Here is a 104,077-nt window from a genome sequence, read left to right as displayed (position 1 = left end):
GCACCCTCGCCGAGACCGAGGAGGCCCGCGACAGCGCCCGGGCCGAGGTGGCCGAACAGGCCGACCGGATCGCCGGCCTCGAGAGCGAACGTGACCGCCTCGACTCCGAACTGAGCGACGAGCGCGAGGCCCATGCGGCCACACAGGCCTCGCTCGAGGCAAGCGAGGCGGAGCGTCGGGAGCAGGAGGAGGTCCTGGCCAGCCGCGATGCGCGTATCCAGGAACTCACCCTGAAGCGCGACAACCTGAGCGAAGAGCGAGCCCGGCTGGAGGACGCACGTGACACGCTGCAACGGGAGCTGGCGCAGGTTCGCGACACCGCCGAGTCCAGGGCGGCGGAACTGGAGACCATGCAGAGCGGGAAGGAAGAACTCGCATTGGAACTGGCACAGGTGCGCGCGGTATTGCCTGCGGCGGAAGGCGGCACCCTGGACCTTGAGACCGCCGAGGCGGCGGCGGGAGAATCGGCCGCCGCACTCCTGGAGCGGATGAATTCGTTACGGCAGCGTGGCGGTGACCGCGCGACCCTCGAGGAGGAAGTCCAGCAGTTGCAGGAGGAGCTGCGCCACAACCAGCGGCTGGTGAGCCGTGTCGCCGGGGGCACGCTCTACGAGCTCCAGCCCGGGCAGAGCCTCGGGGATGTGGCCGCCCGTTTCTATCGCGATGCGAACCGCTGGCCCGCGATCTTCGAGGCCAATCGGCATGTCCTGGATAATCCGGACCAGGTCTATCCGGGCTTCACGCTCCTGCTCCCCTGAGGACACTGCGCCCCCGCGTCGAAACACCGACCGGGGGCGCAGCCGTTGGGCGGTGCGCCCATCACCACCCTCTCGTGCAGATACCACGATCGAGCGCCAGTGCTGCGATCGCTGCTCCCCGCCAGACATCCGTCGAGGAAGAACACATGCAGGAGTCCATCGTGGGCGTGGACCTGTCCGGCCCCGGGAGTGCCGGAAATACGTCCGTCGCCGTTTTCGCCCAACGGGGCGGGGCGCTCCGGCTGGAGGAGCTGCTTGCAAGCGCGGATGATCAGGCCATCCTGGATCGTGTGCCGGCCGCGGCCGTGGTGGGGCTGGACGCACCCCTGTCGTATTCCCCGACCGGGGGCAGCCGCGCGTCCGATCGCACTCTGCGGCGGCTGGCGGTGGAATGCGGCCTGCCGGCCGGGACCGTGATGGCGCCATCCGCGCCACGGATGGCCTATCTGACGCTGCGCGGTGTCGCGGTCAGCCGCATGCTTGGCTACGAGCGCCCGGATGCGCGCGTGGTAGAGGTGCACCCTGCCGTGGCGATGGCCATGGCAGGGGCCCCGGTCGACACATTGAAGGCGATGAAGCACACGTCGGCTGCGCGACGGGAGCTGCTGGCGTGGCTGGAACGGCAGGGGCTGAACGACGTGCGCAATCTTGCCGATGCCAGCGACCATTCAGTGGCGGCCTGCGCCGCGGCATTGGCCGCCTGGCAGTGGAGCCGCGACCGCTCCGCATGGCGCCATCCGGCGGAGCCAGCGCAACACCCGTTCGATTTCGCCTGCTGAGGGAAACACCGAGGGGCCGGCGATCAACACGTACAAGCGGGACCCGATCCACAACCAACGGAAACACCAATACACCGCGCGGAGGCCATGTCTCCGGGCGTTGATCGGTACGCGGAACCTGCTACAGAAAAATGGTGGCCGGGGACGGAATCGAACCGCCGACACGGGGATTTTCAATCCCCTGCTCTACCAACTGAGCTACCCGGCCATACTGCGGGGGGAACGTCCTGAGGACGAAGGGCGGTATTAAAGCGGGCCGGCGCCGCCACGTCAAGCATGCCGGGCCGGGCGCCGCTGAAAAAACCGGTTCAGGAGGCGTTCGGGTCGACGAAGCCTTCCGGTTTTTCCGAACCTTCGCCGAACAGGAACTTCTCCATTTCTTCCTCGAGGAACTTGCGGGCCTTGGGGTCCACCGGGGTCAGGCGGTATTCGTTGATCAGCATGGTCTGGTGGCTGAGCCAGGCCTGCCAGGCCTCCTTGGACACGTTCAGGTAGATCTTCTTGCCCATCTCGCCGGGGTAAGGCGGAAAATCGAGCCCATCGGCCTCTTTCCCGAGTTTCACGCAGTTAACGGTTCGAGCCATTGCCGGAATCCTTGTCGTGGTGCAGATAACGCTGGATGGGGGCCGGGATGCCGACCGCCCGTGATGTGCCGGGTTTATACCAAATCACCCTTTCGCCTTCCATGATCCCACACGCACCCGCAGGGAGGTCGAAGGGCCGGATACGCAGATCCAGACGGTAGTGGCTGAAGCCGTGCTGCAGGCCGTGCTCGCCGGCGGCAGGGGCCGCACTCGGCCACTGGCTCAGCACCCAGTCTTCCAGGGCACGGGGGCTTTCGGCCTCGGGCAGGCTGTAGAGACCACCCCAGATACCGTCCTGCTGGCGCTGGATCAGCGCAATCCCTTCGGGCGCGCGCAGGCAGGCGGCCCAGCGGGTGCGAGTGGGCAGCGCGCGGCGCGGGCGCGGCGACGGCAATGTGGCGGTCAGGCCCTCCCGGGCGGCGCGGCAGTCCGCGCGGACCGGGCAGGCCGTGCAGTCGGGGCGGCTGCGGGTGCACAGCAGGGCGCCCAGGTCCATGATCGCCTGGGTGTAGTCGGCGCAGCGGGTGGCAGGGGTGCGGGCCTCGGCCTCGACCCACAGTTCGCGCTGGACGGCCGGACTGCCAGGCCAGCCATGGATCGCGGCATGGCGTGCGAGCACGCGCTTGGCATTGCCGTCCAGGATCGCCTCGGGCACGTCTTGCGCCTGGGCGATAATGGCAGCGGCGGTGGAACGACCAACGCCGGGCAGTGCCTCGAGCTCCGCCCGCGTGGCGGGAAAGACCCCTCCGTGCTCCGCCACCACCTGTTGCGCGGCGCGGTGCAGGTTGCGCGCCCGGGCGTAGTAGCCAAGCCCCGACCATTGGTGCAACACGGCATCCTGCGGCGCAGCTGCAAGGCTTTGCACATCGGGGAACTGCTGCATGAAGCGGAGAAAATAGGGAACGACGGTCTCCACCCGCGTCTGCTGCAGCATGATTTCGGAGACCCAGACCCGGTAAGGCGTACGTGGGTGCTGCCATGGCAGGTCCTGGCGGCCATGGTGGTCGAACCAGGCGAGCAGCCGCGCGGCGAAGGTGTTCATGATGGGCGTGGCCCCGAGCGCGGCGGGCGCCCGGGGCGGCTGCGGATCAGCGAGAACGCAGCCGATCGAGAAGGCCTTCTGCCTCCTGGTCGATCCGCTCGCGCAGGCGGTCTTCTTCTTCGTCCGTGCGTTCACGGAGGCGCTCCTGCTCCTCGCGCACCCGCTCACGGGCCTCGTCCTCATGGCGCGCTCGCAGCGCGCCAGCGAGGTCGAGACGGAAGCTGGGGTCGTCGAAGGCCCCGCTGATCCGGATCGGCAGGTTCACCCCGCGCAGATCGTCGAGTTCGCGGCCACCCTGGCCCTCGAGGGTGCCGACCACGGTGGCGTTCACACGGTAGTCCAGGGCTTCGTCGTTCAGGTCGGCCTCGCCCTCGCCGCGCACCCGCAACAACGGGGAGCTGGCCGCCAGGTCATCGTTGTGAACGACACCGTCACGAATGGTGAAGCTGCCGGTCAGTTCGCTGAAATCAGTCTGGTTGGGCTCGTCTTCTTCCAGCCGCTCGCCGCGCAGCCGCGCCTCGGCACGGCGGATCACCCGGGCCACGTTGATACCACGCACCGCGCCGTCCTCGAAACGCATATTGCCGGACCCGTTCAACGCGGCCTTGAGCTGGCTCAACTGCACGCCGCGGGTGCGGATATCCAGCTCGAGGTTCCCGATCCCCATCAGACGGGCATCATCGCCCTGGAAGTCCTCCAGCAAGGCGCCGATGTCCAGGCCCTGGAGGTCGGCCGCCAGTTCGTAATGCGGCACGTCGTGGCGAGCATCCAGGCGCAGGCGGCTGGTCAATTCGCCGTCGTAGGCCTCGGCATTCAGGGGTTCGATGTTCCAGTCCCCCGCCTCGGCGCGGATCTGCAGCTCGATGTTGCGCAGGGCCATGCCCATCACGTCCAGGCGCATAAGCGCCGCACTGCCATCCACATCGACACCGCGCAGGGCCTCCAGTGGCAACTCGATGGCGATGTCCTCGTCGGCATCGTCGTTGGCACCCTCGGTGCGCGCATCTTCCACCGCCGGTGGCAGGTAGCGGTCGACGTTCAGCTGTTCGCCGGAGACATCGAAACGGATCAGCGGGCGCTCGCCGCGGCCATCCCAGTCGGCAGAACCACTGAGCATGGTGTCATCGACGGTGATCACGAACGGGTCCATGTTCAGCGCCTGCGGGCTGCCGTGGGCAGAGAAGTCCAGTGCCATCCGCGTCAACGCATCCGGATCGGTGGTCTCCGGTGCATCCATACCCAGATCCGCCAGCAGGCCTTTCAGGTTGAAGGTATTGGTGCGCATCTCGGTACGCACCCGCGGCGTCTCGCTGTCGAGCTCGGACAGCTCGGCGAAGCCGGTCAGGCGCACCTCGGCGAGCCCCAGGGTCAGGCGTTCCATGCGCAGGGCCATGGCATCGGCCATCTCCAGCGCCACGTCGGTTTCCAGGGTCATGCCCACCGCTCGCTGCAGGCCACCGCCATCCACACCCAGGTTCGCGCTCAGGCGGCGCACGGAATAGCGCTCGTTGAGGAGATCCGCGTTCATCAGCCCGCTCAGGTCCAGGGCCAGCTCCAGCGGTTCCGCAAGCTCGCCACCTTCGGCGCGCAGCACCGCCTCGAGATCAAGACGCGTCTCCATGCCGGGGCGGAAACGCCCGATCTGCAGGTTGAACGGCTCCAGAGTCGCCCGAAGACCAGTCTCGCGGTCCTCCCAGCGCACACGGCTGTTACTCAGCGTAATCCCGGCAACGTCGATGCGCTGCAGCGCCAGTCGGGTCTCGGTCTCGGTACGTTCGTCGTCATCCACGCCGACGGCCTCGTCCCGGGCCGAGCCGGCGCGCTCGAGCAGATCATCCCAGTTGCTGCGGCCCTGTTCGTCGCGCGCGAGGTTCAGGCGCACCCCGTCGGCCTCCACGCGCTGGACCTCCAGCTCGCGGCGCAGCAGCGGCATCACGGCCACGGCAACATCGACCACGTCCAGCTCGGCAAAGGGGTCGTCACCGAACCCCTCGGCATTGCCGAAACGGACATCCTCCAGGCGCAGGCCGAGGCTGGGGAACAGGGTCAGACCGATCGGGCCGGAAAGCGTCAGCTCGCGTCCGGTCGCCTCCTTCACCTCGGCCTCGATGCGGTCCTTGTAGTCGTTGGCATCGAAAGAAATCAGCAGGTACGCGGCCATGACCACGCCCAGCACCACTACCACAATGATCAGGCTGAAAAGGCGCTTGATCCATTTCATTCGGAATCTCCTGTCGCGTCGGCCCGCCAGGTGCCGCTACGGCCACCGCGTTTCTCCAGCAGGCGGACACCTTCAATGCGCATGCCGCGATCCACGGCCTTGCACATGTCGTATACCGTCAGCAGCGCGGTGGAGACCGCTGTCAGCGCCTCCATCTCCACGCCGGTCTGAGCGTGCACCTCGCAGGTGGCCTGCACGTGCACGGTGCTGCCCTCGGTGTTCAGCTCCAGCGCCACCCGCGTCAGACCGATCGGGTGACATAGCGGAATCAGGTCCCCGGTCTTCTTGGCGCCCATGATACCGGCCACGCGGGCGATGCCGAGCACATCCCCCTTGGCATGGCGGCCATCACGGATCCGCTGCAAGGTATCCGGCTGCATGTGAATGCGGCCTTCGGCAATCGCAACCCGATGCGTAACGGACTTGGCACCGACATCGACCATGTGCACATGGCCTTCGGTATCAAAGTGAGTGAATTCGTTCATGACCGCTATAATGCTTGACTCGCAGCCATGTTTACAGGGGCCGTAATGACTGTACGCGTTCATTATTTTGCGCGACTGCGCGAGGAACTGGGCCGCTCGAGCGAAGAGGCGGAACTGCCTGCTGGCGGCACCACCGTCGGCGGATTGTGGCAGCAGTTGCATCAGGGTACACCCCCCGAACGCCTGATGGCCGCGGTCAACCAGGAACAGGCCGGGCTGGACACCCCGGTGAGCGATGGCGACGAGGTTGCCTACTTCCCGCCGGTGACGGGGGGCTGAGGTGGCGGTCGAGATCTACCACGAGGACTTCGACCCCTGGGCGCTGGTGGCACGCGCCGAGCAGGCGATCCCGGCCCATGCGCGCGGGGCCGCCAGCGTGTTCGTCGGCCGCATGCGCGACTTCAACGAGAATGAAGACGTGACCGGGCTGTTTCTGGAGCACTATCCGGGGATGACCGAGCGGGAGCTGGAACGCATCGTGGCCGAGGCCGGGGCGCGCTGGCCGCTGCTCGGCTGTCACGTGGCGCACCGCGTCGGCGACGTGCGCCCCGGCGATGCCCTGGTGCTGGTGGCCACCTGGTCGGCCCATCGCGTGGCGGCCCGCGACGCCTGCAGCGACATCCTCGAGCGCCTGAAGCACGAGGCCCCGTTCTGGAAACGCGAGACCCTGACCGACGGCACCCGGCGCTGGGTCGAGAAGAACACCCCCGGCTTCTGACCCTGCCCCCTGTTCACACCCCTCCCGGCCGCAGCGGAGAGCCGGGATCTGCTGCATCTGTTACGTCTCCGGGGCAGAGACACCGGATCACCGGCGTGGCCACAGCGGGGAACGGGGAGCGGTCGGGCCTCAGCGCAGGGTGAGGTAGACGGACTGGTTGCCGCGGCGCAGCTGCAGGGCCAGGACCTGGTCGGCTGCCAGCTTCCTGGGCAGGTCGGACAGGTGCTGGATACGCTGGCGGTTGATGGCCAGCAGGACGTCGCCAGGGCGCAGGCCGGCACGCTCTCCGATGCTGCCGGTTTCCACGTCGATGACGACCACCCCACTGCGGCCCTCCGGCCCGCTGGTCTCCGCAAGCCGCACGCCCTCCAGCCGCGGGTGAACGGCTGCGCCCTCGACGCGATGCGCCTCCGGACGGTCAAGCCGCACAACGACCTCCTGCGTCGCACCGTCGCGCAGCACGGTCAGGCGCACGCGGGAACCGGCGCGCAGCAGGCCCAGCCGGTTATGCAGATCGACCGCGCTGCGCACCGACTGGTCGTTCAGTTCCAGCACGATATCTCCGGGTGCCAGCCCCGCGCGTTCGGCAGCCGAAGTGCGCGTCACCCGGGTGATGACCGCACCCCGGGAGGCATCCAGCCCGAAGGCCCGGGCCAGGGCCGGCGTCAGGTCCTGCATCTCCACGCCGAGCGCGCCGCGCTCGACGCGGCCCTCGACCAGCAGGTGCTCCTGGATCTGGCTGGCCATGTTCGCGGGGATCGCAAAACCGATGCCGACGTTCCCGCCGCCACGCGCGAGGATGGCGGTGTTGATGCCGACCAGTTCCCCGCGCAGGTTGACCAGCGCCCCACCGGAATTGCCCGGGTTGATGGAGGCGTCGGTCTGGATGAAGTCCTCGATCCCGTCGCCCCCCAGGCCGCTGCGCCCGAGGGCGCTGACGATGCCGCTGGTCACGGTCTGGCCGAGACCATAGGGGTTGCCGATCGCCACCACGAAATCGCCCACGCGCAGCTCATCGGAGTCCGCCAGCGGAATCGCCTCCAGGTCTTCGGCGTCAATACGAATCACGGCGACATCGGTGGCCGGGTCGGTGCCCACGACATCGGCCTCGTACTGGCGCCCGTCATGAAGCGTCACCAGGATGGTGTCGGCACGTGCGACCACGTGGCTGTTGGTGAGAATGGTGCCGGCGGAGGCGTCGACAATCACGCCGGAGCCCAGGCCCCGGCGTTCCCGCTCCCGCGAGCGTTCGGGGCGATCGAAGAAACGGCGGAAGAAGGGGTCGTCGAACAGCGGGCTGGGCAGGTTGGCCGACTCCACCACTCGCGCACGAGTGGCGATGTTGACCACGCCCGGGATCGTACGCTCGAGCATGGGGGCGAGCGAGGGCAAGGGCTCGCCATCCACTACCGCCGGCAACTGGGCGACGGACGGCGCGGCGCCGAACAGACCCGGCACCAGAAGCAAAAGGATCATCAGCCGACGCATCGGGGCTCCTCGGGTTGTTCGCCGGGTCAGGGCGTCAGGTTGGCGCGCGGGGCGAAGGACGACTTCTCGGCCATCTTGCGATACCAGTCCCCGGCCTCGTCCTCCGGTGGCACCTGCACCATCAGCTTCAGGTACAGATCCCCCGCCGTCTTGCCCGGCAATCCCTTGCCCTTCAGGCGCATCTGCTTGCCCGACTGGGAACCGGCAGGGATCTTCAGGTTGACCCAGCCATGCGGCGTGGGCACCTCGATGGTCGCGCCCAGCGCGGCCTCCCAGGGCGTGATCGGGATCTCGCGGTAGAGATCGCGCCCCTCCAGGGTGTAGCGGCTGTCCGGCTTGACCCGGATCTCCAGCAACAGATCGCCGGCGCCACCACCGCCGACCCCGGGGTCGCCCTGGCCGCGTACGCGCAGGCGCGAGCCATCTCTGGCCCCGGCCGGGATACGCACGCGCTGCACCCGGCCCTCGGCATCGCTCACCGGGACCTCGGTACCCTTGATTGCCTGGTCCAGGGTGATCTCTACACGACCTTCGCGGTCGGCACCGCGCATGTTGAAGCCGGCCCCGCCGCCACGGCGGCGGCCACCGCCCATCCCGCCACCGAAGATCGAATCGAAGAAATCCGAGAAGCCGCCGAAGTCGGCACCGGCACCGCCACGGGCCCCGCCCTGCTGATTCCAGCCAGGCGGCGGGCGGAAGTCCTGCCCCTGACGCCAGCTGGAACCCAGCTGGTCGTAGGCCTTGCGCTTTTCCGGGTCGCCCAGGGCCTCGTAGGCCTCGTTGACCTCCTTGATGCGGGTCTCGGCGTCAGGGTCCTTGCTGACGTCCGGGTGGTACTTGCGCGCCAGCTTGCGGTAGGCCTTCTTGATCGCGTCCTGGCTGGCATCGCGGCTCACACCGAGGATCTTGTAATAGTCCTTGTATTCCATGGCCTTCCTCAGGGGGAACTCGGATTACTGTACACGCTCGCGTCCGTACCCCGGGTTCCCCCAGCCAGAAAAAACGGGGCGCCACCGCGGGTGGGCCCCGGGGCAGCGCCCATGTTCATGCCCCGGCGGGCATCGCCCGCCGGTCGCGGGGGCCGGATCAGCTCTCGATCTGGATCCGACGCGGCTGCACGCGGGCCTGCTTCGGGATGCGCACCTCCAGCACGCCGTTCTCGCTGCGCGCGGAGATATTGTCGGCATCCGCGGTATCCGGCAACGAGAAGCGCCGGAAGAAGGTACCGCGTACGCGCTCGATGCGCTTGTAGCCGTCCTTCTCTTCCTCACTCTCGTGCCTGCGCTCGCCGCGCAGGGTCAACACGCCGTCCTCCATGTGCAGTTCGATGTCCTTCGGGTCCACCCCGGGGATATCGGCATGCAGCACGTAGGCATCGGTCTCTTCGCGGATATCCACCGCAGGCGCCCAGTCGGAGGTCGCGGCGGAATCCTCGGTGCCGGGCATGTCCGGCATGCGCCCGAGTTCGCGCGAGAGCTGACCGAGCAGGCTGAACGGTTCGTAACGGGTCATGTTCATGGCATTGCCTCCTTCTGCAAGTGTCATCTGACTCACCCTTCGATATAGAGGCAGGCGCCGCGTTTTCAAGGGCCTGACGGTGCCGACGGGAGCCGCCGGAAGGCACGCAGCCGGTAGTCGTCGTCAGTGATCAGCTCGAACACGCCATGCACACCGCGCTGGTCCAGATGCTCGCGCAGCAGGCGGGCCGGAAACTGCACGCTTTCACCCGTGTCGGCCTGTGCGAACACCACCGCCGCGCGGCCGGCGTAGTAGTCCTCCATCTCCTGGTGCGAGATGGCCAGGCGCAGACGAAACCGGCGCATCACGCTATTCCAGGTTCTGCACCTGTTCGCGCAGCTGCTCGATCAGGACCTTCATCTCCACGGTGGCGCGGGTGATCTCCAGGTCATGCGACTTCGACGCGATGGTGTTGGCCTCGCGGTTGAATTCCTGCATCAGGAAGTCGAGCCGGCGGCCAGCGGGGCCGTTGCCGTCCAGGGTGTCGCGCACTGCGGCCACGTGCCCCTCGATGCGGTCCAGCTCCTCGGCAATATCCATGCGCTGAGCCAGCAGGGCCACTTCCTGTTCCAGCCGCCGCGAATCGAGGTTCAGGTCCAGCTCGTGGATGCGGGCAAGGATACGCCTGCGCTGCTCGTCCAGCATCGGCTGGCGCCGTGCCTGGATCGCGCGGCAGTGCTCCAGCAAGGCATCCAGGCGCGTGCGCATGCCGTCGGCCAGGGCCGCACCCTCGGCGGCGCGCATCGCCACCAGGGCATCCAGCGCGGCATCAAACCCCGCCAGCAGCGGTTCGGCCAGGGCCTCGCTCACATCCTCGTGGCCCTGCAGGATGCCCGGCCAGCGCAGCACCTCCAGCGGCGAGACGGGGGCAGACTGCGGCAACATGCCCGCGATCTCGGCACAGGCATCCGCGAGCACCCGCACCCGGTCGTGATCGAAGGCCGCCGGCGACGCCTCGGCCTGACCGCGATCCCGTAGCGCCACATCCACCTTGCCGCGCGCCAGGCGCGCCTTGAGACGATTGCGCACCGCGCCCTCCAGCGACCGCAGGTGATCGGGCAGATGAACGCGCAACTCCAGATAACGATGGTTGACGCTTTTCAGCTCCCAGTCGAACACGCCCGCATCCAGTGTGACGGCGTGTCGGGAAAACCCGGTCATGCTGGCAATCATGTTCCCCTCCGTGGTGCCCCTGCTGCGGATGACGGTGGTGGCCCGTATACTGCGCCCCTCCCAAATCTAGCAAGGATCCCAGCATGCGACCCAGTGGCCGAACCGCCGACGCGATGCGCCCCGTGCGTTTTACCCGCCATTTCACCCGCCACGCGGAGGGGTCGGTACTGGTCGAGTTTGGCGATACTCGCGTGCTGTGCAACGCCACGGTGGAGTCGCGCGTGCCGCCGTGGCTGAAGAACAAGGGCCGCGGCTGGGTCACCGCCGAGTACAGCATGCTGCCGCGCTCCACCCATGACCGCATGGTACGCGAGGCCGCGCGCGGCAAACTGGGCGGGCGCACCATGGAGATTCAGCGGCTGATCGGGCGTTCGTTGCGCGCCGTGGTCGACCTGGAGGCGATGGGCGAGCGCCAGATCATCGTGGACTGCGACGTCATTCAGGCCGATGGCGGCACCCGCACCGCCTCCATCAGCGGCGCCTATGTCGCACTGCACGACGCCATCCGCAAGGCGCGCGAACAGGGCCTGATCCGCAAGAACCCGCTGCACGGCCAGGTGGCCGCGATCTCGGTGGGGATCTTCGGGGGCGAACCGGTGCTGGATCTCGACTACGACGAGGACTCGCAGGCCGAGACCGATCTGAACCTGGTGATGAACGAGGCCGGCGGCGTGATCGAGATCCAAGGCACGGCCGAGGGCCACGCCTTCCGCCGCGACGAGCTGGACCAGATGCTGGACCTGGGCGAGCAGGGCATCCAGCAGATCTGCGAGGCCCAGCGCGCCGTCCTGGCCGAGGGCTGAGCCATGGCTGATGCGCGCCGCGTCGTCCTGGCCACCGGCAACCCCGGCAAGCTGCGCGAGATCCGCGCCCTGCTGGAACCGCTGGGGCTGGCGGTGGAGCCGCAGTCGGAGCACGCGGTGCCCGAGGCCGCGGAGACCGGGCTGACCTTTGTCGAGAATGCCATCCTGAAGGCCCGCAACGCGGCACGCCATACCGGATTGCCCGCGATCGCGGACGATTCCGGGCTGGAGGTCGATGCCCTGCGCGGCCAGCCGGGAATCTACTCCTCGCGCTATGCCGGGGCGGATGCCAACGACGCGGCCAACAACGCCAAGCTGCTGGAGGCACTGGCCGGCGTTCCGCCGGAACAGCGCGGCGCACGGTTCCGTGCGGTCGTGGTGTACCTGGAGCACGCCGAGGACCCGGCACCGATCATCGCCCAGGGGGTATGGCCCGGGCGCATCGCGGAACAGGCCAGCGGCGCCGAGGGCTTTGGCTACGATCCGCTGTTCTTCGTGCCCCAGGAAGGCTGCACCTCGGCCGAGCTGCCCCCGGAAACCAAGAACCGCCTGAGCCATCGCGGTCAGGCCCTGCAGCAGCTCGTGGCTGCCCTGCGCGCCGGCACGAACGCGACACCGGCCTGACCCGCCGGCCCCGCCCGGCACCGAGGCCGAGATCGGGGCCAGCAGACGGAGCGCCCTGGGCCTGCTGCGATCCGCGTTTCCCTGGGTGCTTTCGACGCCACCCGACCCCTCGCCTATGCTTCGCACATGAACGCCGCCCTGACTCAGCCGCCGCCACTTGCGCTGTACGTGCACCTGCCCTGGTGCGTGCGCAAGTGCCCGTACTGCGACTTCAACTCGCACCAGCCGCGCGGCGAGGCCCCGTTCGCGGCGTACGTGGAGGCCCTGCTGCACGACCTGGAGGCGCAGCTCCCGGATATCTGGGGGCGCCGTCTGGAGAGTGTCTTCATCGGCGGCGGCACCCCCAGCCTGTTTCCGCCCGAGGCACTGGATACGCTGCTGTCCGGCCTGCGGGCCCGCCTGCCGCTGCGTCCCGACGGCGAGGTCACGCTGGAGGCGAACCCCGGCACCGCCGACCGCGCCTACTTCCGCGGCTATCGCGAGGCGGGGGTCAATCGGCTGTCTTTGGGCATTCAGAGCTTCGATGACACGATGCTCGCACGCCTCGGGCGCATCCATGGTGCGGCAGAGGCACGCAGCGCGGTGGAACACGCCCGTGCCGCCGGCTTCGAGGCGATCAATCTGGACCTGATGTTCGGGTTGCCGGGACAGACGCTGGCAGCCGGACTCGCGGACCTGGAGGCGGCGATCGCGCAGGACCCGGGGCATATCTCCTGGTATCAGCTCACCCTGGAACCGAACACCTACTTTGCGGCCCGCCCCCCGGAACTGCCGGAGGACACGCTCGTCGAGGAACTGTTTGCTCGCGGGCAATCGCAACTGGCAGCGGCTGGCTATACTCGATACGAGGTATCCGGCTACGCCCGCCCCGGACAGGCCTGCCGCCACAACCGCAACTACTGGATGTTCGGCGACTACCTGGGGATCGGTGCCGGGGCCCACGGCAAACTGACCCAGGTGCACGAGGGCCGCATCCTGCGGCGGACCAAGCCACGCCAGCCGGAGGCGTACATGGCCGCGCCACAGCAGCACCAGGACCACCCGGTCCCGCCGCAGGAGCGGCCGTTCGAGTTCCTACTGAATGCGCTGCGCCTGGTGGACGGGGTGCCGGCTGCGAGCTTCGAGGCCCGCTGCGGACTGCCGCTCGCCCGCCTGGAACCGGCGCTGTCCGCGTTGCGGGACGAAGGGCTGCTGGTTGCCGATGCGCAGCGCCTGCAGGCCACGGACAAGGGCCTTGCGTTTCTCAATGACGTGCTGGAGCGCTTTCTGCCGGAACGGACGCCACGAGACGCGATCGCCACGCCGATCGCCTGGCCCGCAAGTCGGGAGGAGGATTGACGATGCGCCCTGTCGAGTTTGTCGCTTTTGCCTGTCCCTGGTGTGGCGAGCCGGGCGAGACCACGGTAGACATGGTCAGCGGCGACCGCGAGTGGATCGAGGATTGCGGGGTATGCTGCGCCCCCATCGTGTTCCAGCGCGAGGATGCCGGGGACGAGGAGCTGCCGCGAATCGGCGCCCGTCGGGAAGGCGAATGAACCCGGCACCGCCGTATACGCCCATCGCCTGTGAACGCTACTCGGAGCTGGAGCTGGCAATCCTGCGCGGGCAGTTTCTGCGCACGCACTGGCGGCGCGGACAGATGGACCGAATCGCGGTAGTGCGGCCCCTGGATCTGCGCACCCGGCGCAGCGCCGAGTTTCTGATCCTGCGGGATGCCGAGGGCCGACGGCAGTGGCGGCGGCTGGACCGCCTGATCAGCTTCGAACCGGTACCGGGCTGAAGCCTGCAGCGGTCGACACGGCAGGAAACCGGCTCACAGGCAGGCAGGAAGAACGGAAGGTTCGGGACCCCAGACTGCTCTGGCACACGTCCAGTCTTCCCGTACACCGGGTTTCTCCGCGGCCCCGGCGGCGCCGGCCACCGGGTACGCGGCGTGAAGCGTCAGGCCGAAAGGCGCCGGGTCAGCTGCGCTTCATCTGGTCGAAGAACTCGGAGTTGGTCTTGGACGACTGCATGCGGCCGAGCAGGAATTCCATCGCCTCGATGTCGTCCATGCCGTGCAGGAACTTGCGCAGGATCCAGAGCTTCTGCAACTCGTCCGGCGCGGTCAGCAGTTCTTCACGGCGGGTGCCGGAACGGTTCACGTTGATCGCGGGGTAGATGCGCTTCTCGGCGATACGCCGCTCCAGGTGCACCTCCATGTTGCCGGTGCCCTTGAACTCCTCGTAGATCACCTCGTCCATCTTCGAGCCGGTCTCGACCAGCGCGGTGGCGAGGATGGTCAGGCTGCCGCCTTCCTCCACGTTGCGCGCGGCGCCGAAGAAGCGCTTCGGGCGGTGCAGGGCATTGGCGTCCACACCGCCGGTGAGCACCTTGCCGGAGCTGGGGGCGACGGTGTTGTAGGCGCGCGCCAGGCGGGTGATGGAGTCCAGCAGGATGACCACGTCGCGCTTGTGCTCGACCAGGCGCTTGGCCTTCTCGATCACCATCTCGGCCACCTGCACATGACGCTGGGCGGGCTCGTCGAAGGTGGAGGAGACCACCTCGCCCTGAACCATGCGGTCCATCTCGGTAACCTCTTCCGGGCGCTCGTCGATCAGCAGCACGATCAGGTAGCACTCGGGGTAGTTCGCGGCGATGCTCTGGGCGATGTTCTGCAGCATCAGCGTCTTGCCCGCCTTCGGCGGCGAGACAATCAGGCCGCGCTGCCCCTTGCCGAACGGGGAGACAATATCGATCACCCGGGCCGTGATGTCTTCAGTGGAACCGTTGCCGCGCTCCATGCGCATGCGCTCGTTGGCATGCAGGGGGGTCAGGTTCTCGAACAGCACCTTGTGCTTGGCATTCTCCGGCGGCTCGAAGTTGATCTCCGAGACCTTCAGCAGCGCGAAGTAACGTTCGTTGTCCTTCGGAGGGCGGATCTTGCCGGCAATGGTGTCGCCCGTGCGCAGGCCGAAGCGCCGGATCTGACTGGGGGAGACGTACACGTCGTCCGGCCCGGCCTGGTAGGAGCTGTCGGCACTGCGCAGGAAGCCAAAGCCATCGGAGAGGATCTCCAGGACGCCGTCCCCGTAGATGGCTTCGCCGCTTTTGGCGTGAGCCTTGAGCAGGCCAAAGATGATGTCCTGCTTGCGCGCGCGGGACATGTTCTCGATGCCCTTCTCTTCGGCAAAGGCCACGAGATCAGCAGCGGACATCCGCTTCAATTCGGTCAGATTCATGCGAGGGGTGCTGTATTCAACGTGAATGATCGACGACCGGGGGTGGCCGCACGGATTGACTGGAAGGAGGAGGGAACAGACTGGCGACTGTTCGAATGTGCCCGATGGTAAGCGAGCCGGCGTCTCGGGGCAAGCCCGGAGGGCACTCGCACCCGAGCGGCCCGGCGACGGCTGTCCGCACCGGGCCTTCTGGTCTTACAGGTGCTGGTCCAGGAACGCGGTGAGTTGCGACTTGGACAGGGCCCCGACCTTGGTGGCTTCGACATCACCACCCTTGAACAACATGAGCGTGGGGATACCACGGATGCCGTACTTCGGCGGGGTCGACGGATTCTCGTCGATATTCAACTTGGCGACCTTGACCTTGCCGGCGTATTCTTCGGCGATCTCGTCCAGAATGGGGGCGATCATCTTGCAGGGGCCGCACCACTCCGCCCAGTAGTCCACCAGGACCGGCTGGTCGGCCTTCAGGACGTCCTCGTCAAAACCGGCGTCCGATGTGTACACAATTTTGTCGCTCACTCCGAGCCCTCATGACTTGGGTTGGGAAAGCAGCCCGCGATGCCGACTGCACGCTTCTTACTATCGACGATGATCGCCAGACAGTTCAAGTAACAGAGGATTCACATGACCGAGCCCGCGCAGGAAACGCCCCGCTTCGACCAGCTTGATCTGCCCGAGGCCGTGCAGGCGGGCATCCGCGCCACCGGTTTCGAGACCTGCACCCCGATCCAGGCCCGAACCCTGCCCGTCGCGCTGGCCGGCCGCGACGTCGCAGGCCAGGCCCAGACGGGCACCGGAAAGACCGCGGCCTTCCTGATCGCAACCTTCAACCGCCTGCTGCGTCAGCAGCCCGCAGCGCGCCGCCGTTCCACCGACGTACGCGCGCTGATCCTGGCGCCGACCCGCGAGCTGGCGATCCAGATCCACAAGGACGCCGAGGCCCTGGGCCGCGATACCGAACTGAAACTCGCACTGGCCTACGGCGGTACCGGCTACGACAGCCAGCGCGAACAGCTGGAAGCGGGGGCCGACATCCTGATTGGCACGCCGGGGCGCATCATCGACTACTTCAAGCAGAAGGTCTTCGGGCTCAAATGCACCGAGGTGGTGGTGCTGGACGAGGCCGATCGCATGTTCGATCTCGGTTTCATCAAGGATGTGCGCTTTCTGATGCGGCGCTGCGCCCCGGCTGCCGAGCGCCTGTCGATGCTGTTCTCGGCGACGCTCTCCTTCCGCGTGATGGAGCTGGCCTACGAGCACATGAACAACCCGGAGAAGGTGCAGGTGGAGGCCGAGACCCTCACCGCGGATCGCGTGCGCCAGACCATCTACTACCCGGCCAATGAAGAGAAGATCCCGCTGCTGCTGGGGCTGGCCCGCGACCTCGCGCCGGAACGCGCGATCGTGTTCGTGAACACCAAACACGGGGCCGAGAAGGTCTGCGACTGGCTGAACGCCAACGGGCAGAAGGCCGCGCTGCTGTCCGGCGACGTACCCCAGAAGAAGCGCTCGAAGCTGCTGGAACACTTCGCCGCCGGGGAATACACCTTCCTGGTCGCCACTGACGTGGCCGCACGCGGCCTGCATATCCCCGCGGTCACCCACGTGTTCAATTTCGATCTGCCGCAATCGGGCGAGGATTACGTCCATCGCATCGGACGCACCGCCCGCGCCGGCGCGGAGGGTGACGCGATCAGCTTCGGCTGCGAGGACTCCGCCTTCTACCTGCCGGAGATCGAAAGCTATCTGGGCGAACGCATCCCCACCACGAGCGTGGACCCGGAGCGGCTGTTCCAGGATGCGGTCAAACCAAAGCCGCGACCACGCAAACCGCGCGACGACCGCCGCGGTGGCAATGGTCGGGGGCAGGGGAACGGCTCGGGAAGACCCGGGGGCGGGCGCCGGCGCCAGGAGCGGCGCGGCTGACGTCCATCCCGCTCCCGACCGGCGCCAGAGCGCGGGTCGGGAACAAAACGGGGAAGATGGTGCCGGCGAGAGGAGTCGAACCTCCGACCTATCGATTACGAATCGATTGCTCTACCAACTGAGCTACACCGGCGAAGCGCGCCATGATAGCGAGCGGCGCGTGCAACCACAATCCGGGCCCCGACGAGTTTTCCCGGACCATGTTGCCCGGGCGCGATTCAGGACCGCGGGCGCCCCACCCGAATGATCACGTCCACGCCCTGCAGGGCCTTGCCTTCCGGCAGCGGTGGCAGGCTGGAGAGGTCGACATGCGCCGGGTCCACGTCCTCCAGCTCGCCGGTATCGGTGTGGAACAGGTGGTGGTGGGGATTCAGGTTGGAATCGTAAAACAGCTTGGTGGGATCAATCAGGACCTCGCGCACCAGACCCTTCTCGGCGAACAGGTTCAGGGTGTTGTACACCGTGGCCTTGGATACGCGCGAGGCATTGCGCACCAGCTGCGCCAGGATCTGTTCGGCGCTGAGGTGCTGATGCCGGGCGAACATCACACGCGCGATCTCGACGCGTTGCTCGGTCGGGGAGATCGCATGTTCGCGCAGCAGGGCACGGGCATCGTCCACCGGCAGGAGGTCCGTGATGTGGGGCGCTGTAGTCATGAGCCGGACGATATAACAACGATCTGGATCAAGTCCATATCCCGTTTGCAGGACAGGCCCGGCCCCGTGGGAGCCGGAAACCACAGGAGGGGCCGGGGACCCGGGCCCGAACGGCCTCGAGCCTGGCTGAGGCGCGTTGCCAATCAGGCGGATGGATGCAGCAGCTTCAGGATACCCCCGGCCCTTCCGGGACGACGCGCGATGTGCAGCGAGTAACGGGGCCACCCGCCGGGACTGGAGTCATGCAACGGACAGCCTCTCGGGGGGCAACGCAGGACCGGGCGCACCAGGGCGGCGCTTGCCCACACACGACAACGCGGCTCGAGAGCGACGCGCGAGCATGTACATTCGTCCGGGTTTCCCTAAAATGGAGCGGGTGATGGGAATCGAACCCACATTAAGAGCTTGGGAAGCTCCCGTTCTACCATTGAACTACACCCGCTTGAGTCGGCGATTGTAGGCCTTGTCGGCCTCCGGCTCAACGACTTCGAACGCCGGATGACCAACCATGCAGATCCAGCTGAACGGTGAACCCTTCGAACTCCCCGAAGATCGCACGCCCACACTGGCCGCGCTGATCGAGGCGCGCGGCCTGGAGGGGCGCCGCCTGGCGGTGGAGGTCAACGCGGAACTGGTGCCGCGGAGCGAGCATGCCGCGCACCCGTTGCATCCCGGCGATCGTGTGGAAATCGTGCAGGCGATCGGGGGCGGGTAGGAGAATGCGTCGCGTCTGACCGCCCTGTCCGCAACCACCCTCAACCAAGGAATGACCATGACCGCATCGGCCGCCGCGTCCGCCGACGACCTCTTCCGTGTGGGCTCGCGCGAGTTCACCTCCCGCCTGCTGGTAGGCACCGGCAAGTATCGCGACCTGGACCAGACCCGCGATGCCATCGAGGCCAGCGGCGCGGAGATCGTGACCGTCGCGATCCGCCGCACCAACATCGGCCAGAACCCGGACGAGCCCAACCTGCTGGATGTGATCTCGCCGGAGCGCTACACGCTGCTGCCGAATACCGCCGGCTGCTTCAACGCCGAGGACGCGATCCGCACCTGCCGCCTGGCGCGCGAGCTGCTGGACGGGCACAACCTGGTGAAACTGGAGGTGCTGGGCGACGAGAAGACCCTGTACCCGGACGCATTCGAGACCGTAAAGTCCGCGGAGATTCTGGTGGCCGAGGGCTTCGACGTGATGGTCTATACGACCGACGACCCGCTGCTGGCCCGGCGCCTGGAGGACATCGGCTGCCAGGCGATCATGCCGCTGGCCGCGCCCATCGGCTCCGGACTGGGCATCCAGAACCGCTACAACATCCGTGAGATCGTCGAAAACGCGGCGGTGCCGGTGCTGGTCGATGCCGGCGTTGGCACGGCCTCGGACGCCGCGATCGCGATGGAGCTGGGCTGCGACGGGGTGCTGATGAACACCGCGATCGCCGCCGCCGAGGACCCGGTGATGATGGCCGCGGCCATGCGCCACGCGATCCTTGCCGGGCGTCAGGCCTTCCGCGCCGGGCGCATGGCGCCGCGCCGCTACGCCTCGGCTTCCTCGCCACAGACCGGCCTGTTCTTTAGCTGAGTATGAGTGAGTCTGCTGATTCTGCCTCCGACGACAAGCCGTTTTATCGCCGCATCCGCAGTTTCGTGCGCCGCGAGGGGCGGCTGACGCCGGGCCAGCAACGGGCGCTGGACGAGCTGCTGCCGCGCTTCGGGCTCGCCCTGCCGGCGCCCGCGGCACCGCTGGACCTGGCGGCCATCTTCGGTCGCACGGCGCCGGTTACGCTGGAAATCGGCTTTGGTGATGGCGAGAGCCTGGCCGAGCAGGCCGCGCAGAACCCGGAGCGCGATTACATCGGTACCGAGGTTCATCGTCCGGGGGTGGGGCACCTGCTGCACGAGGTGGAGCGGCGGGGCCTGACCAATGTGCGCGTCTGTGACCACGATGCCGTGGAACTGCTGGAGCACTACATCGCGCCGGCGGCCCTGGACGGGGTACAGGTCTATTTCCCCGACCCCTGGCACAAGAAGCGGCACCACAAACGCCGCCTGATCCAGCCGCCGTTCGTACGCCTTCTGGCCGCGCGCATGCGCCCCGGCGGGCGGCTGCATCTGGCAACCGACTGGGCCGAGTACGCCGAGCACATGATGGCGGTGCTGGAGGAATGCGCGCCGTGGTTCGAGCCGGAGGGGCCGGTACCGGCCCCGGGGCGGCCGCCGGAACGCCCGGTAACCAAGTTCGAGCGCCGCGGGGAACGCCGCGGTCACAGGGTGGCCGACCTGCTCTACCGGCGCACGGACGTTCCCGCCTGAGACGGGCGGTGGTCAGACGTTCTTGACCACCAGCACCGGGCCGTCGGAACCGCCAATCACGCGTTCGGAGACGCTGCCCATCAGCAGGCGCTTGAGACCGGTGCGGCCATGGCTGCCCAGTACGATCAGGTCGCGATGATCGCGCGCGGCCACATCCAGCAGGGTACCCTCGGGACGCCCCTCCTCGAAGGTCGCATCCGCTTCCAGGCCCTTCTCGCGGGCCTCGGCCTGCAGACGCTGGATGGCCTGCACACCCTCCTGGCGCCGGGCCTCGTTCTGCCCCGGCACCGCGACCGAGACGATCGTCAACGGCAACTGACAATGGCCGGACAGCTCGATTGCGGCCCGCGCGGCCTGATCCCCGAGTTCCGAACCATCGGTGCCCACCAGCAACCCGCGGTGGGGCGCCTGGGAGCCGCGCGGAATCACCATCACGTTGCACGGGGCGAGGCCGATTACCTTGCGCGTGGCATCCCCGACCATCAGGCGCGAGAGATCGCCGCGATCGCGGCGCCCGATGACGATCAGGCTGGCCTTGAAGTCCGTGGCAATGGCCACGATCTCCTGATGCCGGTCGACCCCGTGACGCAGGACCATGGAGGCATCAACCCCGACCTCCCGAGCGCGCTTGTCCAGCGCATCCAGATGCGCCTGGGCGACCTTGCTCGCCTCGCCGCCACGCGGCGGTGACAGGGCATCATGCTGGGTGTCCGTGGGAATGATCCGCGCGATCACCAGCCGCGCCCCGCAGCGTTGCGCGAGATCCAGCGCCACGCTCTCCGCGGATTCGCTGAACTCGGAGCCGTCGGTCGCCAGGAGAATGGTCTCGAAGCGGCACAGCGGGGCGTCGGAATCGGACATGCGAAGTCTCCACCTGATCGTTTTTTCTCAGCATAACCGACACACCGACAAACGCCACTACCGGTACTCGGGAAGGCCGGAACCGGCCCGGGCGCGCCGGCCCGCTGCGCGCGTTTTTTGCGTCAAGCCGCGCGGAATGAAATAATCCCGCGCTTTCAAGGGAAAGGCGCGCCCCGGCCGACAGGTCCGGCATGCACATGCGCCACCTTCGGCTTCCGGCCACGTGCCGTCCGGCACGGGCCTTCAGGACACGAATCGACACATGGAAAATCTTACGCTGACCACCGAGATGATTGTGGTGCTCGCGCTACTGGCGTTCACCATCTTCCTGTTCGTCACGGAAGTCATTCGCGTGGACCTGGCCGCCATCTCGGTAATGGTACTGCTCGGGCTGCTGACGCTGGTGCCCGGGCTCGGGCTGCTGGTCGCGCAGGACGAGTTGTTCAGTGGTTTCGCGTCCAATGCGGTGATCGCCATCATCGCGGTGATGATCATCGGCGCCGGACTGGACAAGACCGGCGTGATGCACAAGGTGGCCGCCTTCATCATGCGCGTGGGCGGCACCACCGAAAAGAGCATTATCCCGACCGTCTCCGGCACCGTCGGGGTGATCTCGAGCTTTATGCAGAACATCGGCGCGGCCGCACTGTTCATGCCGGTGATGAGCCGCATCTCCAGCCGCCTCGGCATCCCGCTGTCGCGCCTGCTGATGCCGATGGGCTTCGCCGCCATCGTCGGCGGCACCATCACCCTGGTCGGATCCAGCCCGCTGATCCTGCTGAACGACCTGCTGCCGGCGGACATGGAGCCCTTCCAGCTCTTCGACGTGACGCCGATCGGACTGGCCCTGCTGGCCACGACCATCGTCTACTTCGTGCTGCTGGGACGCTTCGTGCTGCCCTCGGTCACGTCCAAGTCCGCGCAGCGCGAGAGCGCGCAGGACTATTTCCAGCGCGTATACGGCCTGTCCTACGAGATCCACGAGGTATTCATACCGGAGAAGGACCCGCTGGTCGGCCGCACCGTGGCCGAGATCGAGCGCGAGACCGGGGTTGCGATCGTCGGCACCTACGTGCGCGACGAGTTGCGCATGGCGCCCTGGACCGGCTACGAGATCCAGGCCAACTCGCACCTGGCCATCCTGTCCAGCCCCGCGCGCATGGAAAAGCTGTGCGAGGGCTCGCGCAAGCGCCCGACCACCCGCCTGGACGTGTTCGCGAATGCCCTGGACAGCGGCCGTTCCGGGGTCGCCGAGGTCGCCATCGCCCCCGGCTCCAACCTCGCCGGCAAGACCGTGACCGAGCTGGCCATGCGGCAGACCTACGGCCTGTCGGTGATGCGCATCCAGCGCGGAAACGAGACCTTCGGTGAAGGCCTGCGCGACATCCCGCTGGAGAATGGCGACATCCTGGTGGTGCACTGCACCTGGGAATCGCTGGTGCGCCTGGAGAAGGATCGTGACTTCGTGGTGATCACCTCCGACTACCCGCGCGAGGAGCTGCGCCCCTCCAAGGTGCCACATGCACTGTTTTTCCTCGCGCTGACCGTGGGCCTGATCCTGTTCACCGACATCATGCTGTCCGTGGCACTGCTGACCGGGGCACTGGGCATGATCCTGACCGGGGTCATCAGCCTCGACGATGCCTATCGCTCGGTGAGCTGGAAGACGGTCTTCCTGCTGGCCTCGCTGATACCGCTGGGGATGGCGGTGGAGAACACCGGCACCGCCGCCTGGATCGCCCAGAACACCCTGGACATGCTGGGGACCGTCCCGCCCTGGGTCCTGCAGGCAACGATCTTCGCGCTGGCCACCTTCTTCACCCTGGTCATGTCCAACGTCGGCGCGACCGTGCTGCTGGTTCCGCTGGCGATCAACTTCGCCATCGCCGCCCAGGCCGCAGGCATGGACGCCGACCCGCGCGTGTTCGCGCTGACCGTGGCGATCGCGACCTCGAACTCCTTCCTGATCCCGACCCACCAGGTGAACGCCCTGATCATGGGCCCCGGTGGCTACCGGGTGAAGGACTACATGAAGGCCGGCGGCATCATGACCATCCTGTTCGCCGTGGTCGCCCTGATCATGCTGAACCTCATTTTCTAGCGGGGTGCCGGCGCGCCCCGCACGCCCGTTCCATCATCTTTAGGCAACGCAGTTTGCAAGGAGAAAACCCATGTCCCAGAAACATCCCGTGATCGCGGTGACCGGTTCCTCGGGTGCCGGCACTTCCACTGTCAAGCGCTCCTTCGAGTCCATCTTCCGACGCGAGCAGATCAATCCGGTGGTGATCGAGGGCGACAGCTTCCATCGCTATGACCGCAAGGCGATGAAGGAGGCGATGCAGAAGGCCGGCGACGAAGGCAATCATCACTTCTCGCATTTCGGCCCCGAGGCCAACCTGTTCGATCGCATCGAGGACCTGTTCAAGACCTACGGCGAGACCGGTCAGGGCGAGAAGCGCTACTACCTGCACTCCGACGAGGAAGCCGCCGCTCACAACGAGCGCCTGGGCACCAACCTCGGCCCGGGCGAGTTCACCCCGTGGGAAGAGATCCAGCCGGGTTCCGACCTGATGTTCTACGAAGGCCTGCACGGGCTGGTGGTCGACGGTGAAGTGAACGCCGCGCAGCACGTGGATCTGGGTATCGGCGTGGTGCCGATCGTGAACCTCGAGTGGATCCAGAAGATCTTCCGCGACAACGCCGAACGCGGCTATTCCGCCGAGGCCATCGTGGACACGATCCTGCGCCGCATGCCGGACTACGTGAACTACATCACCCCGCAGTTCTCGCGCACCGACATCAACTTCCAGCGCGTGCCCACCGTGGACACCTCCAACCCGTTCATCGCCCGCGACATTCCGACGCCTGACGAGAGCATGGTGGTGATCCGCTTCGAGGACCCGAACAAGCTCGGCGTGGACTTCCCCTACCTGCTGAACATGCTCCCGAACTCGTTCATGTCGCGCCCGAACACCATCGTGGTGCCCGGCGGCAAGATGAGCTTCGCGATGGAGGTCATCCTCGCGCCGATCATCCACGACATGCTGTCGCGTCGCGGCTGATCCGGTATCGCCGGAGAAGTTCCCAGGCCCCGCTGAAGCGGGGCCTTTTTCGTTTACGGTCGCCATTCCGCTACGATTCGGGCTTTGTACAATCAGGTGGATTTGGCGTGTTCGGACTCTTCGGGCCACGGCCGGCCCAGCAAATGGAACGCTTTCGCAACCGCTACACCGGGCGATCCCTGATCGTCCATCAAGGCTTTACCGGCGACTGGCTGGAGGAGCTTCTGAAACAACCCGGGGGCGGGGGGCATTTCCGGATCGACAGTCGCCCCCTGCCACGGCGGCGCCCGTCCCCGGTGGAGTGGCTGGTACAAACCCACATCCTGCCCCTGGAACTGCCGCAACCACTGTTCCTGGATATGCGCGAGGATACCCTCCTGGTGCGCCACCTCACCCGCGGCGAGCATGCGGTGCATCCCTCCGAGATCGCCTGGTTCCTGGAAGAGCTGGACACCCGCCATCATGCACGCCTGACCCTGTCCGGAGATGGCACTGCGCAGGTGCAATACGTCCTGCCGGTTACCGACAACGAGGCCCTCAGCATGCTGGAGCATCTCGGTTTATGACCCCGAATTTCCGCAGTACATCCGCTACCGGGAACACGCCCGAGGCGCTTGCCGCAGACCTGGTAAGCGGCCTGGGCACCCTGCCGCCGTGCCCGGACGGGCACACCCGGATCGCCTTCATCTATGTCTCCGACGCCCTGTCACGCCATGCGCGCAGCCTGCTGCAGCAGCTGCGCGAAGCCCTGGACATCGAGCATTTCGTCGGCGGCATGGGCATGGCCGTGATCGGCCCGCAGGCCGAGCTGTACGAAACCGCCGGGGTCAGCCTGATGGTCGGGGAGCTGCCCGCCGCCAGCGTGCGCGTGATCGCCCGCCCGGTACGCTCGCTGGAGGCCCTCCGGCGCGAGCTGGACGGCTTTCTCGACCCGCAGACCCCGGGCCGGCTGCTGCTGAACGCCGACCCGCGCATGGAAGGACTGGAGGCGGTCCTGACCGCCATCGACGAAGAGACCGCCTGGTTTGCCACCGGCGGGGTCAATTCCGGCGATGACGGGGTGGTGCAGATCGCCGATGGCGTGGCCGCCTCGGGCATCACCGGGCTGGCGCTGCGCGACGATGTGGCAATCGCCGCGCGTCACACCCAGGGATGCACCCCACTACCCGGCAAGCATGAACTGACCGAGACCTGGCGCAACATCATCGTGCGCCTGGACGGTCAGCAGGCCCTGCCGGCGTTCAAGGGCATCATTGGCGACGTACTCTCGCGTGACCTGGAGCGGGCGCTGGGGTACATCCTGGTCGGCTTCCCGACCCCCGGCTCCGACACCGGCGACTACCGGGTGCGCAACATCATCGGGGTGGATCTGGACCAGGAGATACTGGCGGTCGGCGAGATGCTGGAGCCGGGCACGGAGATCCTGTTCGTGCGCCGCGACGGTCAGGCCGCCATCGAGGATCTGGAACGCATGCTGGAGCAGATCCGCGCCCGGGCCCCGAACGGGATTCGCGGGGCCATCTATGTCTCCTGCGTCGGACGCGGGCGCCATCAGTTCGTCCAGGAGGGCGCGGAACTGGCGATCGTGCAGAAGGGCCTGGGGGATGTGCCCCTGGTCGGCTTCTTTGCCAATGGCGAGATCTTCGCCAACCGCCTGTACGGCTACACCGGGGTCCTCACCCTGTTCACCTGACACGCCAGACCGCAGCCGGGAGACACCATGCAATACCGCAAACTGGGACGCACCGACATCGAGGTCGGCCTGATCGGCCTGGGCACCATGACCTGGGGCGAGCAGAACACCGAGGCCGAGGCCCACGAACAATTGGACTACGCACTCGACCAGGGCGTGAACCTGATCGATGCCGCCGAGATGTACCCGGTCCCGCCGCGCGCGGAGACCCAGGGCCTGACCGAGACCTTTATTGGCAACTGGCTGGCAACGCGCGGCAACCGCGACCGCATAGTGCTGGCCAGCAAGGTCGCCGGCCCCGGCATGATCGACTACCTGCGCGGCGGCCCGCAGCTGAACCGCGAACACATCGAGCAGGCCCTGAACGCAAGCCTCAAGCGCCTGCAGACCGACTACCTGGACCTCTACCAGGTCCACTGGCCGGCGCGCGCCACCAACTTCTTCGGCCAGCTCGGCTACGTCCACAAGCCGGACGAGAGCGCGACCCCGATCGAGGAGACCGCGGCCGCGTTGAAGGCCGTGGTCGAGAGCGGCCGCGTGCGCACCATCGGCATCTCCAACGAGACCCCGTGGGGCTTCATGGAGTGGATCCGCGCCCATGACCGCGGCCTGTCCGAACGCATCGTCGCCATCCAGAACCCCTACAACCTGCTCAACCGCAGCTTCGAGGCGGGGCTGGCCGAGATGGCCATCCGCGAGGAGGCCGGCCTGCTGGCCTATTCGCCGCTGGCCTTCGGCATGCTCTCCGGCAAATATCTGGACGGGGCGAAGCCCGCGGGGGCGCGCCTGACGCGGTTCGAGCGCTTCCAGCGCTACAGCAACGAATCCGGCCTGGCCGCGACCGCGGAATACGCCCGCCTGGCGCGCGAACATGGCCTGACCCCGACGCAGCTGGCGCTGGCCTTCGTCAACCAGCAGCCCTTCGTGACCAGCAACCTGATCGGGGCCACCACCATGGAGCAGCTGCGCGAGAACATCGTGACCGCGGACATCACCCTGTCCGATGCCGTGCTGGAGGCCATCGAGGCCATCCACGCCCGCTATACCTACCCCTGTCCGTAGGACCACCGCCAGTGCACCTGATCGATACGCATGTCCACCTGGACCTGGATGCGTTCGATCCGGATCGCCCGGCGGTGCTGGACCGCGCCCGCGCCGCCGGGGTCAAGGAGCTGGTCCTGCCCGGCGTCACCCGCGCGCGCTGGCCGGACCTCGCGGCCCTGCACCGACAGCACACGGGCCTGCATGTCGCCTACGGCCTGCACCCGATCTTCCTGCAGGCGCATGCGGACGCGGACCTCGACGCCCTGGAGGCCTGGCTGGATACGCACCCGGAGGCCGTCGCCATCGGTGAGATCGGGCTCGATGGCTACCAGGACGGGCTGGACCGGGACCTCCAGTGGCGGTTTTACACGCGGCAACTGGCCATCGCCCGTGAGCGCGACCTGCCGGTGATCATCCACAGCCGGCACGCGCTGGACGCGGTGCTGAAGGGCTTGCGCGAGCACCCCGGCGTGACCGGCATCCTGCATGCCTTCATCGGCTCGCCGCAGCAAGCCCTGCAGGCCACCGACCTTGGCTGCTGCCTGGGCATCGGCGGGCCGGTGACCTACGAGCGGGCGAAGAGACTGCACCGCGTGGTGCGCGCGGCCCCGCTGGAGGCCCTGGTGGTGGAGACCGATGCCCCGGATCAGCCCCTCGCCGGACACCAGGGCCGGCGCAATGAACCGATGATGACCGCCGAGGTGAACCGCCACCTGGCGCGCCTGCGCGACATGGACGCGGCAGAGATGGCTATAATTACGACCCAGAACGCACGCCGGGTCCTCCGGCTCTCGAGCGACCCGGATTAATGACCACGCACCCTGACCCCTACCGCGAACGCACCGACCTCCTGCTCGGCACGGACGTCACCGCAAGCCTGCGCGATCGACATGTATTCATCGCCGGCCTGGGCGGGGTGGGGAGTTACGCGGCCGAGGCGATCGCCCGCGCCGGCGTGGGACGCGTCACCCTGGCAGACCATGACGTGGTCGCGGCCTCCAACCTGAACCGGCAACTGGTGGCGCTGCGCTCTACCGTCGACCGCCCCAAGACCGAGATCATGACCCGCCGCATCCGTGACATCGACCCCGATATCGAGGTCACGCTCCGCCACGAGTTTCTGCGGCCCGACACCCTCCACGATCTGGTGCCGGAGGATGCCGACTTCGTCATCGACGCGATCGACTCCATTGTCTGCAAGGCGGCCCTAGTGGCCACGGCCCAGCAGCGCGGCCAGGCAGTGATCTCGAGCATGGGGGCCGGCGGCCGCATCGACCCCACCGGTGTACGGGTAGGGCCGCTGGCGGGGACGCGCGTATGCCCGCTGGCGCGCCAGATGCGCAAGCGCCTGCGGCGCCTGGATGCCCAGCTCGACTACCCGGTGGTGTTCTCCATCGAACAGCCGCGCAAAGGCACCGAACACCGCCCGGTCGATGGCGGCGGGCGCCCGCGCTCGGTCAACGGCACCATCTCCTACCTGCCCGCGATCTTCGGCCTGACCGCCGCCGGGCACGTGATCCAGAACCTGATCGCCCGCGCCTGACCCACCCCCGTCATTGCGAGGCGCCAAGCGCCGCGGCAATCGTCGAGGAGTGCCCCCAGCGGCAACGCTACTCGTCGAACACGGCCTCGATACGGGCCTGGATGTGCTGGTCGGCGTCGGGGCCGAACTGCGTGGTGGCGGGATCGAAGCGGTCGCAGAAGGCGTAGGCGAACTTCAGGTCCTTCACGCCCAGGGCGCCGAACAGGCGCGCCTCGAAGGAGTGATCTTCCGGGTTCTGGGTCAGCGTGGGCCAGCCATCGGCACCCGGTGCCAGCGCCGGCCCGAAGAACACCACCCCTGGCAGATTCTTCAGACGCAGGGCACAGGTACCCTCGGTCACCCCAGCCATCGGCAGGAAGTCGATGGTGCGCGACAGGCGCTGCTTGCGATTGAACGCGATGTCGATCTCGCCGCCTGCGGCCCGGATCGCCGGCGCCTCCGCCTCGAACGCCAGGGTCTCGAGGCCAGCCGCCCGCCAGGCCTCCAGGTCCTGCGCGCCAAGGCGGCTGGGCAGGAACAGGTACGCGGGGCTGGTGATGGTCCGGATCGCTGTCAGCAGGGGTTCCGAATACGCCGGTGCGTTGACCAGGATCCCGCCCAGTTCCAGGTCGTCGATCAACCAGACCGCCGGCGAACCATCCCCGATGCGGTAAATGGTCCGGTCACGCAATTCGACCAGCGGCGCGCTGATCACGGGTTCATTCTCCATGCGCTTGCTCCAATGACGGACGGTCGGGACGCGACTCGATCCCGGCCATGGTGGTCTCGATCCAGTCCTCGGCCTCGCCCAGCACCTCCACCGGCTTGCGTCCGGCGGTCGCGAGCGGCGGGCCGATGACCACGTCGATGGTACCGGGGTAGCGCCGGAGGCCCTTCTTCGGCCAGAAGCTGCCACTGTTGAGCGCCACCGGCAGCACCGGGTAGCCGGTGCGGGCCGCCAGCATCGCGCCGCCCTGGCGATAGCGCCCGTGCTCGCCCGGGGCCACGCGCGTACCTTCGGGAAACACGATCACCCAGCGGCCCTGGTCCAGACGCTGCTGGCCCTTCGCGACCAGGTTCTCCAGCGCCTGCCGCCCGGCCTCGCGGTCGATCGGGACCGGGTCCAGCATGGACAGCGTCCAGCCAAACAGCGGGATGCGCATCAGTTCGCGCTTGAGCACCCAGGTCTGCATCGGGAAGATCGCGACGAAGGCGATGGTCTCCCAGGCCGACTGATGCTTGGACAGCACCACATGCGGCCGTGCAGGATCGATGTGTTCGGCGCCGCGTACCCGGTAGTCGATGCCGCAGGTCACGCGCAGCCACCAGATGTTGAAACGCCCCCACTGCGTGAGCACCCGGTAGCGGGCGGCAGGCGAGAGCGGCCAGATCAGCGGCGGGAGCAACAGGCCGAACACCAGCGTGGAGCTGATGAATCCCAGCTGGAACAACAGGCCACGGACCAGGGGGAGCATGCGGCGGCGTTATCCCGTGGCCAGGCGGCCGATGTCGGCCACGGTCTCGAAGGCGCGGCGCAGCTCGCGCAGCAGGGCCAGGCGATTGCGCCGCTCGGCGGCATCCTCGGCCATCACCATCACCTGGTCGAAGAAGGTATCGACCCGATCGCGCAGGCCCGCCAGCTCGCCCAGGGCATGCAGGTAGTCGCCGTCGGCCACCGCCTGCTCGACGCCGGGGCGCAACGCTTGCAGGCCCTGGTATAGGCTCCGCTCCTCCTCCAGCGCCAGGGCCTCCGGGTCGAGGTCGGCCTCGGCCTCCTCACCGGCCTTGCGCAGCAGGTTGTGGATGCGCTTGTTTGCGGCGGCCAGGGCCTCGGCCTCCGGGCGCTCGCGGAACAGGCTGACCGCGCGCACGCGGCGGACGAAGTCCAGCGGGGTATCCGGCGCGACCGCGGCCACCGCCTCGATGGTCTCGTGCGCCTGGCCCTGCTCCAGCAGGTAGCCGCGCAGGCGCTCCAGGATGTACTCGCGCACCGGCTCCACGGCCTGGTCGGCCTCCGGCACGCGCGCGCGGATCGGCTCGGCCGCCGCCTGCAGCAGCGGGGTCAGGGCCAGCGGCAGCTCGCGCTCGACCAGGATGCGCACCAGCCCCAGCGCAGCGCGGCGCAGAGCGAACGGGTCCTTGGTGCCGGTGGGCTGCTTGCCGATCGCGAAGATCCCGGCCAGCGTATCCAGCCGGTCCGCCAGCGCCAGCGCCTGGGCCAGCGGGACATCCGGCAGCTCGGAGCCGGACTGGCGCGGCCAGTAATGCTGCTCGATCGCGGCCGCGACCGCGTCGTCCTCGCGGTCGTGCAGGGCGTAGTAGCGGCCCATCGTGCCCTGCAGCTCGGTGAACTCGAACACCATCTGGGTCACGAGATCGCACTTGGCCAGGCGCGCGGCGCGCGCGGCGAGATCGGCATCCAGCCCCATCAGGCCGGCCAGGCGCTGCATCAGGGCCTCCAGCCGCACGGACTTGTCGCGCAGCGTGCCCAGGCGCTTTTCGAACACCACGGAGTCCAGCGCGTCCAGCCGTTCCTCCAGGCGCTTCTTGCGGTCCTGCTGCCAGAAGAATTCGGCATCGGCGAAGCGCGGGCGCAGCACGCGCTCGTTGCCGTCGCGCACCGCATGCGGGTCGCGCGACTCGATGTTGCTGATCACGATGAAGTGCGGCTGCATGCGCCCGGCCTCGTCGACCACCGGGAAGTATTTCTGGTTGTCCTGCATGGTGGAGATCAACGCTTCCTGCGGGACATCCAGGAAACGCGGGTCGAAGCCGCCGGTCAGGGCCACCGGCCACTCCACCAGCGCGGTCACCTCGTCCAGCAGGTCGGCATCCACCAGTGCACGCCCACCCAGGGCCCTGGCCTGTTCGTGCACCTGGGCCAGGATGTTCTCGCGCCGCGACTCGAACGACGGCTCGACAAAGCCCGGGCTGCGCAGCCGCTCGGCATAGTCGTTGCCGCGCTTGAGCTCCAGCGCGCCGGGCTGGTGGAAGCGGTGGCCGTGCGTGGCCCGGCCTGCAGTCTGTTCCAGCACTGTCATCTCCAGCACCTCGGTCCCGTGCAGGACCACCAGCCAGTGCGCGGGGCGCACGAACTCGGTGCGGCTGCTGCCCCAGCGCATGCGCTTGGGCGTGGGCAGGGCCTCCAGCGCGGCCTCCAGCATCTCCGGCAGCAGCTCGCCGAGGGCGCGCCCCGGCTGCATCTGGCGGAAGACCAGGTATTCGCCCTTGTCGGTGGTCTCGCGTTCCAGACGTTCGACCTCCACGCCGCAGGAGCGGGCAAAGCCCAGCACCGCTTTGGTCGGCTCGCCAGCGGCGTCGAAGGCGGCGGCCACGGCCGGGCCGCGACGCTCCTGCAACTGGTCCGGCTGACGCGCGGGCACGTCGGGGAACAGCACGGCCAGCCGCCGCGGGGTGGCGAAGACCTCGGGCGCGCCCGGTTCCAGCCCGGCCTCGCGCAGGCGGGTGACCAGGCCGTCGGCCAGGGCGTCACGCAGGCGCGGCAGGGCGGTGGGGGGCAGCTCCTCGGTGCCGAGTTCGATCAGGAGTTCGCGGGCTTCAGCCATGTCGGGTCCGTGTCGGGTCCATCACGACCGCGCGCAAGGGCGCGCGATCCGGAAAATAGGTTCAGGCGGCGTCGGGCTTGTTGGTGTCGTCGTCGGCGCACAGCGGGAAGCCCAGGGCCTCGCGCGACTCGTAGTACTTCTGCGCGACGTTTCGCGACAGTTCACGCACGCGCAGGATATAGCGCTGACGCTCAGTGACCGAGATCGCGCCCCGGGCATCCAGCAGGTTGAAGCTGTGCGAGGCGCGCAGCATCTGCTCGTAGGCCGGCAGCGGCAGGCCCAGCTCGATCATGCGGTCGCTCTCGCTCGCATGCTGGTCGAAGGCAGCGAACAGGGCATCACGGTCGGCATGCTCGAAGTTGTAGGTGGACTGCTCCACCTCGTTCTGGTGATAGACGTCGCCGTAGGTGATCGCACGCCCATCCGGTCCGATCGTCCAGACCAGGTCATAGACGCTTTCGACCCCCTGCAGATACATCGCCAGGCGCTCCAGCCCGTAGGTGATCTCGCCGGACACCGGGTGGCAGTCCAGCCCGCCCACCTGCTGGAAGTACGTGAACTGGGTGACCTCCATGCCGTTCAGCCAGACCTCCCACCCGAGGCCCCAGGCGCCAAGGGTCGGAGACTCCCAGTTGTCCTCGACGAAGCGGACATCATGGGTGAGCGTGTCGAAGCCCAGCGCCTCCAGGGAGCCGAGGTAGAGATCCTGGATGTCCGGTGGCGACGGCTTCAGCAGCACCTGGAACTGGTAGTAGTGCTGCAGGCGGTTGGGGTTGTCGCCGTAGCGCCCGTCGGTAGGACGGCGGCTGGGCTGCACATAGGCCGCACGCCACGGCTCCGGCCCGATCGAGCGCAGGAAGGTCGCCGGATGAAAGGTACCGGCCCCCATCTCCATGTCGTAGGGCTGCAGGGCCACGCAGCCGTGCTCGTTCCAGTAATCCTGCAGACGCCGGATCAGGTCCTGGAAGGTGGGGCTGCTGCTGGACGGTTTGCGTTCGTGCGCCATGGGCGATCCCGAGTAAGGGCAAAGCGGACAGTATATCGGCCGGGCTCCGGCCTCGGCCACCGCTCGTGGCCGCCGATGGCTTTGCTTGCGCCGGCCACGCGGCCATACTGAGAGCCCGCCTTGACCGGGAGAGCCACCCTGAGCGATCCCCTCGCCAACTCCGGAGCCCCGGCTCCGTCAGAGAACGGCCCGCGCTACCGCGCGACGCGCCGGGTGACGCTGGTCGGCGCGGTGGTCAATGCTGGCCTGGCGCTGGCGCAGCTGATCAGCGGCTGGCTGCTGAACTCGCAGGCGCTGGTGGCCGACGGTGTCCACACCCTGTCCGACCTGATCACCGACGGGGTGGTGCTGTTCGCCGCGCGCAAGGCCGCGGCCTCGCCAGACGCGGATCACCCCTACGGCCATGCCCGCATCGAGACCCTGGCCACCGTAATCGTGGGCCTGTTTCTGACGTTCGCGGGGCTGGCCATCGCCTGGACCGCCGGCAGCCGCCTGCTCGGCGCGGAGCCCCTGACCGCACCGGCCACGGCCGCGGTCGCCTTCGCCGCGCTCACCCTGGTGGCGAAGGAAGGCCTGTACCAGTACACCCAACGGGTGGCACGCCGCCACCAGTCGCGCATGCTGGAGGCCAATGCCTGGCATCACCGCACGGATGCGATCTCCTCGCTGTTCGTGCTGGTGGGTGTCGGGGCGGCGGTGGCGGGCTTTCCGTGGGCCGATGCCCTGGCCGCACTGATCGTTGCCCTGTTCATCCTGCATGTCGCCGGGCGGCTGATCGTGCGTGCCGCGGCGGAGTTGATCGACACCGCGCTGGAGCCGGACCAGGTGCAACGCATCCATCGCACCATCGTGGACGTGCCCGGGGTAAAAGACGCACACATGCTGCGCACACGACGCCATGGCAGCGATGTCGTCGTGGACGTGCACATCCAGGTCGCGCCGATGATCTCGGTCTCCGAGGGGCATCGGATCGCTGATGCGGTGTTCCATTCGGTGACCGACGAGCATGACCGGGTCAACGACATCACGGTGCACGTAGACCCGGAAAATGACGCGGAGCAGGCGCGCAGTTCGACGCTGCCGTTACGGCCGGTACTGGTGGAGGCCCTGCGCGAGGCCTGGGCCGACAGCCCGGAGCTGGACGCGGTGGAGCACCTGTCCCTGCACTACCTGGGTGGCCGGGTGCACATGACGCTGACCCTGCGCCTTGACGGGGCAACCGCGGCTCCGGACCTGGAGGCGCGGGCCCGGGCCCTGGCCGACCGGCTGCACGCCCACCCGCAGGTGGGCGACATGCTGGGCGAGGTCACGCTACTCTATCGCCCATGCACTCATTAGGTGCGGCACACCCCGCCAGGCACCATGATTGTGCGTATAAGGCACCAAAATGGTGCAGAAAGGATGCGGCGTGGCACCCGGGGTGCCCGTTTTTCGCGCGCCCGGGCCGAATCGGGCCGGATGGCATGATGCCTGCATAATGTCCTACGAAGCCGTGCAGGGGCCGACAGGCCGGCCGGTCAAAATCGAAGACTCAAGTGAAGACCAAGGAGATCCCCATGTCCGCAGCCGACGTGCTGAACCAGATCAAGGAAAAGGAAGTGCGCTTTGTCGACTTCCGCTTTACCGACTCCAAGGGCAAGGAACAGCATGTGACCATGCCGGCCCACGACATCGACGAAGAGACCTTCGAGGAAGGCAAGATGTTCGACGGCTCATCGATCTCCGGCTGGAAGGGGATCAACGAGTCCGACATGATCCTGATGCCGGACGCCGAGTCGGCCGTGATCGACCCCTTCTTCGAAGACATGACCATGAACATCCGCTGCGATGTGGTCGAGCCGGCCACCATGCAGGGCTATGACCGCTGCCCGCGCTCCCTGGCGCGCCGCGCCGAGGCCTACCTGCAGAGCACCGGCATCGCCGACACCGCTCTGTTCGGTCCGGAAAACGAATTCTTCGTGTTCGACGACGTGAAGTGGGGCTCCAGCCTGTCCGGTTCCTACTGCCGTGTCGATTCCGAGGAGGCCTCCTGGAACTCCGAGCGCGTGTACGACGACGGCAACATCGGTCACCGTCCGGGCGTGAAGGGTGGCTACTTCCCGGTCCCGCCGGTCGACAGCCTGCATGACCTGCGCTCCACCATGTGCGAAGTGATGACCGAAATGGGCCTCGTCACCGAGGTGCACCACCACGAGGTGGCGACCGCCGGCCAGTGCGAGATCGGCGTGGGCCCGGCGACCCTGACGCAGAAGGCCGACGAGGTACAGGTCCTGAAATACGTGGTGCAGAACGTGGCCCACATCCACGGCAAGACCGCGACCTTCATGCCCAAGCCGATCGTTGGCGACAACGGCTCGGGCATGCACGTGCACCAGTCGCTGTCCAAGGACGGCAAGAACCTGTTCTCCGGCGATCTCTACGGCGGCCTGTCCGAGACCGCGCTGTACTACATCGGCGGCATCATCAAGCACGCCCGCGCACTGAACGCCTTCACCAACCCGTCCACCAACAGCTACAAGCGTCTGGTGCCGGGCTTCGAGGCGCCGGTGATGCTGGCCTACTCCGCGCGTAATCGCTCGGCCTCGCTGCGCATCCCGTTCGTGATGAACCCGAAGGCGCGCCGCATCGAGCTGCGCTTCCCGGACTCCACCGCCAACCCGTACCTCGCGTTCGCCGCGATGCTGATGGCCGGCCTGGACGGCATCCAGAACAAGATCCACCCGGGCGACGCGATGGACAAGAACCTCTACGACCTGCCGCCGGAAGAGGAAAAGGGCATCCCGCAGGTCTGCCATTCGCTGGACCAGGCGCTGGAAGCCCTGAACCAGGATCGCGAGTTCCTGACCCAGGGTGGCGTGTTCACCGACGACATGATCGATGCCTACATCGACCTGAAGATGGAAGACGTCACGCAGATGCGCATGACCACCCATCCGATCGAGTTCGACATGTACTACAGCCTGTAAGGCACCCGCTTCCGGCCCCTCGGGGCCGCGAGGCCATCCGCCGCTGCGCCCTCTCCGGGGCCGGCGGCTTTTTTGTGCCCGTTGGACCGCCTACCGCGGACCCCATACGCGGCGGCCGCGCGAAATAGATGGGCCTCGCGCATCCGGAGGATGCGCGAGGCCCAAAGAAAAGGGCCAGCAGTGAAACTACTGGCCCAAGTACCCGTGCCGGGGTTGCGGCTTCCCTGCCAGGAGGTCAGTCTCGCGCGCTCGGTACCGCGACCTCGTAGCCACTGCTAAGCGCATTCAAAAACACTTCGATGTCGTTGTAGGCATCGGCACCAAGCTGCAACGGCTGGGTTCCGGAGTTTCGGTTGCATTCGGTAAACCGCACCTGCAGCGACTGCAGTTCGTCCTTTGTGCGATAGGTCGGCCAGTGGGCCGCGTCACCGTAATGAGTGGTCAGTGCCTGACCGCGCAGACGCTCGCCGGCCGTTGTCGTGTGGCAGCTGGCGCAGGCCAGGTTCATGCGGCCAGTCCGCAGATGGAACCGCTCCTGCCCCCGCTTGTAGGCCTTCTTGAGTTCGCCTTCGGTGACGTCGATTTCGATCGGCATGCCGTTGCTGTGGGTGGCGACATACACCGAGATCGCGGAGTTGTCGTAACTGCCGTGCTTGAGCGTCTTGCCCTTCTCGGCGGCGCAATGCTCGATCATCATCTCCAGGTTCATGATCCGGCCCAGCTCTTCGTTGAACTGCGGATATTGCGTGGCGCGCAGCCCGGTCAGGTCACCATCTTCCGCCCCCAGACAGGCCGCGAAGGCGCCATTGTCATTGAGCTCCGCGAACAGGAAAGCCCCACGATCCTCGGCCAGGTGCCCACCGTGCAGCGACTGGTCGAAAGGCGGGTCCATGAACTTCCAGTTGGTCTTCCACTGGTCGCTTTGCGAGGCGACCATGGCGGCATCGAGCGCTGCGCGATCCTTCCAGTACTTGTAGGTCCCGGTATGGTCGTCCGACACGTGCGGATCATCGCCATAGTCCAGCATGGGCTGGTATTCGCGGTAAACGGTTTCATCAGCGGTGGCCTGAACGATCCATGCCCCGGAGAGGGCGAGCGCGAGCGCTGCTGCGCCGGTAACCGCAATCTGCTTTTGTTTCATTCTGAACTCTCCTTTTGCGGGTTACTTGAGGGTCGCCATATACGCCATGACGTCGTGGATTTCCTGTTCAGTGAGATTGTTGAAGGCACCGAACGGCGGCATCAGCGTTCCCTCGTAGAAGACGCGCGCGTCATAGAGCATCTGATAGGTGTATTCGTCAGGCATGCCGCGAGCCGCGTAATCGGCCAGCGAGGGGCCGACGGTTCCGGTCTGCGCAACCCCCTCGACATAGTGGCAAGCCACACAGTTGCCTTCGGCCGTGGTCGTAAAGATCTCCTTGCCACGCTCCGGGTCGCCATTTACCGGGCCCTCGAAGGCAACCTCCGTGGGCTCCGGTATCCCGCGTCGATCCTCATAGCTAAGGCTCAGCCACTGGCGCAGATCTCGCCCGTGTGCCCGCAGTTCATAGGTCCCCGCGCCTTCGGTCGGGTAGGGCCAGGCGGTCTTGACGTCCAGGCTCTCGTCGATCAGCGCATTGCCCGGAAGCCCCGCAGTCGAGTTCGGCGAATCGGCGACGGCGAATGGCACGGCCAGCATTGTCAGACCACCGGCCAGAAACAGCGCACTCCTCATCATCGTGGGTGTCTCCTGTTGTTATTGGTTTCATCTGGGCCCGCATGACGCACGTACGCGGCGCCCGACCCAACGTCCCCGATGCAGGGTGCGTGCCAATCAATAAAGTCCAGTGAGGATGCGGGCGGAAGAGAAAGGCACGGAGGGCGCCTGGGGCATTTGGCCCTCACCCATGGCGAGCGATTGGGGCAAAATGCCCCACAAGCCGGAAGCGACTCGTACGGTGGTCCACCCGTTACATACGAAAGAGATTCCAGGCCCGAAAGCCTGCGGACGCACGACTTCAGAGAGGTGGTTCGGACGGATCCTCCGGGGAGGCGCCACGCGGGTCGTCCTTCCACGCGGCGAGCTTGCGCAGCAGGGTCTTGTAGTCGATGCCCAGCACCCGGGCGGCCTGGGCCTTGTTGTTGCCGGTCTCGCGGAGCACCGCCTCGATGTAGCGGCGCTCGACGGCGGCCAGCGTTGCACCCGTATCGCCGGGGTCGGGCAGACCGGGCTCCGCGCCGGCCCGCCAGCCCCCGCCGCCAATGGCATCGGGAAACACGTCCAGCGGCAGGCTGGTCAGCCCGTCGGGGCACAGGATCACGGCCTGCTCGATGAAGTTCTCCAGTTCCCGGACATTGCCCGGCCACTCATAGCCGAGCAGGGCGCTGATGGCCTCCGGGGCAAGGCGCCGCACTACCGGTCGTCCGTGGGTGCGGGCATAGCGCTGCACGAAGCTCTCGGCCAGCTCGGGGATGTCTTCCGTGCGATCCCGCAGTGGCGGCAGCTGCACGCCGAGGACATTGATCCGGTGGAACAGGTCGCGCCGGAAGGTGCCCTCCTCGACCGCCTGTTCCAGCGGCTGGTTGGTGGCGGTAACCAGCCGGAAATCCAGTGGGCGATCCTCGGTGCAGCCGAGCGCACGCACGCTGCGGTTCTGGAGGGTCCGCAACAGCTTGGCCTGAAGGCCCAGGGGCATGGCGTTGATTTCGTCGAGGAACAGTACGCCGCCGGAGGCCTCGACCAGCAACCCCGGATGATCGCGGTCGGCCCCGGTGAATGCGCCGCGTCGATAGCCAAACAACTCTGCCTCGGCCAGGTCCTGGGGAATCGCGGCCACATTAATCGCGACGAAGGGCCCGCGACCTGCATGTAACGCCTGCGCCACGAGTTCCTTGCCGGTCCCGCTCTCGCCTTCGATCACGACATTGGCCTGGGTGTCGCGGACCTTGAGGATCCATTCGCGCAGGCGCTGCATGATCGGGCTGGAACCGCGCAACGCGCTCAGGCAGGGGTCGCAGGACTGGGCCGAGCGGGTGGCTCGATCGGCGCGCAGTCGCAGGTCATGGGTGCGCTGCACCTTTGCCAGCATCAGCTCGATGTTCTCGGGCCGAAACGGTTTCGGGAGAAAGTCGAAGGCACCCATGCGCACGGCTTCGACCGCATTTTCCAGACTGGCATAGGCACTGATGACGACCACCGGGAGGTCGGGGTCGCGCTCCTTGACGGTCTGGATCACGTCGAAGCCATCGCGACCCGGCATCATGAGATCGGTCAGGACCAGATCCGGCTCCACCTCATCCAGCGAGTCCTCTAGAGCAGACGCGTCGCTGTTCAGTGTCACCTCGTAGCGCCCACTGTCCTTGATGGCCCAGCTCAGCATGCGGGCCACATCAGGCTCGTCCTCGAGTACGAGGACCCGGATCGGCCTGTCCGCATCCCCATGATGGATAGGCGCTGCGGACGTTGATTCCTTGAAAGAATTCGACGGGGATTCAGGCATCGGGGTTCCGGGTTGGGTTGGACGTGCGGCTGGGAAACGGTGTAGAACAAAAGTCCAAGCTTGAAAAGAGTCTATGCATGAATCGTCGCGTGTTCATCCGTAATGCGGCTGCCGTAGCCGTACTCGGGCCGCTGCTGGGACATGGCATCGCGCGCGCACTGAGCCCCGAAACCGCCGACTGGCAGGCCGGACTGGCTCAGGGCGGATGCAATTGCGCCGGCTCGCAGGGCGCGCCCCAGCCCGTCGACCATCGTACGAATGGCGAACTGGTCTACCAGGGTACCCACCTTCTGACCTACGGCGCGTTCCGCGAACTGGCCAAGCACTATCGCGACGACACCGGACGCCCGTTTGTGGTCTACGGTGGCGGGTGCGATGACGGGATCGGGGCGGTGCAGCAGCGGACCGCCCATCTGGGAGGGCTCTGCTGCCCGGTGGAGGACACCCGGGCGCGAGATTTCTTCCACTTGCTGGTCGCCCGGGACCTCAAAGTCGTGGTGACCCACCCCGAGGTCGGAGTCGACGGGCTGGCGCTGGACGACTTGAAGGCCGTGATGGCAGGCCGGGTTCGCCGCTGGTCGGACGTAGGCGGGCCAGACCGGCCGATCGCCGTGCTCTATCGCGACCACTGCCCGGACTACCGCGAACCGGTTCGCGACGTCCTGTTCGACAATGCCCAGCAGTGGTCCCCCCGCGGCATGAGTATCGATACCGACGAACACCTGACCGACACCCTGGCACGCTTCGAGTCCTCCATCGGCGTTGTAAGCTGGGTGTTCGCGGCCGAGCGCATCAAGCGGGGCGAACTGCGCGCCCTGAAGATCGACGGGATCGAGCCGTCCGCGGCAACGGTTCAGGCGGGCGAGTATCCCCTCCACGGCCCGCTGACGGTGGTATCCGACCGGTGGCAGGAGGCGGTAATGCGCCCGTTCTTCGATTACCTGTACAGCCCGGCCGGGCAGGCCGTTTTGGCGCACCGGCTGATTCCGGTCTCCGCCCAGGAGGCGGGGTATCGCCTGCCGCAAACCATCTGAGTCCTGCCACGATCCGGCGCCGCCCGAATGCATGCCAGGGACCCTGCACGGCCTGGCCCGAGTGTCCCGTCTGCGAGAGTTGAATGATGTCGGAAGCGGTAATTCCCGGACGATGGTCGCTCCACCGCGGCCAGACGCAAACGCCAAGACGCCGAAGATCCCTGCTGATCCGCGTGATCCTGGGCGTGATTACGGTCACCGCCATTATCCACAGCGCCCTGTTCCTGGGCATTGATCAGGTCGTCAGCCGCCAGTTCGACGACCTGCACCAGGAGCGACTCGACCGCCTGGCGGATCAGGTGGACGGACGCATCCAGGACGAACTGCGACGGTTGTCCAGCCTGACCGGCTTGCTGGCCCGCGACTCCGACCTGATCAACAGCACCTATTATCACCTCTATCTGGAAGGTGAACAGCACCACCCTGCGGCAGCCGTGAGCCGGCAGGCCGAGGCATTCGAACTGCAACGCGTATCGCTGTGGGCCGCCAGTGACCAGCGCGAGATCGCCTCCAGCCGTCCGTCGGACTCGGTCATATTCCCGCCGCAAGGGGAGCGGGAAGGCGCCGCCGTAGTGTTCGCCGACGGCAGCTTCTGGCTGGTCGGTCAGGCAGCGATCGAACACAACAATGTGAATATCGCCTGGTTGGTGACGGCCACGCCGCTCGAAGAACTCGTGACATCCCTGCGCGAGACCCACTCCGCGCGAATCGAGCCCGCCGCCGGGGTCTCGGTGGGGCCCGATACCCGCCGGATCGAACTGACCGACGACCGCGATCCGTCGCGCGCGGCCCTGGACGTCAGGGCACCGGACACGGTCGCGCGCGCGCTGGACGAGGTCAAGACCCTGCTCACCATCACCCTGGCGATTGCCGCGGTGCTGCTGGCCTTTGCGCTGGTGGTGGTGCTGCGCATCCAGCTGCGCCCGGTCGGGGCCCTTGTCGAGCATCTGGGGCGCATCGCCCGCGGGGAGTTTGGATATCAGGCACCGCTTCCCCCCGGCTCCGGCGAGTTCTCCCGCCTAGTGCTGGCGTTCAATGACATGTCGCGCGACCTGGCGCGCTTGCGCGATATCGAGCGCCGGCTGCAGCACCAAGAGCAGCTGTCCGCGATCGGGCGGGTGGCCGCCCGCGTCGCGCACGACATCAACAACCCCCTGACCGTGATCAGCAGTGTGACCGCGACCCTCCAGCGCGAAGGCACGCTGGGCGAACGGCAGCAGGAGATGGTGAACATGATCGACCACCACTGCGAACGCTGCTCCCGCACGGTCCAGGAATTGCTGGAATACGGCCGGCCCGTCACGCCCCGGATCCAGCCGATGGACCCGCATGCGCTGGTGGCCGGGGTGGCCGCGCGCCAGTCACGGCGCTGGCAGATCCCCGTAATCCTGGAACCGGAGACGAGTACCGGGCTGTCACCGGTGGAACTGGATCCGCTCCTGACCGAGCAGATGCTGGACAACCTGATCGACAATGCCGCCCAGGCGGCGCCGCACAGGCCCGTCCGCGTGCGAATCACTGAAGGCGCCGGGGATTGCCGCATCGAGGTCCTGGACGAGGGTCCCGGTTTTGCCGCCAGCGAACGCGAGCAGGTGTTCGAGCCGTTCTTCACCACCAAGCGGGGCGGAACCGGGCTGGGGCTGGCCAGCGTGCTACGGGTGGTCCGCGCCCACGACGGCGATATCGATCTCGGGCCGGGGCCCGGAGGTCAGGTACGGATTCGGCTGCCACTGCGCCAGGACCGCGAAGCGCTGCAGGATCGGACCAACGGCTACTGATCGCGCCACGGCCCAGAGCGAGCGTGCTCGGTCCGGCCGGGCACTTGCGGGCAGAGCCCCGTTACGGGAATCCCCCGTCCAGCCGTCCCGGTTCGGGTTGCACGGCCACCACCGCACCCAGCAACCACCAGCAAGCACTGACGAGATACCGCTTCTGGCGAAGCGCAGAGGGCGCCGGGCCCGGTCAGGGACGCCAGCCGAACTCGTCGGCCTTCTGCTGCGCCAGTGCCGGGATGTCGGTGGCGACGAACTTCTCGTGCAGCACCTGCACCCCGATCATGTGGTTGATCACCGCGTCCAGCTGGACCTGGGTGGCCGCCGGGGTGTTCTCGTCCTCGTGGATCTCGAATACGCGGCGCACACCCTCCGGGTCCAGCAGGCCGGCCTCGGCCACCTTCTCCGGCGCCAGGTAGCGATCGGCCAGGGCCTTCATTGCCGCCCACTTGACCGGATCGGTGTGCGCGGGCGGGGCCATGAACGCGAACTTCTCGCGCTCGTAGAGCACCTTGGGCAGCAGGCCCTTCATCGATTCGCGCAGCACGTACTTCTCGGTGCGGCCCTTGATGCGCAGGGTCGGCGGGAGGTGGGCGCAGAACTCGGCCAGGTGATGGTCGAGAAACGGCGGGCGGGCCTCCATGGAATTCGCCATGTCCATGCGGTCGCCACCCCAGGTCAGGATCTGGCCTTCCAGCATGGTCTTGATCCACACGTACTGAGCCTTGTCCAGCGGATGGCGGCCTTCCAGCATGTCGTCATCCAGGGCGCCGGCGATCGCACGGCCGGGCTGGTAGCCCTGCATGCGCTCGCGGCGCTCCGGCGCCAGCAGGCCGGGCACGTGCTCGGCCGCCGCCAGCCAGGGCTGCAGGCAGGACGGGGTGAAGCCCATCATCTTCGTGAACTCCGGGTCATCGACCTCGTCCTCGGCCAGCATCGCGCCGGAGAACAGCTCGTTGGACTCGTTCAGCATCTGCTGCCAGGCGGCGCGTTCGGCCTCCGGCAGGGTGTCCAGGCCGTGCAGGAACATGTCGCGGCGGAAGGCCGGGTAGCCACCGAACAGCTCGTCCGAGCCTTCGCCGGTGACCACCACCTTGTAGCCGGCCTCGTTCACGTGCCGGCTCATCAGCAGCTTGGCCACGCCGAGGGTGTTGTAGATGGTACGCTCGGCGTGCCACAGGGCCTCTTCGAAGTTGTCGTAGAGGTGGTCGGCATCCAGGCGCAGGATGTCCTGGTCGGCGCCGACGCTCTCGGCCATCTCGCGGGCGATCGCGGTCTCGTCGTAGGCGTCGTTGTCGAAGCCGATGGTAAAAGCCTTGACCGGCGCCTGCTGGCTGGCCGAGGCCAGGCCCAGGGTGATGCAGGAGTCGATCCCGCCGGAGAGGTAGCAGGCGACCGGCACGTCGGCCTCCAGGCGCAGCTGGACGGCCTCCATCAGCTGTTCGCGCACCCCTTCGATCCAGGCGTTCTCGTCGGCGTCCTCCTCCGGCGGGCGCTCGCTGGCCAGCGGGAAGTCCATGTCCCAGTACTTCTCCTGGCGCACCTTCAGCTTGCCGTGGGCGCGTTCAACAATCACCATGTGGCCGGGCTTGACCTGCTGGATGCCCTCGAAGGCGGTGGTGCCCGGGACCATGGTTTGCATCAGCTGGTGGTACAGGCCGGCGTCGGCGAACCGGCGCGGCACATCGGGGTTGGCGAACAGCACCTTCAGCTCGGAGCCGAATACGAAGCTGCCGTTGGCCTCGGTGAAGTACAGCGGCTTGACGCCGAAGCGGTCCCGGATCAGCACCAGGCGATCATGCTCGCGGTCATACAGGGAGATTGCGAATTCGCCACGGAAGTGCTTGATCGCGTCTTCCAGGCCCTCGCGCCGGTACAGGTGCATGACCATCTCGGAATCGCTCTTGGTGTGGAACTTCACCCCGCGCGAGGTCAGGTCGGTACGAATGCGCTTGTAGTCGTACAGCTCGCCGTTGACCGCGGTCATGATGGAGCCGTCGCTCATGCAGAACGGCTGGCGGCCGCGGTTCTCGTCCAGGTCGATGATCGACAACCGGGCGTGCGAGAACCCCACGCCACGATCGTCCTGCGTCTTGTAGCCGAAGCCGTCGGGACCGCGGTGGTACTGAATCGCGGCCATATTGACCAGGGTCTGCGGGTCGACCTTGCGGTTGGGGTCGGCGTGAAAGATTCCGGCGATGCCACACATGGCATGTCTCCTTGATTATTCGTTCAGTGCGAGCGGGGCGCGGCCCGGTCCGTTCCGGCGCGCCACGCCACTCGCGGTTCAGTTCAGTGCGAGGTTCAGTCTTCCGGGGTGTCCATGACCGCGCTGATGCGGCGGACCACACTGGTCAGCAGCGCCATGCGCACGAACACCGCCCCGCGCGCCTGGGCGAAGTACCAGTTGTGCGGGGTGTCATCGAGGTCGGTGGACAGCTCCGCACCGCGCGCCAGCGGGTGCATGATGATCGCGCCCTTCTTCAGCGGGGAGTTGCGGTCCAGCTTCAGCCCCTCGCCCATGGACTCGAAGGTATCGCCCACCCAGGCGATGGCGTTGATGTACACCACGTCCAGGTCCGGCAGTACCGGGTCCAGGTCGTGCACCACGCGCAGGTTCAGGCCGGCGTCCTCCAGTTCCTCGCGCTGGCCGGAATCGAAGTTCTCGTCCTCGCGCGAGACGAGCACGACCTCCTCGATCGCCTCGGGGAACAGGCTCAGCAGGCGCAGCAGCGAGCGCACCGTGCGCATGCGCGAGGGGACGCCAATGATCCCGACCCGGATGCGATCCTCCGGCGCTACCGGGCCGGTGAACAGCTCGGGCCGCCACTTGGCCAGGGTGTAGACGTCCGCCAGGGCCTGGGTCGGGTGCTCGTCGATGCCGTTGCCGGCGTTGACCAGCGGGATGCGCAGGTTCTCGAGCATGTTGTGCGCCGCCTCGGCATCCGAGGAGCGCAGCACCAGCACATCGCCATAGTTGTTGAACATCTCGGCGATATCCGCCAGCGACTCGCCCTTGGCGATGCCGGTGCTCCTGGGGTCGGTGATCGACATCACCGCCCCGCCCAGACGATGCCAGGCGCTCTCGAACGACAGCCGCGTGCGAGTGGACGGCTCGTAAAACGCGCTGATCAGGATCTTGCCCGCCAGCGGCAGGTGCATCAGCGCCGGGGTGGTCTCGTACTGTGCTGCGAGCCGGAACAGCTGCAGCAGTTCGGGACGCGTGAACTGCTGGCTGGAGACCACGTGTGCGGCCGCCAGCTTCAGTAGCGGATCCGGGTCTTCCTCCACCGCGGTGAGCAACGCCCGCGGGCGGTTCGTACCGGCGGCACCGTCCTTGGGATGGAGAGCGTGCAAGGGATCTTCGGTGTAATTCACCAGAGGCATCCTTTTTTCCAGTCGCGAATAAACAGGGCCAGCAGCAGGATCGGGGTCAGTGTGGCCACTCCGGTGGCCACCACCACGATGAACATCAGGGCCGTACTCGAGATCGTCATGCCGGGCTCCCCTTCGGTTGGACATCATCCCGCGCCAGACGGTCCCAGTCGAACGGGCGCGGGGCCAGCCAGGTGCTGAGCACCATCACCGCCAGCGACACCGCCGCGCCGACGAGCGCCGCGACGTAGAAACCGATCAGGAAGTAGCTGGCCAGCCCGATGCCCGACCCCAGGATCATCGACCAGGCCGCCCCCCGGGGGTTGGCCCGCCGCCAGTACAGACCGGCCACGATCGGCCAGATCGCGGAGGCAACAAAGGCGCCGGTGAAATACAGCAGCTCGGCCAGAGATCCGATGATCGGCAGCTCGCCACGATAGCTGGCGGCCAGCCAGGTCAGCAGGCCCAGCAGGACCACGATGACCTTGGTCGCCCGGAACTGATTCTGTTCGCTGGCCTGCGGGCGGATGTGGCCGCGGTAGATATCCCGGGTGACCAGGTCCGAGGTCGCCGCCAGCAGGGAGTCGAGACTGGAGGCCAGCGCGGCGAACACCACGATGAAGACCACGATCGCCCCGGTCAGGCCGAGCACCTCGGCGGCCACCAGCGGCCCGACCATGTCGGCGGCAGGCACATTGATGCCCAGCGCCGGCGTGGCCAGGGCGATAAAGCCCGCCACAATCGGGATCGGCAGCCACAACAGGCCACCCAGCAGGTAGGCACGAAAGCCGACGTTGCGGCCAAAGGCGAACGCGCGCGACCACCAGACGTTGGAGTGGAAGATCTCGCCCACTCCGAACAACAGGTTGTTGAACAGGAACATGATTGCGGCCGGGAACAACAGGTTCAGCAGCTCCGGACGCTCTTCCATCAGGTTGAAGTGGATCGCCTCGAAGCCGACCCGGTCGATGGTTAGCCAGGCGATGAACGCCGCGCCGGCGATAATGATGACGGTCTGGATGAAATCGGTCCCGATGACCGCGCGCAGCCCGCCAAGCAGGGTGTACACCACACAGACGGTCAGGATCACGGTCATGCCCACTCGGTAGTCGATGCCGGCCAGGGCATTGATCAGCACCCCGCCGGCCATGGCCATCGAGACCAGCCAGCCGAAGGCGTAGATCAGCGACACCACCAGGAACACGCGCCAGGTAAAGGTACCGTAGCGCAGACGGATGAAGTCTCCGGAGGTAAAACCGCGCGGCATCAGCTCGCGGATGCGGCGCGCCAGTGGCGCGAACAGGATCAGGCCCAGCGCCCCCAGCGAATACCCGAGCATGCCCCAGACCCCCAGCTGCAGCGCCAGCTGCGGGGCCGTCATCGTGGTATTGGCGGTGACCCAGGTCGCCATCGCAGTCGCAGTGGCCAGCGCCATCCCGACGTTGCGCCCCGCCAGCATGTGGTCTTCGGCGCTGCGATTGTGCCGCCCCAGCCACCAGCCCAGCGCCACCCAGAGGATGCTGAATGCGATCAGCAGCCCCCAGGCGACCGGAGTCGGCAGGATCGGGGCGTCCAGGCCGTTCACGAGGCCTCCTTCACCTTCGTGATCTCGCGGATGGCCTCATCGGTGGTCATCACCCGCGCGTAGCGGTCCTTGATGGTGGTGATCGTTGCCTTTTGCATCTCCGGGGTCACGGTCGCAGTGGCATCGTCCATCAGCGTGACATAAAAACCGAGGTCGCAGGCATCGCGTACGGCAGTGGATACGCATTCGTTCGAGTACACACCCACGATGAACAGCGCCGAGATGTTCAGGTTGCGCAGGATGTAGTGCAGGTTAGTGGAATTGAAGACCCCGCTGGCGGTCTTGTCCAGCACGATCTCGTCGCCCACCGGCGCCACCTGCTCGACGAATTCGGCGTCCTTCGAACCCGGCGCGGCATGCAGGTTAAGGCGTTTGTGGCCCGGGCTGCGGTCACGGCCGTCGCGGGTCAGCGAACGGATGCGCGTGTGGATCACCTCCAGCCCCTGCTCGCGGAATGCATCCTGCAGCCGGCGCACGTTCGGCAGCACGGTCTGCTCCAGGCGGTTGAAATAGTATTCCTGGGCCTCGGGTGGCACACCGGACTGCACCGAGTCGGCGAACACGCCGTGACCACGCGCGGCATCGAGGTACTGCAAGTCGATGCACAGCAGGGCGACATGGTGCTCTCGCAGCTCCTGGCGCAGCACCGGGTTCGTGATCAGGCTGTCCTGATACTGCTCGCGCAGCGGGTCCAGCGAGTCGTAATCGGTGAGCGGGGAAACGTTGTCGTTGTTGGCCATGCCGGGCGTCCTCGAGTCGCGGTGATAGGAGGGGGTCCTCACGAACGGGCAGCCAGGGCCAGGGCGCTTTGCAGCGTCAGATTGGCCCCGGTCTCGATGTCCTCCCAGTTTGTCCATTCCGCCGCGGAATGGCTACGCCCCTGCAGGCTTGGCACGAAGATCATGCCGGTGCGCGTGATGGCGCTCATGCTCTGGGTGTCGTGTGCCGCCCCGCTGGGCATGGTCAGGTATTCCAGGCCCATGCGTTCGGCGGTCGCCTCGATGGTCTGCACGATGCCCGTGTCACAGCGCACCGGGTCGATCTCGGAGAGCACGTCGAACTCGAACATCAGGTCGCGCCGACGCGCGAGGCTGGACAGCGTGCGCCGGGCGGCGTGAGCCAGCGCGGTCAGGACCTTCTCGTCGGTATCGCGCACCTCGAAGGAGAAGGTCGCCATGCCCGGCACGGTGTTCGCCGCACCCGGGGCGAGCTCCACGCGACCGATGGTCGCGCGCGAGTTCGGGCTGCCGTGTTCCTCCAGCAGGCGATTGATCTCGCCACCGAACTCGGCCAGCCCCTGGAAGGCGTCGATGCGCATGTCCATCGGCGTGGTGCCGGCATGGTTCGGCTGCCCCTTCAGGCGCACCTCCCACTTGAACAGGCCAGTGATGGCCTCGACCACGCCCACGCTTAAGCCCCGGCGATCCAGCACCGGGCCCTGCTCGATATGGGTCTCGATGAAGGCATGCAGGGTGTGCGGGTCACGGCGCGCACTGAGGGCGTCGTCGGCATTCAGGCCCCAGCGGGCCATGGCCTCGACCAGCGTGATGCCTTCGAGATCACGGGCATGGCTGATGCTCTCCGGGGTGAGCTTGCCGGCCATTGCCTGGGAACCGAACATGCCGCCAAAGCGGCCTTCCTCGTCGGTGAAGTCGATCACCTCGAGGGGGTATTCCAGATCGACCGCGTGGTCCTTGGCCGTGCGCAGTACCTCCAGCCCGATCAGCACCCCCAGGGCACCATCCAGCGGGCCGCCCCCGGGGACGGTATCGAGATGCGAACCCATCGCGACCACCGGGCGCTTGCCGTCGTAGTCGAGTCGGCCATGCAGGTTGGCAGCGCCGTCCTGCCAGACATCCAGGCCGGCAGCCTCCAGTCGACTGCGAAACCACTCGCGGCCGGCGCGATCACCCTCGCTGAAGGCGCGGCGGTGCAGACCGCGCTCGGCGTCGCGCCCGATCTGTCCCAGATCGTTGATGTCCTGCTGCAGGCGCTGCATGTTGATCTTGATTTCGTGCATCGTGTTCTCCGATGGGGCCACCGACCCCGGTCGCGGTACACGCGGATCGACGGGGCGAGGCAGGTGAATTCAGCCGCGTGGGCGACCGCGCAGGATGGCCACGATCAGGACCAGAAAGACGCCCCCCCCCAGCACAAAGAAGCCGAAGGCGCGGGCCAGGCTGTGATGCTCGACGCGGACCGTGGCCGTGTCCGACCAGTCGTCGGCGTCGCTGGCACGCAGGCGGAAGCGGTATTCGCCATCGGGCAGACCGCTGATCACGGTGCTGGCGTCGTGGCCTGTGTAGATGATGCGCGCGTCGGCGTGATCCGGGCCGGAGGCCTGCTCCAGCGCCACGGCGCCATCCGCCTCCCAGCTCAGGGCAAAGCCTCCGTCGGTGGAACGTTCGGGGGTTGCGTCAAAGGCCGGTCCTGCATGTGCCGCCAGCGGCAGCCCGAGCACCAGCAGCAACAGCACGCAACGCAACGGATACATCGCAGACCTCAGGACTTGCCGTCGAACGGCTGCAGACCGGCGCGCGGCTCGGTGGTGTTCATGGCTTCGACCAGCAGGTCCAGACTCTGGTTCAGCTCGTCCAGACGTCCGATCGGCAACGACTGGAGGGCACGGTTGAGCTCGCCCTGGGGGGCTGCCGGGGCACGATCGAGCAACTCCATGCCCGGGTCGGTCACGTACAGCCGGACGATGCGCTGATCCTTTTCCGGACGGCGCCGCTCGATCAGGCCGCGCTGTTCCAGCTTGTCGAGGAGGTTCGAGGTGGTCGAGGCATGCACCGACAACCGCCGCGAGAGATCACTGACGTTGAGCCCGGGCGTGCGTTGCAGCTCCCACAAGGCCCACAGCTGCGATGCACTGATACCACAGGCACGTTCTACCATGCGCGAGTGCCCCTGCAATGCCCGGATGATCACGCGCAGCTGGCGGATCACCGAACGCACGACATCCGGCTCGGTGCTGCGGTTCGGTTCGGACTCCGGATCGGATTGGGCGGCCTGGCTCGGCAACATGGGTTTTCTCGTTATTCGCGTCTGGCTGGTTATTTTTGTACAAAAATAGTTCGGTTGCAAGCGCGCATCCGGGTGGCGGAATCGTCCGATGCCCGCTAAATATCGTCCGATGTGCGCCAAACGGGTGCCCAAAAATGGCCTTCCCGGGCAGCACCGAAGCCCGGCAGGCCGAGGTATGCCAAGAAAGCGTTGCAAAAGAGCAACGATATGCTAAATTCGCGTGGCTTGTTTACAACGAATTAGATTTTGCTTATAAATAGCACTGCGCAACGTCCCGGACGCCTGCCGGATGCGCCCGGGAGCGTCGCGGACAGCCGCCAAAACGCCTTACCATCAAGAGGATTCGCAATGAAAAACACGACCCGCTGGACCCTGGCGCCCCTGTCCGGTGCCGTTACCCTGGCCCTGCTCCTGGGCCCGAATGCCGCCTTTGCACAGCAGGAAGGTGCCGGCGGCGTAGAGTTCGATTTCTACGGTTCTCTGCGCCTGCAGTATGAAGCGGCCGACCCGGAAGGCGTCGACAGCTATGACGGTTTCCGTGACGCCTATTCGCGCATGGGCTTTAACGCCAACTACGAGGTCAACCCGGACCTCAACGCCTTCGCACAATTGGAAGTGCCGATCGATCTCGCCAACGGCAAGATCCAGGATCCCTTCAACGGTGAAGATGAAGATATCCGGATCGGCAAGGTCGGGCTCAGCGGGGCCTTCGGTACCGTTGCATACGGCCGCGACTGGCTGCCGTACTACAACGCCATCGCGTTCCCGGTGGACATGTTCTACTCCTACCAGAGTGGCTTCGCGACCTACACCACGTTCCGCGAAAGCAACAGCGTGATGTACTACTCGCCGGACCTCAACGGCTTCTCCTTCGCCGCGTCCTACAGCGCGAATGCCGGGAACAATGACGCCTCCGGATCTCCGGACGACCGCTACCAGCTGACCGGTTCGTACAGCTTCGGTGACACGACGCTTTCGATCGGGGTCGACGATGCCAACGGCGTAGCAAACACCCGAATCTGGGGTGTCTCGGCGATGCACAGCATGGGTCCGTGGGCCATGGGCGCGAAGGTGGAGTACATCGACAGCGACCAGGACGCCGGCACCTTCGGCGACGACGGGGATATTGCCGCCAATATCTATGCGTCCTACACCATGGGTCAGCATGTCTTCCACGGCACCTACGCCAATGTGGATAACTATGGTGAAGACGTCTTCCACCTGGGCTATGCCTTTAACTGGATGGACGGCCTGACCCTGTTCGCCGAGTACTACTACGAAGAAGAATCCACCGGCGCCGTGCCGGAACTCAAGGCCCGCGACACCGGGAGCGACCCGGCCGGCTTTGGCCCGGGTGACGGCAGCAACAACGTGTTCATGGTGGGTATGCACTACAGCTTCTAATCCCGCCAACCCGGAAGCACCATCAGCCCGCACCTTTCGGTGCGGGCTTTTTTGTGCCCATGTGAACGCGTGGTACATACCGTCGGGCCAGGAACCTGGCGAGTTCCAAGCGGGTCCGTATGCGGATACCTAAGAGCGATCCCCTGTTCCGCTCTTCTCGTTACCTTCCACTTGCCGCACACCTCAACAGCCCGACTCTCGTTCTACGTTCGCACTGCTCGTCCATAACCGGCAGGCTTGCTAGTCGCGAGCGGGGGATTCCGTAGCGGCCGGGCGGCCGGGCTGGGGCATGTGGTCGGGGTTGGCACAGCGCATCAGGGCCAAGGCGAGCAGGATGGTGGGGATGCCGATGAGGGCGGAGCTGGCGAAGAACCAGAACCAGCCGATGTGTTCGGCGAGTACGCCGGTGAAGCCGGCGAGGAACTGCCCCGGCAGCGTCATGATGGAGCTGAACAGGGCGTACTGGGTAGCGGTGTAGGCGCTGTTGGTGAGGCTGGAGAGGTAGGCGATGAACACCGATATGGCCATGCCCCCGGACAGGTTGTCGGCCATGATGGCGAACACCAGCCCGTAGGTCTCCGGTCCCAGGGTCGCCAGCCAGGAGAAGGTCAGGTTGGTCAGCGGGGCCAGGATTGCGGTGGCAATGAGCATGCGCATGATGCCGAAGCGCACCACCAGCAGGCCACCGAGGGCCGCGCCGGTCAGGGTCATGGCCAGGCCGAAGGCCGCGGCGATGTTGGCGATCTCGTCCTTGGTGAAGCCGATGTCCAGATAGAACGGATTGGCCATCACGCCCATGAAGATATCGCTGATGCGGAACACGGCGATGAAGGCGATCACCACCAGGGCGGTCTTTCCGAAGCGCTGCCAGAACTCGACGAACGGGCAGATCACCGCCCCGATGAACCAGGCCTTCAGGCCGCGCCACCAGCCCGTATCGGAGGTGTTGTTGAGGTAGTGGACCACGCGGTCCTCAAGTCGGGCCGTGGCGGAGTCGCGCCGGGCCACCTCGGGCTCGCGGACGATCAGGGTACAGATCACGCCCACCAGCATCAGCGCCGCCATGGTGGCGTAGGACAGACTCCAGCTACCGGCCGCGGCAATATGCAGCGCCCCGGCCCCGGCGGTCAGCAACGCCACGCGGTAGCCGAACACGTAGGCGGCGGCCATTGCGCCCTGGCGCTCCTGGCTGACGGCCTCGATGCGGTAGGCATCGATGGCGATGTCCTGGGTCGCGGCCCCGAAGGCGGTCAGCACGGCCCAGACAGCGACCAGCCACAGCTGCTCGGTGGGGTCGGTGAAGGCAATGCCGAACAGCCCCAGCATGATGGTGGCCTGAGCTGCCAGCATCCAGGCCCGCCGGCGCCCGAAGATTCGGGTCAGGAACGGCAGCGGCATCCGGTCCACGATCGGGGCCCAGAATACCTTGATGCTGTAGGCCATGCCGACCCAGGACAGGAAGCCGATGGAGGCCAGCTCGACGCCCAGGTCGCGCAGCCAGGCAGTGAAGGTGCCGCCGGTCAGCAGCAGCGGCAACCCGGCGGCAAAGCCCAGAAACAGCATCCCGATGACCCGCGGGTGGCGGTAAACCGCCAGCGCCGCACGCCAGTCGCGGCGCGGAGGCCGCTGCGCTTCGGCGGCTGTGGTCATGCGCGGCACAGACCCCGGTCAGGGCTGGTAGTCATAGTCGATCCAGAACGGCGCGTGATCGGAGAAGCGATCGGCGGTGTGGATGTACGGATCGCGCGCGGTGGCGGCGATGCCGGGGGTCGCGATCTGGTAGTCGATGCGCCAGCCGACATTCTTGGCCCAGGCCTGGCCCCGGTTGGACCACCAGGTGTACTGCTTGGGACGCTCGTCCAGGCGGCGGAACACGTCGACCATGCCGATCTCGTCGAACAGGTGATCCAGCCAGGCTCGCTCCTCGGGCAGGAAGCCGGAGTTCTTGCGGTTGGACCGGTAGTTGGTGAGGTCGATCTCCTTGTGGGCGATGTTCCAGTCGCCGCAGATGACCCATTCCCGCCCGTCCTGCATGCGTTCGGCCAGCCAGGGGCGGAAGAACTCGAGGAAGCGCCACTTGGAGTCCTGGCGATGATCGCCGGAGGAACCCGAGGGCAGATACAGCGACACCACCGACAGGTTGCCAAACCGCATCTCGGCATAGCGGCCCTCGTTGTCGGCCTCCTCGAAGCCGATGCGGGTGATCACCTCATCCGGCTGGCGGCGGCTGTACAGGGCTACGCCGCTGTAGCCGGGCTTGACCGCGTCGACGTAGGCGCAGTGGTGACCGGGCGGGTGGAACGGCTCGCCCTGGATCTGATGGATCTGGGCCTTGGTCTCCTGGATGCAGACCACATCGGCCGCGGTGGACGGGAGCCAGTCGAAGAAGCCCTTGCGGGCGGCGGCACGGATGCCGTTGGCGTTCATTGAGAGTATGCGCATGGCGGGGAACAATACCCGTGCGCGCGGGCGCGGAAAAGGCCCCGGGACCGCACGGCTGCCGAAGCCGCGGGCGGGTGTGTCAGAATACGACGTTTCATGACCGGAGCCGCCCCGATGACCGCCCACGCCTTTCTGGAATACGCCCTGCAACGCGATGTCCTGCGCTTTGGCGAGTTCACACTGAAGTCCGGGCGCATCAGCCCCTACTTCTTCAACGCCGGGCTGTTCAACCGGGGTTCCGATCTGGCGCGCCTGGGCGAATTCTATGCCCGCGCCATCGTCGATTCCGGCGTCGAGTTCGATCTGGTCTTTGGTCCTGCGTACAAGGGCATCCCACTGGCGGCGGCAGTGACCGAGGCGCTTTATCGCGATCACGGCATGGACCGCCCCTGGGCCTTTAACCGCAAGGAGGCGAAGGACCATGGCGAAGGCGGCAATATCGTCGGCGCGCCGCTGGCCGGGCGCGTGCTGATCGTGGACGACGTGATCACCGCCGGCACCGCCATCCGCGAGTCGGTGGACCTGATCCGTGCAGCAGGTGCCACGCCGGTGGGCGTGGCGATTGCCCTGGACCGCGAGGAACGCGGGCGCGACGAGCGCTCGGCCATCCAGGAGGTCGAGGCCGAACTGGACCTGCAGGTGATCCGCGTCGCGCGGCTGGGCGATCTGGTCGCGATGCTCGAGGCAACCGGGCGCGCGCCGGAGCACCTGGACGCCCTGCGCGCCTATCGCGCCGAGTACGGCGTTTAGGCGGCCTCGCAATGGCGCGGATAACGCCGCGGTAGCCGGGGACTAGAGAAGCTCGGTGTCGTCGTGCGAGTACGCCGGCGAACAACTGCACAGGATGTGCAGCGGCTCCGTGCCGTTATTGCGGATGTTGTGCGGGGTGCCGGGCGCAATGCAGACCGTATCGCCCGCCGTCACCGTGAAGGTCGTGTCACCCAGTCGCATCTCCCCCTGACCGCGTGTCACGTGGTAGAGCTCCTCGGTGCGCGCATGACGGTGCAGCAGCGTGGCAGTACCCGGCTCCACCACGGCCTCGGCCAGGCTCTGGGCCGCGTTGCCATGTGTAGCCGGGTGCATCAGCTCACGAATCTCGGAGCCATCCTTGGTCTCGAAGGCCAGGATCTCGCGGTAACGTGTGTGCATCATCGCGCTCACGCCGATTCCGGGACTTCCTCGAGCAACAGGCTGCGGCCGCCCATGGCCGCAGGCTTGGGCACGCCCATCAGCTGCAGCACGGTCGGGGCGACATCGGCCAGCCCGCCGCCGGTGCGCAGGCGCCAGCGCTGCGTATCGGTGATCATGCACATCACCGGATAGATGGTGTGCTGGGTGTGCGGGGCGCCGGTCACCGGGTCGATGTATTCGTCGCAGTTGCCATGATCGGCGGTCACGATCGCGGAATAGTCGAGCTGCTTCGCCGCATCCAGTACCCGCCCGACCTCACGGTCCAGGGTCTGAACGGCCTCGATCAGGGCCTCGCGCTTGGCGGTGTGGCCCACCATGTCGCCATTAGCAAAGTTGACGAGGATGAAACCGTAGCGCCCGCTCTGCATCGCCTCGATGGTCTCGTCGGCTACCTGCCTGGCGCTCATCTCGGGCTGCTCGTCATAGGTATCCACCGAGGGCGAGGGCACCATCACACGCTGTTCTCCGGCGTAGGGCGCTTCCTTGCCACCGTTGAAGAAGAAGGTCACGTGGGCATACTTCTCGGTCTCGGCGCAGTGGAACTGGGGGATGCCGGCGGAGGCGATGGTACTACCCAGCGTGGTCGACGGGCGCTCCGGCGGGAAGGCAATCGGCGACAGGAAACGGGGGTCGTACTCGGTCAGGCAGGTCTCCGACACCGGGTGGTAATCACCGCGATCGAAGCCGTCGAAATCGTCCATGCCCAGGGCAGCCGTCAGCTGCCGCGGCCGGTCGTTACGGAAGTTGAACAGGACGCAGACGGCGTCCTGGCCCAGCGGCGCACCGCCGTTCACGATTCGGGGGTTGATGAACTCGTCGTCTTCGCCGGCGGCGTAGGCGGCCTCGATGGCCTCGCGCGCCGATGCGACGGGTGCGCCCTCGGCATAGGCAATCGCGCGGAATGCCTTTTCGGTTCGCTGCCAGCGCTTGTCGCGGTCCATTGCGTAGTAGCGCCCGCACACGGTGGCGATCCCGCCGCCGGCATTCGCCAGCTCTTCCTCCAGCGGGTCGAGATAGTTGAGGGCCGAACGCGGCGCAGTGTCCCGACCGTCAGTGATCATGTGCACCATGGGTCGAGCGCCTTCACGCTGGCAGATCTCCACCAGCGCGCGCAGGTGACGGATATGCGAGTGCACGCCTCCATCGGAGACCAGACCGATCAAATGCAGCGGCTGGTCCTTCGCGACCGCGGCGCGCGCGGCGCTGACGAGCGCGTCGTTTTCATAAAAGCTGCCATCGGCAATGGAGTCGTCAATCCGCACCAGGTCCTGATTGATGACGGTACCTGCACCCAGCGTCAGATGACCGACCTCGGAGTTGCCCATCTGGCCATCGGGCAATCCCACCGCGCGTCCACAGGCATCCAGTGTGGTGTGGGCGTGGGAGGACAGGTATTCATCCAGCCGCGGCGTATCGGCCTCGGCAAAGGCATTGTTCAGCTTCGCGGGGTTTACACCCACCCCGTCCATGATGATCAGCAGGACGGGGCGGCGGGGGGTCGGGCGCGGGTCTGCCATCGCGGGTTCTATCCCTGGGTCAATGAATTACCCGCGCATTTTAGCAAGTTCCGATGAGCGAAGGGCGACCCTGTACACCCGGGTGCGCGTTACGGAAACACGGCTCCGTGTTTCTCCGGGAGCCTGTCGGGTTGGGGCGATCGTCGCGGGCGTGGGGCGGGAGAGCGGAAAAGGGGCCCCTCTCCCGCACGCGCAGCAGATCCGCCCAGGGAGACGCTGATTGAATCGCACGTCCGCGCTCGAGTCGCTTTTGCGTGCGTTTAATGCGCGGTGACGGCCGTGCAGTCATTCTGCTACAGGTGAACCGCAACGCCGTGCGCGCGCCCGTGCTTGATCAACAACGGGCGGGTAGAACCACTACCCGCTGCACGACACGTCTTGTCTCGGATCGCTTGTCTCCAAAAACTGGCGGGCACCCACGCGGACCTGCGATTCAATCAGCGTCTCCCTAGCGATCGCGGCCCGGGTCGGTTTCCGGTGACGCGGCGTCGCCCCCATGGTCGGCGCCCTCATGGCGACCAGGGTCCCGACGCATCTGGCGCTGACGCCGGAGCTCTGCCTGCTCTTCCTCGATGCGGTCGAGCTCGGCATCCATCTCGTCATCGGTCAACGGGGTGTAGCCGGTGCGCGCCGCGGCCGTCGTGGTCGCTTCACGGGAAGGCGAGGCCGAGGCCCCGGCGCCCGAGGCCGCAGCAGCCCTGGCGTCGGAGCCACCACCGCCACTGCCGCCACTGCCGCCACTGCCGCCAGCAGGAGGCTGGCTGCCACCCCCCGGGCCATCGTCATCCGGTCCATCAGGATCGGCGCCGCTGGCGTCCTCCGCGTCGGTCCGCCGCCGGGCCTTCTTGCGTTCCATCATCCGCGACAGGATCAGACCCACCTCGAACAACAGCCACATCGGCAGCGCCAGCAGGGTCTGCGAAATGATATCCGGCGGCGTCAGGACCATGCCCACCAGGAACACGCCGACGATCACGTAGGGCCGTTTCTGGGCCAGCTTTTCCGGGGTCGTCGCGCCCATCGAGACCAGCAGGATGGTGGCCACCGGCACCTCGAAGGCGATGCCGAACGCGATGAACAACATGATCACGAACGACAGGTATCGCGAGATGTCGGTCATCACCGACACCCCTTCGGGCGCCGTCGCGGTGAAGAAGGCAAAGATCAGCGGGAAGACCACGAAATAGGCGAAGGCCATGCCGAGATAAAACAATGCGGTCGAGGACGCGACCAGCGGCAGGGCCATGCTTTTCTCGTGGGCGTACAGGCCCGGCGCCACGAAGGACCAGAGCTGATAGAGCAGATACGGGATACTGATGACCACCGCCAGCAGCAGGGTCAGCTTGAACGGGATCAGGAACGGCGCGGCCACGTCGATCGCGATCATGCTGGTGCCTTCCGGCAGATGCTGCATCAGCGGACCGGCCAGCCAGGTATAGATCGGGTTGGCGAACGGGAACAGGACCAGGAACACCACCAGGATGGCAATGAACATCCTGAGGATGCGATCTCGCAGCTCGATCAGATGCGAGAGCAGGGTCTCGGTCGCCTCCGGACTCGGCTCGTCCCCCGGTTTCGTCTGGCTCATGAGTGCTTGTCGGGGGTGTGGTCGTCGGTTGCAGGATCAGCCTTGCCGTCAGCCTCCGCCCCCGGCGCAGTAACAGCCGGGTCCGGGGTCCGGCGCGCGCGCACGGCGGGCTTCTTCGGTTTCGGGCGCTGGCCGTCTGCGGCACGTGCCTTCTGGTCGGCGGCGAGCGCCGGGTCGTCGGTCATCAGGTTACCGTCCAGGCTGCCCCGGGTCGGCACGCGACAGGGTTCATCGGAATCGGCAGCATCGGCATCCGTATCGGCATCGCCCGCGCGCCCGGCGCCCTGGCCCTCCGCCGGGGCCTTCGGGTCCGTGTCGGAGCGCGCCTTGCGCGGCGTGGACGTGCCCTCGAGATCTTCGCGCAGGCCGCGCTCGGTATGTTCGATATCCTCGCGCAGGCTGGTCTCGGTCTCGTCCATCATGCTTTTGAGCTGACGGATCTCGCGGTCCTGACTCTTGAGCATGTTGCGCAGCTCGTCGGTCTGCAGTTCCTGTTCAAAATCGGAACGCACGCTGTGCACGAAACGTCGGGTCTTGCCGACCCAGCGCCCGATTTCGCGCGCAAGACCGGGCAGGCGCTCCGGCCCGACGACCAGCAGCGCCACCAGTACGATGATGATGATTTCCCAGAAGCCGATATCGAACATGGGCTACCGCCGCTCACCCGACCGCCACGCAGGCATCCGGCCTCAGGACTTCTTGTCCGACTGCGAGGCTTCGGAGTCCTGCTGGCCGCTCTTCTTCACCTCGGCATCGACCACCCGGCCGTTGTCTTCGGTCTGATCTTCGACCTCGCGCGGCTCGCCGTTTTCACCGTCCTTCTTCTCGTCAGCGTCCGGGTCTTTGACGGCCTGGCGGAAATTTTTCATCGCCGAGCCGATATCGCCGCCCATGTTGCGCAGCTTCTTGGTGCCGAACAGCAGTACGACGATCAGAAGAATAATAAGAAGCTGCCAAATGCTGATGCCACCAATACCCATGAACTCTGTCTCCGGTTACTCAACTTTGCGTGAGAGCTTTGCGTTAGCCTGAATGGGGGCAGACCCGTAATCAACAACGCGGCTCTAATTCAGGAAACGCTGATTGATCAGCGCTTCTCTAATGGTCGGATCGGCGCCCGCTGGTTTCCCGTGCCGCCTTTTCGGCAACTCCGGACAGGCCGAAGCGGCGTGCCAGTTCATCGAGGACGTCGTCGGGGTGCCGCCCGCGCGCCACAAGAACCACCAGGGCATGAAACCACAGGTCGGCCATTTCCGATACCAGGGCATCGGTGTCGTCATTCTTGGCGGCGATCAGCGCCTCGGCGGATTCTTCGCCCAGTTTCTTCAGCATCTCGTCCAGACCGCGGGCATGGAGCCTGGCCACATAAGACTGTTCCGGGTCGGCCTGGCGGCGTTGCTCGATGACCTCGGCGAGCGCGGACAGGACCTCGACACCAGCGCCGCCCGGGGCTTTCGAGACGCTCATGCCGCGACCAGCCCGGCGTCGTTGGGCCGCACCGGCACGCCGGCTGTCACCATGGCGTCCTTGGCCTCGCCCACCGTGTGCTGACCAAAATGGAAGATGCTGGCCGCCAGCACTGCATCGGCGTGGCCCTCGGTGACGCCCTCGACCAGGTGCTGCAGCTCGCCGACACCACCGGAGGCGATGACCGGGATCCCGACCGCATCACTCACGGCACGGGTCAGGGGCAGATCGAATCCGATGCGGGTACCGTCGCGATCCATGCTGGTCAGCAGGATCTCGCCGGCCCCCAGGGCCTCCATGCGCTGCGCCCACTCGACCGCATCCAGACCGGTTTCACGGCGCCCTCCATGCGTGAAGACTTCCCAGCGCGGCGGTTCATTCCCCTCACTCACCTGCTTGGCGTCAATCGCGACCACGATGCACTGGCTGCCGACCCAGTCGGCGGCCTCGCGGACCAGCTCGGGGCGATGCACCGCCGCGGTGTTGATCGACACCTTGTCGGCGCCGGCATTCAGCAGACGCCGGATGTCCTCCACCGCGCGCACGCCCCCGCCAACGGTCAACGGGATGAAGACCTCGCTCGCGACCGCCTCGACCACATGCAGGATGGTGTCGCGGTCGTCGCTGGAGGCGGTGATGTCGAGAAAGGTGATTTCGTCCGCGCCCTGTGCGTTGTAGCGGCGCGCAATCTCCACCGGGTCGCCGGCATCACGGATGCCGACGAAGTTGACGCCCTTGACCACACGGCCGGCGTCCACGTCGAGACAGGGGATCACGCGCTTGGCAAGCATTTCAGGCTCCGGAGGCCGCCTTGCGGGCCATTTCCAGGGTAAACGCGCCTTCGTACAGGGCTCGCCCGACGATTGCGCCGGTGATGCCCTCGTCCTCGCAGGCAGCCAGGTTACGGAGGTCATCCAGCGAGCTGATGCCGCCGGAGGCGATGACCGGCACCCTTACGTTCGCGGCCAGGCGCGCCGTCGCCTCGACGTTCGGGCCTTTCATCATGCCATCACGACTGATGTCGGTGTAGACGAATGCGACCACGCCGTCGGCCTCGAAGTGCTGGGCCAGGTCGATCACGTCGTGGTGGGACAGCTTCGACCAGCCATCCACGGCCAGCTTGCCGTCTTTTGCGTCCAGCCCCACGATGATGCGCCCGGGAAACTCCAGGCACAGATCGTTCACGAAGTGCGGCGCGCTGACCGCGCGAGTGCCGATGATCACGAACTCGACACCGGCATCGAGATAGGCCTGGACCGTGTCTTCGTCACGCACGCCACCGCCGATCTGGATCGGCAGATCGGGGAAGGCCTCGGCAATGGCATGCACCGCGGCGGCATTGCGCGGCTGGCCGGCGAAGGCGCCGTCCAGATCCACGATATGCAGGCGTTCGGCACCAGCATCCACCCAGCGGCGGGCCATCTCGACGGGATCTTCGCCGAACACGGTGGAATCCTCCATCTTGCCCTGGCGCAGACGGACGCACTTCCCTTCCTTCAGATCGATGGCGGGGATGACCAGCATTCTCGACTCCTCACGTGGTGCCGGGACCGTCTCCGTCCCAGCGCAGAAAGTTGTGCAGCAGACGCAGCCCACAGGCCGCACTCTTTTCCGGGTGGCACTGCATGGTGAACAGCGAGCCCCGCGCCAGTGCCGAGGCAAAGGTCTCGCCATAATCGGTACGCCCGGCGACATCCTGCGCGTCCGCCGGCTGGACGCGATAACTGTGCACGAAATAGAACCAGGGCGTCGCGGGCAGGCCATGCCACAGCGGGTGCTCGCCCGCGGGCATCACCCGGTTCCAGCCCATGTGCGGAATCTTCAGGCGCCGCCCGTCAGCCCCCTGCATATCGGGAAAGCGGACAACCTCGCCCGGCAGGAGCCCAAGCAGATCAACCCCACCGCTCTCCTGGCTGTGCTGCATCAGGATCTGCTGGCCCAGGCACAGGCCGAGGAAAGGGCGATCCGCCGTCAGCTCCGGGAGGAGCCGGTCCAGCCCGCGACGCGCAAGCGCCTGCATCGCGTCGCCGGCCGCGCCCTGGCCGGGGAAGACCAGGCGGTCGGCCGCACACAGCACGTCCGGGTCATCCGTCAGCAGGATGCGCTGGGTACCGGTGGCCTCGTGCTCCAGCGCACGGACCACCGAGTGCAGGTTGCCCATGCCGTAGTCGATGACGGCAACAGTTTCCATGGCCGGGCCCTTTACAGAGTGCCCTTGGTGGAAGGCATCAGGCCCACCGAACGCGGATCCATTTCCGCCGCCACACGCAGGGCCCGTCCGAAGGCCTTGAAGATGGTCTCGGCAACATGATGCGCATTGTTGCCGCGCAGGCAATCGATATGCAGTGTCATCCAGCCGTGGTTGACCAGCCCCTGGAAGAATTCGTGAAACAGGTCAACATCAAACTCGCCGATATGCGAGCGGCGAAAATCAGCGTGCATCTCCAGCCCGGGCCGACCGGAAAAGTCGATCACCACGCGGGACAGCGCCTCGTCCAGAGGCACATAGGCATGGCCGTAACGGCGAATGCCCTTCTTGTCGCCCAGGGCCCGGGCCAGCGCCTGTCCCAGGGTAATGCCGATGTCCTCCACGGTGTGGTGGGCATCGATGTGCAGGTCGCCTTCGGCACGCACATCCAGATCCACCAGGCCGTGGCGCGCCACCTGGTCCAGCATGTGATCGAGGAATGGAATGCCGGTCTCGAGGTGGCTTTTGCCGGTACCGTCGAGGTTCAGCTCGACGGCAATCCGGGTCTCCAGGGTGTCGCGGCGGACAGATGCGGTACGTTCAGTCATGTTCCGGTTCGGGCACGGTAAAACGCCAGTGTAGCAAGGCTGGCGCCCGCCCGGTATGCGACCCGCGCGGATACCGGGGTCAGCGCACCCCGAGGGAGAGCCGCCGCAGGCCGGGCAAACCCGGAAAGCGCTGTTTAGCGCTGCAGCCGCGGACCCACCAGCAGGGCCTCCGGCACCGCATCGCGAATGGCCGCCGGCAGCTCGCTGCAAAGCCCCGGGCGCGCGCAGAGGGAAACCCACAAGGTGTTCAGCTTCAGGTTGAGCTCGACGAACACCACGTCACCACCGTACCCGCTCAGTACACGCTCGATGGCAAGGGCACGGGCATGGATCTGGTCCCGCGGGCGCTGACGCAGGCCGGGAATGAGCATCATGAAGTCCGCCAGGCGCCGCCCCTGGGCGTCCCTTTTCGGCAGCCGTTGCCACAACGGCTGGTGGGGCTCCAGCAACAGGGCCGGGCGCGGGGATGTCTCGGGGGCGGGGGAAGCGGGGGCATCGGGGACCATGGCATGCCTCACGAAAAGACCTCTCTCGAGTGTAGGCCACAACTACGCCGCACGGGTGCAAGGACACGGTCGGATGAGGGATTGATCTGCGGCGCACGCCGGGAGGGCGGCCCCTTGTCCGCTATCTCCCGGTACCTCGTACCTGCCGTGCGCCTCGAGAGACCGAAAAAGGCCTCGCTCTCCTGCCCTGCGCTCGCGCCGACCGCCCCAATCCGACAGATCCCGGGCACAAAAAAGCCGGGGACCAGCCCCGGCTCTTCCACAAGGGGCGTAACCCCCGTGTTTTAGCGAACTTCGACTTCGCTCGAGTCGGATTCGCCCTTGTTGTCCTTCCAGGTGATGGTGACGGTGTCGCCGGAGGCGCCGTCGATCTCAGCCTGCAGGAACGGGTTGCGCGAAACGGTGAACTGCCAGTTGGCGGTAAGGGCCGTCGTGCCGTTACGCTTGATTTCCACGGTCTCGATGAAGTGCGGGCCACCGTCATCTTCCGGGACCAGCATGTCGTGGCTCATCAGCGCACGAATATTGATAACGCCGTTGCTTTCCTGGGCGCGAACTCGAATAGACATATCTTAAATCTCCAGTAGTGTTCGGATCAGCGATTCGGGTCCGGCGTTAGCCGCCGCAACCACCGACCGTGACCTTCACTTCTTGAACCGTCTTGTACCAGGAGTCCCCGGACTTCGCGACGGCGATCACGTTGGAGGACTCACCCATGCGGATACGACCGGAGATGTTGGCGTGCGCGCCATCACCCAGGACGTAGTGGGCGGTCAGCGGCTGGTTGTTGAGCTCAACGAACACGGCCATTTCGGTCACGTTGTCCATGCCCGTGGAGATCGAAACCGGAACCACGGCGCCGTTTTCGGCGATTTCCGGGGCGCTCAGTTCGACATCGCCATCCGGCACGTCGCTGGAACCGGTGACGGCTTCCATCGCAGCGGCAATACCTTCGGCGGCGAAGGCTTCGGACGGCCAGGCGGCCAACAGCTTGCTCGGAGCCAGCAGGCCGGCGCCGACGGCAACACCGACGGTACCGGCAGCGAGGGTGCCTTTCAGGAAGACACGGCGCTTGGTGCTAATCATGGAGATCTCCTCTCATCTTGTTGGATCAGTTCCGGAACATTCCGGCGGCGTTCCTCGCGGCAGAACCGACGTGACGCCTAGTACTCTTGACGGCATCCAGCAGGGTTGTATTCCCTGCGGACCGAGCTCCGCAGCAGACCCGTTACACGGGACCTTTGCGAAATCTTGCACCGTGATCGTCGCAGGCCTGCCTGAATCATGGATGAACAAATCCACCCGGGACCTGAAGACAACGGGGTATCAATGGCACACTACCCCCTTTGATGCAATGCAACCCCGGACGTGCACCATGTTTTCCTGCAAGGCCCAATGGCTCCTGATCGCCGTCGTTATCGTGCTCGGCACCATGCAGATGCTCGCCTCCTGCGGGCAGAAGGGCGATCTCTTCCTGCCCGATGACGAGGCAACCGAGGAGCGCTAGATGGACTACTTCGACTTTCACGGCGACACCCTCTACTGCGAAGGCGTGGCGCTGGACCACCTGGCTCAGCTGGTGGGCACACCGGCCTACGTGTATTCGCGCGCCACGCTGGAGCGTCACTATCGCGCCTTCAGCGAGGCGCTGATCGGCACGCCGCACCAGGTCTGCTTCGCGGTGAAGGCCAACTCCGCGCTGGGGGTGCTGAACGTGCTGGCGCGCCTGGGCGCCGGCTTCGACATCGTCTCCGGTGGCGAACTGGAACGCGTGCTGCGCGCCGGCGGCGACCCGGCGAAGGTGGTGTTCTCCGGCGTCGGCAAGACCGCGGCCGAGATGCGCCGGGCACTCGAGGTCGGCATCCACTGCTTCAACGTCGAGTCCGGCCCGGAGCTGGAACGCATCGAGGCCGTTGCAGCCGAGATGGGCGTGACCGCGCCGGTCTCGATCCGCGTGAATCCGGACGTCGACGCCGAGACCCATCCCTATATCGCCACCGGCCTGCGCGAGAACAAGTTCGGCGTCGCTATCGAAGAGGCGCCGGCGCTGTATGCCCGGGTACGTGACAGCCAGCACCTGGAGGCCACCGGCGTCGATTTCCACATCGGCTCGCAGCTGACCCGGATCGATCCGTTCACCGATGCCCTGAAACGCGTGCTGGCGCTGGTCGACCGACTGGCTGCGGACGGCATCGAGCTCGAACATATCGATGTCGGCGGCGGACTGGGCGTGCGCTACCGCGACGAGACCCCGCCGGAACCGGACGCCTGGGCCAGCGCGCTGCGCGAGGTGATGGGCGAGCGCCCACTGAAGGTGCTGCTGGAGCCGGGGCGCGCGATCGCGGCCAACGCCGGCGTGTTCCTGACCCGGGTGGAGTACCTGAAGCACACCGAGGCCCACGACTTCGCGATCGTCGACGGGGCAATGAACGACCTGCTGCGCCCGGCCCTGTACGGCGCCTGGCAGGAGATCATCCCGGTCGTGCAGCGCAAGGACACCGAGCCCCGCACCTACGACATCGTCGGCCCGGTCTGCGAGACCGGCGACTTCCTCGGCCGCGAGCGCGAGCTGGCCCTGGCCGCGGGCGACGTGCTCGCCGTGCGCTCGGCCGGGGCCTACGGCTTTGTGATGGCCGGCAACTACAACTCGCGCCCGCGCCCGCCGGAGATCATGGTCGACGGCGACCACTTTCAGATCATCAACCGCCGCGAGCAGATCGATCACCTGATGATGCGCGAGAGCATGCTGCCCCGGGATGCCGAAGACGACGCTGCACCCGGGAGCGTGCACCCGTGATCCCGCGCCGCCCGGAACCGGAGCTGATGCTGGAGCCGGACCAGGCCCGTGCCTATGCCGAGGCCGACTTCGCCGCCCCGCACGAAGGTTTCGTGGACGCCTTTGCCGAGGCCTTCCCCGGCCCGGTCAGCGGCCCCGTGCTCGACCTCGGCTGCGGGCCGGGCGATGTCTCCCTGCGCTTCGCCGCGCGCTATCCGGCCTGCGAGGTGGACGGCCTTGATGGTGCGCCCGCGATGCTGGCCGCCGGCAAAGCCCTGATGGCCGGCCACCCGGCCGCACGGCGCGTCAATCTGGGCGAAGGCTGCCTGCCCGAGGCGCGCGGTCCGCGAGCCCCGTATGCCACGATCATCAGCAATTCCCTGCTGCATCATCTGCATACACCCGCGGCCCTGTGGCAGGCCATCCGCCGCGATGGCACGCCCGGCGCGGCCGTGTTCGTGATGGACCTGCGGCGGCCGGACTCGGAGGCCGCGGTCAAGGCCCTGGTTGCACAGTACGCAGCCGACGACCCGGAAGTACTCCGCCGCGACTTCGAACATTCCCTGCACGCGGCCTTCACACCCGACGAGGTGCGCGAACAACTGGCCGCTGCCGGGCTCGACGGCTTTACCGTACATGTCGCCTCGGATCGGCACATGATCATCTTCGGACACCTGCCGGAAACGCCCTGATGCGCCTGGAGTTCACCAAGATGCACGGGCTGGGCAATGACTTCGTGGTCATCGACGGCACGCGCCAGGCCGTCCGCCTGGACGAGGCGACGCTGCGTCATCTGGCGGATCGCCACTTCGGCGTCGGCTGCGACCAGGTCCTGCTGGTGGAAGCCCCGGACGATCCGGAGCAGGCCCTGTTTCGCTACCGCATCTTCAATGCCGACGGCTCCGAGGTGGAGCAGTGCGGCAACGGCGCGCGCTGCTTCGCCCGCTTCGTGCGCGAGCAGGGCCTGACCGCGGCCCGCGAGATCCCGGTGGAGACCCTGGGCGGGCGCATCGTGCTGCATGTCGAGGACGACGAGCGCGTGCGCGTCAACATGGGCGCCCCGATATTCGCGCCCGAGCGCATCCCGCTGCGGGCCGAGCGCGAAGCCCCGGCCTATACCCTGCAGGTTGAGGGCCACCCGATCACGCTGGGCGCGGTATCCATGGGCAACCCGCATGCCCTGATCCTGGTGGACGACGTCGCGCGCGCCCCGGTGGCGGAAATCGGCCCGGTGATCGAACGCCACGAGAGCTTCCCGCGCCGGGTCAATGTCGGCTTCGCGCATGTGCGCGACCGCGCCCACGTCGACCTGCGGGTGTTCGAGCGCGGGGTCGGCGAGACCCTGGCCTGCGGCTCCGGTGCCGCGGCCGCGATGGCCATCCTGCGCCGACGCGAGCTGGTCGACGCAGACGTCGAGGTCTCGCTGCCGGGCGGGGTCCTTGTGCTAAGCTGGAGCGGACAGGCCGAGGCGCCGGTTTGGCTGACCGGGCCGGCCACCACGGTATTCAACGGCTGGATCGATCTATGACTGGGCAACCCTCCAACGCCTCCACTGGCACCAAGGCCGCCAGGCCACGGGCGACGGACAACAACACCAGGGCCATCACCGAGGCCGACGTCGAGACGTACCTGCGCGACCACCCCGATTTCTTCCAGGACCACCTGCCATTGCTGGATATCCTGCGCCTGCCGCACCCCAGCGGCGCGGCGGTCTCGCTCGTGGAACGCCAGGTGAGCCTGCTGCGCGAAAAACACCGCGCGATGGAACAGCACATGGCCGAGCTGGTCGAGCGTGCCCGCGATAACGAACGCATGGGCCAGCACCTGCATGAACTGGCCAAGACCCTGATGCGTGCCGAGAACCTCGATGCGGTACTCGCGCTGACCCAGGACGCCCTGCGCAACGAGCTGGGCGCCGAGCGCGTCAGCATCCGCCTGGCCGATCGCGAGGTCGACCCGCTGCACGCACTGGACAGCAGCGACCTCGCCACCTTTGACCCGCTGTTCGCCCGCGGCAAGGCCCAGTGCGGACGCGTGCCGGCGGAGATGCTGGATGTCCTGTTCGACGCCGCCGAGGGCATCGGTTCGGCGATCCTGATGCCGCTTGGCACCGAGAGCGACCGCATTGGCGTGCTCGGCCTGGCCAGCGAATCGGCCGACCGCTTTCAGCCCGACATGGGGACCTATTTCGTCACCCATATCGGCGACCTGCTGGCCGAATCGATCCGCTGCCATGTTGAGCGGACCCACGCCGCGGCCTGACACGGCGGCCGGGGGCGCGCAGGATGCAGATATCACGGAATTTCTGCGCCACCTGAGCGACGTTCGCGGCCTTTCGCCGCATACCCTCCAGGCCTACCGGTGTGATCTGACGCAGCTGCGGCGCCTGCACACGGGTCCATGGTCCGAGCTGAAGGCCGCAGACATGCGGCGCATCGCCGGACAACGAGCGCGTGAAGGCCGTCATCCGCGCTCCATCCAGCGCTTCCTGTCCGCCGCGCGCGGATTCTTTGCCTATCAGGTCGAACACCGGCGCATGGCGGCGAATCCGGCCGCCGGGCTGCGCGGACCACGCGCGGGGCGCGCCCTCCCGCGCGACCTCGACGTGGATCAGACCCAGCAGGCCCTGACCACCAGCGAGGGGCCGGACCCGGTCCTGGCGCTGCGCGACCAGGCCATGCTGGAACTGCTGTACTCTTCCGGCCTGCGCCTGTCGGAACTCACCGGACTGGATCTGACCGATCTCGACCTGGACGCGGGACTAGTGCGGGTGCTCGGCAAGGGCCGGCGCGAGCGCAGCGTGCCGGTGGGGCGCAAAGCGCGCGAGGCCCTGCGCACCTGGTTGCGGCACCGGGGGGACTGGGCAGCGCCGGACGAGCGGGCGGTCTTCGTCAGCCGTCGCGGCCCGCGCATCGGCAACCGCGCGGTGCAGCGCCGCGTCGCCGAGGCGGGACGCCGCGCCGGGCTGGACGTGCGCCTGCACCCGCACCGGCTGCGCCATGCGTTTGCCAGCCATCTGCTGGAATCCAGCGGCGACCTGCGGGCCATCCAGGAACTTCTGGGTCACGCAAACCTTGAAACCACCCAGATCTATACCCATCTCGACTATCAGCACCTGTCAGAGGTGTATGATGCCGCGCATCCGCGGGCCCGCCGGAGCCGCTGATTCGCTCGCGGCCAAACCCGGGCAGCTACACCACGCCCCCGACACACAGCCGAACAGGAGAATCCCGTGGAACAGTTTCGCGGCACCACCATTGTCTGCGTCCGCCGCAATGGCGCCGTTACCCTTGGCGGCGACGGCCAGGTATCACTGGGTAACACCGTGATGAAGGGCAACGCGCGCAAGGTGCGCCGGGTCTATCACGATCGCATCCTGGCCGGCTTTGCCGGAGGCACGGCCGACGCCTTCACCCTGTTCGAGCGCTTCGAGGGCATGCTGGAGAAGCACTCCGGCAACATCACCCGCGCCGCAGTGGAACTGGCCAAGGACTGGCGCACCGACCGCGCCCTGCGCAAGCTGGAGGCCCTGCTGGCCGTTTCCGACCGCGACAACTCCTTCGTGATCTCCGGTAACGGCGACGTGATCGAGCCGGAGAACGCGCTGATCGCGATTGGCTCCGGCGGCCCCTACGCCCAGGCCTCCGCACAGGCGCTGTTACAGAACACCGATCTGCCGGCCCGCGACATCGTGGAAAAGTCCCTGAATATCGCGGCCGATATCTGTGTCTACACCAACCACAACCTGACCCTGGAGAGCCTGGACGCCGAGTGACCGTCGGCCAACCCGGCCGCGCGACCGCGCCTCCTCAATCCCTTCGAATCAAGGCCCGTTTGCCATGACCGACATGACCCCCCGCGAGATCGTCCAGGAACTGGACCGCTACATCATCGGCCAGGACGAGGCCAAGCGCTCCGTCGCCATCGCCCTGCGCAACCGCTGGCGCCGCCGCCAGCTGCCGGCCGAGCTGCAACCGGAGGTCACCCCCAAGAACATCCTGATGATCGGCCCGACCGGAGTCGGCAAGACCGAGATCGCCCGGCGTCTGGCCAGGCTCGCGCGCGCGCCGTTCATCAAGATCGAGGCGACCAAGTTCACCGAGGTTGGCTATGTCGGCCGCGATGTTGAATCCATCATCCGCGATCTGGCCGAGGCCGCCGTCAAGCAGCTGCGCGAAGAGGCGATCAAGGAAAACCGCGTGAAGGCCGAAGACGCAGCGGAAGAACGCATCCTCGATGCCCTGCTGCCGCGCCCGCGCAACGCCGGCTTCACCGAATCGCCCTCGGACGACGCCAACAGCGAGACCCGGCAGAAGCTGCGCAAGCGCCTGCGCGAGGGCGATCTGGACGAGCGCGAGATCGACATCGAGGTCCAGCAGAATCCGCACGGCGTGGAGATCATGACCCCACCGGGCATGGAGGAGATGGCCAACCAGCTGCAGTCGATGTTCCAGAACCTCGGTGGCCAGAAGACCCGGTCGCGGCGGCTGAAGATCGCGGAGGCCAACAAGCTGCTGATCGAGGAAGAGGCCGCGCGCCTGATCAACGAAGAAGAGCTGAAACTGAAGGCCATCGACCGCGTCGAGCAGAGCGGCATCGTGTTTCTCGACGAGATCGACAAGGTCGCCAAGGGCAACGAGAAATCCGGCGGCGAGGTCTCCCGCGAAGGTGTGCAGCGCGACCTGCTGCCGCTGATCGAGGGCACCACGGTCTCCACCAAACTGGGCATGGTACGCACCGACCACATCCTGTTCATCGCCTCCGGCGCCTTCCACCTGTCCAGGCCCTCCGACCTGGTGCCGGAGCTGCAGGGTCGGCTGCCGATCCGCGTGGAGCTGGATGCGCTGTCGGCAGATGCCTTCGTGCGCATCCTGACCGAGCCCACCGCCTCGCTGACCGAGCAGTACGTGGAGCTGATGAAGACCGAGGGCGTGGAACTGCGCTTCGAAGACGACGGCGTGCGCCGCCTCGCCGAGATCGCCCATGACGTGAACGCACGCACCGAGAATATCGGCGCCCGGCGTCTGCATACCGTGCTGGAGCGCCTGCTGCGGGATGTCGCCTATCGCGCCCCGGACGTGAATGGCGCGGTGGTTGTGGACCGTGCGTTCGTCGATGAACGCCTGGGCGATCTGGTGGAGGACGAGGACCTGTCGCGCTACATCCTCTGATCGCCGTGGCAGGGTGCGGCCGCAGACTCCGCGCTACGCGCCACGTCGGTAGGGGTCGGACCAGCCTTCCGGTGGCGGGTTGAAGCGCTTGTAGGCCCAGTTGTACTGCTCCGGGCGGCGCCGCACCAGGGCCTCGACATGGGCATTGATCGCCGCCGCCGCACGGGCAAAGTCCCGGTCGGCAACCTCCGGCCCGGCCTCGATCTCGTGATAGCGAAAGCCCCGGCCCTTCGGCAGGCGTTCGGCGAACAGGAACACCACGTGATCGGTACGGCCGCGCAGCAGGCGCGGGAGCAGGGTCATGGTCAGGGCGGGGCGCCCGAAGAACGAGGCGTGCTGACCGGACGCACCCTTCGGGCTCTGGTCGGGCAGGATACCGATGATCTCGCCACGATCGCGGGCCTGCTGGAGGATGCGCAGGCCGCTGCGATCGGCCGGGGCCAGCTCGGCACCCGTGGAGGCGCGGGCCTCACGCACCCAGCGATCGATCTCCGGCGTCTTGAACGGGCTGTACAAGGTCGCCATCGCACCGTGGCGCGCGGCATCCAGGCCGGCAAATTCCCAGGAGCCGAGATGCGGGGCGCACAGAAACAGGGCGCGACCATCCTCGCGCCGGGCCAGCGCGGCATAGTCGGGCGGACGCGCTGCCAGTCGGCCCAGGGTCTCGGGGCTGGATTGCCACAGCCAGGGCGACTCGGTCAGGGCCTGGCCCATGGCGATCAGGGAGCGCCGCCCCACTCGACGGCGCCAGGTCCGGTCCTTTTCCGGGAAGCAAAGCGCCAGGTTGGTCCGGGTGATGGCCGCCGCCCGTGTCGGCAGATACCAGACCAGCCCGCCCAGCAGCGCCCCCAGGGCGTGGTTCACGCGCAATGGCAGGCGCGCGAGCAGGCGCAGCCCCAGTCCAATCACGCGGTCACGCAGATGCCGACGTCGGGCCATGGGCAGATCGCTCGTGGTGAGGGGTCTTGGCCGGGTCCCGGGGCGGAATACCACCCTCGGTCATCAACGGCTTCAGGGTGGTACGCAGGTTGCGAAACAGGCGCGGGTGCCGGGCCTCCTCCCGGGCAAGCAGCTGCTTCATGTGCTCGCGCTGGGTAGGCATCGCGAAGCAGGCCGGGCAGTTATCCAGGATTACCGGCAGCCCGGCGGCCGCGGCGAAGTCGCGGGTCTGGCGTTCGCGTACATAGACCAGCGGGCGGATGACCCGCAGGTCGCCGGCGTCGATCGCATAATGCGCCTTCATGGTGCGCAACTGGCCACCATGGAAAGCACTCATCATGAAGCTCTCGGCGAGGTCGTCCAGGTGCTGGCCCAGCGCCAGCACGTTGTAACCGTGCTCACGCGCGGTGCGATACATCAGGCCACGCTTCATGCGCGAGCAGAAGGAACAGAACGAGTCGTTGTCCATATGCTCGCCGGCGAGTTCGGCGATGGGCTCGGAGACGAAGTGATAGGGGATACCGTAGGCACCGAGATAGTCCATCAGACGTTGCGGCTCGAAGCCCTCGATCTCCGGGTTGATGGTCACAGCCCCGACCTCGAAGCGCACCGGCGCCCGCCGCGCGAGGTTATGCAGCAGCCACAGCAGGGTCAGCGAGTCCTTGCCGCCGGACAACCCCACGAGGACACGATCACCCTCGCGGATCATGTCGAAATCAGCGATCGCGCGCCCGGCGAGGCGGCGGATCGAGGCGGGTACGGCGGGTGTCTCCATGGCCTCGCAACATAGGGCGCCGAGCCGCGCCATGCAAGCGGCGGTACCACCGGCCCGGTTGCGCAGGGGCAGTGGCGGCGCGATCGCGAGGCTTTCCCCCGGGACGCGTTTTGGCGACACTCGGGGTTTTTCCCGGAGAGGCCCATGAATACGCTGTACCCCGAGATCGAACCCCACGGGATGGGGCAGCTGCAGGTCGGCGACGGACACGAGCTGTACTTCGAGGAATGCGGCAACCCGGCCGGCGTGCCGGTGGTGTTTCTGCATGGCGGCCCGGGTTCGGGCTGCGAGGCCTGGCATCGGCGCTTCTTTGATCCGGATCGCTACCGCATCGTGTTGTTCGATCAGCGCGGTTGCGGCCGCTCGACGCCGCACGCGAGCCTGGAGGCCAATACCACGTGGCATGTCGTGGCCGATATGGAGCGACTGCGTGAACACCTGGGGATTGAACGCTGGGTGGTATTCGGCGGTTCCTGGGGTTCCACCCTCGGGCTGGCCTACGCCGAACGGCACCCGGAGCGCGTGCTGGGGCTGGTGTTGCGCGGGGTGTTCCTGTGCCGGCCTCAGGATATCCAGTGGTTCTACCAGTCCGGGGCCGATCGGCTGTTCCCGGAAGCCTGGGCGGACTACGTGGCGCAGATCCCCGCGGGTGAACGCGACGATCTGGTCGCGGCCTATTATCGGCGCCTCACGGATCCCGATGTGACCGTGCGCCAGGCGGCGGCGCGGGCCTGGTCCGGCTGGGAAGGGCGCACCTCCTGCCTGGTGCCGAATGCCGACGTGATCGCCCACTTCGAGGACCCGGATGTCGCGGCAAGCCTGGCGCGTCTGGAGTGCCACTATTTCATGCACGACACCTTCCTGGAGGCGGACCAGCTCTTGCGCGATGCCGAACGCCTGCAGAGAATTCCCGGGACCATCGTGCACGGTCGCTATGACGTGGTGTGCCCGGTCAACCAGGCGGTAGCACTGCACCAGGCCTGGCCACGGGCACGCCTGGAGATCGTGCCCGACGCCGGACACTCGGCGGCGGAACCCGGGATTGTACGGCGGCTGGTCGCGGCCACCGATGAGCTCGCGCAGACCCTGAGCGGGGCGACCGAGCCGGGTAGCGGGCGGGGGCCGGGGTGATCGCCCTCATTCAACGTGTCACCGCGGCGCGGGTCACGGTGGGTGGCCAGGAGATCGGAGGGATCGGCCCGGGCTTGCTTGCCCTGGTGGCGGTGGAGACCACCGATACCGCGGCCAGTGGCGAGCGCATGCTCGATCGCCTGCTTGGCTACCGGGTATTCGCGGATGCGCAGGGGCGCATGAACCTTGGCCTGGCCGAGACCGGGGGCGGACTGCTGCTGGTGCCCCAGTTCACCCTGGCTGCAGATACACGCAAGGGGATGCGGCCCAGCTTCTCCGGGTCGGCCCGTCCGGAACACGGGGCCGAGGTCTTCGCCGCGCTGGTGCAGCGGGCCGGAGAACGCCATTCCCCAGTCGCCAGCGGACAATTCGGGGCGGACATGCAGGTGAGCCTGGTCAACGATGGGCCGGTCACGTTCTGGCTGGAGGCGCGCACCCAGGCAACGGGAACGGCGGGCAAGGCCGAGTAGGGTAAAGGACGGGGGTGCTTCTGCCGCGAGCGACCTGGACGCTGCGGCCAGTCGCCCGGTTTGCGGTGGCTGCAAATGCAAAGACCCGGCGCGGGGCCGGGTCCTCGTTCATACGGCTGCTGGCGCGCCGATCAGGCCGCGCGGCGCAGAAGCGGACGCTGCCCGGACTGTACCGCGCGACGAATGAAGTCGGCTCGGCCGGCCTCGCGCTGATTCAGGGTGTCGGCGCACTGCGAAGCCTCGTAGGCAGCGGCAGACAGCATCACCTCCAGTTCGCAGAGGTCCACTTTCGGCTGGGTCAGCTCGTCAGGGGCCGTGTTCAGCTTGCGACCAACCTCCCAGAACATGCGCGGGTGCCAGAGCTTGGTCTGGATTCGCGGGGACTGGAACAGGGTGACACAGCGGGTGTTGAGCTCTTGCTGATCCATAAGGGACTCCTGTGACAGGTTATTCTAGCGCGCCCGAATCTATCCGACCCGGCGCACGAATACAAGGGTTTCCTCATGGAACGCCCGGCCGACACACCCGCTATTCGACCGTCACGGACTTCGCGAGGTTACGCGGCTGGTCCACATCCGTGCCCTTGAGGACGGCTGTATGATAGGCCAGCAGCTGCAGCGGGATGGTAAACAGGATCGGCGTCAGCCAGGGGCTGAGCGCCTCGGACTGTGGCAGTCCGATCCAGATGTCGTCGGCAGCCAGCGCGCGGGCGGCGCTGGATTCACCCACCACGATCAGCTGGCCACCGCGGGCGCGAACCTCCTGCAGGTTGCTGGAGAGCTTTTCCAGCTGCGCATCGTCGGGGGCCACCGCAACCACCGGCATCTCGGTGTCGACCAGTGCCAGCGGCCCGTGCTTCAGCTCGCCCGACGGGTACGCCTCGGCATGGATGTAGGAGATCTCCTTGAGCTTCAGGGCGCCCTCCAGCGCGATCGGGAAAAACGCCCCGCGCCCCAGAAACAGCGCATGTTGACGCTCCAGAAGGGTCTCGGCGACACCCGCGATCGGCGCATCGAGAGCCAGGAGGCGGGTCACATGATCCGGCAGGCTGCGCAGGGCCGCGACAGCCTCTGCGCGCGTATCCGCGTCCATACCGGCGGCCCTGGCCACCTGACCAAGAAGCAGGACCAGCACGGCCAGGGCCGTCAGCTGGGTGGTGAAGGCCTTGGTGGAGGCCACACCGATCTCGGGCCCTGCCTGGGTCATCAGGACCAGATCGGCCGCACGCGCCATGGTGCTTTCCGGGACGTTGCAAATCGCCAGGCGCGCCAGAAATGGTTCGTCCTGAGACTGGCGGAGGACAGCCAGGGTGTCCGCCGTCTCGCCGGACTGCGAGATCACCACCAGCAGCGTACCCGGGCGTAACGCATGACGGCGATAGCGATACTCGCTCGCCACCTCGACCCGTGCCGGCAATCCGAGGTGTTCCTCGATCCAGTGGGCCGCCACCATACCCGCGTGGTAGCTGGTTCCGCAGGCCACAATTTGCACCGCCTGAACGTCCGCCAGGAGCACGTCGCTGCCCGGGCCCAGGAGATTTTCAAGGACGCTGCTGTCACCCAGACGCGCGGCCAGGGTGTCGGCAACGGCCGCGGGCTGCTCATGGATCTCCTTCAGCATGAAATGGCGATAGGCGCCACGATCCGCCACGGAGACCTGACTGCGGCTCTCCCGCACCGAGCGTTCGACCGGATTCCCATGGCGGTCGACAATCTCTGCCCCGGCACGGGTCAGACAGGCAATATCGCCGTCATCAAGGTCGATGAAACGCTGGGTCACCGGCAACAGGGCCTGGATATCCGAGGCGGCAAAGGTCTCGCCGATGCCAAGGCCCAGCAACAGGGGGCTGCCGGAACGCGCCACGATCAGCTGGTCGGGATACTCGGAAAAAAGGGCCGCAATGGCATAGGCCCCGCTGAGTTCCCGGCAGGTCTCGCGCATGGCCGCCAGCGGCGTGGCCCCGGCGTCCAGCGCCTGTTCCAGACGGTGGGCGATCACCTCGCTGTCCGTGGCCGACCGGCAGGGCCAACCCGCCTCCGCAAGGCCACTGCGGATATCGGCATGGTTTTCGATGATGCCGTTGTGCACGATGGCGACGCGGCCATCGCGCGAGCGATGCGGATGCGCATTGAGCTCACTGGGGACGCCATGCGTCGCCCATCGAGTGTGGGCAATACCCACTGCGCCCTGCAAATCCTCGGCGCGGATGCGCTGTTCCAGCGCGACCACTTTCCCGGTCGCGCGGAGGTCACGAATCCCGCCCGCATGGCAGACCGCCACCCCGGCCGAGTCGTAGCCGCGATATTCCAGCCGGTGGAGACCCTCCACCAGCACCGGAACAAGGTTGCGTTCACCTACACCCGCTACCAGACCGCACATAGAGCTTCCTTAACCTGGATCTTGTTGCTTCTTCGGGCGCGGCCAGTCGCGGATGGTTCGTGCCCGTGCCCTCGTGAGCGCCAGGGCGCCCGAGGCGACGTCATCCGACAGGGTCGAGCCGGCACCAACAGTGGCATGATCGCCGATGCGTATCGGCGCCACCAGCGCCGTATTGGAGCCGATAAACGCGTATTCGCCGATCTCCGTACGGTGCTTGTTCGCGCCATCGTAATTGCAGGTGATGGTGCCCGCCCCCAGGTTCGCACCGGCGCCCACGTGCGCATCACCCACATAGCTCAGGTGATTCGCCTTTGCGCCGGCGCCCAGCGAGGCATTCTTGACCTCAACGAAATTGCCGACCCGCGCGCCAATCTCCAGCCGGGCGCCGGGGCGCAGGCGCGCGAACGGACCGATGCGGCCCTCGGGCCCCACCCAGGCGCCTTCCAGCACGCTGTGCGCGGCAATCCGGGTACCCCGCGCCACATGACAGTCTCGCAGTACGCATCCCGGCCCGATACGAACGTCGTCCTCAAGGACCACATCGCCCTCCAGCACGACGTTCACGTCCAGCTCGCAATCCTCACCGAAGGTGAGCGTACCCCGCAGATCGAAACGCGCGGGATCCGCCAGCGCCAGTCCCGCACGCATGAAGGCCGCAGCCTGCTCCTGTTGATGCAGGCGCTCCTGGACCGCGAGCTGCTGACGATCGTTGACCCCGAGGACCGCGGCTGGCTCCTCGCTTGTGACCACCTCAACCCGAGCACCATCGCCCCGCGCCTCGGAGACGACATCGGTCAGGTACCACTCACGCAGCCCGCCGGCCGCCGGTTCGCAACGCGCCAACCATGCCTTCAGTGCACCCGCCGGCGCCGCCAGCACGCCGGTATTGATCAGGTCCACCGCGCGCTCGCTGGCAGCGGCCTCCTTCTCCTCAACAATCCGTTCGAGCTGACCCTCCGCGTCCCGGATCAGGCGCCCGTAGCCCGTCGGGTCTGCCACCCGCGCTGCAAGCACCGTAACGCCGGTGCCCGCGGCGCAGGCCTCCAGATCCGCCACCGGAATACGCGGGACGTCGCCGTAGGTCACCAGTACTCGCGCGTGGTCCGGGATGGACGCCAGCGCCCGATGCACCGCGTGGCCGGTACCGCGCGGCTCGCCCTGGTCGATCCAGTTCAGCGCCTGCGGCGCGTCCGCAAACGCCGACCGTACGCGCTCCTGTTCATGTCCGACGACGACATGGATGCCCGCCGTCGCGAGTTGTCCAACCCGCTCCAGCACATGGCCAAGCAGCGGGCGCCCGGCAAGTGGCTGCAACACCTTGGGCAAACGCGAGCGCATACGCGTGCCCTTGCCTGCGGCCAGAACTGCGATATGAAGTGGGGTGTTTTCAGTCATGGCTTCCCAAAGACAAAGGGCCAGCCGCGGTGGCTGGCCCTCTGGGGTCTTTCATCCGATCGGCACGGCCCGTCAGTTGCGGCGAAGCTTCTGAATCATCTGCAGCCTGGCCGCGGCTTCGACCAGTTCGGCCTGGGCCTTGGCGTAGTCGAAGTCGGCCTTGGAGTTGGCCAGGGCCTCTTCCGCACGCTTTTTCGCCTCCACGGCCTCGGCCTCATCCAGGTCCCTGGCCCGCACTGCGGTATCGGCCAGCACGGTCACATGATAAGGCTGCACCTCGAGGATGCCGCCCGACACGAACACGGGCTGGGGTTCCGCCCCTTCCTTTTCGAGGATGCGCAGCTCGCCCGGATTCAGCCGGGCAAGCATCTGCGTATGCCCGGCATACACACCGACCTCGCCACCTTCGGCGGGTGCGGCGATCATCAGGGCGGTCCCGGAGTAGATGGACTCCTCGGCGCTGACCACATCCACATGCATATTCATCGGCATTATGCCCACTCCTTAGCCAAGCTTCTCGGCCTTCTCGACGGCTTCCTCAATGGTGCCGACCATGTAGAAGGCCTGCTCCGGCAGGTGGTCATACTCACCCGCAACGATGGCCTTGAACGCTCGGATGGTGTCCTTCAGGGACACGTACTTGCCGGGCGCCCCGGTAAACACCTCGGCCACAAAGAAGGGCTGCGACAGATAGCGCTGGATCTTTCGCGCACGGGCCACAACCAGCTTGTCGTCCTCGGACAGCTCGTCCATCCCCAGGATCGCGATGATGTCCTTCAGTTCCTTGTAGCGCTGCAGCGTACCCTGCACCGCACGGGCGGTGTCGTAGTGCTCCTGCCCGATGATCTGCGGGTCCAGCTGACGCGAAGTGGAATCCAGCGGATCCACCGCCGGGTAGATCCCCAGCTCGGCAATCTGACGCGACAGCACGACGGTCGCATCGAGGTGAGCGAAGGTCGTCGCCGGGGAGGGGTCGGTCAAGTCATCCGCCGGCACGTAGACGGCCTGGATGGAGGTGATCGAGCCCTTCTTGGTCGAGGTGATGCGTTCCTGCAGCACACCCATCTCTTCCGCCAGGGTCGGCTGGTAGCCCACCGCGGAGGGCATACGACCCAGCAGCGCGGAGACCTCGGTCCCGGCAAGGGTGTAGCGGTAGATGTTATCGATGAACATCAGCACGTCGCGGCCTTCATCACGGAAGAACTCCGCCATGGTGAGACCAGTCAGCGCGACACGCAGACGGTTACCCGGCGGCTCGTTCATCTGGCCGTAGACCAGGGCGACCTTGTCGAGGACGTTGGAGTCCTTCATCTCGTGGTAGAAGTCGTTCCCTTCGCGGGTACGCTCGCCCACGCCGGCGAACACCGAGTAACCGGAGTGCTCGATCGCGATGTTGCGGATCAGCTCCATCATGTTCACGGTCTTGCCCACGCCGGCGCCGCCGAACAGGCCGACCTTGCCGCCCTTCGCGAACGGGCACAGCAGATCGATGACCTTGATGCCGGTTTCCAGCAGCTCGGTGGAGCCCGCCTGCTCGTCGAAGGTCGGGGCGGCGCGGTGGATCGACCAGGTCTCCTGGGCCTCCACGTCGCCGGCGTTGTCCACCGGACGACCGAGCACGTCCATCACGCGGCCCAGGGTCCCCTTGCCGACCGGCACGGAGATCGGCTTGCCGGTCGCGGTAACCGGGGTCTGACGCTTCACACCCTCGGTGGTGCCCATGGCGATCGTGCGCACGACACCATCACCCAGCTGCTGCTGGACTTCCAGAGTCAGGCCGTTTTCCAGGGTCAGGGCGTCGTAGACCTTGGGCACTTCGCCGTGGGGGAACTCCACATCCACGACGGCGCCGATGATTTCGACAATTTTTCCGGAACTCATTTGTTCATCCTCGTAAGTCGTAATTCGTGCCGAGTCGACTGATCCGTGACGGCGGGCTCTACACCGCGGCCGCGCCGCTGACGATCTCGGAGATCTCCTGGGTGATCGCGGCCTGGCGCGCCTTGTTGTAGACGAGCTGCAGGTCCTTGATCATCGTGCCGGCGTTGTCGGAGGCGGACTTCATCGCCACCATGCGCGCGGCCATCTCGCAGGCCACGTTCTCGACCACCGCCTGGTAGATCAGGGACTCGACATAGCGCTCGAGCAGCGTATCCATCACCGGTACCGTGTCCGGCTCGTAGATGTAGTCCCAGTGATGCTTCAGGGATTCGTCCTTGCTCGGCGCGGTTGGCAGTAACTGGGTTGCCTCCGGCTGCTGGGTCATCGTGTTGACAAACTTGTTTTCCAGCAGTACGACGCGATCGACCTTGCCATCGCGGAAGTTGTCCAGCACCACCTTGACAGAGCCAATCAGGTCCGTGATGCGCGGACGGTCACCGAGATCCTTGGCTTCGGCCACGATGTTGCCGCCAAGGCGCTTGAAGAACTGCAGCGCCTTGTTACCCATCACGCAGAGATCGACCTCGACACCCTCGTCGCGGTACCGGCGCATCTCTCCGACGGCCTTCTTGAACAGGTTGGTGTTCAAACCGCCGCAAAGGCCGCGATCGGTCGACACGATGATCAGCGCCACGCGCTTGACGTCGCGCTCCACCATAAACGGATGCTTGTACTCGGCATTCGCCATGGCGACGTGACCGATCACGTCGTGAATCTTCTGCGCGTAGGGCCGGGACTCTTCCATGCGGTCCTGGGCCTTGCGCATCTTGGACGCGGCGACCATCTCCATCGCCTTGGTGATCTTCTGAGTATTCTGGATACTCTTGATCTGCGTCCGAATCTCCTTAGTGCCCGCCATTGCGTGCTCCCGTTACCAGCTGTGCTTGGCCTTGAACTCTTCCAGGGCCTTCTTCAGCTTGTCCTGGATGGAGTCGTTGTAGTCGCCACTGCTGTTGATTTCGTCCAGGAGCTCCTTCTGCGAGGAACGCGCGTAGGCGATCAGTTCCTTTTCGAAGCTCACGACCTTTTCCGCCTCGACGTCGTCGAGGTAGCCCTCGTTCGCGGCATACAGGGAGAAGGCCATCTCGCCAATGGACATCGGCTGGTACTGACCCTGCTTCATCAGCTCGGTTACGCGCTTGCCGCGATCCAGCTGCTTGCGGGTCAGTTCGTCCAGGTCCGAGGCGAACTGCGAGAACGCCGCCAGCTCGCGATACTGCGCCAGCGCCAGACGCACGCCGCCACCCAGCTTCTTGATGATCTTGGTCTGCGCCGCGCCGCCCACACGGGAGACGGACAGACCGGCGTTGATCGCCGGACGGATACCCGAGTTGAACAGGTCGGTCTCGAGGAAGATCTGACCATCGGTGATCGAGATCACGTTCGTCGGCACGAACGCGGACACGTCGCCGGCCTGGGTCTCGATGATCGGCAGCGCGGTCAGCGAACCGGTCTGCCCCTTCACTTCGCCGTTGGTGTTCGCTTCCACGTATTCGGCGTTCACGCGGGAGGCGCGCTCCAGCAGACGCGAATGCAGGTAGAAGACGTCACCCGGGTAGGCTTCGCGGCCCGGCGGACGGCGCAGCAGCAGGGACACCTGACGGTAGGCCCAGGCCTGCTTGGTCAGATCGTCGTACACGATCAGGGCATCTTCGCCGCGATCGCGGAAGTATTCGCCCATCGCGCAGCCAGCGTAAGGGGCGATGAACTGCATCGCGGCCGACTCGGAGGCGTTGGCGGCGACGATGATGGTGTTGTCCATCGCGCCGGCTTCTTCCAGCTTGGCAACCACGGAGGCCACCGAGGAGGCCTTCTGACCTACGGCGACGTAGACGCACTTAACGCCGGAGTCCTTCTGGTTGATGATCGCGTCGATCGCAACCGCGGTCTTGCCGGTCTGGCGGTCGCCGATGATCAGCTCGCGCTGACCACGGCCGACGGGCACCATGGCGTCGATCGCCTTGATACCGGACTGCAGCGGCTGATCAACGGACTGACGTTCGATAACGCCGGGCGCGATCTTTTCGATCGGGCTGCTAATGTCGGTGTCGACCGGACCCTTGCCGTCGATCGGGCGACCCAGAGAATCGACAACGCGGCCGAGCATCTGTTCGCCGACCGGAACCTCGAGGATGCGGCCGGTGCACTTGACCGTGTCGCCTTCCTTGATGTGCTTGTAGTCACCCAGGATCACGACACCGACGGAGTCGCGCTCGAGGTTCAGCGCCATGCCGAAGGTCTCGCCCGGGAATTCGAGCATCTCACCCTGCATGACGTCGCCCAGGCCGTGTACACGAGCGATACCGTCGGTCAGGCTGACGACGGTACCTTCGTTGGAGGCCTCGGAGGAGGCATCGAATTTTTCGATGCGCTGTTTGATCAGATCACTGATCTCGGAGGGATTCAGTTGCATGTTAAATATCCTCTTAGCGACTCAAATTGGCAGCCAGGCGGTTCAGCTGGCCTCGCACGGAGCCGTCGATAACCAGGTCGCCGGCGCGGATGATGGCGCCCCCGATCAGGGAGCTGTCGACCGAGCATTCGAGATCGACTTCGCAGCCCAGGCCCTTGGCCAGAGCATCGTGGATCTCTTTCTCCTGCGCCTGCGTAAGCTTGCGATAGGCCACCACGTTCGCGTGGATCCGCTGTTCGGCGGCAGCCTTCAATTCAGCAAAGGCATCGCGTACGGCGGGAAGGGCCAGCAAACGGCCATTCTCCGCCAGCAGCCGGACCAGGTTCCCCGCCTCGGCGCCCACCTTGTCGGCCGCCACGTCCAGAACCAGCTGAGCGCGGTCGGCCCGCGGGAGCCGCGGGTTGGAGAGGAGACTGTGCATCTGCGAATCACTGGCAATCGCCGCCAGCAAGTCGAGCTGCTCGGCCCAGCCAGCGAGATCCTTGGCCTCGCGGGCCCGCTCGTAGGCCGCGCGGGCGTAGGGTCGGGCGACCGAAATCAGGTCTGACATAACGTCTCCTTAGAGCTTGGCCGCGAGCTTCTTGAGCAGATCCCCGTGCGCCTTGGCATCGATCTCCTTGGCGAGGATCTTTTCGGCACCGGCAACCGCGAGGACGGAGACCTGCTTGCGCAGCTCCTCCTTCGCGCGATTGATTTCCTGCTCGATCTCGGACTCCGCCGCTTCCTTGATACGTGCACCTTCCTCGCGAGCACTGGCCTTGCTTTCTTCGACCAGCTCGTTGGCACGTTTCTGGGCAGAGGCGACGATTTCGTTGGCCTGCTGCTTGGCTTCCTTGATGACCTCGGTCGCGCGCTCCTGGGCGAGCTCCTGCTCTTTCGCGCCACGTTCCGCAGCGGCAAGGCCGTCGGCAATCTTCTTGCGACGCTCTTCCAGGGCGTTGGACATGGGCGGCCAGACGTAGCGCATCGTGAACCACACGAAGACGCTGAACGCGAGCAGCTGGCCGATGATGGTCAGATTGATATTCATCCTGCTACCTCGGGTTGACGAGTGTGAGGGATCCTCGGGACTCGGTCAGCCTCTTAGCCCAGGGCGAACAGGACGTACAGGCCGATACCCACACCGATCATCGGCACGGCGTCAGTCAGACCCATCACGATGAAGAACTGGGTACGCAGCATCGGGATCAGTTCCGGCTGACGCGCAGCGCCTTCCAGGAAGCGACCACCCAGGGTGCCCACGCCGATCGCGGCGCCGACAGCGGCCAGACCCAGGAGCAGAGAGCCAGCCAGAACGATCAGAGCGTTTGCCATTTCCATTTTTGTATCTCCAGTCGAGTGTTGAAACGGTCAGTTTGAAGTGAAGTCGGGATCAGTGATCTTCGCTGTACGCCATGTCCAGATAGACGACGGTCAGCACCATGAAGATGAAGGCCTGCAGCGGGACCACAAGGATGTGGAAGATTGCCCAGCCCACGTGCAGCACACCACCGGCGAGACCCAGGATCAGGCCCGCGGAGTACATCACGCCGATCAGGATGAAGATCATCTCGGCGGCGTACAGGTTGCCGAACAGTCGCAGGGCGAGCGAGGCCGGCTTGGCCAGAAGGTTGATGAACTCCAGCACGAAGTTGATCACCCAGAAGATCGGTTTCAGGAACACGATATTGGTCTGGAACGGGATACCCGTGAGTTCCTTGATGAAACCGACCGGACCCTTGATCTTCAGCGAGTAGTAGATGATCAGGACGAACACGCCCAGCGCCAGACCGGCGGTCACGTTGATGTCCGTGGTCGGTACGATCTTGAAGTACGGAATGCCCAGCAGGTAGGCGATGTGCGGCAGCAGGTCCACCGGCACAAGATCCATCAGGTTGAGCAGGAAGATCCAGACGAAGATGGTCAGCGCGAGTGGGGCGACCATGTCATTCTTGTGCTTGAACGAGCCACGGACGTTGTCGTTCACGAAGTCCATGACCATTTCAACGAAGTTTTGCCAGCCACCCGGGACACCGGCCGTCACCTTCTTGGCCGCGGCGCGGAAGGTGAGGATAAACAGCAGACCCAGCCCGATCGACCACAACATGGAGTCAACGTGGATCGCCCAGAAGCCCATCTCGGACGCCTGGGTGCTGGTGGTGGCAAAGCTCAACCCGTTTTCGGGGTGGAGCCCGAAGGTCAGGTTGGTGAGATGGTGAGCGATATGCTCTTCCATCGTGGGCAGTTCGCTTTCTGAAGCCATGCAGTTATCTCGTCATTGCTTGATCAGAAACCCGGTGCAGCCACCATAGCGGGGCCAGATGCACCAGGAGGAAGATGCCGAACAAGGCCAGCAGGTCCGGCTCGTCCAGGTAAGCGAACGCCACCCCGAAAGCCACCGCGATGATTACCAGTCGTCCCATTTGGGCACCCATCATCCGCGCCGTGAGCGAGCCCGCCTGGTCGGAACGGTAGGCTCGAAACACAACGGCTGCCGCCACGGCGTTGCCGAGCGTCGCAGTGATGCCGCCCACCGCGGCAGAAAGCGCCACGATCGGGGAAAACAGGGCCAGAAGCAGGCCCGACAGAATCAGCGTCAGGGCGAGCTGCAGACCGAGCGATTGAAAGACGTGTCTGGAGCGTCGCGGTGTCATTCGGCGGATGGGCACACCCACCCCTCTCCCAAAAAGTGCGCGTAGTATAAGGGGGGTCCCGGAGTGCGTCAAACCGCCATTCGAGACCCGATGAAGCGGGTCGGCGGGTGCTTACTGGATGTGCGCGAGGATGCCGTCAAGCTCGTCAAGACTGTTGTACTCGATCACCAGGCGGCCCTTGCCCTGGCGGTTGTAACGCACCTGAACCGGGGCACCCAGCTGATCGGACAGGCGCGTCTCCAGGTGGCGCACCTCCGGCGGCGGCGCAGTCGGCTGGCGCGGTTCGGGGGTGGCCGCAAGCACCTTCTTCACCAGCTGTTCGGTGGCACGGACCGAGAGGCCGCGCTTGACGACCGTGGTCGCAACGCCGGGCTGGTCGTCCACCGGCAGGGCCAGCAGGCAACGGGCGTGGCCCATTTCCAGACGACCTTCGTTTACATGTTCCTTGACCGCGTCGTGCAGCTCCAGAAGACGCAGCAGATTGGTCACCGCCGTGCGCGAACGGCCCACGGCGTCCGCCGCGGCCTGGTGGGTCATCTCGAATTCGGCGATCAGGCGACGGATCGCCTGCGCCTCCTCCAGCGGGTTCAGATCCTCGCGCTGGATATTCTCGATCAGGGCCATGGCCGCAGCGGCCTGATCGGGGATGTCGCGCACCACCGCCGGGACCGTCTCCAGCCCGGCCAGCTGGGCCGCGCGCCAGCGACGTTCGCCGGCAATCAGTTCGTAGCCGTCGTCGATCCGTCGCACGACGATCGGCTGCACGATGCCCTGGGCACGAATGGAATCAGCGAGTTCGGCCAGGGCCGTCTCGGCGATATGGACGCGAGGCTGGTATTTGCCGCGCCGGATCTGTTCGATGGGGAGCTGATCCAGGCTTTCGCTGTCTTGACTGTCCGTCTGGCCACCGGAGAGCAGGGCATCCAGGCCGCGGCCCAATCCTCGTTTCGCCATGGTGAGTCGTTCCTGCAGGGGTTGCGTAAAGGGGCGGCGTTCAGCGCCGCAGCATCTCGCCGGCCAGCGCCAGGTAGGCCACTGCACCGCGTGAGGAGGCATCATACAGCAAGGCGGGCTGGCCAAAACTGGGGGCCTCGGCCAGGCGAACATTACGCGGGATCACCGTGCGATACACGCGCTCGCCGAAATGATCGGTCAGCTGAGCCGAGACGTCTCGGGACAGGCGATTGCGCGGATCGAACATGGTCCGCAGGAGCCCATAGATTTTCAGTTTCGGATTCGGCCCGCGCTGGATGCTCTCGATGGTGCGCATCAGCGCGGTCAGCCCCTCCAGGGCGTAGTACTCGCACTGCATCGGGATGACCACGCCGTCGGCGGCCACCAGACCGTTCACCGTGAGCAGATTCAGCGAGGGCGGGCAGTCGATCAGGATGTGGTCGTAGTCATCAAGGATGGGGGCCAGGGCCTCCTGCAGACGGTATTCGCGGCGTTCCGACTCCATCAGGCGCACCTCCGCCACAGTCAGATCACCATTGGCGGGGACCAACTGGTAGCCTGCGTCAACGTGGTGGGCCGCCGCAGGCACCGCCGCCTCGCCGAGGAGGACCTCGCATGCGGTCGGGTCGTCGGCGTGCTTGTCCACCCCGGAGCCGGTGGTCGCGTTGCCCTGGGGATCCATGTCGACCACCAGTACCCGCTTGCCCAGACGCGCCAGGGATGCGGCCAGGTTGACGCAGGTGGTGGTCTTGCCGACCCCTCCTTTCTGATTGGTGATCGCGAGTACGTCAGTCAAGGGTCAGGCTCTCTCGATGATGGCGACATGGCGCTCGGCTGTCTCGCCGGGAATGGTAACCGGGTCCACGCGTTGATACGACCACGGGGCCGGCAAGGGCGCATCCACCACCCGGCGCTGCCCCAGCATCGCCAGCACCCGTCCACCGGGGGCCACCGTATGCTCCACCCGTTCGAGCATTTCGGCCGGGGCCTTGAAGGCCCGCGACAGAACGGTGGTGTAGGGCCTGGCGGGCCGAAAATCCTCGATACGGGCGTGAATCGCCTCGGCGTGCGGCAGACCGGTGCGCCCGATGACGTTACGCAGGAAACGGATCCGCTTGGCCGCGCTGTCCAGCAGGCAAAAGCCGCGTTCCCGCTCGACGGCGGCCAGTACGAAACCGGGCAGGCCGGCGCCCGTTCCAACGTCCAGTACCCGATCGCCATAGAGATAGGGGCGCAGGGTCAGGCTGTCGAGGACGTGGCGCGGGATCAGCTGGGCCGGGTCGCGCACCGCGGTCAGATTGTGCACCCGGTTCCAGCGCAGCAGCTCGCCGAGGTAAAGCGCCAGGACCTCGCAGGCACGGGAATCCAGCCCCCAGGCCGCGGCATGGGGTTCCAGGCGGGTGGCCCAGACGTCATTCGCCACTGGCGCGCTGCTTCAAATGGATGGCCAGAGCCGACAGGGCAGCAGGGGTTACGCCCGGGATCCGCTGGGCCTGGCCCAGGGTATGGGGACGAAACTCCGCAAGCTTCTGACAGATTTCGGTCGACAGACCGTGTACCCGGGCATAGTCGAGGTCCTCCGGCAGGGCGGTCTGCTCGGCACGCGCCTGACGCTCGACCTCCGCCTGCTGTCGCTCGATATAGCCGGCATACCGGGCCTGGATCTCGACCTGTTCGCGTACATCGGGGGCGCACTCGACCGCACAGTCGGGCAACGCGGCCATCAGGCTCGCGTAATCGACCTGCGGGCGGCGCAGCAGGTCCAGCAGCGTAGCCTCCGGGTCCGGGGCGGAGCCGAGCAGGTCGAGCAAGGCGGGGCAGCTGCGCTGCTCGCGATCGGGACGCAGGCGGGCAAGGCGCTCGCGCTCGGCCTCGATGGCGGCAGCACGCTGTTCAAAGCGGGCAAAACGCGCCGCGTCGACCAGCCCCAGCTCGTGACCTGTCGGAGTCAGGCGGAGGTCGGCGTTATCTTCGCGCAGCAACAAGCGGTATTCCGCCCGCGAGGTGAACATGCGGTAAGGCTCCTGAGTGCCACGAGTAACGAGATCGTCAATCAGCACACCGATATAGGCCTCGGAGCGCTGCGGGGTCCACGGGGCCTGCGCCTGCACCTCGCGGGCGGCGTTCAGACCCGCGACCAGGCCCTGGGCTGCCGCCTCCTCGTAACCGGTGGTGCCATTGATCTGACCGGCAAAGAACAGGTTGGCCACCGCGCGCGTGGCCAGGCTCGGGCGCAAGCCGCGTGGATCGAAGTAGTCATATTCGATCGCATAGCCAGGCCGGGTGATACGGGCTTGCTCGAAGCCGGCGATACTCCGCACCAGCGCAACCTGGATCGCATACGGCAGGCTGGTGGAAATGCCGTTGGGGTAGAGCTCGTGGGTCTCCAGGCCTTCCGGTTCGACAAAGACCTGGTGGCTGGTCTTGTCGGCAAAACGGACCACCTTGTCTTCGATCGAGGGGCAGTAGCGCGGGCCGGTACTGTCGATCTGGCCGGAGTACATCGGGGCCTGATCGAGGTTCTGCCGGATCAGATCGTGGGTGGCCTCGGTGGTTCGGGCGATATGACAGGGGCGCTGTGCCGGATGATCGCCTTCCGACCCTATAAACGAGAACACCGGCCGCGGCTCGTCACCCGGCTGGATCTCCAGGCGCGAGAAATCCACGCTGCGTCCGTCGATGCGTGGCGGGGTCCCGGTCTTCAGTCGGCCCACGGCGAACGCCATCTCGCGCAGGCGCGCGGCCAGCCGTACGCTGGGCGGGTCTCCAGCGCGACCACCCGGTTGCTGTTGCAGGCCGGTATGCATCTGTCCATTGAGAAAGGTGCCCACGGTCAGGACCACGGCGCCGGCCGTGAAGCCAATGCCGCTCTCGGTCACCACGCCGGTCACTCGATCGCCCTGCATCCGGACATCGGCGACGGGCTGCTGGAAGACCTGGAGGTTGGGCTCCGCCTCGATAAAACGGCGGATGGCGGCCCGGTACAACTGACGGTCCGATTGCGCCCGGGTGGCGCGGACAGCCGGACCCTTGCGGCTGTTCAGGGTGCGAAAGTGGATACCGGCCGCATCGGCGGCACGCGCCATGACGCCCCCCAGCGCATCAATCTCCTTGACCAGGTGGCCCTTCCCGATGCCGCCGATGGCGGGATTGCAGCTCATCTGACCGATGGTCTCGATGTTGTGCGTCAACAGCAGCGTGCGGGCGCCCGCACGTGCCGCGGCCAGGGCGGCCTCGGTGCCGGCGTGCCCGCCGCCAATCACGATGACATCGAATGTTTCTGCCATGACATCTCAAGCCCTGACCGCTGCTCGGCCCGAAAAAGGGAAATCAGAATTTTAGCAGGAGCAATGCCCGCACCGAAGCGGCCGCAGCGGGATCGAGGTATCCCGGGATTCGTGTTTCCCTGCGCCATTACTTGCCGATGCAGAAACCGGCGAAGATCTCGCCCAGCAAGGCCTCGTGGTCCTGGCGCCCAAGGAGTGCGTCCAGGGCGCGTTCGGCCAGACGCAGTTCCTCGGCAATCAGGTCCGGCGGGGCACTGGCCTCGACCCGACCCAGGTGCTGGGCCGCGACACGCAGCCCGTCAAGATGACGTGCGCGCACACTGAAACGCTGCTGGCCGGCGGCGCTGGCGCCCAGCCGTTCGACGATCGCCTGCTTGAGTGGATCAATGCCGGCACCCGTTCGCGCCGAGATCGCGAGGCCCTGTGGTGACCGCGGGTCCGCGACGCGGTCCTGCTTGTTCCAGACCGTGAGCCACGGGATATCGCGGGCGGCCTCCAGGTCCGGCTTCGCCTCGGGACGGGTGAGATCGCGCAGCTCCAGGATCAGATCCGCCCCGGTTGCAGCTTCGCGGGCGCGTTGCATCCCGATGCGCTCCACCGGGTCATCGCTGGTGTGCAGCCCGGCGGTATCGATCAGCTCTACCGGGATGCCGTGGATGGCAATGGGCGAGCGCAATACGTCACGGGTCGTCCCGGGGCGGTCGGTGACGATCGCGACCTCGCTCTCGGCAAGTCGATTCATCAGACTGGACTTGCCAACGTTCGGGGCCCCTATCAGGGCCAGACGCAGGCCCTGGGCGAAGTAACGCGCCGGGCGCAGGCGTTCCAGCAGCGCCAGGATGGTGGTGTGCAACTGCTGCGACCGCCGGGCAATGTCCGGCGCGGCCTCGGATTCAAGGTCGGTCTCGCCGAAGTCGAGCTCGGCCTCGATGATCACGCGCAGGTCGCGGATGGCACGGGACACAGGCGCCAGTTCGGCCGCCAGCGCGCCGTCGAGGCTGGAGCGAGCAAGGCGCGCGGCCGCGGCCGTCTGGGCATGGATCAGATCAGCAACCGCCTCGGCCTGCGCTAGATCCATACGGCCATTCATAAAGGCCTGTTCGGTGAATTCGCCCGGGCGCGCACGGCGGGCCCCGAGGTCAACGGCCGCCGTGACCAGCCCCTCCAGCAGCACCGGACTGCCGTGGCCCTGCAGCTCGACCACATCCTCGCCGGTGTAGGAATGGGGGGTCGGGAAGTAGAGGATCAGCCCGTCGTCCATGACCTCCCCACTGGCCGGATCGGTGAACCGGCCGTAATGGGCATAACGCGGCCGCAGCCGGGGGCGCCCCGTGAGGCGACGGGCGATGGCCAGCGCCTCGGGGCCGGACAGGCGCACTACACCAATACCGCCGACCCCCGGCGGGGTGGCGACCGCGACGATGGTATCCGCCACGGTCATGCAGGCCCTATTCCTTTTTCTTTTCCGGGTCCTGTCCAGCCTCGATCTTGCGCGTGATGTACCACTGCTGGGCGATGGAGAACAGGTTGTTGGTGAACCAGTACAGCACCAGGCCTGCCGGGAAGAAGGCGAAGAACACCGTGAACACGAACGGCAGTGCCATGAAGATCTTCTGCTGCACCGGATCCATCGGCGGCGGGTTCAACTTGTACTGCACGAACATGGACACGCCCATCAGGATCGGCAGGATGAAGTACGGATCACGCGAGGACAGGTCCTGGATCCACAACCACCAGGGCGCCTGACGCAGTTCCACACTCTCCAGCAGCACCCAGTACAGGGCAATGAACACCGGGATCTGCACCAGGATCGGGAGACAACCACCCAGCGGGTTGATCTTTTCCTTCTTGTACAGGTCCATCAGCGCCTGGTTCATGCGCTGCTTGTCGTCCTTGTAGCGCTCCTTCAGCGCCTGCAGCTTGGGCGCGACCTTGCGCATGCGCGCCATGGAGCGGTAGCTGGTGGCGGACAGCTTGAAGAACACCAGCTTGATCAGGATGGTGAGTATGACGATCGCCCAGCCCCAGTTCCCGACCACGGTGTAGATCTTGTCCAGCAGCCAGAACAGCGGCTTGGACAGGAACGTAAAGATGCCGTAATCAACGGTCAGTTCCAGACCGCGGGCAATCTGCGACAATTCATCCTGCAGCTTGGGCCCGACCCATAGCTGAGTGGAGAACGCACCGGTCTCGCCAGCGGGGATCTGCAGGGACTCGGAGTGCAGGCCAATCAGATATTCGTCCCCGACTTCGCCCGGCACGGCGCGCGCGTACAACGCATTGACCTCGTCGTCGCCCGGCACCCAGGCGGACACGAAATAGTGCTGAATCATCGCAATCCAGCCACCCTGCAGGCGCTGCTGGATCGGATCGTCGCGCAGAGATTCGAAACGCTCGCGCTCGTAGCTGCCATCAAAGTAGGCTGCACCGGTAAAGGTATACAGCCACCAGGATTCACGATCCGGGGTCGGGCCATGGCGGAGCTGGCGATACTGGCGGCCGCTCCAGGTCGAATCCGAGCGGTTGTGAATCTGGTAGTCGACGTCGATCAGGTGTGTACCGCGAGTGAAGGTGTAGGTCTTGACGACCTCGATGTCGCCATCATCGGAGGTCCAGCGCAGCGGGACCTCCAGGGTGTCCTCGCCTTCCGCGAGCTCGAAACGATCCTGATCGACCTGGAAGTTGTCATGATGCGAAGGGGCGCGCCCTTCCATGGCACGATCGCTCACACGGTCATGGGTGAGGCCGCTCTGGGCAACATAGCCGCGCAGACGGTGGTCGAACAGGCGCACCGGCACCAGCGGATCATCCTGGAGATCCCGCGGATACTGCAGCAGGTCGGCGCGCAAGAGGGTGCCGCCACGGCTGTCGATCAGGATCTCGTGAGTATCGGTGCGAACGGTGATCTGGCGACGATCCGGCTCCTGCAGGGTGGTCACCTGAGGCCCGTCGGCCGCCGTGGGATCGGTTTCGGCGTCGGTTTCGAACTGCGGCGCGTCCGGTACATCTTCCGGGCGCGCATCGGGATCATCTGCAGCCTGCTCGGCGGCTCGGTCGGCCTGTGGCGGCGGGGTGCCATAGTCCTGGTTCCAGGCCTGCCACATCAGGAACAGGACAAAGGCCAGGGTCAGCCACAGCAGGGGACGAAGATTATCCATGGGTGCGACTACTCGGAAGGTCGGGAACGGGTGGAGTCGGACTTCGGAGCCGGGACCGGATCATAGCCGCCCGGCGACCAGGGGTGACAGCGCAGGATACGCCGCAGACCCAGCCAGAACCCGCGCAGAACGCCATGGGTTTCGACAGCTTCGACGGTATACGCCGAACAGGTCGGATAATGGCGGCAATGGGGGGCCATGAACGGCGAGATGCCGTACTGGTAGGCACGCACCGGCAACAACGCAATCTTGCGGATCAGGCTCATTGCAAACGGTCCAGCAGACGGTCGATTTCAGCGCGCAGTGCGCGACGTTCAGCGGTGACGGCACTGCCGCGCGCCAGCACGATCATGTCCACGGCCGGCAGATCCATACGCTGCTGCCGGAAGGCCTCACGCACGATCCGCTTGATACGGTTTCGGTCGCAGGCGCGCCGAACATGGCGCTTGCCGATCGCCAGGCCCAGGCGGGCCTGTTCACCCACCGCAGGACGATAAAGCAGCGTCAGGTGACGGCCGCGCTGGCGCCCGGCGTTGTCGAACACGCGCTGATAATCCGCGCCGGTCAGCAGGCGAACCTGGCGCGGAAAGGTCTGTATGTCGGGCGCCGCGGTCACGGGAGCCGGCGCACTGCCGAAATTACGGGCAGAGGCGCTTGCGGCCTTTGGCGCGGCGAGCGTTCAGGACCTTGCGGCCGCCGCGAGTGGCCATGCGGGCCCGAAAGCCGTGCGTGCGGGCGCGAACGAGCCGGCTGGGTTGGAAGGTACGCTTCATTGTGAGTTCCCGTGACGCGTTGAATTAAGGGCGGTGAAAGCTAACGCCATCCAGGCACAAAGTCAATGCCAGGAAAGCTTGGACGCTGGCACCTGAGGGCCCCATGGGCGTAGACTCGATGCCCCTATTTTTCCTATCTCCGGAGACCGTCGCGTGGCAGCCAATACCCTGTGGACAGCCTGTCTGGATCGCCTGCAGGGGAAGGTCAGCGAACAACAGTTGAATACCTGGCTGCGCCCGCTGCACGCGGAAGAAGCCGACGGGACCCTGCGCCTGCTTGCGCCCAATCAATTTGTTTTCGAGCACGTCCGCGATCACCTGCTGGATGGCATCGAAGCTGCCGTGGCGGAACTGCAGCCTGCAGGCGGGTGCCAGGTACGGCTTGGCATCGGCGGCGCGGAATGGTCGCAGGAGGCAATCGCGACGGGTCAGGACCGGGCTGCCCCTGCAGAACCGCGGCGCGCGACACCACGCCCCCAGGGGCCGGTGAGCAATCTGAATCCGGCCTTCACCTTCGACACTTTTGTCGAGGGCAAATCGAACCAGCTGGCACGGGCGGCCAGCCTGCAGGTGGCAGAGAACCCCGGCATCGCCTACAACCCGCTGTTCATCTACGGCGGTGTGGGGCTGGGGAAGACCCACCTGATGCATGCGATCGGCCACAGCATCCTCGCGCGACAGCCGGAGGGACGGATTATCTATCTGCACTCGGAGCGCTTCGTGGCAGACATGATCAAGGCGCTTCAGCACAACGCGATCGACGAGTTCAAGCAGCACTACCGGACGGCCGATGCCCTGCTGATCGATGATATCCAGTTCTTCGCCGGCAAGGAGCGCTCGCAGGAAGAGTTCTTCCACACCTTCAACGCCCTGCTCGAGGGCCAGCAACAGATCATCCTCACCTCGGATCGCTACCCGAAAGAAGTGGAAGGCCTGGAGGAGCGGCTGAAGTCACGCTTTGGCTGGGGGCTGACCATCGCAATCGATCCACCGGAGCTGGAGACGCGCGTCGCCATCCTGCAACGGAAGGCGGAACAGGCGGGTATCGAACTCCCGTCGGAGGTGGCCTTCTTCATGGGCAAGCGCATTCGGTCGAATATCCGCGAGCTGGAAGGCTCGCTGCGACGGGTGATCGCGAATGCGCATTTTACAGGGAAACCCATCACGCTGGATTTTGCGAAGGATGCGCTGCGCGACTTGCTGGCAGTCCAGAACAAGCTGATTACACTCGAAAACATTCAGAAGACCGTGGCCGACTATTATCGCGTAAAGGTGACGGACCTGCTCTCAACGCGACGCAGCCGATCGATTGCGCGGCCTCGGCAAATTGCGATGGCACTGGCCAAGGAGCTGACGCAGCACAGTCTGCCGGAGATCGGTCAGGCCTTTGGGGGTCGCGACCACACCACGGTGCTGCATGCCTGCCGCAAGGTCGCCGAACTGCGTGAAGCAGATGCCAGCCTGGATGAAGACTACGCCAACCTGCTGCGAACCTTGAGCAGTTGAGGCAAACCATAGAAGGCGTGCATAAGGCTGTGGATAACCTGGGTGCAAGACCGGTATCAAACGGGGACAAATTCGGGGTCTGAATTTATCCACAGGTTGGCAACAGGCTTCACAGAGGTTCGAAGGCCAGATTGTTTTAGTGTAACCGATTGAAATATAACGGTTTATTGGTAGTTTTGCACAGGCAGAACGACCAGTTATTACTACGAATTTAATATCTAAATACTCTAGTTACAGGACATCGCCATGGAACTGTCTTTCAACCGCGAGACAATGACTGAATCACTGCAAAGGATTGTGGGCGCGGCCGAGAAACGATTGACGATGCCCATTCTCGGCAACGTACGGCTCCGGCCTGACGAGCATGGTGCAATTCGCATGGATACGACGGATCTGGAGCTTGCATGGCAGGCCGGAGCAGAAGGGAGCATTCCGGGCGACTGCGACGTTACGGTGTCGGTACGCAAGCTCCTCGATGTCGTGAAGGCAGCTCCTGCAGACAGCGACATCCGAGCACGGGTCGAGGGTGAACGGATGACCGTGGGTTTTGGCGGGTCACGTTTCAGTCTGGCCACCCTGCCCGGTGCGGATTTTCCCGACTGGGAAGCCCGCGGTTCGCAGGTCGTGCTGGATGTGCCACAAAACCGCCTGCGCCATCTTCTGGAAGCCACGATGTTCTCGATGGCGCAGCAGGATGTGCGCTACTACCTCCAGGGGCTGCTTCTGGTGGCCAGCGGTACCAGCCTGCGAGCAGTGGCCACGGACGGTCACCGTCTGGCGCTGTCCGAGGTCGAACTGGAGACACCCGTTGAGGGTCGGGTCGAGAAGATCGTGCCGCGCAAGGCCGTGGCCGAACTTCGCCGCAACCTGGCAGATGACGATAGCTCCCTCCGAGTGGGTTTCGGCGAGGATCAGGTGGTGTTCGATCTGGGTAGTGCCGTGTTGCGCAGCAAGGTCATTGAGGGCCGCTTCCCGGATTACGAACGCGTGATACCCACTGATTTGCCGGCCACACTGCGGGTGGATCGAGAACTGCTGAAGCGGGCGCTCGCACGCGTGGCGATTGTTGCCAGCGACAAGTATCGCGGTGTCCGGATCGTGTTGGGCGAACATGGCTGCCAGGTGATGACGCACAACGCAGACCGGGAAGAGGCGCAGGAGACGATTGAGGCGACCTACGATGGGGGAGCGCTGGAAATCGGTTTCAATCTCGGATATCTGGCGGACGTGCTCAACGTCATCGAGACCGAGCAGGTGCGCATCGGGCTTCGAGACGGGAATTCGTCGATCCTGATCAAGGCCGAACCGGCGGGTGGTGGTCGGTACGTCGTTATGCCGATGCGCCTGTAGGCGGGACTGATGTGCTGACCTCGCTCTGGTTTCAGGGCGTACGCAATCTCCAGGAGCAGACCCTCCAGCTGGCGCCCGGCATCAATCGTCTGGTCGGACCCAATGGCGCCGGGAAGACCTCGGTGCTGGAGGCGGTGCATATCCTCGCAGCAGGGCGCTCCTTCCGTACGCAACAATTACGCCGGGTTCTGACAACTGGCACCGCCGAATTATGGGTGGGCGGTGAGGTGGACCATCGAGGCTCCGGCGCCCATCGGATCGGTGTCGTCTGGGATGGGACGCGACGCTCGCGGCTGGACGGGCGCTGGATGGAGGGGCACGCGACAGTGGCGGAGTGGTTGCCGGTGCGGGTGCTGCATGCCGGTTCTTTTGAGCTGTTGACTGCCGGCCCCGATGAGCGCCGACGCCTGCTGGACTGGGGTGGTTTCCATGCGATTCCGGGGTATCGGGTCGCATGGCAGCGATGGCGGCGGGCGCATGAGCAACGCAACGCCGCACTCCGGCACGGCGACCGGTGCGGGGCACGGGAATTCGAACGGCCATTGGTGGAGTTCGGAGGGCAGGTAAACGAGGCCCGTGCGCGATACGTGATTCAGTGGAGTGCGGCGACCCGTGAGGCAGCCGGTGTCTTCGGATTCGGAGAACGCCTGGAAGGGCTGGAGGTCTCGCTTCGAGCGGGCTGGGATCGTGAACGGACCCTGGCGGAAGCCCTGGATCGGAGTCGTTCGATGGATGAAGAGCGGGGGTTTGCGCAGGTCGGGCCGCAGCGGGCGGATCTGGACCTGCGGCTGGACGGGCGTCCAGCGGCGGAGGCGTCGCGCGGGGAACAGAAGCGACTGGTGACGGCCCTGGTGGGTGGGCAGGCGCGGATGCTCGAGAACGAAAGCGGTCGGGCGCCGGTACTGTTACTGGATGATGTGGTCTCGGAGCTCGATCGGCCCGCGGTAGAAGGGCTGATGCGGGGGCTGGAAGGGAGTGGCTGGCAGATTCTGGTGACGGCCGTCGAGGATGCGATCCCGGGACTGGAGCAGGGGAGATCGGATCGATTGTTCCACGTGAAACATGGTCGTTTGTCAGTCGAACGTCGGAACTCGCCCCCCGTCTGATTTCCTTCCTAAGCAGCCTCAGTGTGTGCCACTCGCGGGCCCGCAGCATGGGATGAGCTCTGCGTCACAGCAAGGGATCTACGACAATGGAGTGCGGTCCGTTTTACCAGGCGTAACTGCGCCGCCTCGGTGGCTCTTGAATCCCCCCGCGACCCGTTGAACGCTGTTGCCAATGAGGCTGGCTGCAGCTTCCCCTGGCCACTTCATCGGCCGTGTTTCTTCCCATCCGGACCCTCCCCCCTTTGCGTTATACTGCAGGGCTTGTACCCGTCCGGAATACCCCTCGCAATGTCCGATCTCGAACCAAACGATCCTGCCGCCTACGACTCCAGTCAGATCCGTGTCCTGAAAGGGCTGGATGCCGTCCGTAAACGCCCCGGGATGTATATCGGGGATACCGACGACGGAACTGGCCTGCACCATATGGTGTTCGAGGTCGTTGATAACTCGATTGACGAAGCACTTGCTGGTTATTGCGACGCGATCGAGGTCACGATCCACGAAGACAACGCCGTTTCGGTAAGCGATAACGGACGCGGAATCCCGGTCGACATCCATGAGGAAGAGGGCAAGTCTGCAGCAGAGGTGATCCTGACCGTACTCCACGCCGGCGGGAAGTTCGACAACAATTCCTACAAGGTATCCGGGGGGCTGCATGGTGTCGGTGTTTCCGTCGTCAATGCCTTGTCCGAAGAGCTACGTCTGGAGATCCACCGTGATGGCCAGCGCCATGAGCAGGTCTATCATCTGGGTGTTCCCGAAACGCCCCTGGCGGCCACGGGTCCTACCGAACGCCACGGTACCCGGGTCTGGTTCCGCCCCAGCGCCGAGATCTTCACCGATATCCAATTCCACTATGAGGTGCTCGCAAAGCGCCTGCGCGAGTTGTCGTTCCTCAACTCCGGCGTCCGCATCACCCTGCGTGACCACCGTGACAATCGAGAGGAGACGTTCATTTTCGAAGGGGGCATCCGCGCCTTCGTCGAGCACCTCAATCAGAAAAAAACCGCCCTGCACCCGACCGTGGTCTACGCCGACCAGGCGCGGGAGGATTATTCCGTCGAGGTGGCGCTGCAGTGGAATGACTCCTATCAGGAGAATATCTTCTGCTACACGAACAACATCCCGCAGCGCGACGGCGGTTCCCATATGGCGGGCTTCCGTGCGGCCCTGACGCGCACCATCAATCAGTACCTGGAAACAGAAGGCCTGACGAAGAAGGCCAAGGTCGCCACTGCCGGCGATGACATGCGCGAGGGTCTGACCGCGGTACTCTCGGTCAAGGTGCCCGACCCGAAGTTCTCGTCGCAGACCAAGGACAAGCTGGTCTCGTCCGAGGTGAAACCCATCGTCGACAGCGTCCTGTCCGACGCCTTGAACAACTTCCTGCTGGAACATCCGCAGGAGGCCAGGGCCATCACTGAGAAGGTCCTGGATGCGGCGAGAGCCCGTGAGGCAGCACGCAAGGCCCGCGAGGTCACGCGCCGCAAGGGCGCGCTGGATGTTGCCGGCCTGCCCGGCAAGCTGGCCGACTGCCAGGAGAAGGACCCGGCTCATTCCGAGCTGTATCTGGTGGAGGGGGATTCCGCGGGCGGCTCCGCCAAACAGGGACGAGACCGGCACTTCCAGGCCATCCTCCCGCTAAAGGGCAAGATCCTCAACGTCGAACGCGCCCGTTTCGACCGTATGCTGGGGTCCGCCGAGGTCGGCACCCTGATCACCGCACTGGGCTGCGGGATCGGCAAGGAGGAATACGACCCCGACAAGCTGCGTTACCACCGCATCATCATCATGACCGACGCGGACGTGGACGGCTCCCATATCCGCACCCTGTTACTGACCTTCTTCTTCCGTCAAATGCCGGAATTGATCGAACGCGGCCACGTCTACATCGCGCAACCGCCGCTGTACAAGATCAAGCGTGGCAAACGCGAGCAGTACGTGCGCGACGAGATCGAGATGGCAGAGATCGTGATCTCCCTGGCCCTGGATGGCGCCGCGCTCTATCCCAGCCCGGACGCCCCGCCGATCACCGGCGAGGCCTTCGAGGACCTGGTCAAGGGATACCAGAAGGCCGCCCGTGCGGTGGAGCGTCTGGGTCGTATGTATGACGCGCGCATCCTCTGGGCCATGCTGGAAGCCGAGGCGATGCCGGACCCGCGCAGTGTCACGAATCCCGAGGTTCAGGCATGGTTTAGCCGTATTCTTGCGGGGCTCTCCAGCGACAAGGCTGGCGCAACCCGCTACAGCCTCGGCCCCCTGACGGAACAGGATGGCAGCGTTCAGCTCAGCCTGGACCGACTCGAACATGGAGCGCCGCTGTCCCAGTACATCAGCGACGACACCCTGGCTTCTCGGGATTTTCAGGCCGTTCTTGATCTATCGGCCCGCCTGAATGCCTTGCTGGATGCGGGTGCGTACATCAAGCGCGGCGAACGCATCCATACCATCGCCGGCTTTTCCGAAGCGATGGAGTGGCTGCTGCAGGAAGGCCGCCGTGGCCTGGCGACTCAGCGCTACAAGGGCCTGGGCGAGATGAACCCCGACCAGCTCTGGGACACCACCATGAACCCAGAGACCCGGCGTCTGCTTCAGGTGCGGGTCGAGGATGCGATCCGCGCTGACGAGATCTTTACCACCCTGATGGGCGATCAGGTTGAACCGCGCCGCGATTTTATCGAGAGCCGCGCCCTGAGCGCCGAAAACGTCGACGTCTGAAGCCCACCTCGGATCCGAGCTCATGGCGACCCTGATCACGCTCTTTGTCTTCACCGCGCTCACCCTCGTTGCGCTGCGCATGTATACCCACCTGGCCGTTCACGAGCGCCGGGTGATCGCGTCCTGGGATCGCCTGGATACCCTTCTCACGCAGCGCAATGGCGAACTCACTCAGCTCCGGCGTCTCGTGACCCCTCGGGTCCCGGTCCTGGAGCGTCTGCACCAGGCGATTCAGCGTCAGGAGACGGCCCGCCGCAGGGGCGACCTCTCCACGCTGGCTGAGAGCGAGCGTCAGATCCGCGACCTCTGGGATGATGTCCTGTCGCAACAGGCTGACTTGATTGAAAACCGCGCCGAAAAACCCGTGGCCGCGCGCGTCCATGCCCTTGATCTGGCCATCGCCGATCGTCTGACTGCCTATAACGCGGCCGTTTCTGCGACTACCAGCCTCCGCAGCCGTCCCTTCTTTGCGGTGCTGGCCGGCATAGGCGGCCATACTCGATTTCAGCCCATTCAGCCTCCCGCCTGGCCCGGCGATCCGCGTTAAGAAAGCTCGGACCGTATCCCCTTCAGGGAACGCCCTCCCGGCGCTCGGGTCCGAATGGCATAATGCCCCGCTGACCCGAGCCCCGGAGAAACCGTGTCCAACCCCCTTTTGCAGACGGATCGCCTGCCCGCCTTTCGTTCCATTGAACCCGAACATGTGTTGCCGGCCCTGGAGACCATTCTGGTCGAGAACCGGGCGGCCATCGATGCGCTGGTCGCTGCAGCGGGAGAGCGCCCCTCCTGGTCCACGCTGGTCCTTCCGCTGCAACGTCTGGATGCCCGTCTGGACGCGATGTGGTCGCCGGTGGGACACCTGAATGCAGTGATGAACGGCCCTGCCATTCGCGAGGCCTACAATGCCTGTCTGCCGTTGCTCTCTGATTACGCCAGCTGGGTCTCGCAGCACCAGGGGCTTTATCAGGCGGTGCGCCGCCTTGCCGACAGCGACGAATACGGACGCCTGCCGTCACCCCGGCGCAAGGTCATAGACGACATGCTGCGCGACTTCCATCTGAGCGGAGTGGACCTTGCCGAACCCGAACGCGACCGTCTGCGCGCGATCAACGCGCGTCTGTCAGAGTTGACGGCTCGTTTCGAGGAACATGTCCTCGACGCCACCCAGGCCTGGACCTGGCAAACCGACGCCGCGTCCGACCTCGCGGGGATCCCTGATTCGGACCTCGCCATGCTGGCCCAGAATGCTCGCGATCATGACCAGACCGGCTATGTCGTCACGCTGGACATCCCCAGCTACCTTGCCGTGATGACCCATGCCCGAGATCGTGATCTGCGTCATCGCGTGTATGAGGCCTTCACCACCCGAGCATCCGATCGCGGACCCGGTGCCGGCAATCATGACAACAGCGAGATCATGGTCGAGATCCTGCAACTGCGCGAGGAGAAGGCCAAGCTGACCGGGTTTGCGCATTACGCGGACCGTTCGCTGGCCACCAAGATGGCTGCCAGCGCCGAACAGGTCGAGGTATTCCTGCAGGATCTTGCCCGGCGTGCGCGGCCGCGTGCCGAACGCGACCTTGACGAGCTGCGCGCGTTCGCTCGCGAGCATCTGGACCTGCCTGAGCTGGAGGCCTGGGACATGGCCTATGCTGCGGAGAAGATGCGTGAGCGTCAGCTCGGGCTCAGCCAGGAGATGCTGAAACCATACTTTCCCGCCGATCAGGTCATTGATGGTCTGTTCAACCTTGTCCAGCGTCTGTTCCAGGTTCGCTTCGAGCCAGACCCGACCGTGGAGACCTGGCACGATGATGTCCGCTTCTACCGTATCTTCGATTCCACGGGTGCCGAACGGGCCGGCTTTTACTTCGATCTCTACGCGCGCAAGAACAAGCGCGGCGGCGCCTGGATGGACGTCTGCCGTAACCGCTTCGTAAGCAAGAATCGTACCCAGCTTCCCGTGGCCTACATGACCTGCAATTCCACCCCGCCGGTGGATGGCAAGGCCGCATTGTTTACCCACGACGAGGTCATCACCCTGTTCCATGAGTTTGGACACGGGCTGCATCACATGCTGACGCGCGTGGACGAACCCGACATCGCCGGTATCAACGGGGTGGAATGGGATGCCGTGGAGCTGCCCAGCCAGTTCATGGAGAACTGGTGCTGGGAGCGCGAGGCACTGGACTTGTTTGCCCGCCACCACGAGACTGGCGAGCCCATGCCCGAGGACCTGTTCCAGCGTCTGCAGGGCACACGCCATTTCCACGCTGCTTTGCAGCTGCTGCGCCAGGTCGAGTTCTCGCTGTTCGACATGCGTCTCCACGCCGCCCCCGCACCTCGCGATGCCGCTGCGATTCAGCAACAGCTGGAGGCGGTGCGCCAGGAGGTCGCCGTGGTCCACCCGCCCGAGTTCAACCGCTTTGCCCATGGCTTCAGCCATATCTTCGCGGGTGGCTATGCCGCCGGCTATTACAGCTACAAGTGGGCCGAGGTCCTCTCTGCCGATGCCTTCGGTCGCTTCGAGGAGGAGGGCCTGTTCTCGCCCGAAGTGGGCGCGGCCTACCTGAGGGAGATCCTCGAGGCGGGTGCATCGCGCCCGGCCGCCGAGTCGTTCCGTGCCTTCCGTGGCCGCGCGCCGCGCATCGATGCGCTGTTACGTCACAGTGGTCTGGAGGAGGAAGCTGCGTGAAGATTGCCAGCTGGAATGTCAATTCCCTGAAGGTCCGTCTGCCGCAGGTACTGGAATGGATGCCGCAGTCGCGTACCGACATCCTGGCCCTGCAGGAGACCAAGCTTACCGACGAGAACTTCCCCGTGGCGGCGATCGAAGAAGCCGGTTATCACGTGGTGTACTCCGGGCAGAAGACCTACAACGGCGTGGCCATTGTGGCGCGGAGCGCGCCCACCGAGGTGATCACTGACCCCCCGGGTCTGGATGACGCCCAGCGTCGTATCCTCGCGGCAACCTATGGTGACCTGCGCGTGGTCAATCTCTACGTGGTGAACGGCGAGAATGTCGGTACTGAAAAGTACGCCTACAAGCTCGACTGGCTGCAACGCATCCATGACTGGCTCGCCGATGAGGCCGTGCGTTACCCCAACCTGGTCGTGCTGGGGGATTTCAACATCGCCCCCGACGACCGGGACGTGCATGACCCGGAGGCCTGGCACGAGCGCATCCTGTGCTCCATGCCCGAACGTGACGCACTGACGAGGCTGACCGATCTGGGCCTCGCCGATACCTTCCGGGCCTTCGAGCAACCGGAGGCCGAGTATTCGTGGTTCGATTACCGAGCGGCCTCGTTCCGGCGCAACCGCGGACTGCGAATTGATCTGATCCTCGCCAGCCGCCCCTTGCAGGCCCGGCTCACGGCCGCCGGGATCGACCGCGAGCCCCGGGCCTGGGAACGCCCCTCCGACCACGCCCCGGTGTGGGCCGAATTCGCAGACTAGGTAGCGCTTGTGAAATACAAGGATCTCCGTGACTTCATCGCCGGTCTGGAACAGCGTGGCGAACTCCACCGCATCAGCCGCGAGGTCGACCCGAACCTGGAGATGACCGAGATCGCCGATCGCGTGTTGCGCGCCGGCGGCCCGGCGCTGCTGTTCGAGAATCCCACTGGTTCCGATATCCCGGTTCTCGCCAACCTGTTCGGTACCCCGGAACGCGTGGCCATGGGCATGGGCGAGGACAGCGTGGAGGCCCTGCGCGAGGTCGGTCGGCTCCTGGCCTTCCTTAAACAGCCCGACCCGCCCAAGGGCCTGAAGGCAGCATGGGAGCAGTTGCCGGTTTTTCGCAAGGTCCTCGATATGGCGCCGAAGAAGATCCGGGGGGCGCCTTGCCAGAAGCACGTACTGGAGGGCGAGGCGGTGGATCTCGCCCGCCTGCCGGTGCAGACCTGCTGGCCGGGTGATGCCGGCCCATTGATCACCTGGGGCCTGGTGGTCACGCGCGGCCCCGAAAAATCGCGCCAGAACCTGGGGATC

General features: G+C 66.1%; 109 protein-coding genes, 3 tRNA genes and 1 pseudogene (1 of these 113 only partly in view). 44 read left to right on the top strand and 69 right to left on the bottom strand.

Annotated elements, in window-relative coordinates:
• Positions 1-758 (top strand): annotated as a pseudogene (locus G332_RS13640) (hypothetical protein); the annotation flags it as partial.
• Between the two features lie 146 nt (positions 759-904).
• A complete protein-coding gene (locus G332_RS0102260; protein WP_019625375.1) occupies positions 905-1,537 on the top strand; it encodes a DUF429 domain-containing protein in 633 nt (210 codons plus the stop codon).
• A 132-nt stretch (positions 1,538-1,669) separates the two neighbouring features.
• On the opposite strand, the gene G332_RS0102255 is transcribed toward G332_RS0102260, so the two are convergent.
• The 5 genes from G332_RS0102255 to moaC all read right to left on the bottom strand — a co-directional run bounded on the left by G332_RS0102255 (position 1,670) and on the right by moaC (position 5,869).
• Positions 1,670-1,745 (bottom strand) — tRNA-Phe (locus G332_RS0102255).
• A 100-nt stretch (positions 1,746-1,845) separates the two neighbouring features.
• Entirely contained in the window at positions 1,846-2,121 is a 276-nt protein-coding gene (locus G332_RS0102250) for an oxidative damage protection protein (RefSeq protein WP_038059477.1), read from the bottom strand.
• Positions 2,105-3,163 carry an A/G-specific adenine glycosylase gene (gene mutY / locus G332_RS0102245; protein ID WP_019625373.1) on the bottom strand — a complete coding sequence of 353 codons (1,059 nt, stop codon included), beginning with the start codon at positions 3,161-3,163 and terminating at the stop codon, positions 2,105-2,107. The genes G332_RS0102250 and mutY overlap by 17 nt, the downstream gene beginning before the upstream one ends.
• 46 nt (positions 3,164-3,209) lie before the next feature.
• Positions 3,210-5,384, bottom strand: a complete 2,175-nt coding sequence (locus G332_RS0102240; protein ID WP_019625372.1) for an AsmA family protein — start codon at positions 5,382-5,384, stop codon at positions 3,210-3,212.
• On the bottom strand, positions 5,381-5,869 hold the full coding sequence (gene moaC, locus G332_RS0102235; protein ID WP_019625371.1) for a cyclic pyranopterin monophosphate synthase MoaC: 489 nt from the start codon (positions 5,867-5,869) through the stop codon (positions 5,381-5,383). Before moaC ends, G332_RS0102240 begins: the two co-directional genes overlap by 4 nt.
• Before the next feature lie 45 nt (positions 5,870-5,914).
• Between moaC and moaD the strand changes: the two genes are divergently transcribed.
• Positions 5,915-6,148, top strand: coding sequence for a molybdopterin converting factor subunit 1 (moaD, locus tag G332_RS0102230; RefSeq protein WP_019625370.1), 234 nt, complete (start codon positions 5,915-5,917; stop codon positions 6,146-6,148).
• A gap of 1 nt (position 6,149) precedes the next feature.
• Entirely contained in the window at positions 6,150-6,587 is a 438-nt protein-coding gene (locus G332_RS0102225; RefSeq protein ID WP_019625369.1) for a molybdenum cofactor biosynthesis protein MoaE, read from the top strand.
• A 129-nt stretch (positions 6,588-6,716) separates the two neighbouring features.
• On the opposite strand, the gene G332_RS0102220 is transcribed toward G332_RS0102225, so the two are convergent.
• From G332_RS0102220 to G332_RS0102200, 5 genes are all read right to left on the bottom strand, one after another.
• Positions 6,717-8,075, bottom strand: coding sequence for a Do family serine endopeptidase (locus G332_RS0102220; protein WP_019625368.1), 1,359 nt, complete (start codon positions 8,073-8,075; stop codon positions 6,717-6,719).
• A 26-nt stretch (positions 8,076-8,101) separates the two neighbouring features.
• Positions 8,102-9,004 (bottom strand): DnaJ C-terminal domain-containing protein, encoded by a 903-nt coding sequence (locus G332_RS0102215; RefSeq protein WP_019625367.1) that lies wholly within the window; start codon positions 9,002-9,004, stop codon positions 8,102-8,104.
• Positions 9,005-9,161: 157 nt separating this feature from the next.
• Positions 9,162-9,593: an Hsp20/alpha crystallin family protein gene (locus G332_RS0102210; protein WP_019625366.1), complete on the bottom strand. Its 432-nt coding sequence runs from the start codon at positions 9,591-9,593 to the stop codon at positions 9,162-9,164.
• Positions 9,594-9,658: 65 nt separating this feature from the next.
• A complete protein-coding gene (locus tag G332_RS0102205; protein ID WP_019625365.1) occupies positions 9,659-9,898 on the bottom strand; it encodes a DUF2835 family protein in 240 nt (79 codons plus the stop codon).
• 4 nt (positions 9,899-9,902) lie between these two features.
• Positions 9,903-10,766, bottom strand: a complete 864-nt coding sequence (locus G332_RS0102200) for a YicC/YloC family endoribonuclease (RefSeq protein ID WP_019625364.1) — start codon at positions 10,764-10,766, stop codon at positions 9,903-9,905.
• 83 nt (positions 10,767-10,849) lie between these two features.
• Here G332_RS0102200 and rph point away from each other — a divergent pair, with 83 nt between their 5' ends.
• The 5 genes from rph to G332_RS0102175 all read left to right on the top strand — a co-directional run bounded on the left by rph (position 10,850) and on the right by G332_RS0102175 (position 13,973).
• Complete coding sequence (rph, locus tag G332_RS0102195; RefSeq protein ID WP_019625363.1) at positions 10,850-11,569, top strand: ribonuclease PH; 720 nt, start codon at positions 10,850-10,852, stop codon at positions 11,567-11,569.
• Between the two features lie 3 nt (positions 11,570-11,572).
• Positions 11,573-12,193, top strand: coding sequence for an RdgB/HAM1 family non-canonical purine NTP pyrophosphatase (gene rdgB / locus G332_RS0102190; protein ID WP_019625362.1), 621 nt, complete (start codon positions 11,573-11,575; stop codon positions 12,191-12,193).
• 126 nt (positions 12,194-12,319) lie between these two features.
• A complete protein-coding gene (gene hemW / locus G332_RS0102185) occupies positions 12,320-13,531 on the top strand; it encodes a radical SAM family heme chaperone HemW (protein WP_019625361.1) in 1,212 nt (403 codons plus the stop codon).
• A 2-nt stretch (positions 13,532-13,533) separates the two neighbouring features.
• Complete coding sequence (locus G332_RS0102180; RefSeq protein ID WP_019625360.1) at positions 13,534-13,728, top strand: CPXCG motif-containing cysteine-rich protein; 195 nt, start codon at positions 13,534-13,536, stop codon at positions 13,726-13,728.
• A complete protein-coding gene (locus tag G332_RS0102175; protein WP_019625359.1) occupies positions 13,725-13,973 on the top strand; it encodes a transcriptional antiterminator, Rof in 249 nt (82 codons plus the stop codon). The genes G332_RS0102180 and G332_RS0102175 overlap by 4 nt, the downstream gene beginning before the upstream one ends.
• A 181-nt stretch (positions 13,974-14,154) precedes the next feature.
• Here the strand turns inward: G332_RS0102175 and rho are convergent, their stop codons facing one another.
• Complete coding sequence (gene rho, locus G332_RS0102170) at positions 14,155-15,414, bottom strand: transcription termination factor Rho (protein WP_019625358.1); 1,260 nt, start codon at positions 15,412-15,414, stop codon at positions 14,155-14,157.
• Positions 15,415-15,609: 195 nt separating this feature from the next.
• Positions 15,610-15,936, bottom strand: a complete 327-nt coding sequence (trxA, locus tag G332_RS0102165) for a thioredoxin TrxA (protein ID WP_017941468.1) — start codon at positions 15,934-15,936, stop codon at positions 15,610-15,612.
• Positions 15,937-16,041: 105 nt separating this feature from the next.
• On the opposite strand from trxA, the gene rhlB reads away from it, so the two are divergent.
• Positions 16,042-17,343 (top strand): ATP-dependent RNA helicase RhlB, encoded by a 1,302-nt coding sequence (rhlB, locus tag G332_RS0102160; RefSeq protein ID WP_019625357.1) that lies wholly within the window; start codon positions 16,042-16,044, stop codon positions 17,341-17,343.
• Between the two features lie 57 nt (positions 17,344-17,400).
• Here rhlB and G332_RS0102155 read toward each other — a convergent pair.
• The 3 genes from G332_RS0102155 to G332_RS0102145 form a co-directional block, all read right to left on the bottom strand.
• Positions 17,401-17,476, bottom strand: a tRNA-Thr gene (locus tag G332_RS0102155).
• 85 nt (positions 17,477-17,561) lie between these two features.
• Positions 17,562-17,999: a Fur family transcriptional regulator gene (locus G332_RS0102150; protein WP_019625356.1), complete on the bottom strand. Its 438-nt coding sequence runs from the start codon at positions 17,997-17,999 to the stop codon at positions 17,562-17,564.
• Between the two features lie 368 nt (positions 18,000-18,367).
• Positions 18,368-18,441: transfer RNA gene (locus G332_RS0102145), tRNA-Gly, on the bottom strand.
• 66 nt (positions 18,442-18,507) lie between these two features.
• On the opposite strand from G332_RS0102145, the gene thiS reads away from it, so the two are divergent.
• Genes thiS through trmB form a run of 3 tightly spaced genes read left to right on the top strand, consistent with a single transcriptional unit; the run spans position 18,508 to position 20,309 of the window.
• Positions 18,508-18,714, top strand: coding sequence for a sulfur carrier protein ThiS (gene thiS / locus G332_RS0102140; protein ID WP_019625355.1), 207 nt, complete (start codon positions 18,508-18,510; stop codon positions 18,712-18,714).
• A 57-nt stretch (positions 18,715-18,771) separates the two neighbouring features.
• A complete protein-coding gene (locus G332_RS0102135) occupies positions 18,772-19,578 on the top strand; it encodes a thiazole synthase (protein ID WP_019625354.1) in 807 nt (268 codons plus the stop codon).
• A gap of 2 nt (positions 19,579-19,580) precedes the next feature.
• Entirely contained in the window at positions 19,581-20,309 is a 729-nt protein-coding gene (gene trmB, locus G332_RS0102130) for a tRNA (guanosine(46)-N7)-methyltransferase TrmB (protein WP_019625353.1), read from the top strand.
• A 12-nt stretch (positions 20,310-20,321) separates the two neighbouring features.
• Here trmB and G332_RS0102125 read toward each other — a convergent pair whose 3' ends face one another.
• Entirely contained in the window at positions 20,322-21,170 is an 849-nt protein-coding gene (locus G332_RS0102125) for a universal stress protein (protein ID WP_019625352.1), read from the bottom strand.
• 262 nt (positions 21,171-21,432) lie between these two features.
• Here G332_RS0102125 and G332_RS0102120 point away from each other — a divergent pair, with 262 nt between their 5' ends.
• From G332_RS0102120 to G332_RS0102090, 7 genes are all read left to right on the top strand, one after another.
• The gene (locus G332_RS0102120) at positions 21,433-23,271 is read left to right on the top strand and encodes an SLC13 family permease (protein WP_019625351.1); all 1,839 of its coding nucleotides are present in this window, start codon (positions 21,433-21,435) and stop codon (positions 23,269-23,271) included.
• Positions 23,272-23,341: 70 nt separating this feature from the next.
• Complete coding sequence (locus G332_RS0102115; RefSeq protein WP_019625350.1) at positions 23,342-24,232, top strand: phosphoribulokinase; 891 nt, start codon at positions 23,342-23,344, stop codon at positions 24,230-24,232.
• A 107-nt stretch (positions 24,233-24,339) separates the two neighbouring features.
• On the top strand, positions 24,340-24,798 hold the full coding sequence (locus tag G332_RS0102110) for a hypothetical protein (protein WP_026340521.1): 459 nt from the start codon (positions 24,340-24,342) through the stop codon (positions 24,796-24,798).
• Entirely contained in the window at positions 24,795-25,925 is a 1,131-nt protein-coding gene (locus G332_RS0102105; protein WP_019625348.1) for an FIST C-terminal domain-containing protein, read from the top strand. The genes G332_RS0102110 and G332_RS0102105 overlap by 4 nt, the downstream gene beginning before the upstream one ends.
• A gap of 27 nt (positions 25,926-25,952) precedes the next feature.
• Complete coding sequence (locus G332_RS0102100) at positions 25,953-26,987, top strand: NADP(H)-dependent aldo-keto reductase (RefSeq protein ID WP_019625347.1); 1,035 nt, start codon at positions 25,953-25,955, stop codon at positions 26,985-26,987.
• Positions 26,988-26,998: 11 nt separating this feature from the next.
• Positions 26,999-27,778: a TatD family hydrolase gene (locus G332_RS0102095; RefSeq protein ID WP_019625346.1), complete on the top strand. Its 780-nt coding sequence runs from the start codon at positions 26,999-27,001 to the stop codon at positions 27,776-27,778.
• On the top strand, positions 27,778-28,512 hold the full coding sequence (locus tag G332_RS0102090) for a ThiF family adenylyltransferase (protein ID WP_019625345.1): 735 nt from the start codon (positions 27,778-27,780) through the stop codon (positions 28,510-28,512). The genes G332_RS0102095 and G332_RS0102090 overlap by 1 nt, the downstream gene beginning before the upstream one ends.
• A 67-nt stretch (positions 28,513-28,579) precedes the next feature.
• Here G332_RS0102090 and G332_RS0102085 read toward each other — a convergent pair whose 3' ends face one another.
• From G332_RS0102085 to glyQ, 4 genes are all read right to left on the bottom strand, one after another.
• Complete coding sequence (locus G332_RS0102085; protein WP_019625344.1) at positions 28,580-29,221, bottom strand: hypothetical protein; 642 nt, start codon at positions 29,219-29,221, stop codon at positions 28,580-28,582.
• A complete protein-coding gene (locus tag G332_RS0102080) occupies positions 29,211-29,966 on the bottom strand; it encodes a 1-acyl-sn-glycerol-3-phosphate acyltransferase (protein WP_019625343.1) in 756 nt (251 codons plus the stop codon). The genes G332_RS0102085 and G332_RS0102080 overlap by 11 nt, the downstream gene beginning before the upstream one ends.
• 9 nt (positions 29,967-29,975) lie before the next feature.
• Positions 29,976-32,057: a glycine--tRNA ligase subunit beta gene (gene glyS, locus G332_RS0102075; RefSeq protein ID WP_019625342.1), complete on the bottom strand. Its 2,082-nt coding sequence runs from the start codon at positions 32,055-32,057 to the stop codon at positions 29,976-29,978.
• A 61-nt stretch (positions 32,058-32,118) separates the two neighbouring features.
• Complete coding sequence (glyQ, locus tag G332_RS0102070; RefSeq protein ID WP_019625341.1) at positions 32,119-33,063, bottom strand: glycine--tRNA ligase subunit alpha; 945 nt, start codon at positions 33,061-33,063, stop codon at positions 32,119-32,121.
• Positions 33,064-33,183: 120 nt separating this feature from the next.
• Between glyQ and G332_RS0102065 the strand changes: the two genes are divergently transcribed.
• Both G332_RS0102065 and glnA read left to right on the top strand, forming a co-directional pair.
• On the top strand, positions 33,184-34,401 hold the full coding sequence (locus G332_RS0102065) for a cation diffusion facilitator family transporter (RefSeq protein ID WP_026340520.1): 1,218 nt from the start codon (positions 33,184-33,186) through the stop codon (positions 34,399-34,401).
• Between the two features lie 218 nt (positions 34,402-34,619).
• Entirely contained in the window at positions 34,620-36,029 is a 1,410-nt protein-coding gene (glnA, locus tag G332_RS0102060) for a glutamate--ammonia ligase (protein ID WP_019625339.1), read from the top strand.
• Between the two features lie 235 nt (positions 36,030-36,264).
• Here the strand turns inward: glnA and soxA are convergent, their stop codons facing one another.
• From soxA to G332_RS0102045, 3 genes are all read right to left on the bottom strand, one after another.
• Complete coding sequence (soxA, locus tag G332_RS0102055) at positions 36,265-37,170, bottom strand: sulfur oxidation c-type cytochrome SoxA (protein ID WP_019625338.1); 906 nt, start codon at positions 37,168-37,170, stop codon at positions 36,265-36,267.
• Between the two features lie 21 nt (positions 37,171-37,191).
• Positions 37,192-37,746, bottom strand: a complete 555-nt coding sequence (soxX, locus tag G332_RS0102050; RefSeq protein ID WP_018871560.1) for a sulfur oxidation c-type cytochrome SoxX — start codon at positions 37,744-37,746, stop codon at positions 37,192-37,194.
• Between the two features lie 280 nt (positions 37,747-38,026).
• The gene (locus G332_RS0102045; protein WP_081619738.1) at positions 38,027-39,508 is read right to left on the bottom strand and encodes a sigma-54 dependent transcriptional regulator; all 1,482 of its coding nucleotides are present in this window, start codon (positions 39,506-39,508) and stop codon (positions 38,027-38,029) included.
• 77 nt (positions 39,509-39,585) lie between these two features.
• On the opposite strand from G332_RS0102045, the gene G332_RS0102040 reads away from it, so the two are divergent.
• Positions 39,586-40,542: a substrate-binding domain-containing protein gene (locus tag G332_RS0102040; RefSeq protein WP_019625336.1), complete on the top strand. Its 957-nt coding sequence runs from the start codon at positions 39,586-39,588 to the stop codon at positions 40,540-40,542.
• An 86-nt stretch (positions 40,543-40,628) separates the two neighbouring features.
• A complete protein-coding gene (locus G332_RS0102035; RefSeq protein WP_026340518.1) occupies positions 40,629-42,320 on the top strand; it encodes a HAMP domain-containing histidine kinase in 1,692 nt (563 codons plus the stop codon).
• A gap of 184 nt (positions 42,321-42,504) precedes the next feature.
• Here the strand turns inward: G332_RS0102035 and asnB are convergent, their stop codons facing one another.
• The 8 genes from asnB to G332_RS0101995 all read right to left on the bottom strand — a co-directional run bounded on the left by asnB (position 42,505) and on the right by G332_RS0101995 (position 50,301).
• Positions 42,505-44,523: an asparagine synthase (glutamine-hydrolyzing) gene (gene asnB, locus G332_RS0102030; RefSeq protein ID WP_019625334.1), complete on the bottom strand. Its 2,019-nt coding sequence runs from the start codon at positions 44,521-44,523 to the stop codon at positions 42,505-42,507.
• Between the two features lie 95 nt (positions 44,524-44,618).
• A complete protein-coding gene (locus G332_RS0102025) occupies positions 44,619-45,701 on the bottom strand; it encodes an aspartate carbamoyltransferase (RefSeq protein ID WP_019625333.1) in 1,083 nt (360 codons plus the stop codon).
• Positions 45,689-45,811 carry a hypothetical protein gene (locus G332_RS13820; protein WP_019625332.1) on the bottom strand — a complete coding sequence of 41 codons (123 nt, stop codon included), beginning with the start codon at positions 45,809-45,811 and terminating at the stop codon, positions 45,689-45,691. The genes G332_RS0102025 and G332_RS13820 overlap by 13 nt, the downstream gene beginning before the upstream one ends.
• A complete protein-coding gene (locus G332_RS0102015) occupies positions 45,808-47,274 on the bottom strand; it encodes a sodium:solute symporter family protein (RefSeq protein WP_019625331.1) in 1,467 nt (488 codons plus the stop codon). Before G332_RS0102015 ends, G332_RS13820 begins: the two co-directional genes overlap by 4 nt.
• Positions 47,271-48,014 (bottom strand): cysteine hydrolase family protein, encoded by a 744-nt coding sequence (locus G332_RS0102010; protein ID WP_019625330.1) that lies wholly within the window; start codon positions 48,012-48,014, stop codon positions 47,271-47,273. Before G332_RS0102010 ends, G332_RS0102015 begins: the two co-directional genes overlap by 4 nt.
• Positions 48,015-48,052: 38 nt before the next feature.
• On the bottom strand, positions 48,053-49,294 hold the full coding sequence (locus tag G332_RS0102005) for a Zn-dependent hydrolase (RefSeq protein WP_019625329.1): 1,242 nt from the start codon (positions 49,292-49,294) through the stop codon (positions 48,053-48,055).
• 69 nt (positions 49,295-49,363) lie between these two features.
• Positions 49,364-49,768 (bottom strand): hypothetical protein, encoded by a 405-nt coding sequence (locus G332_RS0102000; RefSeq protein ID WP_019625328.1) that lies wholly within the window; start codon positions 49,766-49,768, stop codon positions 49,364-49,366.
• Between the two features lie 8 nt (positions 49,769-49,776).
• The gene (locus G332_RS0101995; RefSeq protein ID WP_019625327.1) at positions 49,777-50,301 is read right to left on the bottom strand and encodes a MarR family winged helix-turn-helix transcriptional regulator; all 525 of its coding nucleotides are present in this window, start codon (positions 50,299-50,301) and stop codon (positions 49,777-49,779) included.
• A gap of 348 nt (positions 50,302-50,649) precedes the next feature.
• Here G332_RS0101995 and G332_RS0101990 point away from each other — a divergent pair, with 348 nt between their 5' ends.
• Complete coding sequence (locus tag G332_RS0101990; protein ID WP_019625326.1) at positions 50,650-51,705, top strand: porin; 1,056 nt, start codon at positions 50,650-50,652, stop codon at positions 51,703-51,705.
• 240 nt (positions 51,706-51,945) lie between these two features.
• Here the strand turns inward: G332_RS0101990 and G332_RS0101985 are convergent, their stop codons facing one another.
• Both G332_RS0101985 and G332_RS0101980 read right to left on the bottom strand, forming a co-directional pair.
• Positions 51,946-53,355 (bottom strand): AmpG family muropeptide MFS transporter, encoded by a 1,410-nt coding sequence (locus G332_RS0101985; protein ID WP_019625325.1) that lies wholly within the window; start codon positions 53,353-53,355, stop codon positions 51,946-51,948.
• Positions 53,356-53,373: 18 nt separating this feature from the next.
• Complete coding sequence (locus G332_RS0101980) at positions 53,374-54,147, bottom strand: exodeoxyribonuclease III (protein ID WP_255414578.1); 774 nt, start codon at positions 54,145-54,147, stop codon at positions 53,374-53,376.
• Positions 54,148-54,261: 114 nt separating this feature from the next.
• On the opposite strand from G332_RS0101980, the gene pyrE reads away from it, so the two are divergent.
• Positions 54,262-54,897, top strand: a complete 636-nt coding sequence (gene pyrE / locus G332_RS0101975; protein WP_019625323.1) for an orotate phosphoribosyltransferase — start codon at positions 54,262-54,264, stop codon at positions 54,895-54,897.
• Between the two features lie 42 nt (positions 54,898-54,939).
• Here pyrE and G332_RS0101970 read toward each other — a convergent pair whose 3' ends face one another.
• The 13 genes from G332_RS0101970 to soxY form a co-directional block, all read right to left on the bottom strand.
• Positions 54,940-55,296: a cupin domain-containing protein gene (locus tag G332_RS0101970; RefSeq protein ID WP_026340516.1), complete on the bottom strand. Its 357-nt coding sequence runs from the start codon at positions 55,294-55,296 to the stop codon at positions 54,940-54,942.
• 8 nt (positions 55,297-55,304) lie between these two features.
• Complete coding sequence (gpmI, locus tag G332_RS0101965) at positions 55,305-56,855, bottom strand: 2,3-bisphosphoglycerate-independent phosphoglycerate mutase (protein ID WP_019625321.1); 1,551 nt, start codon at positions 56,853-56,855, stop codon at positions 55,305-55,307.
• 448 nt (positions 56,856-57,303) lie between these two features.
• Complete coding sequence (gene tatC, locus G332_RS0101960) at positions 57,304-58,443, bottom strand: twin-arginine translocase subunit TatC (protein WP_019625320.1); 1,140 nt, start codon at positions 58,441-58,443, stop codon at positions 57,304-57,306.
• Complete coding sequence (gene tatB / locus G332_RS0101955; RefSeq protein WP_019625319.1) at positions 58,440-59,090, bottom strand: Sec-independent protein translocase protein TatB; 651 nt, start codon at positions 59,088-59,090, stop codon at positions 58,440-58,442. Before tatB ends, tatC begins: the two co-directional genes overlap by 4 nt.
• 42 nt (positions 59,091-59,132) lie before the next feature.
• Positions 59,133-59,423 carry a twin-arginine translocase TatA/TatE family subunit gene (gene tatA / locus G332_RS0101950; RefSeq protein ID WP_019625318.1) on the bottom strand — a complete coding sequence of 97 codons (291 nt, stop codon included), beginning with the start codon at positions 59,421-59,423 and terminating at the stop codon, positions 59,133-59,135.
• Positions 59,424-59,541: 118 nt separating this feature from the next.
• Positions 59,542-59,910 (bottom strand): phosphoribosyl-ATP diphosphatase, encoded by a 369-nt coding sequence (locus G332_RS0101945; protein WP_019625317.1) that lies wholly within the window; start codon positions 59,908-59,910, stop codon positions 59,542-59,544.
• The gene (gene hisF, locus G332_RS0101940; protein WP_019625316.1) at positions 59,907-60,701 is read right to left on the bottom strand and encodes an imidazole glycerol phosphate synthase subunit HisF; all 795 of its coding nucleotides are present in this window, start codon (positions 60,699-60,701) and stop codon (positions 59,907-59,909) included. The genes G332_RS0101945 and hisF overlap by 4 nt, the downstream gene beginning before the upstream one ends.
• A 1-nt stretch (position 60,702) precedes the next feature.
• Positions 60,703-61,434 carry a 1-(5-phosphoribosyl)-5-[(5-phosphoribosylamino)methylideneamino]imidazole-4-carboxamide isomerase gene (gene hisA / locus G332_RS0101935; RefSeq protein ID WP_019625315.1) on the bottom strand — a complete coding sequence of 244 codons (732 nt, stop codon included), beginning with the start codon at positions 61,432-61,434 and terminating at the stop codon, positions 60,703-60,705.
• 10 nt (positions 61,435-61,444) lie between these two features.
• A complete protein-coding gene (hisH, locus tag G332_RS0101930; protein ID WP_019625314.1) occupies positions 61,445-62,101 on the bottom strand; it encodes an imidazole glycerol phosphate synthase subunit HisH in 657 nt (218 codons plus the stop codon).
• Positions 62,102-62,112: 11 nt separating this feature from the next.
• Entirely contained in the window at positions 62,113-62,706 is a 594-nt protein-coding gene (hisB, locus tag G332_RS0101925; RefSeq protein ID WP_019625313.1) for an imidazoleglycerol-phosphate dehydratase HisB, read from the bottom strand.
• A 134-nt stretch (positions 62,707-62,840) separates the two neighbouring features.
• Positions 62,841-63,212: a hypothetical protein gene (locus G332_RS0101920; protein ID WP_019625312.1), complete on the bottom strand. Its 372-nt coding sequence runs from the start codon at positions 63,210-63,212 to the stop codon at positions 62,841-62,843.
• Between the two features lie 284 nt (positions 63,213-63,496).
• Complete coding sequence (gene soxZ, locus G332_RS12605; protein WP_038059476.1) at positions 63,497-63,781, bottom strand: thiosulfate oxidation carrier complex protein SoxZ; 285 nt, start codon at positions 63,779-63,781, stop codon at positions 63,497-63,499.
• 46 nt (positions 63,782-63,827) lie between these two features.
• Positions 63,828-64,298: a thiosulfate oxidation carrier protein SoxY gene (gene soxY / locus G332_RS0101910; protein WP_019625310.1), complete on the bottom strand. Its 471-nt coding sequence runs from the start codon at positions 64,296-64,298 to the stop codon at positions 63,828-63,830.
• Between the two features lie 289 nt (positions 64,299-64,587).
• Here soxY and G332_RS13635 point away from each other — a divergent pair, with 289 nt between their 5' ends.
• The 8 genes from G332_RS13635 to hslU all read left to right on the top strand — a co-directional run bounded on the left by G332_RS13635 (position 64,588) and on the right by hslU (position 71,159).
• On the top strand, positions 64,588-64,719 hold the full coding sequence (locus G332_RS13635; protein WP_196800035.1) for a lipoprotein: 132 nt from the start codon (positions 64,588-64,590) through the stop codon (positions 64,717-64,719).
• Entirely contained in the window at positions 64,720-66,009 is a 1,290-nt protein-coding gene (gene lysA / locus G332_RS0101900) for a diaminopimelate decarboxylase (protein ID WP_019625308.1), read from the top strand.
• Positions 66,006-66,680: a trans-aconitate 2-methyltransferase gene (locus G332_RS0101895; protein WP_019625307.1), complete on the top strand. Its 675-nt coding sequence runs from the start codon at positions 66,006-66,008 to the stop codon at positions 66,678-66,680. The genes lysA and G332_RS0101895 overlap by 4 nt, the downstream gene beginning before the upstream one ends.
• Positions 66,680-67,516: a diaminopimelate epimerase gene (dapF, locus tag G332_RS0101890; protein WP_019625306.1), complete on the top strand. Its 837-nt coding sequence runs from the start codon at positions 66,680-66,682 to the stop codon at positions 67,514-67,516. The genes G332_RS0101895 and dapF overlap by 1 nt, the downstream gene beginning before the upstream one ends.
• Complete coding sequence (locus G332_RS0101885) at positions 67,513-68,250, top strand: DUF484 family protein (RefSeq protein WP_019625305.1); 738 nt, start codon at positions 67,513-67,515, stop codon at positions 68,248-68,250. Before dapF ends, G332_RS0101885 begins: the two co-directional genes overlap by 4 nt.
• Complete coding sequence (gene xerC, locus G332_RS0101880) at positions 68,222-69,154, top strand: tyrosine recombinase XerC (RefSeq protein ID WP_019625304.1); 933 nt, start codon at positions 68,222-68,224, stop codon at positions 69,152-69,154. Before G332_RS0101885 ends, xerC begins: the two co-directional genes overlap by 29 nt.
• A gap of 66 nt (positions 69,155-69,220) precedes the next feature.
• A complete protein-coding gene (gene hslV / locus G332_RS0101875; RefSeq protein WP_019625303.1) occupies positions 69,221-69,763 on the top strand; it encodes an ATP-dependent protease subunit HslV in 543 nt (180 codons plus the stop codon).
• Between the two features lie 64 nt (positions 69,764-69,827).
• Positions 69,828-71,159, top strand: coding sequence for an ATP-dependent protease ATPase subunit HslU (gene hslU / locus G332_RS0101870; protein WP_019625302.1), 1,332 nt, complete (start codon positions 69,828-69,830; stop codon positions 71,157-71,159).
• Between the two features lie 33 nt (positions 71,160-71,192).
• Here hslU and G332_RS0101865 read toward each other — a convergent pair whose 3' ends face one another.
• Positions 71,193-72,098 carry a lysophospholipid acyltransferase family protein gene (locus G332_RS0101865; protein WP_019625301.1) on the bottom strand — a complete coding sequence of 302 codons (906 nt, stop codon included), beginning with the start codon at positions 72,096-72,098 and terminating at the stop codon, positions 71,193-71,195.
• Positions 72,073-72,873, bottom strand: a complete 801-nt coding sequence (locus G332_RS0101860) for a tRNA 2-thiocytidine(32) synthetase TtcA (protein WP_019625300.1) — start codon at positions 72,871-72,873, stop codon at positions 72,073-72,075. The genes G332_RS0101865 and G332_RS0101860 overlap by 26 nt, the downstream gene beginning before the upstream one ends.
• A 144-nt stretch (positions 72,874-73,017) precedes the next feature.
• Here G332_RS0101860 and pip point away from each other — a divergent pair, with 144 nt between their 5' ends.
• A complete protein-coding gene (gene pip / locus G332_RS0101855) occupies positions 73,018-74,004 on the top strand; it encodes a prolyl aminopeptidase (RefSeq protein WP_019625299.1) in 987 nt (328 codons plus the stop codon).
• Positions 74,001-74,474 (top strand): D-aminoacyl-tRNA deacylase, encoded by a 474-nt coding sequence (dtd, locus tag G332_RS0101850; protein ID WP_019625298.1) that lies wholly within the window; start codon positions 74,001-74,003, stop codon positions 74,472-74,474. The genes pip and dtd overlap by 4 nt, the downstream gene beginning before the upstream one ends.
• Before the next feature lie 131 nt (positions 74,475-74,605).
• Here dtd and G332_RS0101845 read toward each other — a convergent pair whose 3' ends face one another.
• The 21 genes from G332_RS0101845 to rpmH all read right to left on the bottom strand — a co-directional run bounded on the left by G332_RS0101845 (position 74,606) and on the right by rpmH (position 93,407).
• The gene (locus tag G332_RS0101845; RefSeq protein ID WP_019625297.1) at positions 74,606-74,902 is read right to left on the bottom strand and encodes a hypothetical protein; all 297 of its coding nucleotides are present in this window, start codon (positions 74,900-74,902) and stop codon (positions 74,606-74,608) included.
• Positions 74,903-75,002: 100 nt separating this feature from the next.
• Positions 75,003-76,853 carry a glutamine--fructose-6-phosphate transaminase (isomerizing) gene (gene glmS, locus G332_RS0101840; protein WP_019625296.1) on the bottom strand — a complete coding sequence of 617 codons (1,851 nt, stop codon included), beginning with the start codon at positions 76,851-76,853 and terminating at the stop codon, positions 75,003-75,005.
• 9 nt (positions 76,854-76,862) lie between these two features.
• Entirely contained in the window at positions 76,863-78,248 is a 1,386-nt protein-coding gene (gene glmU, locus G332_RS0101835; protein ID WP_081619737.1) for a bifunctional UDP-N-acetylglucosamine diphosphorylase/glucosamine-1-phosphate N-acetyltransferase GlmU, read from the bottom strand.
• 72 nt (positions 78,249-78,320) lie between these two features.
• Positions 78,321-78,740 carry a F0F1 ATP synthase subunit epsilon gene (locus tag G332_RS0101830; protein ID WP_019625294.1) on the bottom strand — a complete coding sequence of 140 codons (420 nt, stop codon included), beginning with the start codon at positions 78,738-78,740 and terminating at the stop codon, positions 78,321-78,323.
• A 12-nt stretch (positions 78,741-78,752) separates the two neighbouring features.
• Positions 78,753-80,129: a F0F1 ATP synthase subunit beta gene (gene atpD, locus G332_RS0101825; RefSeq protein ID WP_018861076.1), complete on the bottom strand. Its 1,377-nt coding sequence runs from the start codon at positions 80,127-80,129 to the stop codon at positions 78,753-78,755.
• Positions 80,130-80,187: 58 nt separating this feature from the next.
• Positions 80,188-81,048: a F0F1 ATP synthase subunit gamma gene (atpG, locus tag G332_RS0101820; RefSeq protein WP_019625293.1), complete on the bottom strand. Its 861-nt coding sequence runs from the start codon at positions 81,046-81,048 to the stop codon at positions 80,188-80,190.
• 12 nt (positions 81,049-81,060) lie between these two features.
• Positions 81,061-82,602 (bottom strand): F0F1 ATP synthase subunit alpha, encoded by a 1,542-nt coding sequence (gene atpA / locus G332_RS0101815; RefSeq protein WP_019625292.1) that lies wholly within the window; start codon positions 82,600-82,602, stop codon positions 81,061-81,063.
• Positions 82,603-82,615: 13 nt separating this feature from the next.
• Entirely contained in the window at positions 82,616-83,152 is a 537-nt protein-coding gene (locus tag G332_RS0101810; protein WP_019625291.1) for a F0F1 ATP synthase subunit delta, read from the bottom strand.
• A gap of 9 nt (positions 83,153-83,161) precedes the next feature.
• Entirely contained in the window at positions 83,162-83,632 is a 471-nt protein-coding gene (locus tag G332_RS0101805; protein WP_019625290.1) for a F0F1 ATP synthase subunit B, read from the bottom strand.
• Positions 83,633-83,685: 53 nt separating this feature from the next.
• Positions 83,686-83,922: a F0F1 ATP synthase subunit C gene (gene atpE / locus G332_RS0101800; RefSeq protein ID WP_012983953.1), complete on the bottom strand. Its 237-nt coding sequence runs from the start codon at positions 83,920-83,922 to the stop codon at positions 83,686-83,688.
• Between the two features lie 52 nt (positions 83,923-83,974).
• Positions 83,975-84,817 (bottom strand): F0F1 ATP synthase subunit A, encoded by an 843-nt coding sequence (gene atpB / locus G332_RS0101795; protein WP_019625289.1) that lies wholly within the window; start codon positions 84,815-84,817, stop codon positions 83,975-83,977.
• Between the two features lie 31 nt (positions 84,818-84,848).
• Complete coding sequence (locus tag G332_RS0101790) at positions 84,849-85,235, bottom strand: ATP synthase subunit I (RefSeq protein WP_019625288.1); 387 nt, start codon at positions 85,233-85,235, stop codon at positions 84,849-84,851.
• A gap of 111 nt (positions 85,236-85,346) precedes the next feature.
• Entirely contained in the window at positions 85,347-86,189 is an 843-nt protein-coding gene (locus tag G332_RS0101785) for a ParB/RepB/Spo0J family partition protein (protein ID WP_026340515.1), read from the bottom strand.
• Positions 86,190-86,229: 40 nt separating this feature from the next.
• On the bottom strand, positions 86,230-86,985 hold the full coding sequence (locus G332_RS0101780; protein ID WP_019625286.1) for a ParA family protein: 756 nt from the start codon (positions 86,983-86,985) through the stop codon (positions 86,230-86,232).
• 3 nt (positions 86,986-86,988) lie between these two features.
• Positions 86,989-87,612, bottom strand: coding sequence for a 16S rRNA (guanine(527)-N(7))-methyltransferase RsmG (gene rsmG / locus G332_RS0101775; protein WP_019625285.1), 624 nt, complete (start codon positions 87,610-87,612; stop codon positions 86,989-86,991).
• Complete coding sequence (gene mnmG / locus G332_RS0101770; protein WP_019625284.1) at positions 87,602-89,476, bottom strand: tRNA uridine-5-carboxymethylaminomethyl(34) synthesis enzyme MnmG; 1,875 nt, start codon at positions 89,474-89,476, stop codon at positions 87,602-87,604. The genes rsmG and mnmG overlap by 11 nt, the downstream gene beginning before the upstream one ends.
• A 127-nt stretch (positions 89,477-89,603) precedes the next feature.
• A complete protein-coding gene (gene mnmE / locus G332_RS0101765; RefSeq protein WP_019625283.1) occupies positions 89,604-90,917 on the bottom strand; it encodes a tRNA uridine-5-carboxymethylaminomethyl(34) synthesis GTPase MnmE in 1,314 nt (437 codons plus the stop codon).
• Positions 90,918-90,924: 7 nt separating this feature from the next.
• Positions 90,925-92,634 carry a membrane protein insertase YidC gene (gene yidC / locus G332_RS0101760; protein WP_019625282.1) on the bottom strand — a complete coding sequence of 570 codons (1,710 nt, stop codon included), beginning with the start codon at positions 92,632-92,634 and terminating at the stop codon, positions 90,925-90,927.
• Between the two features lie 8 nt (positions 92,635-92,642).
• Entirely contained in the window at positions 92,643-92,900 is a 258-nt protein-coding gene (yidD, locus tag G332_RS0101755) for a membrane protein insertion efficiency factor YidD (RefSeq protein WP_019625281.1), read from the bottom strand.
• Complete coding sequence (rnpA, locus tag G332_RS0101750; RefSeq protein WP_019625280.1) at positions 92,897-93,250, bottom strand: ribonuclease P protein component; 354 nt, start codon at positions 93,248-93,250, stop codon at positions 92,897-92,899. Before rnpA ends, yidD begins: the two co-directional genes overlap by 4 nt.
• 22 nt (positions 93,251-93,272) lie before the next feature.
• Entirely contained in the window at positions 93,273-93,407 is a 135-nt protein-coding gene (gene rpmH / locus G332_RS13145; protein ID WP_018141118.1) for a 50S ribosomal protein L34, read from the bottom strand.
• A gap of 153 nt (positions 93,408-93,560) precedes the next feature.
• On the opposite strand from rpmH, the gene dnaA reads away from it, so the two are divergent.
• The 8 genes from dnaA to ubiD form a co-directional block, all read left to right on the top strand.
• Complete coding sequence (dnaA, locus tag G332_RS0101745; protein ID WP_019625279.1) at positions 93,561-94,913, top strand: chromosomal replication initiator protein DnaA; 1,353 nt, start codon at positions 93,561-93,563, stop codon at positions 94,911-94,913.
• Between the two features lie 246 nt (positions 94,914-95,159).
• Entirely contained in the window at positions 95,160-96,263 is a 1,104-nt protein-coding gene (gene dnaN, locus G332_RS0101740) for a DNA polymerase III subunit beta (protein ID WP_019625278.1), read from the top strand.
• An 11-nt stretch (positions 96,264-96,274) separates the two neighbouring features.
• Positions 96,275-97,369, top strand: a complete 1,095-nt coding sequence (locus tag G332_RS0101735) for a DNA replication/repair protein RecF (RefSeq protein WP_019625277.1) — start codon at positions 96,275-96,277, stop codon at positions 97,367-97,369.
• A 288-nt stretch (positions 97,370-97,657) separates the two neighbouring features.
• A complete protein-coding gene (gene gyrB, locus G332_RS0101730; protein WP_019625276.1) occupies positions 97,658-100,087 on the top strand; it encodes a DNA topoisomerase (ATP-hydrolyzing) subunit B in 2,430 nt (809 codons plus the stop codon).
• A 22-nt stretch (positions 100,088-100,109) separates the two neighbouring features.
• Positions 100,110-100,634 carry a hypothetical protein gene (locus G332_RS0101725; protein ID WP_019625275.1) on the top strand — a complete coding sequence of 175 codons (525 nt, stop codon included), beginning with the start codon at positions 100,110-100,112 and terminating at the stop codon, positions 100,632-100,634.
• Between the two features lie 93 nt (positions 100,635-100,727).
• Positions 100,728-102,779 (top strand): M3 family metallopeptidase, encoded by a 2,052-nt coding sequence (locus G332_RS0101720; RefSeq protein ID WP_026340514.1) that lies wholly within the window; start codon positions 100,728-100,730, stop codon positions 102,777-102,779.
• Positions 102,776-103,543 carry an exodeoxyribonuclease III gene (xth, locus tag G332_RS0101715; RefSeq protein ID WP_019625273.1) on the top strand — a complete coding sequence of 256 codons (768 nt, stop codon included), beginning with the start codon at positions 102,776-102,778 and terminating at the stop codon, positions 103,541-103,543. Before G332_RS0101720 ends, xth begins: the two co-directional genes overlap by 4 nt.
• A 9-nt stretch (positions 103,544-103,552) precedes the next feature.
• A protein-coding gene (ubiD, locus tag G332_RS0101710; protein ID WP_019625272.1) for a 4-hydroxy-3-polyprenylbenzoate decarboxylase crosses the window boundary here: on the top strand, positions 103,553-104,077 show its start. 939 nt of this gene lie beyond the right edge of the window; only the first 525 of its 1,464 coding nucleotides appear in the window; the start codon lies at positions 103,553-103,555; its stop codon lies beyond the right edge, outside the window.

It is taken from the genome of Thioalkalivibrio sp. ALJT (assembly GCF_000381825.1).
GTDB lineage: Bacteria > Pseudomonadota > Gammaproteobacteria > Ectothiorhodospirales > Ectothiorhodospiraceae > Thioalkalivibrio.
This window is presented reverse-complemented; position numbering and strand designations above follow the sequence as displayed.

Coding starts and splice junctions, on each gene's coding strand:
- G332_RS0102260 (WP_019625375.1), top strand. CDS start 905: ATGCAGGAGTCCATCGTGGGCGTGGACCTGTCCGGCCCCGGGAGTGCC.
- G332_RS0102250 (WP_038059477.1), bottom strand. CDS start 2,121: ATGGCTCGAACCGTTAACTGCGTGAAACTCGGGAAAGAGGCCGATGGG.
- mutY (WP_019625373.1), bottom strand. CDS start 3,163: ATGAACACCTTCGCCGCGCGGCTGCTCGCCTGGTTCGACCACCATGGC.
- G332_RS0102240 (WP_019625372.1), bottom strand. CDS start 5,384: ATGAAATGGATCAAGCGCCTTTTCAGCCTGATCATTGTGGTAGTGGTG.
- moaC (WP_019625371.1), bottom strand. CDS start 5,869: ATGAACGAATTCACTCACTTTGATACCGAAGGCCATGTGCACATGGTC.
- moaD (WP_019625370.1), top strand. CDS start 5,915: ATGACTGTACGCGTTCATTATTTTGCGCGACTGCGCGAGGAACTGGGC.
- G332_RS0102220 (WP_019625368.1), bottom strand. CDS start 8,075: ATGCGTCGGCTGATGATCCTTTTGCTTCTGGTGCCGGGTCTGTTCGGC.
- G332_RS0102215 (WP_019625367.1), bottom strand. CDS start 9,004: ATGGAATACAAGGACTATTACAAGATCCTCGGTGTGAGCCGCGATGCC.
- G332_RS0102210 (WP_019625366.1), bottom strand. CDS start 9,593: ATGAACATGACCCGTTACGAACCGTTCAGCCTGCTCGGTCAGCTCTCG.
- G332_RS0102205 (WP_019625365.1), bottom strand. CDS start 9,898: ATGCGCCGGTTTCGTCTGCGCCTGGCCATCTCGCACCAGGAGATGGAG.
- G332_RS0102200 (WP_019625364.1), bottom strand. CDS start 10,766: ATGATTGCCAGCATGACCGGGTTTTCCCGACACGCCGTCACACTGGAT.
- rph (WP_019625363.1), top strand. CDS start 10,850: ATGCGACCCAGTGGCCGAACCGCCGACGCGATGCGCCCCGTGCGTTTT.
- rdgB (WP_019625362.1), top strand. CDS start 11,573: ATGGCTGATGCGCGCCGCGTCGTCCTGGCCACCGGCAACCCCGGCAAG.
- hemW (WP_019625361.1), top strand. CDS start 12,320: ATGAACGCCGCCCTGACTCAGCCGCCGCCACTTGCGCTGTACGTGCAC.
- G332_RS0102180 (WP_019625360.1), top strand. CDS start 13,534: ATGCGCCCTGTCGAGTTTGTCGCTTTTGCCTGTCCCTGGTGTGGCGAG.
- G332_RS0102175 (WP_019625359.1), top strand. CDS start 13,725: ATGAACCCGGCACCGCCGTATACGCCCATCGCCTGTGAACGCTACTCG.
- rho (WP_019625358.1), bottom strand. CDS start 15,414: ATGAATCTGACCGAATTGAAGCGGATGTCCGCTGCTGATCTCGTGGCC.
- rhlB (WP_019625357.1), top strand. CDS start 16,042: ATGACCGAGCCCGCGCAGGAAACGCCCCGCTTCGACCAGCTTGATCTG.
- G332_RS0102150 (WP_019625356.1), bottom strand. CDS start 17,999: ATGACTACAGCGCCCCACATCACGGACCTCCTGCCGGTGGACGATGCC.
- thiS (WP_019625355.1), top strand. CDS start 18,508: ATGCAGATCCAGCTGAACGGTGAACCCTTCGAACTCCCCGAAGATCGC.
- G332_RS0102135 (WP_019625354.1), top strand. CDS start 18,772: ATGACCGCATCGGCCGCCGCGTCCGCCGACGACCTCTTCCGTGTGGGC.
- trmB (WP_019625353.1), top strand. CDS start 19,581: ATGAGTGAGTCTGCTGATTCTGCCTCCGACGACAAGCCGTTTTATCGC.
- G332_RS0102125 (WP_019625352.1), bottom strand. CDS start 21,170: ATGTCCGATTCCGACGCCCCGCTGTGCCGCTTCGAGACCATTCTCCTG.
- G332_RS0102120 (WP_019625351.1), top strand. CDS start 21,433: ATGGAAAATCTTACGCTGACCACCGAGATGATTGTGGTGCTCGCGCTA.
- G332_RS0102115 (WP_019625350.1), top strand. CDS start 23,342: ATGTCCCAGAAACATCCCGTGATCGCGGTGACCGGTTCCTCGGGTGCC.
- G332_RS0102105 (WP_019625348.1), top strand. CDS start 24,795: ATGACCCCGAATTTCCGCAGTACATCCGCTACCGGGAACACGCCCGAG.
- G332_RS0102100 (WP_019625347.1), top strand. CDS start 25,953: ATGCAATACCGCAAACTGGGACGCACCGACATCGAGGTCGGCCTGATC.
- G332_RS0102090 (WP_019625345.1), top strand. CDS start 27,778: ATGACCACGCACCCTGACCCCTACCGCGAACGCACCGACCTCCTGCTC.
- G332_RS0102085 (WP_019625344.1), bottom strand. CDS start 29,221: ATGGAGAATGAACCCGTGATCAGCGCGCCGCTGGTCGAATTGCGTGAC.
- G332_RS0102080 (WP_019625343.1), bottom strand. CDS start 29,966: ATGCTCCCCCTGGTCCGTGGCCTGTTGTTCCAGCTGGGATTCATCAGC.
- glyS (WP_019625342.1), bottom strand. CDS start 32,057: ATGGCTGAAGCCCGCGAACTCCTGATCGAACTCGGCACCGAGGAGCTG.
- glyQ (WP_019625341.1), bottom strand. CDS start 33,063: ATGGCGCACGAACGCAAACCGTCCAGCAGCAGCCCCACCTTCCAGGAC.
- glnA (WP_019625339.1), top strand. CDS start 34,620: ATGTCCGCAGCCGACGTGCTGAACCAGATCAAGGAAAAGGAAGTGCGC.
- soxA (WP_019625338.1), bottom strand. CDS start 37,170: ATGAAACAAAAGCAGATTGCGGTTACCGGCGCAGCAGCGCTCGCGCTC.
- soxX (WP_018871560.1), bottom strand. CDS start 37,746: ATGATGAGGAGTGCGCTGTTTCTGGCCGGTGGTCTGACAATGCTGGCC.
- G332_RS0102045 (WP_081619738.1), bottom strand. CDS start 39,508: ATGCCTGAATCCCCGTCGAATTCTTTCAAGGAATCAACGTCCGCAGCG.
- G332_RS0102040 (WP_019625336.1), top strand. CDS start 39,586: ATGAATCGTCGCGTGTTCATCCGTAATGCGGCTGCCGTAGCCGTACTC.
- G332_RS0102035 (WP_026340518.1), top strand. CDS start 40,629: ATGTCGGAAGCGGTAATTCCCGGACGATGGTCGCTCCACCGCGGCCAG.
- asnB (WP_019625334.1), bottom strand. CDS start 44,523: ATGTGTGGCATCGCCGGAATCTTTCACGCCGACCCCAACCGCAAGGTC.
- G332_RS0102025 (WP_019625333.1), bottom strand. CDS start 45,701: ATGCCTCTGGTGAATTACACCGAAGATCCCTTGCACGCTCTCCATCCC.
- G332_RS13820 (WP_019625332.1), bottom strand. CDS start 45,811: ATGACGATCTCGAGTACGGCCCTGATGTTCATCGTGGTGGTGGCCACC.
- G332_RS0102010 (WP_019625330.1), bottom strand. CDS start 48,014: ATGGCCAACAACGACAACGTTTCCCCGCTCACCGATTACGACTCGCTG.
- G332_RS0102005 (WP_019625329.1), bottom strand. CDS start 49,294: ATGCACGAAATCAAGATCAACATGCAGCGCCTGCAGCAGGACATCAAC.
- G332_RS0102000 (WP_019625328.1), bottom strand. CDS start 49,768: ATGTATCCGTTGCGTTGCGTGCTGTTGCTGCTGGTGCTCGGGCTGCCG.
- G332_RS0101995 (WP_019625327.1), bottom strand. CDS start 50,301: ATGTTGCCGAGCCAGGCCGCCCAATCCGATCCGGAGTCCGAACCGAAC.
- G332_RS0101990 (WP_019625326.1), top strand. CDS start 50,650: ATGAAAAACACGACCCGCTGGACCCTGGCGCCCCTGTCCGGTGCCGTT.
- G332_RS0101985 (WP_019625325.1), bottom strand. CDS start 53,355: ATGACCACAGCCGCCGAAGCGCAGCGGCCTCCGCGCCGCGACTGGCGT.
- G332_RS0101980 (WP_255414578.1), bottom strand. CDS start 54,147: ATGCGCATACTCTCAATGAACGCCAACGGCATCCGTGCCGCCGCCCGC.
- pyrE (WP_019625323.1), top strand. CDS start 54,262: ATGACCGCCCACGCCTTTCTGGAATACGCCCTGCAACGCGATGTCCTG.
- G332_RS0101970 (WP_026340516.1), bottom strand. CDS start 55,296: ATGCACACACGTTACCGCGAGATCCTGGCCTTCGAGACCAAGGATGGC.
- gpmI (WP_019625321.1), bottom strand. CDS start 56,855: ATGGCAGACCCGCGCCCGACCCCCCGCCGCCCCGTCCTGCTGATCATC.
- tatC (WP_019625320.1), bottom strand. CDS start 58,443: ATGAGCCAGACGAAACCGGGGGACGAGCCGAGTCCGGAGGCGACCGAG.
- tatB (WP_019625319.1), bottom strand. CDS start 59,090: ATGTTCGATATCGGCTTCTGGGAAATCATCATCATCGTACTGGTGGCG.
- tatA (WP_019625318.1), bottom strand. CDS start 59,423: ATGGGTATTGGTGGCATCAGCATTTGGCAGCTTCTTATTATTCTTCTG.
- G332_RS0101945 (WP_019625317.1), bottom strand. CDS start 59,910: ATGAGCGTCTCGAAAGCCCCGGGCGGCGCTGGTGTCGAGGTCCTGTCC.
- hisF (WP_019625316.1), bottom strand. CDS start 60,701: ATGCTTGCCAAGCGCGTGATCCCCTGTCTCGACGTGGACGCCGGCCGT.
- hisA (WP_019625315.1), bottom strand. CDS start 61,434: ATGCTGGTCATCCCCGCCATCGATCTGAAGGAAGGGAAGTGCGTCCGT.
- hisH (WP_019625314.1), bottom strand. CDS start 62,101: ATGGAAACTGTTGCCGTCATCGACTACGGCATGGGCAACCTGCACTCG.
- hisB (WP_019625313.1), bottom strand. CDS start 62,706: ATGACTGAACGTACCGCATCTGTCCGCCGCGACACCCTGGAGACCCGG.
- G332_RS0101920 (WP_019625312.1), bottom strand. CDS start 63,212: ATGGTCCCCGATGCCCCCGCTTCCCCCGCCCCCGAGACATCCCCGCGC.
- soxZ (WP_038059476.1), bottom strand. CDS start 63,781: ATGTCTATTCGAGTTCGCGCCCAGGAAAGCAACGGCGTTATCAATATT.
- soxY (WP_019625310.1), bottom strand. CDS start 64,298: ATGATTAGCACCAAGCGCCGTGTCTTCCTGAAAGGCACCCTCGCTGCC.
- G332_RS13635 (WP_196800035.1), top strand. CDS start 64,588: ATGTTTTCCTGCAAGGCCCAATGGCTCCTGATCGCCGTCGTTATCGTG.
- lysA (WP_019625308.1), top strand. CDS start 64,720: ATGGACTACTTCGACTTTCACGGCGACACCCTCTACTGCGAAGGCGTG.
- dapF (WP_019625306.1), top strand. CDS start 66,680: ATGCGCCTGGAGTTCACCAAGATGCACGGGCTGGGCAATGACTTCGTG.
- G332_RS0101885 (WP_019625305.1), top strand. CDS start 67,513: ATGACTGGGCAACCCTCCAACGCCTCCACTGGCACCAAGGCCGCCAGG.
- xerC (WP_019625304.1), top strand. CDS start 68,222: ATGTTGAGCGGACCCACGCCGCGGCCTGACACGGCGGCCGGGGGCGCG.
- hslU (WP_019625302.1), top strand. CDS start 69,828: ATGACCGACATGACCCCCCGCGAGATCGTCCAGGAACTGGACCGCTAC.
- G332_RS0101865 (WP_019625301.1), bottom strand. CDS start 72,098: ATGGCCCGACGTCGGCATCTGCGTGACCGCGTGATTGGACTGGGGCTG.
- G332_RS0101860 (WP_019625300.1), bottom strand. CDS start 72,873: ATGGAGACACCCGCCGTACCCGCCTCGATCCGCCGCCTCGCCGGGCGC.
- pip (WP_019625299.1), top strand. CDS start 73,018: ATGAATACGCTGTACCCCGAGATCGAACCCCACGGGATGGGGCAGCTG.
- G332_RS0101845 (WP_019625297.1), bottom strand. CDS start 74,902: ATGGATCAGCAAGAGCTCAACACCCGCTGTGTCACCCTGTTCCAGTCC.
- glmS (WP_019625296.1), bottom strand. CDS start 76,853: ATGTGCGGTCTGGTAGCGGGTGTAGGTGAACGCAACCTTGTTCCGGTG.
- glmU (WP_081619737.1), bottom strand. CDS start 78,248: ATGACTGAAAACACCCCACTTCATATCGCAGTTCTGGCCGCAGGCAAG.
- G332_RS0101830 (WP_019625294.1), bottom strand. CDS start 78,740: ATGCCGATGAATATGCATGTGGATGTGGTCAGCGCCGAGGAGTCCATC.
- atpD (WP_018861076.1), bottom strand. CDS start 80,129: ATGAGTTCCGGAAAAATTGTCGAAATCATCGGCGCCGTCGTGGATGTG.
- atpG (WP_019625293.1), bottom strand. CDS start 81,048: ATGGCGGGCACTAAGGAGATTCGGACGCAGATCAAGAGTATCCAGAAT.
- atpA (WP_019625292.1), bottom strand. CDS start 82,602: ATGCAACTGAATCCCTCCGAGATCAGTGATCTGATCAAACAGCGCATC.
- G332_RS0101810 (WP_019625291.1), bottom strand. CDS start 83,152: ATGTCAGACCTGATTTCGGTCGCCCGACCCTACGCCCGCGCGGCCTAC.
- G332_RS0101805 (WP_019625290.1), bottom strand. CDS start 83,632: ATGAATATCAATCTGACCATCATCGGCCAGCTGCTCGCGTTCAGCGTC.
- atpE (WP_012983953.1), bottom strand. CDS start 83,922: ATGGAAATGGCAAACGCTCTGATCGTTCTGGCTGGCTCTCTGCTCCTG.
- atpB (WP_019625289.1), bottom strand. CDS start 84,817: ATGGAAGAGCATATCGCTCACCATCTCACCAACCTGACCTTCGGGCTC.
- G332_RS0101790 (WP_019625288.1), bottom strand. CDS start 85,235: ATGACACCGCGACGCTCCAGACACGTCTTTCAATCGCTCGGTCTGCAG.
- G332_RS0101785 (WP_026340515.1), bottom strand. CDS start 86,189: ATGGCGAAACGAGGATTGGGCCGCGGCCTGGATGCCCTGCTCTCCGGT.
- mnmG (WP_019625284.1), bottom strand. CDS start 89,476: ATGGCAGAAACATTCGATGTCATCGTGATTGGCGGCGGGCACGCCGGC.
- mnmE (WP_019625283.1), bottom strand. CDS start 90,917: ATGACCGTGGCGGATACCATCGTCGCGGTCGCCACCCCGCCGGGGGTC.
- yidC (WP_019625282.1), bottom strand. CDS start 92,634: ATGGATAATCTTCGTCCCCTGCTGTGGCTGACCCTGGCCTTTGTCCTG.
- yidD (WP_019625281.1), bottom strand. CDS start 92,900: ATGAGCCTGATCCGCAAGATTGCGTTGTTGCCGGTGCGTGCCTACCAG.
- rpmH (WP_018141118.1), bottom strand. CDS start 93,407: ATGAAGCGTACCTTCCAACCCAGCCGGCTCGTTCGCGCCCGCACGCAC.
- dnaN (WP_019625278.1), top strand. CDS start 95,160: ATGGAACTGTCTTTCAACCGCGAGACAATGACTGAATCACTGCAAAGG.
- gyrB (WP_019625276.1), top strand. CDS start 97,658: ATGTCCGATCTCGAACCAAACGATCCTGCCGCCTACGACTCCAGTCAG.
- G332_RS0101725 (WP_019625275.1), top strand. CDS start 100,110: ATGGCGACCCTGATCACGCTCTTTGTCTTCACCGCGCTCACCCTCGTT.